Origin of the sequence: Chelativorans salis, from assembly GCF_025336525.1 — a bacterium.
GTDB lineage: Bacteria > Pseudomonadota > Alphaproteobacteria > Rhizobiales > Rhizobiaceae > Chelativorans > Chelativorans salis.
Genome location: NZ_JAOCZP010000004.1, coordinates 446466 through 551610 on the forward strand (window position 1 = coordinate 446466; position 105145 = coordinate 551610).

102 protein-coding genes, 1 tRNA gene, 1 pseudogene and 1 riboswitch (1 of these 105 running past the window's edge) are annotated in these 105145 nt (G+C 64.6%); of the genes and pseudogenes, 57 read left to right on the forward strand and 47 right to left on the reverse strand.

Annotated elements, in window-relative coordinates; genetic code table 11:
• Positions 1-1065, reverse strand: the 5' portion of a protein-coding gene (locus N5A92_RS15900) for a M3 family metallopeptidase (RefSeq protein WP_260904524.1). It extends 993 nt beyond the left edge of the window; the window shows 1065 of its 2058 coding nt (coding positions 1-1065); the start codon lies at positions 1063-1065; its stop codon lies off the left edge, out of view.
• A gap of 162 nt (positions 1066-1227) precedes the next feature.
• On the opposite strand from N5A92_RS15900, the gene N5A92_RS15905 reads away from it, so the two are divergent.
• Complete coding sequence (locus N5A92_RS15905; RefSeq protein WP_260904527.1) at positions 1228-1668, forward strand: MarR family winged helix-turn-helix transcriptional regulator; 441 nt, start codon at positions 1228-1230, stop codon at positions 1666-1668.
• A 39-nt stretch (positions 1669-1707) separates the two neighbouring features.
• On the forward strand, positions 1708-2955 hold the full coding sequence (locus N5A92_RS15910) for a multidrug effflux MFS transporter (protein WP_260904529.1): 1248 nt from the start codon (positions 1708-1710) through the stop codon (positions 2953-2955).
• 6 nt (positions 2956-2961) lie between these two features.
• On the opposite strand, the gene N5A92_RS15915 is transcribed toward N5A92_RS15910, so the two are convergent.
• The 3 genes from N5A92_RS15915 to N5A92_RS15925 are packed head-to-tail and all read right to left on the reverse strand — an operon-like array spanning position 2962 to position 4821.
• Entirely contained in the window at positions 2962-3606 is a 645-nt protein-coding gene (locus N5A92_RS15915) for a carbonic anhydrase (protein WP_260904535.1), read from the reverse strand.
• A 52-nt stretch (positions 3607-3658) separates the two neighbouring features.
• Entirely contained in the window at positions 3659-4537 is an 879-nt protein-coding gene (gene pdxY / locus N5A92_RS15920; RefSeq protein WP_260904536.1) for a pyridoxal kinase PdxY, read from the reverse strand.
• 8 nt (positions 4538-4545) lie between these two features.
• Positions 4546-4821, reverse strand: a complete 276-nt coding sequence (locus tag N5A92_RS15925) for a hypothetical protein (RefSeq protein ID WP_260904537.1) — start codon at positions 4819-4821, stop codon at positions 4546-4548.
• A gap of 62 nt (positions 4822-4883) precedes the next feature.
• Between N5A92_RS15925 and N5A92_RS15930 the strand changes: the two genes are divergently transcribed.
• The 5 genes from N5A92_RS15930 to ppa all read left to right on the forward strand — a co-directional run bounded on the left by N5A92_RS15930 (position 4884) and on the right by ppa (position 8192).
• Positions 4884-5507 carry a LemA family protein gene (locus N5A92_RS15930; RefSeq protein WP_260904538.1) on the forward strand — a complete coding sequence of 208 codons (624 nt, stop codon included), beginning with the start codon at positions 4884-4886 and terminating at the stop codon, positions 5505-5507.
• Positions 5497-6315, forward strand: coding sequence for a TPM domain-containing protein (locus N5A92_RS15935; RefSeq protein ID WP_260904539.1), 819 nt, complete (start codon positions 5497-5499; stop codon positions 6313-6315). Before N5A92_RS15930 ends, N5A92_RS15935 begins: the two co-directional genes overlap by 11 nt.
• A gap of 5 nt (positions 6316-6320) precedes the next feature.
• Positions 6321-6962, forward strand: a complete 642-nt coding sequence (locus tag N5A92_RS15940) for a TPM domain-containing protein (protein ID WP_260904541.1) — start codon at positions 6321-6323, stop codon at positions 6960-6962.
• Positions 6963-7056: 94 nt separating this feature from the next.
• On the forward strand, positions 7057-7563 hold the full coding sequence (locus N5A92_RS15945) for a GNAT family N-acetyltransferase (RefSeq protein ID WP_260904542.1): 507 nt from the start codon (positions 7057-7059) through the stop codon (positions 7561-7563).
• A gap of 92 nt (positions 7564-7655) precedes the next feature.
• Positions 7656-8192 carry an inorganic diphosphatase gene (gene ppa, locus N5A92_RS15950; protein WP_260904543.1) on the forward strand — a complete coding sequence of 179 codons (537 nt, stop codon included), beginning with the start codon at positions 7656-7658 and terminating at the stop codon, positions 8190-8192.
• Between the two features lie 62 nt (positions 8193-8254).
• Here the strand turns inward: ppa and N5A92_RS27275 are convergent, their stop codons facing one another.
• The 4 genes from N5A92_RS27275 to N5A92_RS15965 all read right to left on the reverse strand — a co-directional run bounded on the left by N5A92_RS27275 (position 8255) and on the right by N5A92_RS15965 (position 9562).
• A complete protein-coding gene (locus tag N5A92_RS27275; RefSeq protein WP_313958422.1) occupies positions 8255-8623 on the reverse strand; it encodes a hypothetical protein in 369 nt (122 codons plus the stop codon).
• Positions 8624-8631: 8 nt separating this feature from the next.
• Positions 8632-8868: a hypothetical protein gene (locus N5A92_RS27280; protein ID WP_313958423.1), complete on the reverse strand. Its 237-nt coding sequence runs from the start codon at positions 8866-8868 to the stop codon at positions 8632-8634.
• A 74-nt stretch (positions 8869-8942) separates the two neighbouring features.
• The gene (locus tag N5A92_RS15960) at positions 8943-9269 is read right to left on the reverse strand and encodes a DUF167 family protein (RefSeq protein ID WP_260904544.1); all 327 of its coding nucleotides are present in this window, start codon (positions 9267-9269) and stop codon (positions 8943-8945) included.
• 2 nt (positions 9270-9271) lie between these two features.
• Entirely contained in the window at positions 9272-9562 is a 291-nt protein-coding gene (locus N5A92_RS15965) for a YggT family protein (protein ID WP_260904545.1), read from the reverse strand.
• Between the two features lie 130 nt (positions 9563-9692).
• On the opposite strand from N5A92_RS15965, the gene N5A92_RS15970 reads away from it, so the two are divergent.
• Positions 9693-9768: transfer RNA gene (locus N5A92_RS15970), tRNA-Ala, on the forward strand.
• 115 nt (positions 9769-9883) lie between these two features.
• Here the strand turns inward: N5A92_RS15970 and N5A92_RS15975 are convergent.
• The 3 genes from N5A92_RS15975 to N5A92_RS15985 all read right to left on the reverse strand — a co-directional run bounded on the left by N5A92_RS15975 (position 9884) and on the right by N5A92_RS15985 (position 11403).
• Entirely contained in the window at positions 9884-10147 is a 264-nt protein-coding gene (locus tag N5A92_RS15975) for a DUF2312 domain-containing protein (protein WP_159589359.1), read from the reverse strand.
• A 134-nt stretch (positions 10148-10281) separates the two neighbouring features.
• Positions 10282-10590, reverse strand: coding sequence for a DUF1244 domain-containing protein (locus tag N5A92_RS15980; protein WP_260904551.1), 309 nt, complete (start codon positions 10588-10590; stop codon positions 10282-10284).
• Between the two features lie 15 nt (positions 10591-10605).
• Positions 10606-11403 carry an N-formylglutamate amidohydrolase gene (locus N5A92_RS15985; RefSeq protein WP_260904553.1) on the reverse strand — a complete coding sequence of 266 codons (798 nt, stop codon included), beginning with the start codon at positions 11401-11403 and terminating at the stop codon, positions 10606-10608.
• Positions 11404-11565: 162 nt separating this feature from the next.
• On the opposite strand from N5A92_RS15985, the gene N5A92_RS15990 reads away from it, so the two are divergent.
• Together N5A92_RS15990 and pyk are read left to right on the forward strand one after the other, a co-directional pair.
• The gene (locus N5A92_RS15990) at positions 11566-12045 is read left to right on the forward strand and encodes a DUF1036 domain-containing protein (RefSeq protein ID WP_425248597.1); all 480 of its coding nucleotides are present in this window, start codon (positions 11566-11568) and stop codon (positions 12043-12045) included.
• Positions 12042-13478 (forward strand): pyruvate kinase, encoded by a 1437-nt coding sequence (gene pyk, locus N5A92_RS15995; protein WP_260904556.1) that lies wholly within the window; start codon positions 12042-12044, stop codon positions 13476-13478. The genes N5A92_RS15990 and pyk overlap by 4 nt, the downstream gene beginning before the upstream one ends.
• A gap of 14 nt (positions 13479-13492) precedes the next feature.
• On the opposite strand, the gene N5A92_RS16000 is transcribed toward pyk, so the two are convergent.
• The 5 genes from N5A92_RS16000 to N5A92_RS16020 all read right to left on the reverse strand — a co-directional run bounded on the left by N5A92_RS16000 (position 13493) and on the right by N5A92_RS16020 (position 16340).
• Positions 13493-14074, reverse strand: coding sequence for a tetratricopeptide repeat protein (locus N5A92_RS16000; RefSeq protein ID WP_260904564.1), 582 nt, complete (start codon positions 14072-14074; stop codon positions 13493-13495).
• A 67-nt stretch (positions 14075-14141) separates the two neighbouring features.
• Positions 14142-14267 carry a type B 50S ribosomal protein L36 gene (gene ykgO, locus N5A92_RS16005; protein WP_260904565.1) on the reverse strand — a complete coding sequence of 42 codons (126 nt, stop codon included), beginning with the start codon at positions 14265-14267 and terminating at the stop codon, positions 14142-14144.
• Positions 14268-14391: 124 nt separating this feature from the next.
• Positions 14392-15510: a 5-(carboxyamino)imidazole ribonucleotide synthase gene (locus tag N5A92_RS16010; protein WP_260904567.1), complete on the reverse strand. Its 1119-nt coding sequence runs from the start codon at positions 15508-15510 to the stop codon at positions 14392-14394.
• Complete coding sequence (purE, locus tag N5A92_RS16015) at positions 15507-16004, reverse strand: 5-(carboxyamino)imidazole ribonucleotide mutase (RefSeq protein WP_260904568.1); 498 nt, start codon at positions 16002-16004, stop codon at positions 15507-15509. The genes N5A92_RS16010 and purE overlap by 4 nt, the downstream gene beginning before the upstream one ends.
• Before the next feature lie 132 nt (positions 16005-16136).
• A complete protein-coding gene (locus N5A92_RS16020; RefSeq protein WP_159589443.1) occupies positions 16137-16340 on the reverse strand; it encodes a YdcH family protein in 204 nt (67 codons plus the stop codon).
• Between the two features lie 248 nt (positions 16341-16588).
• Between N5A92_RS16020 and N5A92_RS16025 the strand changes: the two genes are divergently transcribed.
• Complete coding sequence (locus tag N5A92_RS16025; protein ID WP_163265329.1) at positions 16589-16768, forward strand: YdcH family protein; 180 nt, start codon at positions 16589-16591, stop codon at positions 16766-16768.
• Positions 16769-16910: 142 nt separating this feature from the next.
• Here N5A92_RS16025 and N5A92_RS16030 read toward each other — a convergent pair whose 3' ends face one another.
• Together N5A92_RS16030 and N5A92_RS16035 are read right to left on the reverse strand one after the other, a co-directional pair.
• Positions 16911-18173 (reverse strand): MFS transporter, encoded by a 1263-nt coding sequence (locus N5A92_RS16030; RefSeq protein WP_260904569.1) that lies wholly within the window; start codon positions 18171-18173, stop codon positions 16911-16913.
• A gap of 105 nt (positions 18174-18278) precedes the next feature.
• On the reverse strand, positions 18279-18467 hold the full coding sequence (locus N5A92_RS16035; RefSeq protein WP_260904571.1) for a DUF1192 domain-containing protein: 189 nt from the start codon (positions 18465-18467) through the stop codon (positions 18279-18281).
• Positions 18468-18623: 156 nt separating this feature from the next.
• Here N5A92_RS16035 and N5A92_RS16040 point away from each other — a divergent pair, with 156 nt between their 5' ends.
• Positions 18624-19604, forward strand: a complete 981-nt coding sequence (locus tag N5A92_RS16040; RefSeq protein WP_260904716.1) for an NAD(P)H-quinone oxidoreductase — start codon at positions 18624-18626, stop codon at positions 19602-19604.
• Positions 19605-19661: 57 nt separating this feature from the next.
• Here the strand turns inward: N5A92_RS16040 and N5A92_RS16045 are convergent, their stop codons facing one another.
• Complete coding sequence (locus N5A92_RS16045) at positions 19662-21863, reverse strand: esterase-like activity of phytase family protein (protein ID WP_260904573.1); 2202 nt, start codon at positions 21861-21863, stop codon at positions 19662-19664.
• A 221-nt stretch (positions 21864-22084) separates the two neighbouring features.
• Between N5A92_RS16045 and N5A92_RS16050 the strand changes: the two genes are divergently transcribed.
• A complete protein-coding gene (locus tag N5A92_RS16050; RefSeq protein WP_260904577.1) occupies positions 22085-22780 on the forward strand; it encodes a DUF1013 domain-containing protein in 696 nt (231 codons plus the stop codon).
• A gap of 7 nt (positions 22781-22787) precedes the next feature.
• Here the strand turns inward: N5A92_RS16050 and N5A92_RS16055 are convergent, their stop codons facing one another.
• Positions 22788-23234 (reverse strand): thermonuclease family protein, encoded by a 447-nt coding sequence (locus N5A92_RS16055; protein WP_260904578.1) that lies wholly within the window; start codon positions 23232-23234, stop codon positions 22788-22790.
• 126 nt (positions 23235-23360) lie between these two features.
• Between N5A92_RS16055 and N5A92_RS16060 the strand changes: the two genes are divergently transcribed.
• On the forward strand, positions 23361-24527 hold the full coding sequence (locus N5A92_RS16060) for a diphosphate--fructose-6-phosphate 1-phosphotransferase (protein ID WP_260904579.1): 1167 nt from the start codon (positions 23361-23363) through the stop codon (positions 24525-24527).
• Between the two features lie 17 nt (positions 24528-24544).
• Here N5A92_RS16060 and N5A92_RS16065 read toward each other — a convergent pair whose 3' ends face one another.
• The 3 genes from N5A92_RS16065 to N5A92_RS16075 all read right to left on the reverse strand — a co-directional run bounded on the left by N5A92_RS16065 (position 24545) and on the right by N5A92_RS16075 (position 26663).
• Positions 24545-24700 carry a hypothetical protein gene (locus N5A92_RS16065; RefSeq protein WP_260904580.1) on the reverse strand — a complete coding sequence of 52 codons (156 nt, stop codon included), beginning with the start codon at positions 24698-24700 and terminating at the stop codon, positions 24545-24547.
• 103 nt (positions 24701-24803) lie between these two features.
• Positions 24804-25703, reverse strand: coding sequence for a LysR substrate-binding domain-containing protein (locus N5A92_RS16070; RefSeq protein WP_260904581.1), 900 nt, complete (start codon positions 25701-25703; stop codon positions 24804-24806).
• A gap of 78 nt (positions 25704-25781) precedes the next feature.
• Entirely contained in the window at positions 25782-26663 is an 882-nt protein-coding gene (locus tag N5A92_RS16075) for a LysR family transcriptional regulator (protein WP_260904582.1), read from the reverse strand.
• A 143-nt stretch (positions 26664-26806) separates the two neighbouring features.
• Between N5A92_RS16075 and N5A92_RS16080 the strand changes: the two genes are divergently transcribed.
• Both N5A92_RS16080 and N5A92_RS16085 read left to right on the forward strand, forming a co-directional pair.
• Complete coding sequence (locus N5A92_RS16080) at positions 26807-28303, forward strand: CoA-acylating methylmalonate-semialdehyde dehydrogenase (RefSeq protein ID WP_260904583.1); 1497 nt, start codon at positions 26807-26809, stop codon at positions 28301-28303.
• 295 nt (positions 28304-28598) lie between these two features.
• Complete coding sequence (locus N5A92_RS16085; protein WP_260904585.1) at positions 28599-28904, forward strand: hypothetical protein; 306 nt, start codon at positions 28599-28601, stop codon at positions 28902-28904.
• Positions 28905-28923: 19 nt separating this feature from the next.
• Here N5A92_RS16085 and N5A92_RS16090 read toward each other — a convergent pair whose 3' ends face one another.
• Entirely contained in the window at positions 28924-29583 is a 660-nt protein-coding gene (locus tag N5A92_RS16090) for a GntR family transcriptional regulator (RefSeq protein WP_260904587.1), read from the reverse strand.
• Between the two features lie 96 nt (positions 29584-29679).
• Here N5A92_RS16090 and N5A92_RS16095 point away from each other — a divergent pair, with 96 nt between their 5' ends.
• The 12 genes from N5A92_RS16095 (at position 29680) to N5A92_RS16150 (ending at position 45030) form a co-directional block, all read left to right on the forward strand.
• A complete protein-coding gene (locus N5A92_RS16095) occupies positions 29680-30573 on the forward strand; it encodes a dihydrodipicolinate synthase family protein (protein WP_260904589.1) in 894 nt (297 codons plus the stop codon).
• A 14-nt stretch (positions 30574-30587) separates the two neighbouring features.
• Positions 30588-31859: an NAD(P)/FAD-dependent oxidoreductase gene (locus N5A92_RS16100; RefSeq protein ID WP_260904590.1), complete on the forward strand. Its 1272-nt coding sequence runs from the start codon at positions 30588-30590 to the stop codon at positions 31857-31859.
• Positions 31860-31862: 3 nt separating this feature from the next.
• Entirely contained in the window at positions 31863-32864 is a 1002-nt protein-coding gene (locus N5A92_RS16105) for a 4-hydroxyproline epimerase (RefSeq protein WP_260904592.1), read from the forward strand.
• A 288-nt stretch (positions 32865-33152) separates the two neighbouring features.
• Positions 33153-34082: an ABC transporter permease subunit gene (locus tag N5A92_RS16110; protein ID WP_260904593.1), complete on the forward strand. Its 930-nt coding sequence runs from the start codon at positions 33153-33155 to the stop codon at positions 34080-34082.
• Positions 34082-35536 (forward strand): high-affinity branched-chain amino acid ABC transporter permease LivM, encoded by a 1455-nt coding sequence (gene livM, locus N5A92_RS16115; RefSeq protein WP_260904594.1) that lies wholly within the window; start codon positions 34082-34084, stop codon positions 35534-35536. Before N5A92_RS16110 ends, livM begins: the two co-directional genes overlap by 1 nt.
• Entirely contained in the window at positions 35536-36657 is a 1122-nt protein-coding gene (locus N5A92_RS16120) for an ABC transporter ATP-binding protein (RefSeq protein WP_260904596.1), read from the forward strand. The genes livM and N5A92_RS16120 overlap by 1 nt, the downstream gene beginning before the upstream one ends.
• Positions 36654-37388: an ABC transporter ATP-binding protein gene (locus N5A92_RS16125; RefSeq protein WP_260904598.1), complete on the forward strand. Its 735-nt coding sequence runs from the start codon at positions 36654-36656 to the stop codon at positions 37386-37388. Before N5A92_RS16120 ends, N5A92_RS16125 begins: the two co-directional genes overlap by 4 nt.
• A complete protein-coding gene (locus tag N5A92_RS16130) occupies positions 37388-37741 on the forward strand; it encodes a DUF6867 family protein (RefSeq protein ID WP_260904599.1) in 354 nt (117 codons plus the stop codon). The genes N5A92_RS16125 and N5A92_RS16130 overlap by 1 nt, the downstream gene beginning before the upstream one ends.
• 155 nt (positions 37742-37896) lie before the next feature.
• A complete protein-coding gene (locus N5A92_RS16135; RefSeq protein ID WP_260904601.1) occupies positions 37897-38997 on the forward strand; it encodes a branched-chain amino acid ABC transporter substrate-binding protein in 1101 nt (366 codons plus the stop codon).
• A 204-nt stretch (positions 38998-39201) separates the two neighbouring features.
• Positions 39202-40077, forward strand: coding sequence for a hypothetical protein (locus N5A92_RS16140; protein WP_260904602.1), 876 nt, complete (start codon positions 39202-39204; stop codon positions 40075-40077).
• 187 nt (positions 40078-40264) lie between these two features.
• Positions 40265-43729: a pyruvate carboxylase gene (gene pyc, locus N5A92_RS16145; protein ID WP_260904604.1), complete on the forward strand. Its 3465-nt coding sequence runs from the start codon at positions 40265-40267 to the stop codon at positions 43727-43729.
• 113 nt (positions 43730-43842) lie between these two features.
• Complete coding sequence (locus tag N5A92_RS16150; protein WP_260904606.1) at positions 43843-45030, forward strand: MFS transporter; 1188 nt, start codon at positions 43843-43845, stop codon at positions 45028-45030.
• 88 nt (positions 45031-45118) lie between these two features.
• On the opposite strand, the gene N5A92_RS16155 is transcribed toward N5A92_RS16150, so the two are convergent.
• From N5A92_RS16155 to N5A92_RS16165, 3 genes are all read right to left on the reverse strand, one after another.
• Positions 45119-45277: a DUF3309 domain-containing protein gene (locus N5A92_RS16155; RefSeq protein WP_260904609.1), complete on the reverse strand. Its 159-nt coding sequence runs from the start codon at positions 45275-45277 to the stop codon at positions 45119-45121.
• An 83-nt stretch (positions 45278-45360) separates the two neighbouring features.
• The gene (locus N5A92_RS16160; RefSeq protein WP_260904611.1) at positions 45361-48525 is read right to left on the reverse strand and encodes an efflux RND transporter permease subunit; all 3165 of its coding nucleotides are present in this window, start codon (positions 48523-48525) and stop codon (positions 45361-45363) included.
• 24 nt (positions 48526-48549) lie between these two features.
• Complete coding sequence (locus N5A92_RS16165) at positions 48550-49698, reverse strand: efflux RND transporter periplasmic adaptor subunit (RefSeq protein ID WP_260904613.1); 1149 nt, start codon at positions 49696-49698, stop codon at positions 48550-48552.
• A 276-nt stretch (positions 49699-49974) separates the two neighbouring features.
• Here N5A92_RS16165 and N5A92_RS16170 point away from each other — a divergent pair, with 276 nt between their 5' ends.
• Positions 49975-50592 (forward strand): TetR/AcrR family transcriptional regulator, encoded by a 618-nt coding sequence (locus tag N5A92_RS16170; protein WP_260904615.1) that lies wholly within the window; start codon positions 49975-49977, stop codon positions 50590-50592.
• A 7-nt stretch (positions 50593-50599) separates the two neighbouring features.
• Here N5A92_RS16170 and N5A92_RS16175 read toward each other — a convergent pair whose 3' ends face one another.
• Entirely contained in the window at positions 50600-51382 is a 783-nt protein-coding gene (locus tag N5A92_RS16175; RefSeq protein WP_260904616.1) for a 3-hydroxybutyrate dehydrogenase, read from the reverse strand.
• Positions 51383-51617: 235 nt separating this feature from the next.
• Positions 51618-52868: a Zn-dependent hydrolase gene (locus N5A92_RS16180; RefSeq protein ID WP_260904617.1), complete on the reverse strand. Its 1251-nt coding sequence runs from the start codon at positions 52866-52868 to the stop codon at positions 51618-51620.
• A gap of 122 nt (positions 52869-52990) precedes the next feature.
• Between N5A92_RS16180 and N5A92_RS16185 the strand changes: the two genes are divergently transcribed.
• The 6 genes from N5A92_RS16185 (at position 52991) to ispG (ending at position 60842) form a co-directional block, all read left to right on the forward strand.
• On the forward strand, positions 52991-54571 hold the full coding sequence (locus tag N5A92_RS16185; protein WP_425248591.1) for an ABC transporter substrate-binding protein: 1581 nt from the start codon (positions 52991-52993) through the stop codon (positions 54569-54571).
• Between the two features lie 61 nt (positions 54572-54632).
• Positions 54633-55580, forward strand: a complete 948-nt coding sequence (locus N5A92_RS16190) for an ABC transporter permease (protein WP_260904618.1) — start codon at positions 54633-54635, stop codon at positions 55578-55580.
• Positions 55577-57526 (forward strand): dipeptide/oligopeptide/nickel ABC transporter permease/ATP-binding protein, encoded by a 1950-nt coding sequence (locus N5A92_RS16195; RefSeq protein WP_260904619.1) that lies wholly within the window; start codon positions 55577-55579, stop codon positions 57524-57526. The genes N5A92_RS16190 and N5A92_RS16195 overlap by 4 nt, the downstream gene beginning before the upstream one ends.
• On the forward strand, positions 57523-58515 hold the full coding sequence (locus N5A92_RS16200; protein ID WP_260904620.1) for an ABC transporter ATP-binding protein: 993 nt from the start codon (positions 57523-57525) through the stop codon (positions 58513-58515). The genes N5A92_RS16195 and N5A92_RS16200 overlap by 4 nt, the downstream gene beginning before the upstream one ends.
• Positions 58512-59288, forward strand: a complete 777-nt coding sequence (locus N5A92_RS16205) for a FadR/GntR family transcriptional regulator (RefSeq protein WP_260904621.1) — start codon at positions 58512-58514, stop codon at positions 59286-59288. Before N5A92_RS16200 ends, N5A92_RS16205 begins: the two co-directional genes overlap by 4 nt.
• A 276-nt stretch (positions 59289-59564) precedes the next feature.
• Entirely contained in the window at positions 59565-60842 is a 1278-nt protein-coding gene (gene ispG, locus N5A92_RS16210; RefSeq protein WP_260904622.1) for a flavodoxin-dependent (E)-4-hydroxy-3-methylbut-2-enyl-diphosphate synthase, read from the forward strand.
• 12 nt (positions 60843-60854) lie between these two features.
• On the opposite strand, the gene soxR is transcribed toward ispG, so the two are convergent.
• Positions 60855-61313 carry a redox-sensitive transcriptional activator SoxR gene (gene soxR, locus N5A92_RS16215; protein WP_260904623.1) on the reverse strand — a complete coding sequence of 153 codons (459 nt, stop codon included), beginning with the start codon at positions 61311-61313 and terminating at the stop codon, positions 60855-60857.
• A 182-nt stretch (positions 61314-61495) separates the two neighbouring features.
• Between soxR and N5A92_RS16220 the strand changes: the two genes are divergently transcribed.
• Entirely contained in the window at positions 61496-64021 is a 2526-nt protein-coding gene (locus N5A92_RS16220) for a hybrid sensor histidine kinase/response regulator (protein ID WP_260904625.1), read from the forward strand.
• Between the two features lie 63 nt (positions 64022-64084).
• The gene (locus N5A92_RS16225) at positions 64085-65056 is read left to right on the forward strand and encodes a glycerophosphodiester phosphodiesterase family protein (RefSeq protein ID WP_260904627.1); all 972 of its coding nucleotides are present in this window, start codon (positions 64085-64087) and stop codon (positions 65054-65056) included.
• 18 nt (positions 65057-65074) lie between these two features.
• On the opposite strand, the gene N5A92_RS16230 is transcribed toward N5A92_RS16225, so the two are convergent.
• Positions 65075-65410, reverse strand: coding sequence for a cupin domain-containing protein (locus N5A92_RS16230; protein ID WP_260904628.1), 336 nt, complete (start codon positions 65408-65410; stop codon positions 65075-65077).
• 87 nt (positions 65411-65497) lie between these two features.
• On the opposite strand from N5A92_RS16230, the gene N5A92_RS16235 reads away from it, so the two are divergent.
• Complete coding sequence (locus N5A92_RS16235) at positions 65498-66025, forward strand: MarR family winged helix-turn-helix transcriptional regulator (RefSeq protein ID WP_260904629.1); 528 nt, start codon at positions 65498-65500, stop codon at positions 66023-66025.
• A 74-nt stretch (positions 66026-66099) separates the two neighbouring features.
• Here the strand turns inward: N5A92_RS16235 and N5A92_RS16240 are convergent, their stop codons facing one another.
• A complete protein-coding gene (locus tag N5A92_RS16240) occupies positions 66100-67014 on the reverse strand; it encodes a polyprenyl synthetase family protein (RefSeq protein ID WP_260904720.1) in 915 nt (304 codons plus the stop codon).
• 126 nt (positions 67015-67140) lie between these two features.
• Between N5A92_RS16240 and mtgA the strand changes: the two genes are divergently transcribed.
• From mtgA to rpmF, 3 genes are all read left to right on the forward strand, one after another.
• Positions 67141-67878: a monofunctional biosynthetic peptidoglycan transglycosylase gene (gene mtgA / locus N5A92_RS16245; protein WP_260904721.1), complete on the forward strand. Its 738-nt coding sequence runs from the start codon at positions 67141-67143 to the stop codon at positions 67876-67878.
• A 20-nt stretch (positions 67879-67898) separates the two neighbouring features.
• On the forward strand, positions 67899-68306 hold the full coding sequence (locus N5A92_RS16250; RefSeq protein ID WP_260904631.1) for a hypothetical protein: 408 nt from the start codon (positions 67899-67901) through the stop codon (positions 68304-68306).
• 160 nt (positions 68307-68466) lie between these two features.
• Complete coding sequence (gene rpmF / locus N5A92_RS16255; protein ID WP_260904632.1) at positions 68467-68649, forward strand: 50S ribosomal protein L32; 183 nt, start codon at positions 68467-68469, stop codon at positions 68647-68649.
• Positions 68650-68933: 284 nt separating this feature from the next.
• Here the strand turns inward: rpmF and phaR are convergent, their stop codons facing one another.
• Complete coding sequence (phaR, locus tag N5A92_RS16260; RefSeq protein ID WP_260904633.1) at positions 68934-69533, reverse strand: polyhydroxyalkanoate synthesis repressor PhaR; 600 nt, start codon at positions 69531-69533, stop codon at positions 68934-68936.
• Between the two features lie 229 nt (positions 69534-69762).
• Here phaR and N5A92_RS16265 point away from each other — a divergent pair, with 229 nt between their 5' ends.
• From N5A92_RS16265 to N5A92_RS16295, 7 genes are all read left to right on the forward strand, one after another.
• Positions 69763-70944: an acetyl-CoA C-acetyltransferase gene (locus N5A92_RS16265; protein WP_260904635.1), complete on the forward strand. Its 1182-nt coding sequence runs from the start codon at positions 69763-69765 to the stop codon at positions 70942-70944.
• 73 nt (positions 70945-71017) lie between these two features.
• Positions 71018-71740: an acetoacetyl-CoA reductase gene (gene phbB, locus N5A92_RS16270; RefSeq protein WP_260904637.1), complete on the forward strand. Its 723-nt coding sequence runs from the start codon at positions 71018-71020 to the stop codon at positions 71738-71740.
• 563 nt (positions 71741-72303) lie between these two features.
• The gene (locus N5A92_RS16275; RefSeq protein ID WP_260904639.1) at positions 72304-75450 is read left to right on the forward strand and encodes a helicase-related protein; all 3147 of its coding nucleotides are present in this window, start codon (positions 72304-72306) and stop codon (positions 75448-75450) included.
• A gap of 14 nt (positions 75451-75464) precedes the next feature.
• Positions 75465-75842, forward strand: a complete 378-nt coding sequence (locus N5A92_RS16280) for an RNA-binding S4 domain-containing protein (protein WP_260904641.1) — start codon at positions 75465-75467, stop codon at positions 75840-75842.
• Positions 75843-75987: 145 nt separating this feature from the next.
• Positions 75988-76326, forward strand: a complete 339-nt coding sequence (gene fdxA, locus N5A92_RS16285) for a ferredoxin FdxA (RefSeq protein ID WP_260904643.1) — start codon at positions 75988-75990, stop codon at positions 76324-76326.
• Positions 76327-76687: 361 nt separating this feature from the next.
• Complete coding sequence (locus N5A92_RS16290; RefSeq protein ID WP_260904645.1) at positions 76688-77260, forward strand: CarD family transcriptional regulator; 573 nt, start codon at positions 76688-76690, stop codon at positions 77258-77260.
• 307 nt (positions 77261-77567) lie between these two features.
• Positions 77568-78431, forward strand: coding sequence for an RNA polymerase factor sigma-32 (locus N5A92_RS16295; RefSeq protein WP_260904723.1), 864 nt, complete (start codon positions 77568-77570; stop codon positions 78429-78431).
• A 13-nt stretch (positions 78432-78444) separates the two neighbouring features.
• Here the strand turns inward: N5A92_RS16295 and N5A92_RS16300 are convergent, their stop codons facing one another.
• The 4 genes from N5A92_RS16300 to thiB form a co-directional block, all read right to left on the reverse strand.
• Entirely contained in the window at positions 78445-79920 is a 1476-nt protein-coding gene (locus N5A92_RS16300; protein WP_425248592.1) for a M48 family metalloprotease, read from the reverse strand.
• A 181-nt stretch (positions 79921-80101) separates the two neighbouring features.
• Complete coding sequence (thiQ, locus tag N5A92_RS16305) at positions 80102-80848, reverse strand: thiamine ABC transporter ATP-binding protein (protein WP_260904647.1); 747 nt, start codon at positions 80846-80848, stop codon at positions 80102-80104.
• Positions 80845-82482: a thiamine/thiamine pyrophosphate ABC transporter permease gene (gene thiP / locus N5A92_RS16310; protein ID WP_260904650.1), complete on the reverse strand. Its 1638-nt coding sequence runs from the start codon at positions 82480-82482 to the stop codon at positions 80845-80847. Before thiP ends, thiQ begins: the two co-directional genes overlap by 4 nt.
• Positions 82458-83459, reverse strand: coding sequence for a thiamine ABC transporter substrate binding subunit (thiB, locus tag N5A92_RS16315; protein WP_260904652.1), 1002 nt, complete (start codon positions 83457-83459; stop codon positions 82458-82460). The genes thiP and thiB overlap by 25 nt, the downstream gene beginning before the upstream one ends.
• A gap of 43 nt (positions 83460-83502) precedes the next feature.
• Positions 83503-83606, reverse strand: a riboswitch (TPP riboswitch).
• Between the two features lie 240 nt (positions 83607-83846).
• On the opposite strand from thiB, the gene N5A92_RS16320 reads away from it, so the two are divergent.
• The 5 genes from N5A92_RS16320 to N5A92_RS16340 all read left to right on the forward strand — a co-directional run bounded on the left by N5A92_RS16320 (position 83847) and on the right by N5A92_RS16340 (position 89346).
• A complete protein-coding gene (locus tag N5A92_RS16320; protein WP_260904653.1) occupies positions 83847-84494 on the forward strand; it encodes a thiamine diphosphokinase in 648 nt (215 codons plus the stop codon).
• Position 84495: 1 nt separating this feature from the next.
• Positions 84496-86316: an ABC-F family ATP-binding cassette domain-containing protein gene (locus N5A92_RS16325; RefSeq protein ID WP_260904654.1), complete on the forward strand. Its 1821-nt coding sequence runs from the start codon at positions 84496-84498 to the stop codon at positions 86314-86316.
• 63 nt (positions 86317-86379) lie between these two features.
• Entirely contained in the window at positions 86380-87204 is an 825-nt protein-coding gene (locus N5A92_RS16330) for a DUF2066 domain-containing protein (protein WP_260904655.1), read from the forward strand.
• Between the two features lie 69 nt (positions 87205-87273).
• Positions 87274-88215: a tyrosine recombinase XerC gene (locus N5A92_RS16335; RefSeq protein WP_260904657.1), complete on the forward strand. Its 942-nt coding sequence runs from the start codon at positions 87274-87276 to the stop codon at positions 88213-88215.
• Positions 88216-88278: 63 nt separating this feature from the next.
• Positions 88279-89346, forward strand: coding sequence for a TraB/GumN family protein (locus N5A92_RS16340; protein WP_260904659.1), 1068 nt, complete (start codon positions 88279-88281; stop codon positions 89344-89346).
• 13 nt (positions 89347-89359) lie between these two features.
• Here N5A92_RS16340 and lpdA read toward each other — a convergent pair whose 3' ends face one another.
• The 10 genes from lpdA to N5A92_RS16390 all read right to left on the reverse strand — a co-directional run bounded on the left by lpdA (position 89360) and on the right by N5A92_RS16390 (position 101966).
• Positions 89360-90772: a dihydrolipoyl dehydrogenase gene (gene lpdA / locus N5A92_RS16345; RefSeq protein ID WP_260904661.1), complete on the reverse strand. Its 1413-nt coding sequence runs from the start codon at positions 90770-90772 to the stop codon at positions 89360-89362.
• A gap of 47 nt (positions 90773-90819) precedes the next feature.
• Complete coding sequence (locus N5A92_RS16350; protein ID WP_260904662.1) at positions 90820-91431, reverse strand: LysE family translocator; 612 nt, start codon at positions 91429-91431, stop codon at positions 90820-90822.
• Between the two features lie 258 nt (positions 91432-91689).
• A complete protein-coding gene (gene odhB, locus N5A92_RS16355) occupies positions 91690-93258 on the reverse strand; it encodes a 2-oxoglutarate dehydrogenase complex dihydrolipoyllysine-residue succinyltransferase (protein ID WP_260904663.1) in 1569 nt (522 codons plus the stop codon).
• Between the two features lie 134 nt (positions 93259-93392).
• Positions 93393-96377: a 2-oxoglutarate dehydrogenase E1 component gene (locus N5A92_RS16360; RefSeq protein ID WP_260904664.1), complete on the reverse strand. Its 2985-nt coding sequence runs from the start codon at positions 96375-96377 to the stop codon at positions 93393-93395.
• Positions 96378-96517: 140 nt separating this feature from the next.
• Positions 96518-97423 carry a succinate--CoA ligase subunit alpha gene (gene sucD / locus N5A92_RS16365; protein ID WP_260904665.1) on the reverse strand — a complete coding sequence of 302 codons (906 nt, stop codon included), beginning with the start codon at positions 97421-97423 and terminating at the stop codon, positions 96518-96520.
• Positions 97424-97431: 8 nt separating this feature from the next.
• Positions 97432-97803, reverse strand: coding sequence for a cupin domain-containing protein (locus N5A92_RS16370; RefSeq protein WP_260904666.1), 372 nt, complete (start codon positions 97801-97803; stop codon positions 97432-97434).
• A gap of 4 nt (positions 97804-97807) precedes the next feature.
• Positions 97808-99004, reverse strand: a complete 1197-nt coding sequence (sucC, locus tag N5A92_RS16375; RefSeq protein WP_260904667.1) for an ADP-forming succinate--CoA ligase subunit beta — start codon at positions 99002-99004, stop codon at positions 97808-97810.
• Positions 99005-99015: 11 nt separating this feature from the next.
• A complete protein-coding gene (gene mdh / locus N5A92_RS16380; protein ID WP_260904669.1) occupies positions 99016-99981 on the reverse strand; it encodes a malate dehydrogenase in 966 nt (321 codons plus the stop codon).
• A 205-nt stretch (positions 99982-100186) separates the two neighbouring features.
• Positions 100187-101356 carry a cell division protein ZapE gene (gene zapE, locus N5A92_RS16385; protein ID WP_260904670.1) on the reverse strand — a complete coding sequence of 390 codons (1170 nt, stop codon included), beginning with the start codon at positions 101354-101356 and terminating at the stop codon, positions 100187-100189.
• Positions 101357-101423: 67 nt separating this feature from the next.
• Positions 101424-101966 (reverse strand): protease inhibitor Inh/omp19 family protein, encoded by a 543-nt coding sequence (locus N5A92_RS16390; RefSeq protein WP_260904671.1) that lies wholly within the window; start codon positions 101964-101966, stop codon positions 101424-101426.
• A 235-nt stretch (positions 101967-102201) separates the two neighbouring features.
• On the opposite strand from N5A92_RS16390, the gene N5A92_RS16395 reads away from it, so the two are divergent.
• The 4 genes and pseudogenes from N5A92_RS16395 to N5A92_RS16410 form a co-directional block, all read left to right on the forward strand.
• Positions 102202-102363: a DUF1328 family protein gene (locus tag N5A92_RS16395; protein ID WP_260904672.1), complete on the forward strand. Its 162-nt coding sequence runs from the start codon at positions 102202-102204 to the stop codon at positions 102361-102363.
• Between the two features lie 71 nt (positions 102364-102434).
• Positions 102435-103316: a diaminopimelate epimerase gene (gene dapF / locus N5A92_RS16400; RefSeq protein WP_260904673.1), complete on the forward strand. Its 882-nt coding sequence runs from the start codon at positions 102435-102437 to the stop codon at positions 103314-103316.
• Positions 103316-104596, forward strand: a complete 1281-nt coding sequence (gene mtaB / locus N5A92_RS16405) for a tRNA (N(6)-L-threonylcarbamoyladenosine(37)-C(2))-methylthiotransferase MtaB (RefSeq protein WP_260904675.1) — start codon at positions 103316-103318, stop codon at positions 104594-104596. The genes dapF and mtaB overlap by 1 nt, the downstream gene beginning before the upstream one ends.
• Positions 104597-104611: 15 nt before the next feature.
• A pseudogene (locus tag N5A92_RS16410) lies at positions 104612-105145 on the forward strand (signal recognition particle-docking protein FtsY); the annotation flags it as partial.

A 105145-nucleotide genomic window follows, 5' to 3' on the forward strand; every position in this document is an offset into this window, starting at 1 on the left:
GAAACGCTCGCCGCGCAGCTTCTCGGCGTAGTAGCGCCAGTCCCAAGGGGCGATGGCGTGGTTGTGGCCTTCGCCGGCGGCAATGCGCTGCAGCTCCTTCTCGTCCTCGGCCGCCTTTTCGCGCGCCTTCTTCCAAACAGGCTCGAGGAGCTCCATCACGGCGTCCGGCGTCTTGGCCATCGTGTCGTCGAGCTTATAGACGGCGTAGTTCTCGTAGCCGAGTAGCCGCGCCTTCTCGGCGCGCAGGCGAAGCGTGTCGCGGACGATGTCTGCGTTGTTCGCATCGCCGTCATTCTCGCCGCGGCGGATAAAGGCCTCGAGCACCGTCTCGCGCAGGTCGCGGCGGGCGGAGGAGGCTAGGAATGGCTCGGCAATGGAGCGCGACAGGGTGACGGCGTAGCGTCCGGGCTTGCCACGGGATTCGGCAGCCTCCGCCATGGCGCTTCTTAGCGAGGCGGGCAGGCCGTCGAGGTCGCCCTCGTCAAGGAAGAGCGCCCATTTGCTCTCATCGGCGAGCACGTTCTGGCCGAAGCGGGCACCGAGGGCGGCGAGTTCCTCGTTGATCTCGGCAAGGCGCGCCTTGCCTTCCTTATCGAGCTTGGCGCCGCCGCGCACGAAGCGCTTCCACGTCTTTTCCAGAACGCGGTCCGTCTCCTTGTCGAGGCCGAGGGTTTCGCGCGCCGCGTAGAGCGTGTCGAGGCGGCGGAACAGCGCCTCGTTCATGTAGATGCGGGAATAGTGACGCGCCATGCGCGGTGAAATCTCGCGCTCCAGCTTCTGGATCGTCTCGTTCGTATGGGCGCCGGCGCGGCACCAGAAGACGGCCGAAACGCGCGACAGCGGCTCGCCGGAAAGCTCGAGCGCGGCCAGCGTGTTGGCGATGGTCGGCGCCTCGCCGTTGCCGGCGATGGAGGCGATCTCCGCTTCGTGGGCGGCAAGGGCGGCGTCGAAGGCCGGCGCGAGAGCGTCCTCGTCGATGCGGCCGAACTCCGGCAGGCCGAGCGGCCCGTTCCATGCGGTGAGAGGATGTGTCGCGAGATCGATGGCGGAGGGGGCAGGAGCCATGGGAACCCTTGAAACGAAGCAGGAAAGACAGGCGCCGGAACAGCAGAACCTCCACGATGTAAGGCCGGTCCGCCCGCAGCGCAACAACTGAACTTGACACCGCCGCATGCACACCTAGAGTCATATTAATAAGTTACACTTACTATCTCGTAGGGAGGCTTTTTGAGCCCTCGATTCGATCCCGACTCCTTCGGCTTTCTCGTTACCGATCTGGCACGCCTGATACGGGCGGAGATGGACCGGTGCATCGAGGCGGCGGGCATCGGCGTGACACCGGGCGAGGCGCGCACGCTCGTCTATGCCGCGCGCTTCGGCGAGGTGCGCCAGAACGTGCTGGCCGAGCGCATGGGGCTGGAGGCGATGACGCTCAGCGCCTATCTCGACCGGCTCGAGGAACGGGGGCTGGTGAAGCGCGTGCCGGACCCCTCCGACCGCCGCGCCAAGCTGGTGCGCCTTACGGATAAGGCCGATGGCGCTCTGGAAGCGATCCGGGGCGTAGGGCTTAAGGTGCGCGCCCGCGCGCGGGGGAACTTGAGCGAAGCGGAATGGTCCAACCTCCAGGAACTTTTGAAGGCGGTGCGGGGCAACTTCACCGGGGTGTGAAGAGGCGGTGCGGGCCGCGCCGGAGATAAGCGAAAGCGAATGAACATTCAAAACAATGCCATCCCCATGGCGGCGCCGATCATGAGCGAGCGCCGCGTCAGCCTGATCGGAGCAATGCTTGTTGCCGTGGGGCCGGTCTCCATGGCGCTCTATACGCCAGCAATGCCACAGATCGTCGAGGCCTTCGGCAGCACCGAGGCTGCCGTGAAGATGACGCTGTCGCTCTATTTCGCCGGCTTTGCCGTCTCGCAGCTCTTCTGCGGCCCGCTTTCGGACGGGTTCGGGCGCAAGCCCGTCACCTTTGCCTTCATGGGCATCTATGCGCTGGCAAGCCTGCTGGCGGTGCTGGCGCCGAGCGTGGAGGTGCTGATCGCTGCGCGGTTCCTGCAGGGGTTCGGCGCCGCCGTCGGTGTGGCCGTGGCCCGGGCGGTGGTGCGCGATCTCTTCACGCATGAGCAGTCCGCCCGCATCATGAACCTGATGGGTATTATCCTTGCGGTCGGCCCCGCCTTGTCGCCGACGATCGGCGGACTGACGATGGAGCTTGCCGGATGGCACGCCATCTTCCTGATCATGCTGGCCGCCGGCTTCATCATCGTGCTCGTCGTGCAGTTCTGGATGCGCGAGACGGTGAACCGGGATCTTTCGCGCATCAGCCCGCGGGGGCTCACGCGGGCCTATGGGACATTGCTCAAGAGCCCCTATTTCCTGACCTCCAGTGTGGTAATCGCGGGCAGCGTCGGCGCCTTGTACACCCAGGCGACGGTGTTGCCTTTCATCCTGATGGGCCGCGTCGGGCTCTCGCCGTCGGAATTCGGCGTCGGGATGCTGATGCAATCGGGCATGTTCTTCGTCGGCGCGTTGACAGTGCGCTTTCTCATGCGCCGCGTCAGCGCCTACCGTCTGGTGCCCGTCGGCCTCGGCTTCATCGCGCTCGGCAGCGTGCTCCTTGCCTATCTGCTCAACGCTGCGCCGCCCAGCTTTTTGAGCGTGATGGCCCCCGTCGGCTTCTATGCCTTCGGCATTTCCTTCGTCATACCGGCCATGATGACGGCATCGTTGGCCCCCTTCCCGCGTATCGCCGGCGCCGCGGCTGCGTTGGCTGGCTTCATGCAGATGGGCGGCGGGCTCGTCGGCGGGTCGATCGCCGCTCTTATCGGCGAGCCTGTCTTCGCCATGAGTGTGGTGGTGCCGTCGATGGGCGCCATGGCGGTCATGGCATGGCTCCTGTGGCGGCGCCTGCCGGAGCCGGCGCAGGCGTCGGTGGTTCCGGTCATGCCGAGTTAGGCAGGATCAGTCGAGATCGGGGCGGGTGAAGTCGCCGGTTTTGGGATCCATCACCCAGAGTTCGCCCGTCTGGATGTCGAACCAGGCCCCGTGCAGGGTGAGCCGACCCTTGTCTTCGAGGATCTTTACGCACGGAAAGGTGCGCAGGTTGGCCAGCTGATAGCGGATGGAGATGCGCTCCAGTGCGGTCTGGCGCTCCACTGCGGTCATCATGGCGTTGCCGGAGACGGCCTCCGCGGCGGGTGCGACCAGGCCCATCCACTTGCCGATGAAGTCGCCGGGCGACAGCGGTTCGGCCGACGGGTTGAGGGCGGCGCCGATGCCGCCGCAGCGGCCGTGCCCCATAACGACGATGTGCTTCACCTTGAGGCTCTGCACAGCGAATTCGAGCGCGGCGGAGGTGCCGTGGAAGCGATCGTCCGGGGCGTAGGGGGGCACGAGGTTGGCGACGTTGCGCACGACGAAGAGCTCACCCGGCCCGGCGTCGAAGACGGTCTCGGGCGCGGCGCGCGAATCGCAGCAGGCGATCACCATGGTCTCCGGCGACTGCCCATCGCGTGCAAGAGACTGATAGCGGGCGCTCTCGGATGGATAGCGCCGGGACATGAAATTGCGGTATCCGGCCAGAAGCCGCTCAGGCAGATGTGTCATGAAAACGCGAATAGCCGGGAAGAGCGCCGTTCGCAAGGCGGTAGGCGCTGTCTCAGGCGCGTCGACCCCGGTCAGGCAGCGGAACGGGGCACATCTTCACGGTCGCCGTGGGCTCGGAAAGGCTGTTGGCGTCGGTCTCCAGCATGAGTTCGTCGGCGCCGCGTTGGGCCGCACGCGCCAGCGTCTCGAATACCGCGGCCGTGGTGCGGCGGAGCGCTTCGGCCGGCGGGGTGCCACGCAACAGCCAGGCCAGAAGCAGCGCCGCCGTCAGGTCGCCCGGCCCCTTGGCCGGGTTCTCTATGGCCGGATGTTCAGCCAGATTGGCTTCCCCCGGCATGAGGAGCAGGTTTCCAATGCTGTTCCTTGCCGAACCGGGCGCCGAGGTCACCAGCATGGCAGGTGGGGCGGCGCAGAGGGCGGCGTCGGCCAGCGCCTCGAGCGTCTCCAGCTTTTCGCCCGCGAGCCAAGCGAGTTCGTAGCGGTTGGGCGTGGCGATGTCGGCGAGCGGCAGCAGGTGCTTCCGCATGGCCGCGGCGGTTTCCTCCGGCACATAGAGCCCGCCGATGTCACCGATGACTGGATCGCAGACATAGAGCGTCTCTGGGTTCTTCTCTTTTACGCGGCGCACCAGGGAGGCGACTGCCGGGGCCTGCCCGGCCTCGCCGAGGTAGCCTGAGAGCACGGCGGCGACCTCGCCCAGCCAGGGCGCTTCCTCCAGGTCGTGCATGAAGGCTGAGAATTCGGCCGCCGGCGGCACGATGCGTGTTGCCGGTCCGTGGCCCGGATGCCAGGGCAGCATGACCGTCGGCACCGCCCACACGGGATGCCCCAGCGTCTCCAGCGCGAAGACGGAGGCGCGGTTTCCCACCGAGCCGCGGGCAACGTGGCTCGAGATAACGATGATGGCGCGCCGGCCAGGGAGGTCGTCCATCGGCTCCGTCACGATAAGCCCGACAGGTATGACCATAGCCAGATGACGAGAGCGAGCGCAAAGAGCACGCCCAGAACACGGCCGATGCGCCGGCCCCACAGCTCCGTCCAGTCCTCGCTTTGTGCATCGCGTGCGGCGAAGTGGTCGCGCGCCCTGGAGGCCATGCGTAGGAAAAGGTCCGATTCCCGGTCGACGCGCTCCAGAATGCGGCGGGACTCCTCCTGTGCCTGCTCGTCGCGGCGCCTGCCATCCATCCGCCTGTCAGTCCGTCTCTTGTCGGTCATTCCCTTGCCTGGCGAATAGCACTATTCTCCGCCGCGGTCGATTTTCGATTCGAGGATTTTTCATGCCGAACTCATTGACCTTGGCGCCGAAGACCTTTCGCATTCTTCTTCTTCTCTTTCTTACACTGCCTTTCCTTTCCGCCTGCGGTTTCAACACCATCCCGACACGTGAGGAGCAGGCTAAGGCGGCGTGGAGCGAGGTTTTGAACCAGTATCAGCGCCGTGCCGACCTGATCCCCAACCTGGTGGAGACGGTGAAGGGGTATGCCAGCCACGAGCGCGAGGTGCTCGAAAGCGTGGTGGAGGCGCGCGCCAAGGCGACACAGGTGCAGGTGTCGCCGGAGATGCTGACGGACCCGGAGGCTTTTCGCGCCTTCCAGGAAAGCCAGGCGCAGCTGACAGGGGCGCTGTCGCGGCTGCTCGCGGTGGTGGAGAACTATCCTGACCTGAAGGCGAACCAGAACTTCCTGGCACTGCAGGCGCAGCTCGAAGGCACGGAAAACCGTATCGCGGTGGCGCGGCGCGGCTATATCGAGGCGGTGCGGCTCTACAATACGTCGCTGCGGACGCTGCCATCGCTCTTGTGGGCGAAGTTCTGGTTCACCGACGCCCAGCCGATGCAGAGCTTCACGATCTCCGAGGAGAACATGCAGCTACCCAAGGTCGATTTCGGCAATGGCGGCTAGCCTGAGGGGCTCCTTGCACCTAGCGGGGCGGGGTATTTTTGCTTGGGTTTGCGCAGGGCTGCTTCTGCTTGCCGTATCCGCGCTCGCGGCCGAGTTGCCCGCGCTCACGGGCCGTGTGGTGGACAATGCCGGCCTGCTAGACAGCCAGACCGAGGCGGCTCTCACGGAGAAGCTTGCGGGTTTCGAGACAAAGTCGTCGGACCAGATCGTGGTCGCCACCATCCAAAGCCTCGACGGCGAGGTGATCGAGCCCTACGCCAACCGCCTGTTCCGCGCCTGGGGCCTGGGCCATGCGGGTGAGGACAACGGCGTTCTGCTTCTGGTGGCACTCAACGACCGCAGGATGCGCATCGAGGTTGGCTACGGGCTGGAAGGGACGCTGACGGACCTGCACGCCAAGCTCATCATCGAAAACACCATGGTCCCGGCCTTCCGTGCCGGGGACTATGCCCGTGGCATCACCGGCGCCGTCGACGACATCGTCACCGTGCTCGAAGGCAATGCCGCCGAGTTGGAAGCCCGCGCCCGGCGCACCGCGGAGGAGAACGCGGAGCCCATCTGGCCGGTGGTCCTGTTCTTCATTGTGTGGAGCACCATCTTCTTCGGCGGCTTTGCCTTCGCGTTCCTGCCGCAGCTTCTCGGCCACAGGACCGGCCGCAACAAATACCGGTGGCTGGGCATGGACTTCGATTACACCTCCCGGGGCGGAAGCAGCGGCTCGTCAGGCTGGTCCTCGGGCAGCAGCAGCGGCGGGTTTTCCGGCGGCGGCGGGTCGTCTGGCGGCGGCGGCGCTTCAGGTAGCTGGTGAGACCGATGGCGAACGAACACATCTTCACGGACGAAGAGCGGAGCCGCGTCGTCGAGGCGATCGGGCGGGCGGAGAGCCGGACCTCGGGCGAGATCTATTGCGTGCTCGCGCGCACGAGCGACAGCTACTTCTATCCCGCGGCCTTTTTCGTTGCCCTGTCGATCCTGATTGTCAGCCTCCTGGCAGCTTTCGCATTGCATTATTGGTGGGTGAATATCGCACCCGCCACCCTGGTTGCCGCCGAGCTTGCGGCGCTGGCCGCGGCGCTTCTGGTGCTGAAGGCTTCTCCGGGCTGGCGCATATGTTTCGTTCCACGCGGGCTGCGCTTTCGGCGCGCCCATGCGGAGGCATTGCGCCAATTTTTCGCCCACAATATCCACATGACACGGGAGCGAACGGGTGTGCTGATCTTCGTTTCGCTGGCCGAGCATTATGCCGAGGTGGTGGCCGATGCGGGCATCAATGCGCGGGTGCCGCAGGAGCGCTGGAACGAGACCGTGGCGAAGCTAACGGAGGCGGCGGCGCGCGGCGCGCTCGCCGAAGGCTTTGTCGAAGCGGTGGAAATCGTCGGCACTGAGCTTGCCGCCCACTTTCCAGCAGGTGAGGAGAACTCCAACGAGATCGACAACCATCTGGTCGAAATCTAACCCACACCTAGTCGAAAATCTGACGGGCGAAACCCAATGGAGGACCTTCCTCCGTCTTGCCCGGGCGGATGACGGTGTCTATGGTTAACAAATCATGACGACGCTTTCGATCGACATCAGACGGGCGGATCCGCAGGATGCCGAGGCCATCGCCGCGGTGCATGATCGCGCCTGGCGCGGCGCTTACGCCGGCATCATCCCGCATCGCGCGCTCAACGCGATGATCGGGCGCCGCGGGCCACGCTGGTGGGCCAATGCCATCCGCCGCTCGGCCACCGTGCTGGTGATGGAGGTCGGCGGCGAGGTGGCCGGTTACGCCACGCTGGGGCGCAACCGGGCGCGTCAGCTCAAGCAGGGCGGGGAGATCTACGAGCTTTATCTCAGCCCCGAATATCAGGGTATCGGCATGGGCAGGCGCCTCTTCCAGGCGGCGCGCGACATGCTTTCCGCCCACGGCTTCGACGGCCTGGTCGTCTGGGCGCTGGAGGAGAATGTCGGCGCGCTGTCCTTCTACGAGGGCGCGGGCGGGCGCGACGCGGCGGAAGGCGTCGAGGTGTTCGGCAACAAGGCCCTGCGCAAGATCGCCTTCGTGTGGGATTAACCGGCGGAAACCATCCGTGTTGATTCGCCATCTTGCCTGACCGGGCAAGAGCCGTTAGGCACGCCGCAGCATCAACAACACCGGAAGACCCCATGCGTATCGAGGCCATCTCCATCGGCGACAATCCGCCCGAGGATGTCAATGTCATCGTCGAAGTGCCGGTCGGCGGGCAGCCGATCAAGTATGAGATGGACAAGAACGCCGGCACGCTGGTGGTCGACCGTTTCCTCTACACGCCGATGACCTATCCGGGGAATTACGGCTTCGTGCCGCACACCCTTTCCGACGACGGCGATCCGATTGACGTTCTGGTGTGCAATACGCGCGAGCTCATCCCCGGCTGCGTCATCAATGTGCGGCCGATCGGCGTCCTCATCATGGAGGACAATTCCGGGCAGGACGAGAAGGTCATTGCCGTGCCGTCGCCGCATCTCACCCGCCGCTACGAGAACGTGACGAATTTCACCGACCTGCCGGAGATCACGCTGCAGCAGATCCAGCATTTTTTTGAGCACTACAAGGATCTGGAGCCCGGCAAGTGGGTAAAGATCGGCGACTGGATGGACGCCACCGCCGCCCGCCGCCTTATCGTCGAGGCGATTGATCGGGCGAAGGGTACGGCCGCCTGACCGTTCGGGCTTGACCCGAGGACCCGTCCCGGAATGACTGATGCTTCACCGACGGTTGATCGTCAGGGCCGTTGGTATTGGTCGCCGCGCGTGACGTCCGGCAGGGGAACACTGCCAGCGTGGACCGCCGGCTGGTCCATGCCGCAGTCGAAGCCACGAGCCGCCTCGTCGGCGACGCGGCGAGCCTGCTCATTGGCGTCGGGATTGCCCGTCGCCACCACGTAGCCCACAGCGCAGCCGTCCCACGCGCTGATCTGGCCAACCTTCTCGACGACCAGCACCTCCACCTCGTCCCGAGGCGTATCGCCGGTCGAGACGGACCAGCGGTGAATGGTGGCGAAGGGAACCTCGCTCCCTCCTTCCCTGGTGACGCGCCACTCCACAGTTGGGCCGGTGCGGTTGAAGCCGGCAAATGATTCCCAGGTAGGCACTCGTTTCTCTATCGGGGAAAGCCGTAGAAGAGCGATTCGCGGGCATCGCTGAAATAGACGAAAATAGGGTAGCCCTTATAGCCGGAGCAGACGAGATCAGCCCAGTGGGCCTGGTCCTGGTTGCCGCCGGCAAAAACGGCGCAGTCCCGTCCTTCGTCCAATTGGGTGTAAGCGCTTTGGATGTCTTTGGCGCCGGCAGCTACTGGCAATGCAACGGCCAGAAAAGTTGAGAGCAAACGGTACATCACTTAATAGCTTTCGCCGAAAACTGCTACTTAAGATAGCAATAGAATATAGAAAATCGCGTTATGCGTCAAACTCAGGCGTCACTTACCTGTCTGCACCGGCTTGCGAGGGTCTCCGGGTTGCCCGCCGCCGCCACGGTCTTCAGCCGCGATGTTGCGCCTCCGACAACAGATACGTTGCCGACAGGGACGCCCAACCATCGCGCGACCAGCTTTTCCAGCGCCTTGTTGGCCTTGCCGTCCTCCGGCACGGCGCGCACGCGGGCCTTCAGGTGGCAACGCCCGTCGGCTGTCTCTCCGATCCCTTCGACCGCGTCCCTGGAGGATTTTGGCGTGAGCCGCACGAAAACCTCCACCCCTTCCGTCGTGGAGCGGAAGAAGGACGGCGGCTGGGGGCTCATGCTCAGATGATCGCCGGAGCCACGGTCGTTAGAATGAACTGGCGGAGGAAGAAGATGATGAGGAGAAGGATGATCGGCGAGATGTCGATGCCGCCCAAATCCGGCATGATGTTGCGGATGGGCCTTAGCGCCGGCTCCGTCACCCGGAACAGGAAATTGCTGAACATGCCCACGAACTGATTGCGCGGGTTGACCACGTTGAACGCGTAGAGCCAGGAAAACACCACCGCGGCGATGATGAACCACCAGTAGATGTCGAGCGCCATGACGATGGTTTGGATGAGCGCGAGCATGCCGATCTCCCAAAGGTTTTGCGACATGTAGCCACTGGCGCGCGGCGCGGCAAGTCCCGTGCCCTTGCCGCAATCCAATGCTTGACAGGTATAGGGGCCAGGACCTAAATGCGCCCCGTTCAGGTGGAACGGGGCTGTAGCTCAGATGGGAGAGCGCATCGTTCGCAATGATGAGGTCAGGGGTTCGATTCCCCTCAGCTCCACCACGATTTGCCCTTAGGGGCTAAGCGAAGATGGATTGTCGAAGCCGCTTCGCCCTATCACCCGCAGCTTCAACAAACATTTCCCTACTGTTTCCCCGAATAACGCACCACCGGCCGATCAGGTCATGCCGAGGGCGGCCTTGTAGAGGTCGATCATCGCCTCTTCTTCCTGGCGCTCGGACTGGTCCTTTTTGCGCAGGCGGACGATGGTGCGCACGGCCTTGGTGTCGAAGCCGGTTCCCTTCATCTCGGCGTAGACTTCCTTGATATCGTCGGCGATCGTCTTCTTCTCCTCCTCGAGCCGCTCGATGCGCTCGATGAAGGCACGCAACTGCCCGGCGGCAACGGTCTGCGCGGTTTCGGTGGTGATGTCGTCGGCCATAGTTCGCTCCGGCTGAAGGGGATGACGCCCACGACTCGGGGCGCGTACTGGAAAGAATGCCGGTTCGATGCCTTAGCCGGTGGCCGAGGTCAAGACGCTTGCGCTCCCTGCAGCCAATGGTGTGGATGAAGCGCTCAATGGTCGCCGGGGCGGCTCTTCTCGAAGGAGGCCTTCTGCGCCTCGCTTGCCTCCGTCTGATACTTTTCCCGCCACTCGGCATAGGGCATGCCGTAGACGATCTCGCGCGACTCGTCCTTGGACAGCGGAATACCGGCCTCTTCTGCCGCTTCGCGGTACCAGTTGGAGAGGCAGTTGCGGCAGAAGCCGGCGAAGTTCATCAGATCGATGTTCTGCACGTCCGTGCGCTCGCGCAGGTGCGCCACCAGCCGGCGAAAGGCGGCGGCCTCCAGGTCGCGTTTCTGTTCTTGCGAAAGATCGGTCATGGCGGCCTCCTGGGTTTACACGGGGCCGGTGCGCGAGCCGGCCATTCTCACTTCGTGGATATCGGGGCGGGCGTTGATGGCGTCAAGGATCGGCGCCAGACGCCCCGCCCATTCCGTCGCTCCCGCCTCGGCGACGACTAGGTCCTGACGCAGCTCGATGAGCGCGTGGGCGAAGCCGTTGGCCGTGCAATGGCGGAACATGGTGTCGCCGCGCAGCGCTCCGTCATAGGGCTCGTTGTCGCCGACGACGAGGCCCGGCTCGCCCTTCAGCGCCTCGAGAAGCGGATGCACTGCGCGCTCGTCGCTGTCCCACAGGATGCCGACGTGCCAAGGGCGCTCCCGACCCTGCATGAAGGGGGTGAAAGAGTGGATGGAGATGACCAGCGGAGGCATTTCGGAAGTCTTCGCCACGGAGGCGATGAGCGCGGCCACTGCGTCGTGATAAGGGGTGTAGAAGGCATCCAGCCGCTTCTGCCGCTCTTCCTCCGAGATCGGGTAATTTCCCGGCACCACAGTGCCGTCATAGAGCTGCCTTATCAACGTCGGATCGTCGGGCCCGCGGTTGGGATCGATGAGAAGCCGCGAGAAGCGCGCCATGATGGCGGGTGCGCCGGTCAGCGCGGCAAGCTTCCGCGTCACCATCTCGACGCCGATGTCGTAGGCGATGTGGCGCGCGAACTCGGCCGCCGGCAACCCGAGATCGCCGTATTCGTCGGGCAGGGCGTTGAAGGCATGGTCGGCCAGGAGCACGAGGCCTTTGCTGCGGTCGCCGTCAACGAGTTCGAACGGGGCAAAGAGGGAGCTGCGTGTCATGCGGGCCGGAGAAATGTGTCGGTGGGTGGCTCGTCTTCCCATGAAGTGCGCTGGCATGCAATGCCGCGGTCGCCGGAGATTGGGCCTTCCATGCGCGTTGACACGAGCACTGAGTTTGCGGAAAAGGGGAGCCATGTCGATTTCTCTTTGCCGAACCTGATCATGCCGTTCGCGGGGCTGCATATGCTGCGTCGGGCGGGTGCCGTGGTGCTGGCCGTGACGGCCGGCGTCCTGTTTGCGGGGGCGCCGCCGGCGAAGGCCGATCTGCGCATCTGCAATGCGACGCAGAACCTGGTGGGTGTGGCCATCGGATATCGCGCCCGCACGGGCTGGATAAGTGAAGGCTGGTGGCATATAGACGCGTCGAGCTGCAAGACCCTGATCGAGGGCCCCTTGGAGTCTCGCTACTACTATCTTTATGCCGAGGACGCCACGCGCGGCGGCCGCTGGGAAGGGCCGATCCAGATGTGCGTGGACGACAAGGAATTCAAGGTCACCGGTGTCAACGACTGCCTCACGCGCGGTTATCAGCGCGCCGGTTTCCAAGAATACGATACGGGCGAACAGGAGAACTGGATGGTGCAGCTTACCGACGGCCCCGCAACCGACGGCACGGCCGTGACGGGAGCCGGCAACCCATGAGGCGAAGCCGCAAGGTCAAGATTCTCGCCACGCTCGGCCCTGCTTCCTCCGACGAGGCGATGATCGCCAAGCTCTATGAGGCGGGGGCGGACGTCTTCCGCATCAATATGAGCCATACCGACCATGCGAGCATGCGTGCGCTGGTGACGCGCATACGGGAGGTGGAAAAAAGGATCGGCCGGCCGATCGGCATCCTCGCCGACCTTCAGGGGCCGAAGCTGCGCGTCGGCACGTTTACGGAGAAAAGCGTTACGCTCAAGGTCGGCCAGGAGTTCACCCTCGACGCCGATCCCGCATCGGGCGACGCAAGCCGCGTGCACCTGCCGCATCCGGAAATCCTGGAAGCGGTCGAGCCGGGCCACCGCCTGCTTATCGATGACGGGCGCCTGCAGCTCAAGGCGGAGAAGAGCGATGGGCGCTCGATCCTGTGCCGGGTCGTCGCAGGCACCACCATCTCCGACCGCAAGGGCGTCAGCCTGCCTGACACCGAGTTGCCGCTCGGAGCGCTGACGGACAAGGACCGCAAGGACCTCGATGCCATCCTGACGACGGGGGTGGACTGGATCGCGCTGTCCTTCATACAGCGGCCGGAGGACTTGGCCGAGGTGCGCAAGATCGTGCGCGGCCGTTCCGCGCTCATGGCCAAAATCGAGAAGCCGCAGGCGGTGAAGCGACTGCCGGAGATCATCGAGCTTTCCGACGCCCTGATGGTGGCGCGCGGCGACCTCGGCGTGGAGATGCCGCTGGAGAGAGTCCCCGGCATTCAGAAGCAGATCACCCGCGCCTGCCGCCGCGCCGGCAAACCGGTGGTCGTAGCCACGCAGATGCTGGAATCCATGATCACCACGCCGGTGCCCACGCGCGCCGAAGTTTCCGACGTGGCGACCGCCGTCTTCGAGGGGGCGGACGCTATCATGCTTTCGGCCGAATCGGCGGCAGGGAAATATCCGGTGGAAGCGGTGGCAACCATGAATTCCATCGCCCAGCAGGTCGAGCGCGACCCCACCTATGACAGCATCATAAACGCCCAGCGCGGCGAGCCGGAGGCGACGGGCGCCGACGCCATCTCGCTCGCCTCCAGGCAAATCGCCGAGACGTTGAAGCTGTCAGCCATCATCACCTACACGGCGTCCGGTACGACAGGCCTGCGTGCGGCGCGTGAGCGGCCATATGTGCCCATCATCGCGTTGTCGCCGGTGGTGGAGACGGCGCGGCGCCTGAGCCTCGTCTGGGGTACCCACTGCGTGGTCTCGGAGGATGCGACGGACCTCGACGATATGGTCGACCGCGCTTGCCGCATCGCCTATGAGGAGCAGTTCGCCAAGCCCGGCGACCGTGTCATCATCACTGCCGGCGTGCCTCTCAGGACGCCGGGTTCCACCAACATGCTGCGGATCGCCTATATCGGCTCGGACGGGCTTGGTGGGCTGTAGGGGAAGACGAGCGGTCAGAGCCGCTCGTCGGTCTGCTCCTCGACGATCCGTATGAGGGCACGCTGGGCGTTGCGTTTCATGGGATAGATGTCCAGCATGCGGCGGTAGACCTCAAGCGCCTGCTCCTCGCGGCCTGTTGCGCGCAATATCCCCGCAAGGCCGCTCAGCGCGCCGAAATGGCGCGGTTCGATCGTCAGCGTGCGCGACAGGTCGGACATGGCGCGGCTGAAGTCGTTCATCATCAGATAAACCAGCGCCCGGCTGCTCCAGCCTTCGACGTACTCGGGATAAAGGGTGGTCGCTTCGTCGAGCAGGTCGAGGGCGACGTGATATTTCTCATCCGCGGCGGCCTTGCGCGCCCATTCGATGAGAAGGTCCGCCGTCGCGCCGCCGGAACTCAGCCATTCCTCGCGGATGCGCTCGGCGATGCGGCGGGCGGCCGCCTCGTTGCGCTCCTGCTTCAGATCGGCGAATAGTTGGTCCAGCCGGCTCTGCTCGGTCTCGGAAGAGGCGGCTGCATTCCGTGTCTCGGCGGCTGCTGCCGGCAAGGCCAGCAGCGCGAAGGAAAGACAGCCGGACAGGACAAATTTGCGCATGGGGGCGAGTTTACCCGCCCCAGCGCCGGGAGAAAAGTGAAATCCGCGTGAGTGGCCGGTAAGCCGATTAGCCCTGGCGGGCTTTGAAGCGCGGATTGGACTTGTTGATAATGTAGATGCGGCCCTTGCGGCGAACCAAGCGGTTCTCGCGGTGGCGGCTCTTCAGCGCTTTCAGCGAATTCTTTATCTTCATGGTCTTGCCCGTCGCGGGACCCTGGGGCCCGAAAGAGTGATGGCCTTACGGCCCGAAACAAAAGACGCGCCTTCCCGGCGCGCCGCAATTCGAGTGGGGACATAGACGAGGAAACGCCATTATGTCAACCGTTCTGGAGGCTACCCTTCCCTCCCGCCGGGTTGCCATCGAGGGGAAGGAGGCGGGTGTAGTGACCCATCTTGCGGCCCGGGCGAGCCTCGGCCTTGCCGTAGAGATGCAACACGACGTCCGGCTCGGCCAGGAGTGCGGCCGCCCGCTCTTGCTCGGTGCCCAGGAGGTTGGTCATGACGCAGTTGGCGTGACGCGTGGTGCTGCCCAGTGGCAAGCCGGCAACGGCGCGAATGTGCTGCTCGAATTGGGAGACGAGGCAGGCCGCCTCGGTCCAGTGGCCGGAATTGTGTACCCGGGGCGCGATCTCGTTGGCAAGCAGTGTGCCGTCCTTCATCACGAAGAACTCCACGCCGATGACACCCACATAGCCGAGCGCGGACAAGATGGTGAAGGCCGTCTCGCGCGCCGTCTCCGCCGTGGCGGGCGAGATGGCCGCCGGCACGTTGGAGCGGAAGAGGATGCCATCACGGTGGATGTTCTCGGCCGGGTCGTAGGCCGCCATGGAGCCGTCCGTCCCGCGTGCGGCAATCACCGAAACTTCGCGCTCGAAAGCCACAAGGTCCTCCAGAACGAGGGGAACGCCGCCCATCTGCGCAAAGCAACCCTTCACGTCGCGCGTTGTGGAGCGAAATACGCGCTGGCCCTTGCCGTCGTAACCCATGCGCCGCGTCTTCAGGACTCCTCGGCCGCCGAAGGCGGAAAGTCCGCGCTCCAGATCCTCGTCATTGTCCACCGAGATGAAGGGCGCTGTGGATACTCCCGCGGAATTCAGGAATATCTTTTCCGCCAGGCGGTCCTGCGCGGCTTCCAGCGCTTCGGGGGGCGGGTAGACGGCCAGTTGCTCGTTCAGCGAACGGATGGCCGAAATCGGCACGTTCTCGAACTCGTAGGTTACCACGTCGCTAGCGTTGGCGAGCTTTTCCAGCGCTTTGCCGTCGTCATAAGGGGCGGCAATATGCAGGCCCGCCACCTGCGCAGCCGGGCAGTCCCGGTCCGGCTCGAGGATGGCCGTGCGATAGCCGAGTCCGGCCGCCGCCATGGCCAGCATGCGGCCAAGCTGGCCGCCGCCGACGATGCCGATAGTCGCGCCTGGCGCCAGCGCCTTCGTCATTGTTCCGCCGCTGGTCGTTCGGCCACCTTTTCCGACTGTGCGGCGCGCCAGGCATCGAGCCGCCCGGCCAGCGCCGCGTCGGAGAGGGCGAGGACGGCAGCCGCCAGAAGGGCCGCGTTCACCGCGCCGGCGCGGCCGATGGCCAGCGTGCCGACGGGAACGCCGGCCGGCATCTGCACGATGGAAAGAAGTGAATCCTGGCCTGAAAGAGCGCGCGACTGGACCGGCACGCCGAAGACCGGCAGCGGCGTCAGCGCCGCCGTCATGCCCGGCAGGTGGGCGGCCCCGCCGGCCCCGGCAATGATGACGCGGAAGCCTTCCGCCTTGGCGCCCCTGGCGAAGGCATAGAGCCTGTCGGGTGTGCGGTGGGCCGAGACGATACGCACGTCGTGGCCCACCCCCAGCGCCTCCAGCGTTTCGGCGGCGTGGCGCATGGTCTCCCAGTCGGACTGGCTTCCCATGATGATGGCGACGTCGGGCCGCTGGCTGCTCATGAGGATATTCCACTTTGCTTCACGAACCCGCTGTAGCCAATAGCGTTCGGTGTCGCAAGCGGCGCTTTATGGCATCGGCCCGAGAATCGGTATCGATCTTCGGAGATTACGGTACTCAGCGTGAGGGACGCTCTAAGCGATGATGTCGGGGATGATGCGGTCTTCCAGCTGCTGCAGACGATCTTTCAGCGCCAGCTTCTTTTTCTTCATGCGCTGGATTTGCAGGGGATCGCAGCCGGATGCGATCATCGCATTGATGGCGGCGTCGAAATCGGCATGGTCCTGCTTCAAACGGGCGAATTCGCGACGAATCTCGGCCTGTTCCTGTTCCGACATGATCACTATCTGCCTGGTCTCCGGCGCAGAATACCGGCCCGCACGCAAAACGCGCGCGGATACCCGCACTGAGGCCGTTCCCGGATCGAGAACAACGTTTTTTCATACCACATTTCGTGTTGGCGATAAATGCATACCGTTATGCATTCGACAATGACGCGCGACGATGGCACACTGTCATCATGCCGTCATGGAAGAGGGCGGGGTTACATTCTAGGCGGCTACGAGGAACCTAATGGAGACCCACCATGTCGCTTGAATCCCATCTTGCAGAGCTGCAGCGTAAGCACGGCGATCTTCAGCGCGAGATCGACGACGCATTGATGCATCCTTCCGTGGATGAACTGGAAATCGCGAAGCTCAAGAGACGCAAGCTGGCCATCAAGGACGAGATGCAGAAAATCAAGACGAAACAGACTCGGCACTGACCTGGAAAGACGGCGCTGCCATACGGGAGGACTTGCCGGCTGACGGGGACTAAGCGCCGCTTCCAGCGTATCCCCCGCGCCTGCGGGGGATACGCGCCGGGCTTTGCCGATAGCTGGCGGCGGGTGCTCCCACCGTTCGGAGCTATTGGGCGCTTTCGGTATCCGTCTCCTCGGTATCCGTGCGCGGATCGAGCATGACCGTCTGCGGCGTAACCGCCCGTTCCGCCGGCAGCGACTTGAACGCTTCCCTCTCCTCGAAAGGCACCGGTGCGCGGCGGGAGATGCGCAACGCTGCATAAAGGGCGATGGCGAGATGAGCGGCCGCTGTCACCAGGAACAGGCTTTCCGGGCGCAGCCACTGCATGATGACGCCGGCGATGACCGGGCCGCCCATGGTGCCGATACCGTAAAGCAGAAGCAGGCCACTCGATACTTTGGCAAAGCCTGCCGCCGGCGCGTGGTCGTTGGCGTGCGCCACGACGATTGAATAGAGCGTATAGGCCAGCAGGCCGTAGAACGCGGTCATGGCGATGACGACCCCGCCCGCCCGCGGCGCGGTGAGGAACAGGGTGAGACCGATGAGCGCGGAGCCGAAGGCGCCCCCTGCCAGCACGAAACGGCGATCCGTATGGTCGGAGAGCCGTCCCGCGGGCAATTGCGCTGCAGCACCCGCCAGGACGGCGATGCTCATCATCAGGGCGATCTCCAGAGTGGAGATACCGATTTCAGCGCCGTAAACGGCGCCCATCGTGCCCCAGGCGCCGTTCGCCGCGCCGATCAGCAAACAGCCGACGCAGGCGACGGGCGAGTTGGTGTAGAGGCCCTTGAGATCGATTGAAACATCGGCAAGCGGCGCCGGGGTAATGGCGGTCGAGACTGCTGTCGGCAGGAGTGCCAGGCAGAACAAGATACCAGTGGCCATGAACAGGATGCTGGTCGACACGTCGGCCAGCGTCACCACCATCTGTCCCGCCATGATGGAAGCGTGGGTGACCATCATGTAGAGCCCGAAGACAGTGCCGCGCGTCGCGTTGGTGGAGCGTTCGTTGAGCCAGCTTTCGATGACCATGAAGGCACCGGCCATGGTGAACCCGGTAAAGGCGCGCAGCACTAGCCAGGCGGGCACGTCAACCCACATGCCGGAAAGCAGCGCCACGATGGCTCCCGTGGCGGCGAAGGCGCTGAAAGCACGCACGTGTCCGACACGACGCACGAGGCGTGGAGCGATGAAGCAGCCGGCGATAAAGCCGCTGGCCCAGGCCGTGCCCAGAAGGCCGAGTGCGGTGGTGGAGAAGCCCTCCGCCTCGCCGCGGAGCGGGAGCAGGAGGCCATAGAGGCCGGAGGCAGCCAGAAGGAACGCCGTGCCGAAGAGCAGGGCGACGATGGATCCGAAGGATGAAAGCATGAATCGAGTCCGCCTTTGTGCCGGCCCTGGGTGGTGTGGATGGTTACGGTTGCGCCAATGACAGTCGGCGCCCGAATCCAATGGACTCGTTTACGGCGACGGGCATCACTTGCGCCGAAACAGGGCTTCCGCCGCCGCCTTGGTGGTATCCTTGGCCTGAAGCTCCTGCTCCAGCCGGGTGATTTCCTCGCCCAGCATGGCGATCGTCCGCCTCAGCTCTTCCACCGAAAACGTCGAGATATCCTGGCCGATGGTGTATGCCGGCCGCTTTGCCGGGATATTCTCCTCCACCATGCCTATTTCCCAATCCGTTGCCACAATGCATGGTCACAATACATAAACGACACCCCCGCCGGCAATTGTTGGCAGCGGCGGCAGTTTACGAATCAATAAAACCTGATTCCAGAAGAAGGCTCAAACATGGCGCGGCAAAACGATTTCCCCGACACGATGACAGCGGTTGCGATCACCGAGCACGGGGGACCGATGGTGCTGAAGCCGGAGGAATGGCCGGTGCCAGAACCGGCCGAGGGTGAGATCCTGATCAAGGTCAAGGCGGCGGGTGTGAACCGGCCGGACGTCGCCCAACGCAAGGGAGCCTATCCGCCGCCGCCGGGCGCCTCGGATCTGCCGGGGCTGGAGGTGGCGGGTGAGGTGGCGGCCATAGGCGAAGATGTGAAGCGCTGGCGCGTCGGCGACCAGGTCGCCGCGCTGACACCGGGCGGCGGCTATGCGCAGTACTGCACGGTGCACGAGACCAATGCGTTGCCCATCCCGCACGGATTCACCTTTACAGAGGCGGCGGCGCTGCCGGAGACCTTCTTCACGGTCTGGCACAACGTGTTCGAGCGCGGCGGGCTGAAGGCCGGCGAGACAGTGCTGGTGCATGGCGGCTCTTCCGGTATCGGCACGACGGCCATTCAGTTGGCGACGGCTTTCGGCGCCACAGTAGTCGCCACGGCAGGCTCGTCCGAGAAGTGCGCGGCCTGCGCGGAACTGGGGGCAGCGCGCGCCATCAACTACCGCGAAGAGGATTTTGTGCTCGCGGTCAAGGAAGCGACGGAAGGGCGTGGTGCCGATGTCATCCTCGACATGGTGGGTGGCGACTACATCGACCGCAACTACGATGCCGCGGCGATGGACGGCCGCATCGTGCAGATTTCTTTCTTGACCGGAGCGAAGACGAAGGCCGACTTCTCGAAGCTGATGGTCAAGCGGCTGACACATACCGGCTCGACCATGCGTCCGCGCTCGGCGGCCTTCAAGGGCCGCATCGCAACCGAGCTGGAAGCCCATGTCTGGCCGCTGCTCGCCGCCCGCAAGGTTGCGCCCGTGATGGACATGATCTTTCCGCTCAAGGAGGCCTGGCGCGCGCATGAGCGCATGGAGGAAGGCGCGCATATCGGTAAGATCGTGCTCGACGTGGCGTGATGAATAAAAGCCCCGGCGCTGGGCCGGGGCAGTTGCGCGTAAGGCGGTTCCTGAAGGTCAGTTCACCGCTTCGAGCCGGCCGAGCCGCACGAAGACAGTCTCGCCGGACGAATCGTCAACTCCGTCATTGTCGGTGACGAAATAGGCCTCGCCGGCGGCATCGATGGCGAAGCCCTCGATCTTGTCGACGACGTAGCCGTTCGTTGCCGTGCGCATGTCGTTGATGAGGTCGCGCACCAGGGTCTTTTCCACCACCGGCAACTCGCCGCCGAGAGGTGCCGGCTGGAAGGATCCGATGGCGACGCCATAGAGCCGCTTGATCCTGGCCGAAGTGCCGAGCTGGTTGTCGCGCTCGACGATGTAGAGGGTGCCGTCGTGGGCGGTGATTTCCGAAAGGCCGACCCAGCCCTTTTCACCGTCATCCAGCGGATAGCGCACCGCCGACCACTCTTCGGTGGAGGGCTTATAGGCGACAAGTTTCACCTGGCCCTTGGGATCGTTCTTCCACTCGCGCTGGATGGCCATGACGAGCATCTGCTCGTCACCTTCGCCGACCAGCGTGACGCCCTCCATGCCGAAGCGCGTTTCATGGGCCAGAAGCTTGGCGGGGAAGGCGATCTCTTCGGTGATTCCGCCGTCGGCGTCGACGTGGAACAGCGCATGCGGCGTCAGCCTGTCGGTGCGGCCTTCCGAGGCAAGCCAGAAGCCGCCTTCTCCATCGGCCACGATGCCCTCCAGGTCGAGCTTCTGAGCCGGCATGCCGCCACGGTTCACGACGATCTTGCGCGTGATCTCGGCCGGTGTGCTGGTCGCGTCGACGATGAAAATGGCGGGTTCGGCGCTGAAGAAGGAGTCGGACACTGCGTAGAGCATGCCGGCCTGCCCCGGATCGGCGGCGAGCCCGGAGAGGGCGCCCCAGCCTAGTGGTTGGCCATCCTGCATCACCGACCGGATCATCGGATAGGCGGGCGTCCCCTCGGCAAGCTCGTAGACCATCACATGCGAGCGGGCTCCGCCGTCTTCCACCAGGTCCGCTTCATTGGCCGTCACCAGAAGGTTGCGCTCGGGGATCGCCAGCACGCCTTCCGGACCGATGCCGGAGGGCAGCACCTGGACGAACTCCGGTGCTTCGCCGGTGTCGCGGTAGACGGCCACCAGCGAAGCGCGCTCCAGCGCCACGAAGAGATAGCGCTCGTCGCCATAGGTAGCCGCTTCCATGCCTTCCGGCTCCGCACCCTTGGAGTCGGAGCGCTTGTCGGGGTAGTGGCCGGCAAGCGCTGCCTGGTGCTCGAGATCAGCGCCGGAATCGTAGAGCACCTCGCCTGTCTTGGAAAAGATGGTGAAACTGCGCGCACCGCCCGTGTAATCGCCCTCGTTGGCGACCACCAGGCGCTCGTCGTCCAGCCATTTCACAGCGTCGGGCTCGCGCGGGAGGTTGCCTGCGGACTGGTCGAAGCGCAGCGCCTTGTCATCCAGCAGGTCAACGTTCTCGACGCTGCCGCTGCCGGCGGAGAAATGGCTTACCACCTTGCCGGTCTCGGCCGAGACAATGGCGATGTGGTTGTTCTCTTGCAGCGTGACGACGATCTCGCCGAGGCTGTTGAAGTCCACGAACTCCGGCTCCGGGTCCTCCGGTGCCACTTCCGCCAGGCCGGTCAGGGCGACGGTCTTGACGCTATCGCAGTCGGGCGTGCCTTCCTTCAGCGCGAAGATCTGCAGGGAGCCGGCAGGCATCTGCGGCAGTGCACCGTCGTTCAGGTCCTCGTCGCGCTCGTTCTCGATTGCCACGGCGAGGAAACGGCCGTCCTTGCTGACGGCCACGGAGTCCGGCTGTCCGGGGAGCGTGCAGGACGCCTCCGCCGTCTTCCCGGCGATGTCGATGACAAGCAGATTGCCCGAGGGATCGGTGTAGCTTTCGGACGTGTTGACGGCGGCGATGGCATTCGGCCCGGAGACCGCGACCGAGGTCGGCTCACCATCGACCTTGATGAGGCCACCGGGTTTGGGCGCCTTCGGATCTGTGATGTCGATGATGCCTACGGCGCCGAGCGGGCTGTCAGAAAAAATGAGCGTGCTGCCATCCTGGCTGGCAGTGATGATTTCCGAGGAGGTCTCACTTGCCGCGTCCATGTCAGCCGGCAGGTTGTCGGCCACGGGGAAGGTGGCGATGCGGTTGAAAGCCATGTCGGCGAAGGCGGGGATCGCCGTCGTCACGGAAAGCGCGGATGCGAGCGCGCAGAAAAGCGAGTGTCGTCCCATCTCCATCTCCTCATCGACTGGAAAGCCCGCTTATTGGAAGACGAGGATTGCAGGCGCGTGACGGAAGGATGACGGTACGGTGACGGGGGCTGTGTATTGCGCGCCGGGATGCGCCTTGCTTCACTTGGCGAATACAACTATATAGCCTCGTGAATTCCCAAATCGGTGGCAACGCCCACCGCCCGCGCCAGGGACGCGGGCGAGGATAGGATAATTTTGCAATGGCCAATACACTTCTCATGCCCAAGGCGACCGCAGTCTGGCTGGTGGATAACACGGCGCTGACGTTCGATCAGATCGCCGAGTTCTGCAAACTCCACCCGCTCGAAGTGAGCGCGATCGCCGACGGCGAGGCCGCGCAGGGCATCAAGGGCATGGACCCGGTGATGACGGGGCAGCTGACGCGCGATGAGATCGCCCGCGGCGAAGCCGATCCGAACTACCAGCTCAAGCTCTCCGAGCCGAAGGTGCGGGTGCCGGAGACCAAGCGCAAGGGGCCGCGTTACACGCCGCTTTCCAAGCGCCAGGACCGCCCGAATGCCATTCTGTGGCTAGTGCGCAACCACCCCGAACTCAAGGATGCGCAGATCTCGCGCCTCGTCGGCACCACCAAGTCGACCATCGAGCAGATCCGCAACCGCACTCATTGGAACTCGGCCAATCTGGTGCCGATGGACCCGGTGACGCTGGGCCTATGCTCGCAGATCGACCTCGACTTGGAAGTCCAGCGTGCGGAGCGCTACGCGCCGCCCGCCGCTCCCGCCGGCGACACGCTGCTGCCGGCATCGGAGACCGAGCGCCTGCCCGTCGAGGCAGAGAGGGGCGAGGCGCGGGAGGAGGAAAAGGAACTCGACGCCGACGCCGTGTTCGCCAAGCTTTCCTCGCTCAAGTCGAGCGACGAGGACAAGGAAGAGTAAGCTACGGTCAGCCGCAGGTGCTCGTCCGCTTGCCGCCCGCATAGGTGCGCACCAGCGCGCGCTGTAGCAGGTGGGCGGCTAAGCCTTCGCCCTCCTGCGTCGTCACATCAGCAAGGACGCGGCCGTAATATTTGTCGCCACCGATGTTGCGGATCTGCACCGTCGTGTTGCCGATCAGGCGTTCGAGGGCGTTGCGCGACGTCTTCCCCGCCATCTTCTCTTTTTCGCAGCGGCTTCTGATTTCCGGCGCGTCGACACCGCGCAGGCGCACGCTCACCGTGACCGTCTGCCCCGGCCAGACATGCGCCTCGGCAACGAAGGTATCGCCGTCGATGACACGCACCACGCGTGCCTCCACCGGGCCCGGAAAGAGGTCGCCGGCAATGGCGGGTGTGCCGCCGAGCACGGCGACGGCAATGGCCAGCAATCGGTAAAAAGGCGGCTGAGGTGACATGAACAGGAATATATTCCTGTTCTGATCCTAGAGCAAGCAGGAAGGTGCGCTTGTCCGGCCTTGTTTCGGCAGGCACGCTCGGCCTATCGTGCGGTGAGTTGAGACCCTTCACGAGGCGCAAGCGACATGGCCGAGACATTCGTCATCGCACAGGGCGGCGGACCGACCGCCGTCATCAACCAGACGGTCGTCGGGGCGACGCTCGAAGCGCGCAGGAAGTTTCCCGGCTGCACGGTACTAGGCGCCCTGCACGGGGTGCGGGGGGTGCGGGACGGGCGCTTCGTCACGCTGTCCGACCTCAAGGAGGATGAGCTGAGGGCGGTGGCGGCGACGCCGAGTGCGGCGCTCGGCAGCACGCGCGACAAGCCTGACGCCGCCTATTGCGAGGCCATCCTGAAGGGTCTGCAGCAGGCGGGCGCGGACGCCTTCATCTACATCGGTGGCAACGATACGGCCGGCACGCAGGGCATCCTCTCGGAAGCTGCAGGCGGACGTATCGCCTGTGTGCATGCGCCCAAGACCATCGACAACGATCTGGTGGAGAATGATCACACGCCGGGCTTCATCTCGGCGGCCGAGTTCGTGGCCGGCGCCTTCTTGAGTGTCGATCTCGATTTCCGAGCGCTGCCGGGCATCTATGTCGGCATCGTCATGGGCCGGCATGCTGGCTTCCTCACTGCATCCGCCGCCGCCTGGTCGCTGGACGAGGATAGCGGGCCGCATATCGTCTATGTGCCCGAGCGGGCTTTCGAGCGGGTGCGCTTCATTGAAGATGTGCGCGGCACCCTTGACCGCCATGGCCGTTGCATCGTGGCCATGTCGGAAGGCGTAGCTACCGCGGACGGGCGATCGCTGGTGGAGACGCTGGTGCCGCCGGAACTGCAGGAGCGTGATCCGCACGGCAATATCCGCCTTTCCGGCACCGCGCTTGGCCAGGCGATCGAGCGCATCCTGGCCGAGGATCTTGCCGGCACGCGCGCCCGCGTCGACACTTTCGGCTATCTGCCGCGCGGTAACGTCGCCACGATCAACGAAACGGATGCGCGCGAGGCCTATGAGGCAGGCACCTTCGCCGTGGAGGCGGCGGAAAAGGGTGGCGGCTCCGTGGCGCTGCAGTTCGACGGGAAAAAGACTGTCTGCGGGCTCGTGCCGCTGGAGGCCGTGGCCGGCAAGACACGGCATATGCCCGCGGATTTCCTGCACCCCGATGAGAACCGCGTTTCCGATACCTGCCTCGATTATCTTAGACGGCTCGTGCCGCGCAAATATGCGGTGGCAAAGCCGTTTGCCTGATATGGCGGCTGTTCTGGCTATCTGCGCCGGTTGTCCGTCCGGGACGGCGGCATACCGAGCAACGGTGCCAGGCCCAATGGCGCGAGTGTGGTGTAAACGCGTGGCTGGCGTCCGATCTGCTGGTAGCGGATATCCGTCAGCAGCGAGTCGAGGAAAGTGCGAACGATTTTCATGTCATCCTCCAATGGATCTGGGACCGGGTGGTCTTTTGTTGGGAGGATAGGGGAATCGCGCCTATGCGCCAGCGACATCGGCTCAATGCGACTTGAGCCAAATTCAAGTTGCAGCGGCAAGCTCGCGCAGCCAGCGCTCGGCCCGGCGGGTCGCGGCGGTGGGCGTTATGCCGCTGGGGCGGCACAGATAGTAGGCGGCACCACTGGGGTCGGCCGCGCCGAATGGCGCAACCAGAGTTCCATTCGACAGGCGATCCTCGATGAAGAGCCTGCGGCCGATGGCAAGCCCGAGGCCACGTTCGGCGACCCGCAGGGCCTCCTCCTGGCCTTCGATCTCGAAAGTGGCGGCGGGCGTGAGCGTGGGCAGACCGCGCGCCCGGCTCCACTCCTCCCACTCGTCGGGCGAGCGGGTGTTGACGATGAGGCGGGAACGGCTGACGGCGGCGTACGGGTCCTCGTCCTCGCGCACCGTGAGATAGCCGGGCGCGGCGACAGGAAAGGCGGTCTCGTGGAGCAGAAACTCGGCCGTGACGCCCGGCCACGTGCCCTTGCCGTGGCGTATGGCGAGGTCGATCTGGTTGCGCTGGAGGTCGAGAACACGGGTTGTGGTGACCAACTGTAGCTCGATGTCCGAGTACGCCCGCTCGAAAGCGCTGAGATGGGGGATGAGCCATGTCACGGCGAGGGAGGCGGGCAGGGTAAGCCGCACGACCCTGCGGCCGTCCCCGCCCAGCAGAGCCTCCGTCGCCGTCTGGATCTGACGGATTGCCGGATCGATTGCCTCGAGATAGCGCTGTCCCGCCGGCGTCAGCCGTGCGCCGCCGCTGGTGCGCTCGAACAGCGCCACGTGGAGATATTCCTCTAGGCGCCGCACCTGATGGCTGATGGCGGATTCGGTGATGCCGAGCGCCTCGGCGGCATCGCGGAAGCGGTCATAGCTGGCAGCGGCATGGAAGGCGCGCAGCGCGGCGAAAGGCGGCAGGCGGGGACGCTCGGAGGGCATGGAGCGAGGATGGCAGCGGGTTGAACGGATTTCAAGGCGGGGAGGGGAATGCGCGGGCGCCTTTGAAGGCACCGGATCCTAAACGAACAATGCCCTCTCTCGCTCCACGATCTCGCCGATGAATGCAGCTACCGCCTGGATGCGGCGGGTAGGGCGCATGGATTCGTGGTAGACGAGCCAGTAGCTGCGGCAGATTGGCTCTGCAAAGGGCAGTTGCACGAGGTCCTGATAGGCGCGGGCGATGAAGGTGTGGAGGATGCCGATGCCGGCGCCCGCCCGCACCGCCTCCACCTGGCCCATCGCCGAGGAGACGGCGAAGGCGGCGCTCCATTCTTCGGCAATTTCCGTCGCATAATCGAGCGTCGGACTGATGACGAGGTCTGGCACATAGCCGACGAGACGATGGGCCGAGAGGGCTTCGGCGCTCTCGGGGAGGCCGTGTTCGGCCGCGTAAGCCCTGGAGGCGTAGAGGCCGAGCGTATAGTCCACCAGCTTGCCGGCGACGAGGCGGCCTTCGGTGGGGCGATCAACGGTGATGGCGATGTCGGCTTCGCGCCGCGACAGTGAGAAGGAGCGCGGCACCGGCACGAGCTGGATGGCAAGGTCCGGATGGTTCGCCGTTAACCGACCGAGCCGCGGGGCCAGGAAGGCAACGCCGAAGCCGTCCGGTGCGCCGATGCGCACGGTGCCGGAGATCTCCTCGCCCTCGCCGGCGAGTTCGGCGCGGGCGGAGATCGTGTCTGCTTCCATGCGCTCGGCAACGGTAAGCAGGCGCTCGCCTGCCGGCGTCAGTTCGCTGCCGGTGGTGAGGCGGTGGAAGAGCTTGGCGCCGACGGCTTCCTCGAGCGCGGCGACGCGGCGCGAAACAGTGGCGTGGTTGAGGCCGAGCCGTCTGGCGGCGCCCAGAATCTGGCCGGCGCGCGCCACTGCCAGGAAAATGCGCATGTCGTCCCAGTTCACCAGCCGCCTCCAGTGCGATTTTTCGCACGGCAATTTGTAGCAGCGCTATAATTCATGCACAACGGATGCGATTTTCCTCGCGTTGCATTCGCCCTCCGGAAGCGGGACAATCGTATCCATCAGCAATGCAGGGAGAGACTCTCATGGAGGACATCGGTCATTTCATCGGCGGCAAGCGCGTGGCCGGTACGAGCGGCCGCTCGCAGGACGTCATGCAGCCCATGGACGGCACCGTACGTGGCAAGGTGGCGCTCGCCTCGGCCGCGGAAGTGCGCCAGGCGGTGGAGAATGCCAAGGCCGTGCAGCCGGAATGGGCGGCCACCAACCCGCAGCGCCGCGTGCGTGTGCTCATGAAGTTCCTGGAGCTGGTGCACAAGGAGTACGATTCGCTGGCCGAGCTTCTGGCGCGCGAGCATGGCAAGACAATCCCCGATGCCAAGGGCGATATCCAGCGCGGGCTCGAAGTCGTGGAGGTGTGCATCGGCGCGCCGCACATGATGAAGGGCGAATACACGGAAGGCGCGGGACGCGGCATCGACGTCTATTCGATGCGTCAGCCGCTTGGCGTGGTGGCGGGCATCACACCGTTCAACTTCCCGGCCATGATCCCGCTGTGGAAAATCGCTCCAGCGCTCGCCTGCGGCAACGCCTATGTGCTCAAGCCGTCGGAGCGCGATCCGAGCGTGCCCATGCGGATTGCCGAGCTCTTCCTCGATGCGGGGTTGCCGGCGGGCGTGCTCAACGTCGTCAACGGCGACAAAGTGGCGGTCGACGCCATCCTCGACGACCCGGACATCAAGGCTGTAGGCTTCGTCGGCTCGACGCCGATCGCCCAGTACATCTACGGCCGGGCGACGGCCAGCGGTAAGCGCGCGCAGTGCTTCGGCGGGGCGAAAAACCACCTTATCGTCATGCCCGACGCCGACATGGACCAGACGGTCGACGCGCTGATAGGCGCCGGCTACGGCTCGGCGGGCGAGCGCTGCATGGCGGTCTCGGTCGCCGTCCCCGTCGGCAAAGAGACGGCGGACCGGCTGGTTGAGAAGCTCATTCCGCGCGTGGAAAGCCTGAAGGTTGGCCCCTCCACGGACGCCTCCGCCGATTTCGGCCCGCTGGTGACGAAAGAAGCGCTGGAGCGTGTGAAGGGCTATGTCGATCTCGGCGTGAAGGAAGGTGCGAAGCTCCTGGTCGACGGGCGCGGCTTCACCATGCAGGGCTACGAGGATGGCTACTACATGGGCGGCTGCCTGTTCGACGAGGTGACGCCCGACATGCGCATCTACAAGGAGGAGATTTTCGGCCCTGTGCTGTCGGTGGTGCGTGCCAACACCTATGAGGAGGCGCTCAAGCTGCCGAACGACCACGAATACGGCAATGGCGTTGCCATCTTCACCCGCGACGGCGACGCCGCGCGCGACTTCGCGGCGCGCGTCGAGGTTGGCATGGTGGGCGTCAACGTGCCGATCCCGGTGCCGATCGCCTATTACACCTTCGGCGGCTGGAAAGCCTCCGGCTTCGGCGATTTGAACCAGCACGGTCCGGATGCCTTCCGCTTCTATACGAAAACCAAGACGGTCACCTCACGCTGGCCTTCGGGCGTGAAGGACGGCGCGGAGTTTGTCATTCCTACAATGCGCTGAGCGGATATCTCGCCCCGCCGGTACAACTGCCGCTTGCGCGGAGTCTACCGCCCGCCCCTTGTTGGGCGGGCGCAGACATTTCTTGCAACTGCAATACCAGTCATCACAGTTCCGTGTTTCACAGCGGAGACCTCGTCGAACCGCCGGCCACAGCATGATCGTCATGGAACGGCCGGGGCCTTTCTCAGTTAACAATCGAGAAAGACGCGCTGCGACGCGCAACACCAGAACGCCCCCGTGGTGGGCGGCATGTGGTGCCTGCGCGAAGGCATGAGGTAGAGACATGAGAAAGGTAATGAAAGGCGGCTTCGGTTTGACGGCAGTCGCCGCCGTCGCGCTTTTTACCGGCGCTCAGCAGGCGACCAGCGAAGGCAGTGTCTGTGCGCCGCGTGACGAGCTGGTCTCGCAGCTTGGGCATCAGTTTGATGAGAACCAGAAGGCGCTCGGTCTGGTCGGCGAGCAGGTGGTAATGGAGGTGTTCGCCTCCGAAAACGGCAGTTGGACGATTCTCACCACCGATATCAACGGCCAGAGCTGCATCGTTGCGGCCGGCGAGGGATGGGAAGATACCTTCGCCAGCAAGGTCGGCCAAGGCGTGTAAATTTATGTACAGGGCCCAACTATAGCCGCGCGGTCGCCTCGGCGTGCTTCCTGAGGAGGCGCATCAACGCGTCGGCTTCGCGGCCCGCCTCCCTCTCGTCGCCATCGAGGATGGCACGGATGATGCGGACATGCTGCTCGGCTGCATGGGCAAGTCCCGTGTCGGCCTGATAGCGGAACCAGAAGCGGCGGCTATGGGTCTGCAGGGGGGCGGCCACGCGGGCGGCGAAGGGGTTATCGGCGGCGGCCGCCATTGCCTCGTCCAATTCCTTATCCGCTTCGAGAAAGACCAGAATGCTGCCGGTGACGACGGCCTTTTGCATGCTGACCGCGGCCTCGCGGAAGCGAGCTGCCGTGTCCTCCGTTGCAAAGCGCGCGGCGGCACGCGCCAGAACCACTTCTACCCCACGCCGCGCCTCGATCACCTTCAGCCAGTCGCTGGCGTTCAGCGGCGTGATGGTCAGGCCGGCGCGCGGGCGCACCTCCACCAGTCCTTCCCAAGCCAGGCGTTGGATGGCCTCTCGCACGGGGGTGCGGCCCAACGCCAGGTGTTCGATCAGGGCGCCCTCCGTGGTGACCGAGCCGGGAGGCAGTTCCAGCGTGACCACCATGCGCTCCAGGGCGCGATAGGCTTTCCCAGCTGCGCGCTCGTTCGACTGATCCTTAAACCCGACCGCCATGGTTCTCCTATTGATATATCAGAGCAGCTGCTCCATTGACAAGAATGTTCTTCCGCGTAATATATCACTAATATATCAGATGGAGAACTGTTATCAATGTGGAGTGGTGTATTACCCGCGGTCACGACCAAATTCACGTCCGAGGATGCGCTCGATCACAAGGAAATGGAGCGTTGCTTCGGGCTTCTGATGGACGCTGGCTGCGACGGGCTCATCGTTGCCGGGTCCCTTGGCGAGGGGCCCATGCTCAGCCATGAAGAGAAGCTGCAGGTCCTGAAGACGGCCCAGGGTGTGGCGGGCGGAAAGCCGATGCTCATGACGGTCAACGAGGCGGCTACGCGCGACGGCGCCGAGCTTGCCCGGCGCGCCGCCGCTGCCGGCGCCGACGGGCTGATGATCGTGCCGAGCCCCATCTATCATACGGACGACCGCGAGACGGTGGCCACGCTCAAGGCAGTTGCCGCGGCGGGCGGCCTGCCGGTGATGATCTACTCCAACCGCATCGCATACAGGGTCGACGTCACGGTGCCCGTCATGGAGGCGCTGGCGGGCGACGAGCTGTTCGTCGCGGTGAAGGAATCCTGCGACGACATCCGCCGCACCACCGACATCATCAACGCTTTCGGCGACCGCTTTGCGGTGCTGACGGGCGTTGACAACCTCGCCTTTGAGGCGCTGGCGGCTGGCGCGGTTGGCTGGGTGGCGGGGCTCGTTACCGCCTTCCCGCGCGAGACGGTGGCCGTCTACAAGCTGATGAAGGCCGGGCGGATCGACGAGGCGCGGGCGATCTACCGCTGGTTCCGGCCGCTGCTCGACCTCGACGTTTCCACCTTTCTGGTGCAAAACATCAAACTGGCGGAGGCGATCGAGATCGGCTCCAACGAGCGGGTGCGCATGCCGCGCCAGCCGCTCGAGGGCGCGAGGCGGGCAGAGGTCGAAAAGACCGTCCGCACGGCGATCGCCAACAGACCCGAGTTGCCGGCGGTATAGCTGGAGAAGCGAGCGTGGCGGGGCGGAGCACGGTCAAGGACGCACAGGTCATCGTCATCGGCGGCGGCATCATCGGCATTGCCGTGGCCGCCTATCTTGCCGAGGCGGGACGCGACGTGCTGGTGCTCGACCGCTCCGGCGTCTGCGAGGAGACGAGTGCCGGCAATGCCGGTGCGCTGGCCTTCTCGGACGTGCTGCCCCTGGCACACAAGAACATGCTCGCCCAGGTGCCGCGGTGGCTGGTCGATCCGCTAGGCCCGCTCTCCATCCCGCCCACCTATCTGCCGAAGCTTTTTCCCTGGCTGTGGCGCTTCATGCGCGCCGGAAGGCCGTCGACGTTCGAGGCGGCTGTCTCGGCGCAGGTGGCGATGATGACGCTCGCCGAGCGCGAGTGGTCGGGGCTGATGACCCGCTCCGGCACCGGGCACATGTTGCGCGAGGATGGTTCGCTGGAGCTTTACGAGAGTGAAGCCGAGTTTCGCGCGGCGGAGGAAGGCTGGAAGCTGCGCCGGCGCTTCCATATTCCATTCCGGCACCTGGAACGGGATGAACTCGCCGAATGCCAGCCTGGCCTTTCTGACCGCTTCCTTCGCGCCACCTTCGCGCCCGGCTGGAAGACGGTGGCCGACCCGCAGCGGCTGGGCCAGGCGGTCTGGGCCCATGCCGAGCGTCACGGTGCCCGCTTCATGCCGGCCACGGTGGTTGCCGCCAGAACCGCGGGGGAGGGCGTTGCCGTCAATCTGGCCGGCGGTAAAAAGCTAAGCTGCGAAAACCTGGTGATCGCCGCCGGCGCCTGGTCGCGGCCCTTCGCCGCCGGATTTGGCGACCGCGTGCCGCTGGAGACGGAGCGCGGCTATAACACAACGCTGCCCGTCGGTGCCTTCGACGTGAAAAGGCAGCTCATCTTCTCCCGCCACGGCTTCGTCATCACGCCGCTCGACAGCGGCCTGCGCATCGGCGGGGCGGTGGAACTCGGCGGGCTGAAGCGGCCGCCCAACTTTTCGCGCTCACGCGCCATGTTGGAGAAAGCCGCCCGGTTCCTGCCGGGCCTGAAGACCGAGGGCGGCCGGCAGTGGATGGGCTATAGGCCGTCGATGCCGGATTCGCTGCCCGTCATCGACAGAGCGCGGAACGAGCCGCGTGTCCTCTATGCCTTCGGGCACGGCCATCTGGGGTTGACACAGGCGGCGGCAGCCGGTCGCTTGATCCGCGACCTCGTGCTAGAGCAATCTGCCTCGATCGACCTTAGCCCGTTCAGAGCGGGCCGTTTCAGAGGACATGGCTGAGCGGTGACACGGCATTCCTTCTTCTGCATAGACGGGCATACCTGCGGCAATCCGGTACGGCTGGTCGCCGGCGGCGGTCCGCAGCTTTCGGGCGACAGCATGATTGAGCGGCGCGGCCACTTTATGGCCGAATACGACTGGATCCGCACAGGGCTGATGTTCGAGCCGCGTGGCCACGACGTGATGTCCGGCGCAATCCTCTACCCGCCGACGCGCGCGGACTGCGACGTGGCGGTGCTCTATATCGAAACGTCGGGCTGCCTGCCGATGTGCGGCCACGGCACCATCGGCACCGTCACCTTCGCCATCGAGCACGGGCTGGTGAAGCCGAAGACGCCGGGTATCCTAAGGCTCGAGACACCGGCGGGGCTGGTGGTGGCGGAATACCGGCAGGAGGGCGCGCATGTGGCGGAAGTGCGCATCACCAATGTTCCCGCGTTCCTTCATGCCACGGACCTTGCGGTGGAATGCCCCGACCTCGGCACGCTGAAGATCGATGTCGCCTATGGCGGCAACTTCTACGCCATCGTCGATGCCCAGGAGAATTTCCGCGATATCGCCGATCACACGGCCTCCGACCTCGTGCGCTGGAGCCCTGTGCTGCGCGAGCGGCTCAACGAGGCGTACGATTTCGTGCATCCTGAAGAGCCGTCGATCCAGGGTCTCAGGCACATCCTGTGGACGGGTGCACCGACGCAAGAAGGGGCGCATGCCCGCAACGCCGTCTTCTACGGCGAGAAGGCGATCGACCGCTCGCCCTGCGGCACCGGCACCTCGGCGCGTATGGCGCAGCTCTACGCCAAGGGCCGGCTCAAGGTGGGAGAACCCTTCGTGCACGAATCCATCATCGGCTCACTATTCAACGGCCGTATCGAAAGACAAGTGGAGGTGGCAGGGCGAAAGGCGGTGGTGCCTTCCATCGGCGGTTGGGCGCGCATGACGGGCCTCAACACTATCTTCATCGACGACCGCGACCCCTTTGCGCATGGCTTCACAGTGCGCTAGAGGGAGAAAGTCCGTTGTCGGAAGGTCTATGTATGCGCAAGAATCTGGCGTCCATATCATTTTATCGGAGAATTCTTCGAAAGAATCTGAAAAATCTGGCACTCAAGGCAAGGACATTGCACAGTGCCGGTGCTAGCTTCCGCGCCGAACGCACCTCTGCGGGAAGCGCGGGATAACACAAGGTCGACGGGACAGGCTGGGCGCTCTAGGTTCGGCAGCCTGAACGGCTAGGGGAATAACAAGAAGGAATGCGTCCTGGCGGCGACATTCCAGGGAGTACCGCACGATATGGAATATTTCGTCCAGCAGCTTATCAACGGGCTGACACTGGGTTCCATCTATGGCCTGATCGCCATCGGCTATACGATGGTCTACGGCATCATCGGCATGATCAACTTCGCCCATGGCGACATCTTCATGATCGGCGCGTTCATCTCGCTGGCCGTGTTCCTGTTGCTGACATCGGTGCTGGGCTTCGCGTTCCTGCCGGTCGTTCTGTTGATCGTTCTCATCGTCGCCATGCTGTTCACCTCCGCCTGGGGTTGGACAGTGGAGCGCTTGGCCTACCGGCCCTTGCGCGGTTCCTTCCGCCTGGCGCCGCTGATCACCGCCATCGGCATGTCGATCGTGCTGCAGAATTTCGTGCAGATCACCCAGGGCGCGCGCGTCAAGCCCCTGCCGCCGCAGATCCGGGGCGGCGTAACGGTGATGCAGGGTTCCACGGAGGCCGGCACCATCGTCGTACAGCTCTCCTACATGCAGATGATCATCATCGTCACCACACTGGTGCTGATGGCGGCCTTCACGCTGTTGATCGCCCGCACGTCGCTTGGTCGTGCGCAGAGGGCATGCGAGCAGGACCGCAAGATGGCGGCGCTGCTCGGCGTCAATGTCGACCGCACCATCTCGCTCACCTTCGTCATGGGAGCTGCGCTTGCCGCGGTGGCGGGCCTGATGTTCCTGCTGCTCTACGGCGTGATCGATTTCTATATCGGCTTTCTTGCCGGCGTAAAGGCGTTTACGGCGGCCGTGCTCGGCGGCATCGGCTCGCTGCCCGGCGCCATGCTGGGCGGGCTCCTGATCGGTCTCATCGAGGTGTTCTGGTCGGGCTACTTTACGGTAGAGTACAAGGACGTGGCGGCGTTCTCCATCCTTGCCATCGTGCTGATCTTCCTGCCCTCTGGCCTGCTTGGCAAACCCGAAGTGGAGAAGGTTTGATGGCTAGCTCCACGACGAGAGTGAAGACGTCGGACGAAAAACCCGCAGGCGACCAGGCCGAGCAGGCGAGCCGGGGCCATGCACCGCGCCCAGCGGGGCCGGATGGCGGCAGCAGGTTCCAGAACTCACTTCGCGACGCGGCCATGGCGGCTTTCCTTGTCGCCGTGCTCGGCTTTTTCTTCATTGGCTTGCGGACGGACATCGCGCCGGGCGGGCTCGACATCAAGGCGCGCTGGACCGCCTGGATCGTGTCCATCCTCGTGGTATTCGGGGGCAGGCTGGCGCTCAACCTCTTCGTCTTCAAGGCTGAGCGCCCGGTCACAGTGGGGCTGGGGGCGCAGATTTCCGCCGTCGGCGACGCGTTGCCGGGGCTCGGCAAGTGGCTGGTGAGGGCGCTCCTGGCCTTCGCCCTGGTGCTGCCCTTCTTCTTCATGACGGCCTTTCCGGGCAAGGAGCGCCAGTATATCGACCTGGCCATCCTCATCATGACCTACATCATGCTCGGCTGGGGATTGAACATCGTGGTGGGGCTCGCCGGCCTACTCGACCTCGGCTATGTCGCGTTCTACGCGGTCGGCGCCTATTCCTTCGCCCTTCTCGCCCAGTATTTCGATTTCGGCTTCTGGATGGCGTTGCCGCTGGCGGGGTTGCTCGCAGCATTCTGGGGCATCATCCTCGGCTTTCCGGTGTTGCGCCTGCGCGGCGACTATCTGGCGATCGTCACGCTGGCCTTCGGTGAGATCATCCGCATCGTGCTCCTGAACTGGTACCAGTTCACCAACGGCCCCGATGGCATCTCCGGTATTCCGAAGCCCACCCTCTTCGGTCTGGAGTTCTCGCGCGGTGACGACGGCTTCGCGGCATTCTTCGGCCTCGACTATTCGCCGATCCACCGCTTCATTTACCTCTATTACATCATCTTGGTGCTGGCGCTGATCACCAACGTGGTGACCATCCGGCTCAGGAAGCTGCCCATCGGGCGCGCGTGGGAGGCGCTGCGCGAGGATGAGATCGCCTGTCGGTCGCTGGGCATCAACACCCGCAACACGAAGCTCACCGCATTCGCCATCGGCGCCATGTTCGGCGGCTTCGCGGGATCGTTCTTCGCCACGCGGCAGGGCTTTATCTCGCCGGAAAGCTTCACCTTTATCGAATCGGCGATGATCCTGGCCATCGTGGTGCTGGGCGGGCTGGGCTCGCAGATCGGTGTGGTCGTCGCTTCCGTCGCCATGATCGGCGGCATCGAGATGCTGCGCAACCTGGGCTTCTTGTCGCAGATCTTTGGGTCCGGATTCGATCCGGTCCAGTACCGCATGCTGATCTTCGGCCTGGCGATGGTGCTCATCATGGTGTGGAAGCCGCGCGGGCTGGTTTCTACGCGCGAACCCACCGCGGTGCTCAAGGAGAAGAAGCTCATCGACGCGGAAGCGGTTGCACAGGGTGAGGGTCACTAATGGTTCTGGCGGCTGAAAAGAACGCACCCGTGGGCACCGCGGCGCGGAACTGGGAGCACGACCCGGTCCTGTCGGTCGAGCATCTGACCATGCGCTTCGGCGGGCTGGTGGCTGTTGGCGATCTGTCCTTCGATGTTGGGCGTGGTGATATCACTGCCCTTATCGGGCCGAACGGCGCCGGCAAGACGACGGTGTTCAACTGCGTGACCGGCTTCTACAAGCCGACCGAGGGGCGCATCATCATGCGCCACGGCCCAGGCCGGCAGGAAAGAGCGGTGGACGCTGTGACGGCCAGCGGGCTCAGGTGGATGAAGGAGGCCGATTCCGGCGTCTTCCTGCTCGAGCGCATGCCCGATCATGAAATCTCACACAAGGCAAAGGTCGCCCGCACGTTTCAGAATATCCGGCTGTTCGGCGGCATGACGCTTTTGGAGAATCTCCTGGTGGCGCAGCACAACCCGCTAGTGGTCGCTTCCGGCTTTACCTTCGGCGGCATTTTCGGACTGCCCAGCTATCGCAGGGCCGAGCAGGCGGCCATCGACAAGGCTGTCTACTGGCTGGAGCGCACCCGCCTGATCGACCGCGCCGACGATCCCGCGTCCGACCTGCCCTACGGCGCGCAGCGGCGGCTGGAGATCGCCCGCGCCATGTGCACTGGACCGGAACTCTTGTGCCTGGACGAGCCGGCGGCGGGGCTCAACCCGCGCGAATCCGCCGAACTCAACGAGTTGCTCAAATACATCTGCGACGAGCACAAGACCTCGGTGCTTCTGATCGAGCATGACATGGGCGTGGTGATGGAGATCTCCGACCACATCGTCGTGCTCGACTACGGCGTGAAGATTTCCGACGGCGATGCGGAAACGGTGCGCACCGACCCCAACGTCATCGCCGCCTATCTCGGCGTGGAGGAAGAGGAGGAGATCGACGTTCCCGAGGTGCTGCAGGACGTGGCGGAAACGCTAGGCGAAGCGGAGAAGTCCGGCAGCAAGCCGAAGGCGAAGGCGGCGAGCCGCTCCAGTGCCGGAGCGGGCGGCAGGGCAAAAGCCTCCAAACCGGCCACCGGAACAAAGAAGACGAAGCGCACGACGCGCGGCACCGGCAAGGGAGACAAGGCATGAGGGCGGCGGCGGAAACCCTGCTTTCGGTGCGCGGCGTCGAGACCTATTACGGCAAGATCATCGCGCTGAGGGGCGTGGATCTGGAGGTGAGCCGCGGCGAGATCGTCACCATGATCGGCGCCAACGGCGCCGGCAAGTCGACGCTAATGATGACGATTTGCGGCGATCCAAAGCCCCGCAACGGCCAGATCCTCTATGACGGCGCGGACATCACCGCCATGCCTACGCATGAGATCATGCGCCTCGGCATCGCCCAGTCGCCCGAGGGTCGGCGCATCTTCCCGCGCATGACGGTGATGGAAAACCTGCAGATGGGGGCCTCGCTGGTCGACCCCAGCTACTTCGAGGACGACCTGAAGCGCGTCTCCGAGCTTTTCCCTCGCCTCAAGGAACGGTTGCATCAGCGTGGCGGCACGCTGTCGGGCGGCGAGCAGCAGATGCTGGCGATCGCGCGCGCCTTGATGGGACGGCCGAAACTCCTGCTTCTAGACGAGCCGTCGCTGGGGCTGGCGCCGCTGATCGTCAAGCAGATCTTCGAGACGATCCGCGAACTCAATGAAAACGAAGGGCTTACGGTGTTTCTGGTCGAGCAGAACGCCTTCCATGCACTCAAGCTCGCCCATCGCGGCTATGTGATGGTCAACGGGAACATCACCATGAGCGGCACGGGTGCAGAACTGCTCAAGCGCGAAGAAGTGCGCGCAGCCTATCTCGAAGGCGGGAGGCACTGATGGAAAACGATAATGCACTTCTGTGGGAAGTCACCTTCTGGGAGTTCCTGCTCGTCACGGTGATGCTGGCTGGCAGCGCAGCCTATCTGACCGGGCGTGCCATCGCCCAGGCTTGGGAGACCAACCTGCAGCTCGCCTTCTACATCGTCCTTCTGGCAGGAGCGACGCGCTTTATCCATTTCGCGCTCTTCAGCGGCTCGCTTCTGACGCTGCACTACTATCTCGTCGACCTCGCCGTGCTCCTGCTGATCGCTTTCGTCGGCAAGCGGATCACGCGTGCCTGGCAGATGTCCACGCAGTACAGCTTCTTTTTCGCGCGCAATGGCCTGCTTGGTTGGAAGGCCAGGGGTTAAGGAGATTCACGATTAACCGGCGGAAGGTCTTTATTTCAATCTGAAACTGGGATTTGATGCCGGTTAAGCGGGTAGACCCCGCATCGGCTGAACCGGAAAGTTGAACACCATTTCCGGAAAGCTGTGGGAACATTTGGTGTTTAAAGGGAGAAGTCATGAAGAAGGCTCTAATGGCTGGCGCTGCGCTCAGCCTTTTGATGACCGGATCTGCCTGGGCCGACATCACGATCGCCACCGTTGGTCCGATGACGGGACAGTACGCGACCTTTGGCGAGCAGATGAGAGCCGGCGCCGAGCAGGCCATCGCCGATATCAATGAGGCGGGCGGCGTCAACGGCGAGATGCTGAAGCTGGAAGTGGGCGACGATGCCTGCGATCCGAAGCAGGCCGTGGCGGTAGCCAATCAGCTTGCGGGCCAGGGCGTCACGTTCGTGGCCGGGCATTTCTGCTCCGGTTCGTCGATCCCAGCTTCGCAGGTCTATTCCGAGGAAGGCATTATCCAGATCTCGCCCGCCTCGACCAACCCGGCCTTCACGGACGAGCGTCCGGGCCCTGGCATCTACCGCGTGTGCGGCCGCGATGACCAGCAGGGCGACGTGGCAGGCAAGTTCCTGGCAGAGAACTTCGCCGACGAGAAGATCGCCTTCGTCCACGACAAAACGGCTTACGGCAAGGGCTTGGCCGACGCCACGAAGGCGGCATTCGAGGCTGCTGGCGGCACAGCCGCGCTCTACGAAGCCTACACGGCTGGTGAGAAGGACTACACGGCGCTCGTCTCCAAGCTGAAGCAGGAGGGCATCGACGTCCTCTATGTCGGCGGCTACCACACGGAAGCCGGCCTGATGGCGCGCCAGATGCGCGAGCAGGGCATGGATACGCTGCTGGTCTCCGGCGACGCACTGGTCACCGACGAGTACTGGGCGGTGACGGGTGAGGCCGGCGAAGGCACGCTGATGACTTTCTCGCCCGATCCGCGCAAGAACGAGATCGCCAAGCCTGTGGTTGACGCGCTTCTGGCCGCCGGCAAGACGGCCGAAGGCTACGCGCTCTACACCTATGCCGCGATCCAGGCCTGGGCGCAGGCAGTCGAGGCAGCCGGCTCGAATGAGTACGAGGCCGTCATCGAGGCGCTGGACGCCGGTGACTTCGAGACGGTGCTCGGTCCGCTCGAGTTCGACGAGAAGGGCGACGTGACCCTGCCGGGCTACGTCCTCTACGAGTGGAAAGACGGCGAGTACGACTACCTCGAACAATAAGCCGCAAGGCGGCAATGCTTCTGACGGCCCGGCACTTCGCCGGGCCTTTTTTTTGGCACTTTTGGCTGCGCCTGCCGTCAAGATATATAACTACATACTTATTCTTATGTAATACATTTATATAGTATATTTAAAATACAATTTGACGGATGAGAGAGCTATTTATATACATTGTTTATTTAATTAATTTGCTTTGGATAACTCATGAGATACTTATTTCAGGTTATTTGCGTACGATGGGGAAGCAAATACGAAGCGGGGTTTGTCAACCATCTCTTCCGGATGATCGCCTGCCAGACGAATGCACCATTTCGCTTTCTATGCATTGATGATGCAGGCTCGGCGGAATATGACGAGGGCATCGAAGTTCGTCCGTTTCCGGAATTTGCGCTGCCGTTCGACAAGATCACCAGTGGCTGCCGGGCAAAGCTGGCGATCTTTGCGCGCGGAATGCTGGAAGATGGCATTCCCGCCCTTTATTTCGATCTCGATGTGCTCGTGAAAGGTGACCCTACCAGATTGGTGCGGCAGCTCCGGCGGAAGCCAGGGCTCTACATGCTCAAAAACCATTACGTGCAGTTCTGGCGGTTCCAGCGCTATCTGGAGCCTTTGCTCGGTGATCGCTATTATTTCGGAGATTCGTCGGCCCTCGCCTTCTATCCAGAACGCTGTCATGGAATCTTCGATCGCTTCAACGCGCTTGCAGGGGATGTTGCTACACCACCGGCCTCCTTCCTGCGTACCGATGACCGCTTCGTAAGTTATAGCGCACGCAATCAGGTGCGCGTGTTTCCGCGGTCGCTGGTGGTGAAGTTCGCCGACGAGTACATGGCTCCTCTGCTCATCATCGCGGCGCTGCGCGGACGGCTGCCCTGGGTCAAGCGCCGACGCGCGGGCCTTGTGGCCGTGGCATTCGTTTCGGACGCTCAGAAGCCCAGGCAAGTGGCTTCATTCCGCTTGGGGCAGATCGTCCGCTACAAGCGGCGTAAGCTGCGCTGGCAGCAACCAGAGTACAGCGCCTATTGGCAAGACGCCTGCGCCCTGGCCGACAGAAAGGCGACGATTCCTTCGGCTGTCTGACGCGCCTCGGTCGGCTGAGTTGCATGCCGCCTCTCTGGCACGGGCGTCGAGGCGGCAGGTCTTCGTTACATCAGAATGTTTGCACTGCAGCATCGTCCACGCTAATCATGAAGCGTTGTTTTGGCGCGCGAGGCGCGCCCGTCCTCGCGGCACGCCGCAGCTTCCTTTTCTATCCTGGAGCATGCCAGTGCAGATCAAGAAACTCCTCGTCGCCAACCGTTCTGAAATCGCCATCCGCGTCTTCCGCGCCGCCAATGAACTGGGCATCCGAACGGTCGCCATATGGGCGGAGGAGGACAAGTATTCCCTGCACCGCTTCAAGGCCGACGAGTCCTACCAGGTGGGCCGCGGGCCGCATCTGGAGCGCGATATGGGGCCGATCGAGAGCTATCTGTCGATTGACGAGGTGATCCGCGTTGCGAAACTGTCCGGCGCTGACGCCATCCATCCCGGTTACGGCCTGCTTTCCGAGAGCCCGGAATTCGCCGAGGCCTGCGCGGCAAACGGCATCGTCTTCATCGGTCCCACGCCGGACACCATGCGCCGACTCGGAAACAAGGTGGCCGCGCGCAACCTTGCGGTGGAGGCGGGCGTGCCAGTGGTGCCGGCGACCGAGCCGCTGCCGGACGATATGGACGTGGTGGCGAAGATGGCGGGCGAGATCGGCTTTCCGGTCATGCTCAAGGCCTCCTGGGGCGGCGGTGGGCGCGGCATGCGTGTCATCCGATCGAAAGCCGACCTCAAGCGCGAGGTGACGGAGGCCAAGCGCGAAGCAAAGGCCGCCTTCGGCAAGGACGAAGTGTATCTGGAAAAGCTCATCGAGCGTGCGCGTCACGTCGAGGTACAGGTCCTGGGCGACACCCACGGTAATGCCGTGCACCTGTTCGAGCGCGACTGCTCCATCCAGCGGCGCAACCAGAAGGTCGTTGAGCGGGCGCCGGCACCCTATCTCGATGACAAGCGTCGGGCGGAACTGTGCGGTTATGCGCTGAAGATCGCCGAGGCGACCGACTATGTCGGCGCCGGCACCGTCGAGTTCCTGATGGATGCCGACACGGGTGCCTTCTACTTCATCGAGGTGAACCCGCGCATCCAGGTCGAGCACACGGTCACGGAGGAGGTGACCGGTATCGACATCGTCAAGGCGCAGATCCGCATCCTGGAAGGCGAGAAAATCGGCGATCCTCGCTCCGGCGTGCCGGAGCAGGCCGACATCAAGCTTAACGGCCATGCGCTCCAGTGCCGCATCACCACGGAAGATCCGGAGCAGAATTTCATTCCCGACTATGGTCGCATCACCGCCTATCGCGGGGCCACCGGATTCGGCATCCGGCTCGACGGCGGCACGGCCTATTCGGGCGCCGTCATCACCCGCTTCTATGACCCGCTGCTCGAGAAGGTGACCGCCTGGGCGCCAAGCCCGGACGAGGTGATCCAGCGCATGGACCGGGCGCTGCGCGAGTTTCGCATCCGCGGCGTTGCCACCAACCTCACCTTCCTCGAAGCCATCATCAGCCATAAGCAGTTCCGCGACGCCACCTACACAACGCGCTTCATCGACGAGACGCCGGAGCTTTTCACGCAGGTCAAGCGTCAGGACCGCGCTACGAAGCTCCTGAACTACCTGGCCGACGTATCGGTGAACGGGCACCCCGAAGCGCGCGACCGGCCGCGGCCGAATCCGGAAGCCGCCGCGCCGCGCGTGCCCTACGTCGATGCGGCAATACCCGACGGCACAAAACAGCGCCTCGACCAGCTGGGTCCGGAAGGTTTCGCCAGATGGATGCGCGAGGAGACGCGTGTGCTGGTGACCGATACGACGATGCGCGACGGGCACCAGTCGCTTTTGGCAACGCGGATGCGCACCTTCGACATAGCCGCTATCGCCGGAGTATATGCGCGCGCCCTGCCGCAGCTCCTGTCGCTGGAATGCTGGGGCGGGGCGACCTTCGATGTTGCCATGCGCTTCCTCACCGAAGACCCGTGGGAGCGGCTGCAGCGGGTACGGGAGGGCGCTCCCAACCTGCTTCTGCAGATGCTTTTGCGCGGGGCGAACGGTGTCGGCTACACCAATTATCCTGACAATGTGGTGCAGTATTTCGTGCGCCAGACGGCAAGGGGCGGCATCGACCTCTTCCGCGTCTTCGACTGCCTCAACTGGGTGGAGAACATGCGCGTCGCGATGGATGCCGTGCGCGAAGAAAACAAGCTGTGCGAGGCGGCCATCTGCTACACGGGCGACATCCTCGATCCCGACCGCGCCAAGTACGACCTAAAATACTACGTCAACCTGGCCAAGGAGCTGGAAGCGGCGGGCGCTCATATCATCGCCATCAAGGATATGGCCGGGCTCCTGAAGCCTGCGGCGGCGCGTGCGCTCTTCAAGGCACTCCGCGAGGAGACGGAGCTGCCGCTTCACTTCCACACGCACGACACCTCCGGCATTTCTGCCGCCACGGTGCTTGCGGCCGTGGAAAGCGGGGTGGATGCTGTGGACGCGGCGATCGACGCGCTGTCCGGCAACACTTCGCAGCCCTGCCTCGGCTCCATCGTCGAAGCGCTGAAGGAGGATGAGCGGGACACCGGACTCGACCGTGAATGGGTGCGCCGCATCTCGTTCTATTGGGAGGCCGTGCGCAACCAGTACGCCGCGTTTGAGAGCGACCTCAAAGGGCCGGCTTCGGAGGTCTACCTGCACGAGATGCCGGGCGGCCAGTTCACCAATCTTAAGGAGCAGGCGCGCTCGCTGGGGCTGGAAACGCGCTGGCACGAGGTGGCGCGCGCCTATCACGACGTGAACATGATGTTCGGCGACATCGTCAAGGTCACGCCGTCCTCCAAAGTTGTCGGCGACATGGCTCTGATGATGGTGAGCCAGGACCTCGCCATTGCCGACGTGGAAAGCCCGGACAAGGATATCGCCTTCCCGGATTCGGTCGTCTCCATGCTGCGCGGCGATCTTGGGCAGCCGCCCGGCGGTTGGCCGAAGGCGCTGCAGAAGAAGGCGCTGAAGAGCGAGAAGCCGATCACCGTCAGGCCCGGCTCGCTGCTTCAGCCTGCCGATCTCGAGGCTGACCGCAAGGAACTGGAGGAAAAGCTCGGCCGTGAGGCGAGCGATTTCGAGTTCGCCGCTTGGCTGATGTATCCGAAGGTTTTCCTCGACTTCGCGACGGCTGCGGAAAACTACGGCCCCGTCAGCGTGCTGCCGACGCCGATCTACTTCTACGGCATGGTGCAGGAAGACGAGATCTTCGTCGACATCGAGCGCGGCAAGACGCTGGTCATCCGCTGCCTCGCCGTTGGCGAGCCGGACGAAAAGGGCATGGTGACAGTCTTCTTCGAACTGAACGGCCAGCCGCGCCGCGTCAAGGTGCCGGACCGGCTGCACGGCGCTTCCGCGCTTGCCGTCCGGCGCAAGGCAGAGGCCGGCAACGAGGCCCATGTCGGCGCGCCGATGCCGGGCGTCGTGTCGTCCGTCGCCGTCAGCGCCGGCCAGGAGGTGAAGGCCGGCGACGTTCTTCTTTCCATCGAGGCAATGAAGATGGAGACGGCCATCCACGCCGAGCGCGACGGCACGATTTCCGAGGTACTGGTGAAGGCCGGCGACCAAATCGACGCCAAGGATCTGCTTGTGGTCCTGCAGAATGGCTGATCTGGTATTAGACTAGAGTATTAAATCGATTTAAACCCTGTGAGTTGGCCGCCGGTGGCCAACCAGTAGGCATTGGTACGACTCCTTTTCCGAGATCAGCTACGGATATCGACATGTCACAAGAAAACGCGCTGCATGGCCGTTGGGCCGTTGCCACCTTTTTCTTCGTCAACGGCTTCATGGTCGGCAGTTGGGCGCCGCAGATCCCGTTGCTTGTGGCGCGCTTCTCACTGACTGAGACGGTGCTTGGCCTGCTTATCCTCATCTTCGGCCTCGGGGCGGTCGTGGCGATGCCGATGTGCGGCTGGCTCATCAGCCGCCATGGCTCGCGCGCTGTGACGCGGGTGTCCGGGGTCTTGTGTGCCTGCTCGCTCCTCGCCGTCGCCTTGGCACCCGGCATGCCGACGCTGATTGCCGCGCTCGTGGCTTTCGGTGGTCTTCTGGGCGGCATGGATGTCTCCATGAATTCCAATGCGGTGGTCGTGGAGCGCCGGCTGCAGCGCGCCATCATGTCTTCCTCGCACGGCTTCTGGAGCCTTGGCGGCTTCGTCGGTGCGGGTGTGGGCGGCGTGCTGGCCGAGCAATGGGGCCATCTGGCGCATGCAGGCGCCGTCACCGTCGTTGCGTTGGTGCTGGTGTTCGTCGCCATGCCGAAGCTCATCGTTGAACGCAAGCCGGCGGCGACGGGCAGCGGCGGGTTAAGCGGCTTCCCTCGCAGCCCGCTGATCTATCTTACCGGTATCGTCGCCCTCTTCTCTATGGCGCCCGAGGGGGCCGTGCTCGATTGGGCCGCCCTTTATCTGCGTCAGGAGATGGGTGCCGGCCTGGCAACCGCAAGCCTCGCCTTCACCGCCTTTTCCGGGGCTATGGCGCTGATGCGCTTCCTCGGCGACGGCGTGCGCAACCGGCTGGGCGCGGTAACGACGATGCGGGTGTCGGGAATCATCGCCGCCGTCGGCATGCTTGGCGCGGGGCTTGCGCCCTCGCCGGCGGCCGCCATTCTGGCCTTCGCACTGGCCGGCCTTGGGATTGCCAATATGGTGCCCATCGCGTTCTCGGCGGCCGGCAACCAGCCCGGCATCTCCTCGGCTGCAGGCATGAGTGTGGCCACGACGATCGGCTATTCCGGCATGCTTGCCGCGCCATCCGTCGTGGGCTTTGTGGCCGAGCGGACGGGCTTCACGCCGATCTTCATCGGCTTCGCCGTGCTTCTGGGGGTGGTGCTTTTGATGTCGAACCTGGTGCGGCCGGCGGACGATATTGCGGAGCAGCCGGCGCCTTCGGCCAGCGCTTCGGGATGATCATGCCCCTCGAGTGAGCCTGGACCACCGTCGTCGCTCCAGGCTCACGGCTCAGGATGGAATTACAACCCCTCGCTCACGCGAGTGCTCATATCCTGCCCATCAGGGCCAGAATCAGAACCACGAGGAGGATAACGCCGATGATGCCGGAGGGGCCGTAGCCCCAACCGCTCGAATACGGCCACGCCGGTATCGCGCCGAGCAGGACAAGTATCAATATGATGATGAGAATTGTGCCGAGTGACATCGCATTGTTCCTGACTTTAGTGGCATAACGGCGGAACAACGCTTAGCCGGCACGGCAGGTTCCCCCGCCGTGCGGGGTCTGATTTATTCGGCGGCTTTGGGGAAGGCCGTAATAGGCGCATCCTCTTCTGACTTCCCGGCGTCCGCATCCTTATCGCGGCGACGGAAGAGGCGGGCAAGCAGGCTACGGCGCTTTTCGCCCGCCGGCCGCGCTTCGCGGGTGAACACCATCAGCGCCGCCGGCGTGACGATCAGCGTCAGCACCGTGGCAAAGCTCAGGCCGTAGACGATGGCCCCCGATAGCGAAATCCACCATTGCGTCGATGGAGCGCCGAAGGTGACCTCGCGGTCAGCCAGCTCCAGCCCGAGACCGAAGGCGATCGGCAGCACACCGAGTACGGCCGAGATCGCCGTCAGCAGCACCGGGCGCGCGCGCTCGCGGCAGGTCTGGATGATGGCATCATACCTCTTCATGCCCTCATCGCGCAGCCTGTCATAGGTGTCGATGAGGACGATGTTGTTGTTCACCACCACGCCGGCCAATGCGATCACGCCGATGCCGGACATGACGATGCCGAAAGGCTGGCCCGTGATCAGCAGGCCGAGGAAGACGCCGATCGTCGCCATCACCACGGTCATCAGTACCAGAAAGACGCTGGTGAACTTGTTGAACTGGGCAAGCAGCACCACGAAGATGAGGAAGATCGCCGCACCGAACGCCTTCGACAGAAAGGCTGCGGCCTCGTCGCTCTCTTCACTGGAGCCGGCGAGCTTCCAGCGGGTGGCGCCCAGATCCATATCGTCGAGCGCCGAGATCACCTGCTGCTGAACCGCCGCTTCCTGAAAGCCGCTGGCGATGTTGGCGGTCACAGTAATGGTGCGCTGGGCGTCGATGCGGTTCAGGATGCCGCTGCTCAGCTCCGGCTGGCGGGTAACGAAGTTGGAGATCGGCACCGGTCCCTGCGCGGTCTGGATCCGAAGCTGGTCCAATGTCGACAGCGTGCGCCGATCCTCCGGCAGACGCAGGCGGATATCCACCGCATCGTCGACGCCGGCGGGTCGATACTCCGACAGCTTCAGACCGTTGGTCACGAGCTGCACAACGTTGCCGACCGCGGAGGGGCTGACGCCGTACTGGGCGGCCTTGGCCCGGTCGACCTGAACGGCCCAATCGACGCCCGGCGGGGGAACACCGTTGGCGATGTCTATGACGCCGTCGATCCCCCTCAGCATTTCGGCGACGGCCGTTGCCTGATCGTTGAGACCCTCGGGATTCGCGGCGGAAAGCTGCACCTGGATGGGCTGGCCCGTGGGCGGGCCGGCATCGGGCACGCGCACCTCGATATCGACGCCGGGCATGCTGGCCATCTCGGCGCGCAGGTCGTTCAGGATCTCGCCTGCCGGCTTGCGCTCGCGCCAGTCGATGAACTCGTACTGCAGGACGCCGATCACATCCTCGTCGATGTCCTCGCCGCCGCCACGCGTCTGGCCAACGCGGGTGTAGACGGATTCGATGCCCGGCCAGCCGACCAGCTTCTCCTCCGCCGGCCGCACTAGCCGGTCCATCTCCTCGAGCGAGAGGTTGCCGCGCGCATGCACGTACATCAGGCCGTATTCGGGCTCGACATCGGGGAAGAACTCGACGCCGGCGCCGTAGTTCGAATAGGCGACCTGCACGCCGACCAAGAGGCCAACCGTCAGGAGGAGCACGGTCTTGGGAAAACGCAGGGCCTGCCTCACGAAGCGGATGTACCAGCCGTCCGGCGGCGGCTCTTCATGCACGTGCGCCTTGGCGACGAGCGCGCCCAATGTGGGCGTGAAGATGAGCGCGTAGATCATCGACGCGGCCAGCGTGACGATCAGCGTGATCGGCAGATACTTCATGAACTCGCCGACGATGCCCGGCCAGAAGAGCAGCGGCGAGAAGGCGGCGATGCGCGTCATGGTGGCGGCGATCACCGGGCCGGCCATACGCTTGGCGGCGAGCTCGAAGGCCTGCGCCTTCGGCATCCCCTCCGTCATGCGCCGCTCGGCGAATTCGGTGACGATGATGGCGTCGTCCACCAGCATGCCGACGGCCAGGATGAGGCTGAACAGCACCACCATGTTGACCGTGTAGCCGCCCATGGAGAGCGCAAAGATGCCCATTAGGAAGGACGCCGGCACGGCCAGGCCGATGAGCACCGAGGCGCGGCCCGACAGCGTGTAGAGGACGATGATGAAAACCAGGATGATAGCGATCAGCACATGGTTCTGCAGATCGTCCAGCATGTCGCGGATGAAGACCGACTTGTCCTGACTGTAGGTGACCGTCACGCCCTCGGGCATGGTCTGGACGAATTCCTCCGACACCTGCTTCACGGCATCGACGGTTTCGACCAGATTGGAGCCGACGCGCTTCTTCACCTCGATGGCGATGGCCTTCTGACCGTCGAGGCGTGTGATGGTCTCGGCGTCGGTGAAGGTGGAGCGGATGGTGGCGAGATCGCGGGCGCGCACCACCGCATCATTGGTCGCCACGATCGGCAGGTTGGCGATATCCTCGACATTCTCGATGAGCGAGGGCACCTTAACGGCGTAGCGGCCTTCCCCGCCTTCCAGTGCACCGGCGGCGACGAGGCTGTTCGAGGCGTTGACGGCGCTGATGAGCTGGTCGAGCTGCAGCCCATAGGAGGTTAGCTTGACGGGGTCGATAACGACTTCAGCCAGTTCGTCGCGTGCACCCTGCAGCGATCCTTCCAGAACCCCGGGAATCTCCTCGATGCGGTCGCGCAGGTTGCGCGCGGCGGTCGTCAGGGCACGTTCGGGGAGGTCGCCGGAAAGCGTGACGACGAGGACCGGGAACTCCGAGATATTGACTTCGTTGACGGACGGCTCGTCGGCCCCCGACGGCAGGTCGCGCTCGGCGTCCGACACCTTGGCGCGCACATCCTCGATCGCGTTGGAGAAGTCGTAGCCGGCCTGGAACTCGACCAGCACGAAGCCGCCGCCCTCATAGGCGGCCGAGCGCATCTCCTTGACGCCCTCCAGGCCCTTGAGCGCGGTCTCCACCGGCCGCAGAAGCAGCCGCTCCGAATCCTCGGGCGAGATACCCTGATAGCTCAGGCTGACATAGATGACCGGGATCGGAACATCCGGCTCGGCCTCTTTGGGAATTTCCACATAGGCTATCGCGCCGGCGACCACGAAGAACAGCAATATGGACAGCGTGAGCCGTGCATTGCTTATGGCAAGTCGAACAATATCCATTAATCGGTGTCCCCGTCGCGCGCGCTACTGCTGCATCGCCTTCTGCATGGCAGGGCTGCCGGCAAGGTTGCCAAGCGTGCTTCCATCGACCGTCTCAATGTTCACCGTCTCTCCGTCTGCCACCAGGTCCTGACCCGCGACGATGATACGGGCATCCGAAGGAATGCCGGCCAGGTAGAGGGCCTGCGGCGTGTCGTCGACGATGTCGATGGGATAGAAATCCACCTTTCCCGAAGGATCCACCGCGCGCACACCCAATTCGCCCTTCGCGTTCAGGGTTACGACCGAGCGCGGCAGGGCCACGGTCTCCACCTTTTGCGCCAGGACGTTGATCTCCGCCGTCATGCCGGCGGGAATGCGGCCGTCCGGATTGTTGATCGCCACTTCGATGCGATAGGTGCGAGTCTGAGGCGAGGCGGCACGGCGCATATGCCGTATCGTGCCGTGCAGCGTCTCGCCGTTGACAAGGCGAACCTCCGCTTCGTCGCCGCGCTGGATATTGCCGAGATCGTGCTCGCTGACCTCGCCGACGGCGAGTATGGGGTCGAGCTTCAGCAGCGTGACCACCTCGGCGCCCTGCATCAGAGAGCTACCCTCCTCCGTATGCACCTGGTCTATGATGCCCGAAAAGGGAGCGCGCACGGTCACGCGGTCGAGTTCGGCTTCGGCCGTTTCCAGCGCTGAACGGGCATTGGCAACGGCTGAGCTGGCTTCGTCGAGCTTCAAGGCGGCAATGTTGCCGCTTTGGGCCAGCCGTTCGGCGGCAGCGGCCTCGGCTTCGCGCTGGGCCAGCGTTTGACGCGCGGATTCCACGGCCGCTCTCTTACCCTCCGTTTCAAGCCGCAGCACAAGATCGCCTTCCTTGACGACGTCGCCCTCGGAGAAGGGAAGCTCTTCGACAATGCCGGCCGAGCGCGCGGCCAGGACGGTCTGCTTGTCCGCCTCTGTCTGCCCGGAGACACGGATGGTACGTGCATGCTCCACCCGCGACGGCACTACCACCTGGACTGTCCTGAGAACGGAGGGGCGTTCCTGCTCGGCTTCGGCGGTTCTGGTGGCCTCGGCTTCCTGGCTCGCACTGCCCACCGAGGAAAATTTTCCTGTTGCAATCCAGGCCGCGGTTGCGACGAGAACGATGATAGCCGCAACCTTATGGAACTTAATCTTAGGCATGACAATTTCCAGTCTGCTGGACCCCTGCCGAACGCAACAAATTTGTCCCCATATGGGGACTGCGGGCGGACGGTTCAATTTTGACCGCAGGGCCTGGGTTATTCCCTTACAGCGGTCTTGCACTGCAAAAAAGCCGCATGACCCACCACTCCTGACAACAGGTTGTCACCATGGTTGGGTCGTGCTTTCCCGAGAATGCCTCGCTAATACAAAGGTGGCATTTCGAGCAGCGACACATTGACAAATTGCGTAATTTTGTCAACAACCAATTGCACGATGGTAGTGAGCACGCCAAAAACAATAGAAAACAGCAAGGCGGACGATCCGAGACGGGCGCGGATTCTCGAAGCTGCAATGCAGGTTTTCCTCGCCTACGGTTTCTCGCGCACGACGATGGACGACATTGCGCGCGCCGTGGAGATTTCGCGGCCGGCGCTTTACCTGCTTTTCCGCAACAAGGCTGACATCTTCCGCGCCGTCGCCGAGGCGATGCTCGAGCGCTCGCGCGCGGGTGCCTGCGAGCTGCTGTTCGAGGAGGGGCCGCTCGAAGCGCGGCTGATGGCGGCGCTCGACCGGGCGCTTTTCCAGCTGTTCCGCATAATCGAGGATTCACCGCACGGCGACGAGCTCGTGGACGTGAACCACAACATCGCCTCGGACGTGGTCGCCAGCTGGCGGCAGGGCATGGTCGCCTGTTTCGCCAGGGCGATCGGCGAAGAGGCGCAGCGGCGCGGCGTGCGGCTGGAAGAGCGCGGGCTCTCCGCGGAATCGCTCGCGGAGATGCTTTTCGATGTTCTGGAGGGGCTGAAGGCCCGCGGCCTGTGCAGAACCCATGGCGAAGAGGCGGCGCGTCGGTTCGTCACGCTGATCGAGATGGCGCTAAAGGAAAAGTAGCCGCGCGTTAGCGCGCGGTCCAGCCGCCGTCGACCGAAAGCGTGGTGCCGGTGATCAGCGCGGCGTTGTCGGAGCACAGGAAAACGGTGGCGGCGCCGATCTGCTCTACCGTGGCGAATTCGCGGATCGGCTGCCGCGCCAGCATCACCTCGCGCACCACCGTCTCACGGTCCATATTATGCGCCGCCATCTGGTCGGGGATTTGCGCCTCCACCAGCGGGGTGAGCACGTAGCCTGGGCAGATGGCGTTGCAAGTCACGTGATCGTCCGCCAGTTCCAGCGCCACCGTCTTCGTCAGCCCGACCACGCCGTGCTTGGCGGCGATATAGGCCGATTTGAAGGGCGAGGCGCGCAGGCCGTGGGCGGATGAGATGTTGACGATGCGGCCCTTGCCCTGGCGCTTCATGTGCGGCACAGCGGCGGCGATGGTGTGGAAGGCGGAGGACAGGTTGATGGCGATGATGGCGTTCCATTTTTCCGTCGGGAACGTCTCCACCGCCTCCACATGCTGGATGCCGGCATTGTTGACCAAGATATCGACGGCACCGAAGCGCTCCGCCGTTTCCTCAACCAGACGGCGGCACTCTTCCCCCTTCGACATGTCAGCCTGGATATAGGCCGCCGTCACGTGGAACTCGCGGGCGATGCCGTCGGCAAGTGCATGGTCTTCCTTGCTGTCGGTGAAGGAATTGACGACCACGTTGCAGCCGTCGGCGGCCAGCGCGCGTGCTATGCCCAGCCCGATGCCCGAGGTCGAGCCGGTAACGATGGCGGTTCTTGCCTTGCTCACGTGAGATGCCTCCTTGCCTGACGGTGAGGACCATATTGCAATGCGTCATCGCTTGCCAAGCGGTCGGGGGCTTCCACCAGTGATCATGGATGGATGTGGTGAACTGAAGTGTTGGGCAAGGGTGCCGGAGGTGAATAGTGAACAGTGAATAGTGAAAGTTGTCGCTGCCTGTGGCCTTGCGTAGTCGGCAATGAGATTCTTGCCAGTCATTTTCCTGCTGGATACCGGCTACTCACTACTCACACAATTCCATCGCCGCATAGAGCAATAAACTTGCTCCAGCCTCGATATCGACCCACTCCGTCCTCTCCTCCGGTGCATGGCTGATGCCGCCGATGGACGGCACGAAGATGAGGCCTGCGCGCGTGATCGCCGCCATCGTCTGCGCGTCGTGGCCGGCGCCGCTCGGCAGCAAAGGCGTGTCGAGGCCGAGGCGTTCGGCGGCGCGCTGGAAGGCGGCGACGATCTCGGGGTGGCAGGGGGAGGGGGCGAGCCAGCTTGTCTCCTCGATCGAAAAGGAGAGGCCGCGCGTCTTCGCCGCGGCCTCGATACGCGCCTTCGCGCCTTGCGCCAGAGCCCGCATCACCGTCTCGTCCATGTCGCGCGCGACCAGGGAGAACTCTGCTTGGCCGGGGACGGTGTGGGGGAAGTTAGGCTCCACCGCCACCTTGCCGATGGTCACGCGGCTTGCCGCGCTTCCGTGCTCGGCGATCAGTTCGGGGATGCCGTGGGCGAAGTCCGCCAGCCCCATGAAGGCGTCGCGCCGCATCTCCATCGGCGTGGTGCCGGAGTGGTTCGCCTCGCCGGAAAGGCGGACTGTCCAGTTGAAAACACCGGAAATGCCGGTGACGATGCCGGCCGGCTTCCCCGCCGCTTCCAGCACGGGTCCTTGCTCCACATGCAGTTCCAGGAAGGCAGCGATGGAGCCTTCCGGCCGCTTCGCCTTCAGCGCTTCGTAAGGCTCCAGCCCCTGTGCGCGCATGGCGTCGAAGAGTCGTGTGCCGCCGTCGTCGCGCGCCGTCTCCAGCCAATCGCGCGTCACCTGCCCCGCAAGCGCCTGGGCGCCGAACATGCCGCCGAAGCGGCCCTCCTCCTCCGCCGTGGCCATCACTTCCAAGGGCCGCGCCGGCGTCAGTCCGGCCTCCTTCATGGCGCGCACGCATTCGAGAGCGGCGATGACGCCCAGCGCGCCGTCGAACATGCCGCCGTTGGGCACGCTGTCGAGATGCGAGCCGAGCATGACCACGGGCCCTTCGCCCACCTCCCAGCGGCCGGAAAGATTGCCCGCGCCGTCCATGGAAACGGTGAGTCCGGCCGCCTCCATCAGTTTTGCAACGAAACGCCGTCCTTCGATGTCGGCATCGGAAAAGCTGACCCGGTCGATGCCGCCCGTCTCCGCGTTGCGGCCGATTTTGCCAAGAGTTTCAAGGTCCTGGCGTAGGCGCTGGGGGTCGATGCGCGGTAGGCGTGCGGTCTCGCTGGTCATGATCGATGCTTGGCCATGGCTAAAATTCGGGCAAGGAAAGGGGAATTCAGGCTTGCGTATTTATCATGATAAATTACGATCTCAAATCGATAATAAGTTCCAGGAGAAATGTGGAGGTTGTCATGACAGGGTTTTCGCGCGTGCTCAAAGGCGCGCTCGCAGGGCTGGCCATGGCGGGCTTCGCCGGGGTCGGTCTCCAGCCGGCCGAGGCGCAGACGCCCCCCAACGTGCTGATCGTCGGCCAGATCGCCGAGCCGAAGTCGCTCGATCCGCATGCGGTGACCGCGGTCAACGACTTCCGCATCCTGATGAATGTCTATGACGGTCTCGTGCGCTACAGCGATGGCACACTGGAAGTGGAGCCGGCGCTTGCCGAAAGCTGGGAGATCTCCGACGACGGCAAGACCTACACGTTCCACCTGCGCGAGGGCGTGACCTTTCACGACGGCTCGCCCTTCAACGCGGAAGCGGTGAAGTTCAATTTCCAGCGTTTCCTGGATGAAGAGCATCCCTATCACGATACCGGGCCGTTCCCGCTCGCCTTCTTCTTCTCCGCGGTCGAGGAAGTGACGGCGGAAGACGAGCACACGGTCGTCTTTACGCTCAACGAGCCCTATGCGCCGTTCCTCTCCAACCTCGCTTATCCGATGGGGCTGATCGTCTCGCCAGCGGCAGTGGAGGAGCACGGCAAGGACTTTGGCCGCAACCCCTCCGGCACCGGTGCCTTCAAATTCGCCGAGTGGGAGAGCAATTCGCGCGTCGTGGTGGAGCGTAACGAGGACTTTTGGGACGGCGCGCCGCCGCTCGAAGCCGTCGTCTTCCGCCCCATCACCGATGCCAATACGCGCGTCGCCGAGATGCTCTCGGGCGGTTTGGATCTGATGGTCGAGACGCCACCGGACAATGTCGCCCAGTTCGCCGACGATCCGGCCTTTACAGTTTACGAGCAGGCGGGACCGCATGTCTGGTTCCTCATCCTCAACATGAAAGAGGAGCCGTTCGACGAAAAGGCCGCGCGCCAGGCGGTGAACTACGCCATCAACAAGCAGGCGCTGGTGGAGAACGTGCTGCAGGGTACGGCCGAGATCGCCGCCGGCCCGACGCCGCCGGCCTTCGCCTGGGCCCATAACGAGTCCCTCGAGCCCTATCCCTACGATCCGGAGAAGGCGAAGGAATTGCTCGAGGAAGCCGGCTATGACGGTGAGGAGGTGGTTTTCTACGTCACGGAAGGCGGTTCCGGCATGCTCGACCCCGTGGCTATGGGCACGGCTATCCAGGCCGACCTCGCCGCCGTCGGCATGAATGTGAAGATCGAGACCTACGAGTGGAACACCTTCCTGGGCGAGGTGAACCCGGGCCTCGAAGGCAAGGCGGACATGGCCGAGATGGCGTGGATGACCAATGACCCCGACACGCTGCCCTATCTGACGCTGCGCACGGATGCTTTCCCGGAAAATGGCGGCTTCAACTCCGGCTACTACTCCAACCCAGAGGTCGACACGATCCTCGAGCAGGCACGCCAGGCGACTGAGATGGAGGAGCGCGCGGCGCTCTACCAGCAGATGCAGGAGATCGTCCATGAGGACGCGCCCTGGGCCTTCATCGCCAATTGGAAGCAGAATGCGGTGGCCAAGGCCGAAGTGCAGAACTTTAAGCTGCAACCGTCCTTCTTCCTCACGCTGAGGAACGTTTCCAAGCCGTAGCCACGAAGGCGGCGGGCGGGATCTCACTCTTCGCCCGCCGTCAACGCAGCCGGGAGGCGTCATGCTCGCCTACTTCCTGAAACGCCTCGCGATGGCCGTGCCGGTGCTGTTCGGCCTGACGATCATCGTCTTCCTCATCATGGCGATGATCCCCGGCGACCCGGCGACCGCCATTCTGGGCGCCTATGCGACGCCGGAGAATGTCGAGCGGATCAACCGACAGCTCGGCCTCGATCGCAGCCTGCCGGAGCAATATTTCATCTGGCTCGGCAATCTCCTGCAGGGCGATTTCGGCCGCTCCTATTCGCTCAACCGGCCGGTCATTGACGAGGTGCTGGAGCGCTTCAACGCAACCCTCATCCTCGCCGGTGCTTCCCTCATCCTGTGCACCATCTTCGGCCTTGTCGCCGGCATCATCTCGGCAGTGCGCCAGTTCGGCTGGACGGACCGCATTGTCACCTTCTTCGTACTCATCGGCATCTCCATGCCTTCCTTCTGGCTGGGCCTGCTCTTGATCCTCGTCTTCGCCGTCAACCTGCGCTGGCTGCCGCCGTCCGGCATGTATGCGATCTATGGCGGTGGCGGGCCGCTCGACCTTCTCACACATCTGGCGCTTCCGTCGATCACGCTGGCCGTGGTGGCGACGGGGGTGATCGCCAGGCTCACGCGGGCGGCCATGCTGGAAGTCCTGCGGCAGGATTATATCCGCACCGCCCGCGCCAAGGGCCTGTCGGAGCGCCGGGTGATCTATCGCCATGCCTTCAAGGCGGCGCTCGTCAGCGTCATTCCGGTCATCGGCATCCAGGCCGGCTTCGTGCTCGGCGGGGCCGTCTATATCGAGACCGTGTTCCAGTGGCCGGGCATCGGCCGCATGCTGGTGCAGGCGATCTCCACGCGCGATCTGCTTCTGGTACAGGGCGGCGTATTGGTGGTGGCGGCCAGCTACGTGCTGTTCAACCTCCTCGCCGACATGGTTCAGCACATGCTCGACCCGAGGCTGAAGACATGAGTACGGCCACTGACACCGCAAAACCCGCCGAGCCGGCAAAGAAGAGCGGGCGGCCGAGCTTCTTCGCGCTCCTGGTGGCAAACCGCCTGGCCGCCTTCGGCCTTGGCCTCCTGGTGGCGATCGCGCTTGCCGCTCTCCTCACGCCGTGGCTACCCTTACAGCCGCCCGACATCACCAATCCGGCCAACCGCCTCCTCCGCCCCCTCACGGAAGGCCACCTCCTGGGGACGGATCAGCTTGGCCGCGATCTTCTGTCCCGCCTCATGTGGGGAACGCGCGTCTCCATCGCCGTCGGCCTGTCGGCCACGCTGGTGGCGGCGGTCGTCGGCTCGGCCATCGGTCTCGTCGCCGGCTATACGGGCGGGCGCACGGACAACCTCATGATGCGCGGCATCGATATGCTGATGGCCTTCCCCTACATCCTGCTTGCGCTTGCCATCGTCGCCGTGCTCGGCCCAGGCCTGATGAACGCACTCTATGCCATCGCCGTCGTCAACATCCCGTTCTTCGCCCGCAACATCCGCGGCGTCACGCTGTCGCTCGCCCATCGCGAATTCGTCGACGCGGCGCGGCTTTCGGGCAAGGGGCACCTGCGTATCCTGCTCACCGAGGTGCTGCCCAACGTGCTGCCCGTCATTGTCATCACCATGTCGACCACGGTCGGCTGGATGATCCTTGAGACGGCGGGGCTCTCGTTCCTCGGGCTCGGCGCGCAGCCGCCGCTCGCCGATCTCGGCTCCATGTTGGGCGAGGGGCGCAAGCTGCTCTTCAACGCGCCGCATGTCTCGATCATCCCCGGCCTGATGATCTTCGCGCTGGTCATGAGTATCAACCTCGTCGGCGACGGCATCCGTGACGTGCTCGATCCGAGATTGAAGTCCGGGGCGTTAAGCCGCCCCGCTGCGGCGACCGCCGTCAAGCGCGAGGACGTGCCGGCGATGCCCGAGACGTCCTCGAAAGCCGCGCTCGACGTGCGCGACCTCAAAACTGAGTTCCGCGTCGGCAGCGATGTCTACAAGGCCGTCGGCGGGGTGAGCTTCCAGCTCAGGGAACGCGAGTGTCTCGGCCTCGTCGGCGAATCCGGCTCCGGCAAATCCGTCACCGCCATGTCGCTGCTCGGCCTCGTGCCGACGCCGCCGGGGCGTATCTCGGGCGGGCGCGTGCTCTACCAGGGCCGCGACCTGCTGGAGGCCTCCGAGGCCGACTTGCGCAAGTTGCGCGGCGGCGCCTTCGCCTATGTCTTCCAGGACCCGCTGTCGACGCTGCATCCGCTCTTCACCGTGGGTGACCAGGTGACGGAAGCAATCCGCGCCCACCAGCCGCTTTCTTATCGCGAAGCATGGAAGCGGGCGGTGGCGCTTCTGGAGATGGTGCGCATCCCCAATGCCGCCGAGCGCGCGGGCTCCTATCCGCACGAGCTTTCCGGCGGCATGCGTCAGCGCGTGTCGATCGCCATGGCGCTCGCGAACGACGCGGAGATCCTGATCGCCGACGAGCCGACCACCGCGCTCGACGTCACCGTGCAGGCGCAGATCCTCAAGCTCATGGACGCACTGCAGGATGATAAGGGTGCGGCCCTCCTCTTCATCACCCACGATTTCGGCGTCGTCTCGGAAATCTGTGACCGCGTGGCGGTGATGTATGCAGGCCGCATCGTCGAGACCGGACCGACGGATGAGGTACTCAACGCACCCGCCCATCCTTATACGCGCAAGCTGATCGACTGCGTGCCGGTGCTTGGCGAGCCGGAGCGGCGGCTCGACGCGATCGCCGGCCTGCCGCCGGCGGTCAACCGCCTTCCGCAAGGCTGTGCCTTCGCCGAGCGCTGCCCCTATGCCGAGGCGGCGTGCCGGGAGGGCGAGATTACGCTCGACGATCTGGGACCGGGCCGCGCAGTACGCTGTATCAAGCCGCTTCATGCAGAAACGCCGGAGGCCGCGCAATGAGCGAAACGATTCTGGCGGTCGAAGGCCTGACACGTATCTTCGGCGGCGGGCGCACGCTCCTCGGCAAGAAGAAGCCGCAGGTGCATGCCGTGCAAGGCGTCGATCTTTCTCTGCGTGAGGGCGAGACGCTCGGCATCGTCGGCGAATCGGGCTGCGGCAAGTCCACGCTGGCGCGCATGCTGGTGGGCCTCGACGCGCCCAGCAACGGTACCATCCGTCTGAAAGGTGAGGACGTGACGGCGCTTGCCAAAAGCTCCGCGCGTTCGCTCGCTCGCAGCATCCAGTACGTCTTCCAGGACCCGGTCTCCTCGCTTAATCCGCGCAAGACCATCCGCCGCATCCTCGAGGCGCCGATGAAGCATCTGCTCGGCATGGCGCCGGAAAGGCGCCGTGAGCGCCTTGCTGAACTGATGGACGCGGTGAGCCTCAGGGCCGAGTTCCTCGACCGCTACCCGCATGAGTTCTCCGGCGGGCAGGCGCAGCGCATCGGCATCGCCCGCGCGCTTGCGGCGGAGCCGGAGATCCTGGTGCTCGACGAGCCGGTCTCGGCGCTGGATGTCTCGGTGCAGGCGCAGGTGTTGAACTTGCTCGATAATCTCAAGTCGCGCTTCGGCCTCACCTATGTTTTCATCAGCCATGACCTGTCGGTGGTCGAGAGCGTCTCCGACCGTGTGGCGGTGATGTATTTCGGGCGCATCGTGGAGGAGGCCGCGGCAAGGGAACTCTTCGCCCGGCCATGTCATCCCTATACGAAGCTCCTGTTCAACTCCGCGCCGGTGCCGGGCAAGAAGGGGCTGGCGGGCGAAGAGGGCCTTGCGGAGCTTCCTGATCCTTACAACCCGCCGCCCGGCTGCGCCTTCGCACCGCGCTGCCCACGTGCCAAGGACGACTGCCGCGAAACCCGTCCGCCGCTCGAAGCCGGGGAAGAAGGGCGCCGTGCAGCCTGCTTCCACCCGCTGCAGGATGCCGTTCTGGAGAGGAACGCATGACGGCGATCGTCGAAAAAGGCAGGGCGCGGCCGCCGCGCGGACCGAAACGGCCGACGGTCATCTGCGACGAGATCAAAGACTGGATCGTCACGCAGAACCTCAAGCCCGGCGACCGGTTGCCGCAGGAAAAGGCGCTGATCGAGCGTTTCCGCGCCTCTAAGGGCACAATGCGCGAGGCGCTGCGCTCGCTGGAGGCGCAGGGGCTGGTAACCACCCGCACGGGCCCCGGCGGCGGCATCTTCGTTGCAGCGCTCGAAGACACGCGGGCGATGGAACTTCTCGCCAACTACTTCTTCTTCCGCCAGCCCTCCATCGCCGACATCTACACGGTGCGCTGCCAGTTGGAGCCGGAGCTTGCGGCAAGCCTCGTCGGCCACCTGAGGGAGGAGGACTACCAGCGGCTGGAAGACACCATGCGCGTCTACGACCATCCGGCCGAGACGGTGGGGGAGGAATACCAGCAGCGCATGGCCGAGCTCGACTTCCACGCCGTCTTGGCCGAGATCTCTCCCAACCCGGTGCTGGGCTTCATGTGCGGCTTCCTGCAGAACCTTTTGCGCAACCTCACCGTCTGTCGCCGCATCTACGATCGCCCCAACCCGGCACTGCGTGAGGTCGGGCTTTCGTACCAGACACGGCTGATCGCCGCGCTCAAGGCCGAAGACGGCGAAAGCGTGCGCTCCATCATGTACAAGCACATGCTGAGCGCCTGGCGCTACATGGAAGCGTGCGAGGCGGAGATGAAGACGGATTTCCTGCGGTTGAGAAGGTAGCTTGGAAGGAGGAGGTGGCGCTGGCAGTGCGTGCCCTCACCCTCGTGGTTCAACAGGCTCACCATGAGGGTGAAGGCAGGGCAACGCCGGCACAAGCCGCAATGTTGGAGGAAGGATGCAAACATGAGCCCTCATGGTGAGCCTGTCGAACCACGAGGGCGGAATGCAGGCCAATCCCAACCTGTCACGCTTTAACCGGCGACCATCAGCGCCATTGACATTCGCGCGCGGTTTCGCCACCTCACGGGACAACAGGTTGAACACGGGGCAGGTCCGATGACCGCCGAAGCCATTTCCGGGTACTTCTCTTCCCCCTTCCCGCGCCGGGGTTCCGTCGGCGTCGATGTCGGCGGCGTGTCGGTCGGCGGCGATGCCCCCGTGGTCGTGCAATCTATGACCAACACAGACACGGCGGACGTGGATGCCACGGTGGCGCAGGTTGCAGCGCTACACCGCGCGGGCTCGGAGATCGTGCGCGTCACGGTGGACCGCGACGAGGCCGCCGCCGCCGTGCCGCGGATTCGCGAGCGGCTGGAGCGGCTCGGCCATGACGTGCCGCTGGTCGGCGATTTCCATTACATCGGCCACAAGCTTCTGGCCGATCATCCCGCCTGCGCCGAGGCGCTGGCGAAATACCGCATCAACCCCGGCAATGTCGGCTTCAAGGAGAAACGCGATCGCCAGTTCGCGGCAATCGTCGAGACGGCGATCCGTTACGACAAGCCGGTCAGGATCGGCGTCAACTGGGGCTCTCTCGACCAGGAGCTTCTGACGCGCCTCATGGACGAGAATCAGGCCAATGGCTCGCCGCTCACCGCCCAGGAGGTAACCCGCGAGGCCATCGTGCAGTCCGCGCTCCTTTCGGCGGAACTGGCGGAGGAGATCGGCCTGCCGAGAAGCCGCATCATTCTGTCGGCCAAGGTCAGCCAGGTGCAGGACCTGGTTGCCGTCTACACCGAATTGGCAAAGCGCTCCGACCATGCGCTGCATCTCGGCCTCACTGAGGCCGGCATGGGCACCAAGGGCATCGTCGCCTCCTCGGCGGCCATGGGCATCCTCCTGCAGCAGGGTATCGGCGACACGATCCGCATATCTCTCACGCCGGAGCCCGGCGGCGACCGCACGCGCGAGGTGCGGGTGGCGCAGGAGCTCCTGCAGACCATGGGCTTTCGTCAGTTCGTGCCTGTGGTGGCGGCATGCCCCGGCTGCGGGCGCACCACCTCCACCGTGTTTCAGGAGTTGGCACAGAAGATTGAAGCGGACATCCGCAGGAACATGCCGGTGTGGCGGGGAAAATATCCCGGCGTCGAGGCGCTACAGGTTGCTGTCATGGGCTGCATCGTCAACGGCCCCGGCGAATCCAAGCACGCCGACATCGGCATATCGCTGCCGGGAACCGGCGAGACGCCCGCCGCCCCCGTCTTCATTGACGGAAAGAAAGCCGCTACGCTGCGCGGGCCGACCATCGCTGCTGATTTCGAGAAGATGGTGGCCGACTACATCGAGCGCCGCTTCGGGCGGGGTAGCACGGTGGACAAGGAAGCGGCGGAATAGGCGCCGAACACCTCATCCTGGATCGAGCAGGTGCGGGCCAGGACCGGCTTCGCCGAGTTCGTCGTACGGATTGCGTAGCGGGCAGGTCTCGACGGAGAGGCAGCCGCAGCCGATGCACTCGTCGAGACTGTCGCGCAGTTGTGTGAGCTTCCGGATACGGGCGTCGAGATCGGCGCGCCAATGCTCCGAAAGTTTGCGCCAGTCGGCGGCGTTCGGCGTGCGCGCCTCCGGCAGCGTCTTCAGGGCGTCGCGAATGGTGGCGAGCGGCACGCCCAGCCGCTGCGCCACCTTTATCACCGCAACCCGCCGCAGGACATCTCGGCCGTAGCGGCGCTGGTTCCCGCCGGTGCGGTGGCTGGTAATCAGCCCCTTGGCTTCGTAGAAATGCAATGCCGAGACAGCGACGCCGCTGCGCCGCGCCACTTCCCCGACGCTGAGTTCGCGTCGCGGGCGTCGCGCATCATGCCCCATTCGGCAGCTCCCTTGAAATAAACCTCAAGTACACTTGAGAGCGAATCGCCAGCCGGTCAAGGTAGGCGGGCGAAAACACATGCTCCCGCACACCAAAGCCGCCATCTTCACCATCGTTAATCGCCGCTTAAGCGGTATGCTCGATCTTGAGGCAAACGGGGAAGCGGATTGGGGCACCGTCTATGTCAACTGTGGTAACGCGTCGTTATATGCGCGGGCGGATGGTCGCCGTGCTGGTCGGGTTCGTTGTGGCCGTCATCCTGGGCACCGGTGTGGTGCTGTGGCAGATGGAGCAGGCCAAGAATCAGGTTCGATTCGGCGCGCTGCTGGACTATATGGCCGACGCCACGGGGGACGTCCTCTACAACGCCCTGCGGCTGGAGCACGCAAGCCTGCATCTCGAACCCGGGCACAAAGCCCATGCCGGAAGCGACCACCAGCATGGCCCCCAGCTGCCGGCTGGAACGTCCCACGAAGTCCACGATCTGGAACTCGTGCAGATGGTGAAGGCGGATCTGGGCGCGGCGCTGGCACGGCTGGAAAGGGGCTATACCGCAATGGAGATGGCCGCCAGCGGCGATATCGCCATGCTGGAAAGCCGCCGCATTACTATTAATGACGGTACCGGCCTCGGCGGAGGAGAGCAGGTCGATCCCCTCATCGACGGAATTGCGGGGAGTGCCGTTCCCGGATCCGTTCGCAGGGTCTGGGATGGCGGACAAGACAATGCCTCGCTGAAGCGCGAGCTCGAAAGCGTGATGACGCTGGCAAACCGGCTGGATATCTTCCACGACTACTCCGTCCCCGCCGCGCGCCGAGTCTTCTCCGAGCTGCAGGTGCTGGCCAATCAGAAGGTAAGGCCGCACATCAACGCCGTCTCCAAGGCGCTGCACGAAGAAACGGTCTCGACATACAGTGCGCTCGAATTCACCCTCGTGATCGCTGCCTTCTCGATCGTCCTGGCGACGCTGCTGATCGGCGCGCGCGTCTTCCTTCCCATGATCCGGCGTATCCACGATGCGCATCAGGAACTGCACGATGCCAACGTATCGCTTGCGGCTGAAAAGATGCGCGCGCAATCGGCCGACAGGACGAAGTCCGAGTTCCTGGCCAATATGAGCCACGAGATCAGGACGCCGATGAACGGCGTCATGGGCATGGCGGAGCTGCTCGCGCGGACCGAGCTCGACCAGCGCCAGTCCATGTTCGTGGATGTCATCGTCAAGTCGGGTGCAGCGCTTCTGACCATCATCAACGACATCCTCGACTTCTCCAAGATCGATGCCGGGCAATTGACCCTGGAGCCGGCATCTTTCCGCCTTGGCGAGGCAATCGAGGACGTGGCGACACTGGTTTCGCCGCGCGTCGCCGAAAAGGATCTGGAGCTGATCGTGCGCATCGATCCCGCGCTTCCGCTCTCCTTCGTCGGCGACATGGGCCGCTTCCGCCAGATCGCCACGAATCTTGTCGGCAACGCGGTGAAGTTCACCGAGCGCGGCCACGTTCTGGTGGACGTCTCGGGCACCGTAAAGGGCGAGAAGGCCGAGATCACCGTGCGGGTGGAGGACACCGGCCCCGGCATTCCCGAGGACAAGCTCCAGACGGTGTTCGAGAAGTTCGCCCAGGTCGATTCCTCCTCCACCCGCCGGCATGAGGGCACCGGCCTCGGCCTGGCGATAGCCTCGCGCCTGGTCGACCTGATGGGCGGCACCATGGGCGTTGACAGCACACCGGCCAAAGGGTCCGTCTTCTGGTTCACCCTCACGCTCGACATCGACCACACCGACGCCAAGCTGCGCCCGATCCCCATCGATGTTTCCGGCGCTCGGGTGCTGGCCATCGACGACAATCCCATCAACCGCGACATCCTTATGGAGCAGATGAAAAGCTGGGGCTTTGACTGCGCGGCCGTCGAAAGCGGTGAGCTGGGTCTTGCCTTCCTGCGCCGCTCGACCGAGCTCGGCGCCGGCGTGGACTGCATCATCCTCGACTACCAGATGCCGGAGATGAACGGCGCCGACGTGGCCCACCGGCTCAAGGCGGATCCGGCGAGCGCGGCCATTCCGATCGTGCTTCTGACCTCCGTCGACCAGGCTGAAACCGGCCGGCTGGTGGCCGAAGGTCATATCGCCGCGCAATTGAACAAGCCAGCCCGCTCGTCAGCACTCCTGGAGACCATCGTCGCGGCAATGCAGGCCGCCCAGGCAGGCGAGCCGGGCATGGCGCCGCCGCGCCACGTCCCCCGGCCGCGCCTGGTCAGTACTGTTGAGCCGGCAGCACGACCGCAGCGGACGGAACGGCCTTCGTTGGCACCGCTCGACGTGCTGGTCGCCGAGGACAACGAGGTGAACCAGCTCGTCTTCAGCCAGGTGCTCGACCAGCTCGGCCTCACCTACCGCATCGCCAGCAACGGCAAGACGGCGGTGAAGATGCATCGCGCCCTGCAGCCGCGCATCGTACTGATGGACGTCTCCATGCCGGAGATGAACGGCCTGGAGGCGACGGCGGCGATCCGCGAGGCGGAGAGCGGGCTGGACCGCCGCACGCCGATTATCGGCATCACTGCGCACGCGCTGACTGGCGACCGCGAGAAGTGTCTCGAGGCGGGCATGGACGATTACCTGTCGAAGCCGATCTCGCCGCAGAAGCTTTCGGCCAAGATCGAGCAATGGCGGGACCAGGGGGAAGAGGTGGCGGCGTCGGCCTGAAGGCCGTAATTTGACCATAGACGGCAGCGAGGTCTCCCCTGCTTTCGAGGCAGGAGATTCGCAATGCGGAAGTTTCTGATCGGCCTCTTCGCCGTCGCGGCCGCCGTCTATCTCTGGAACGCGTCCTGGCTGGCGGCACGGCCGGCAGATCCTGCGGTGAAGCTGATCGCCCACCGTGGCGTGCATCAGACTTTCGACCGGGCGGGCGTCGAGAAGGACACCTGCACGGCGACGCGCATCTTTCCGCCGGAGCACGACTTTATCGAAAACACCGTGCCCTCCATGCGGGCGGCGTTCGAGGCTGGGGCGGATGTGGTGGAGATCGACGTGCACCCGACCACCGACGGCAAGTTCGCGGTAATCCACGACTGGACGCTCGATTGCCGGACCGATGGTGCCGGCGTGACGCGCGAGCACGACATGGCTTTCCTGAAGACGCTCGACATCGGCTACGGCTATACGGCCGACGGCGGCGCCACCCATCCCCTGCGCGGCAAGGGTATCGGCCTAATGCCGTCGCTCGACGAGGTCTTCGAGGCCTTCCCCGACGGGCGGTTCCTGATCAACTACAAGAGCCGCGAGGCGCGCGAGGGCGACATGCTGGCGGCGATGCTCGCCGACCGGCCCGACTGGCGCGGACGTGTGTGGGGCGTCTATGGTGGCGATGCGCCGACGGACCGTGCGGCGACGCTGGTCGACGGCCTCAAGGGGTTCGGTTCACGCGCCGTAAAGGACTGCCTTGTGCGCTATCTGGCGTTCGGCTGGACGGGCCACGTGCCGGAAGCCTGCCGCAACACCTATGTGATGGTGCCGATCAACTACGCCTGGTTGATGTGGGGCTGGCCCGACCGCTTCCATGCACGCATGGCGGCGAACGGCAGCGAGATCATTCTGCTCGGCCCCTATTCGGGCGGGGACACGGGGACGTCCGGTATCGACACGCCCGAGGATCTCGCGCGGGTGCCAGCGCATTTCGACGGCTATGTGTGGACCAACCGCATCGAGACGATCGGCCCCATGCTGAAGGCCGACTGAGGCCGCGCCGACGGCCGTCTACACCCATTCCTGGATTACATGATCACTGGCGTGGATGCACACCACGTCGAGCCTGCCGTCGCCGACATTCTTGAAGCCGTGCGGAACACCGGCTTCCACCACCAGGATATCGCCGGCCCCGGCCCTCGTCTTTTTGCCGTCGACGTTGAATTCCGCCTGGCCGGCGCGGATGATCCAGGTCTCCGGATAGGGGTGGACGTGCAGGTCCGGTCCTTGGCCGGGATCATTGTCGACGGCGAAGAAGGAGACGTCGGTGCCGTAGGAACGGCCTTCGAACTTGATCGTGCGGCTGGCGCTTTGCGGCCGGTCCGCGTGGCGGAGAACGTGGAACATCACTGGTCCTTTCTCACATATTTATCTTCTCGCAAAGATACTTTCGCTTATCTTCATGTCAAGATAAAAATATGCTAGACTTGGAACATGACTGCGAACCCCAAAGGCTCCCGCGATCATGTCGACCGTCTGCGTGACCAGTGGGCGCGTGAAGTGCCCGACCTCGATACCTTTCCGATGGCGGTGCTCGGCCGGATATACCGCATCTCCAATCTCGTCCGTCCCAGCATCGAGGGGACCTTCGCCGGTTTCGGGCTGGACCGCGGTGAGTTCGACGTTATCGCAACGCTGCGCCGCTCCGGGCCTCCCTACCGGCTGACGCCAACCGAGCTTTACACGTCGCTGATGATCTCCTCCGGAGGGCTCACCCACCGTCTCGTGCGGCTGGAGAAGGCCGGCCTCATCCACCGCGAGCCCTCGCCGGAGGATGGCCGCAGCACCATAGTCGAACTGACGGCGGAAGGCCGGGCGCGCACCGAGAAGGCCTTCCGCGCCGACATGGCGGACGAGGCGGATTTTCTGGCAGGGCTGATGCCCGCCGAGCGCCAGGCGCTGGAGGGGCTGTTACGCCGGCTGCATCTGGAGATCGAAAAGCGTCTCTCGCGTGACGATTGAAGCCCTTTTCCTCCTCCCTTTGCAGGCTGGGCTTCGCCGATACCCACACGCCATCGCCCTGAAGGAAGTGCGTCTCAGCGCTCCCGCTCGGCGACGAAGCGCGCTGTCTGACGCAGCACGGCGGCCTTTTCGCCGAAGGGCTCCAGCAGCTCCTCGGCTTGCGCGACGAGGCCGGAAAGCTGCCGGCGGGCCCAGTCCTCGCCGTGGAGGCCTGCCAGCGTCGCCTTGCCGGCCGCCGCATCCTTGCCCGTGGCTTTGCCCATGACCTCGATGCTCGCCGTCAGGTCCAGAAGGTCGTCGGCGAGCTGGAAGGCGAGGCCGACGGCGGCGCCGAAGGCGGAGAGCCGCTCGTGCTCTGACCCGTTCGCACCGCCGATCACCGCGCCCGCCTCACAGGCAAAGCGGATGAGGGCGCCGGTCTTCATCGCCTGGAGCTCGACGATGCCTTCCTCGCCAGGCGGCTCGCGCTCGGCGGCAAGGTCGAGTGCTTGGCCGCCGGCCATGCCGCCGGCACCGGCCGCCCGCGCTAGCCGCGCCACGAGGTCGAGCTTGGTCGTGGCGGGCAGCTCCGTCTCCTCGCTGGCGATGATGTCGAAGGCATAGGTCAACAGGCTGTCACCGGCAAGGACCGCCGTCGCCTCGTCAAAGGCGCGATGCACCGTCGGTTGCCCGCGGCGCAGGTCGTCGTTATCCATGGCCGGCAGGTCGTCGTGGACCAGCGAATAGCAGTGCACGCACTCAAGCGCGGCCGCCACCCGCAGCGCTGCCTCGCCCCCGGCGTCGAAGAGGTGGGCGCTCTCGACGAGCAGGAAGGGCCTCAGCCTTTTGCCGCCATTCAGCACGCCGTGCCGCATGGCCGCCATCAGGCGTGCCGGCCGCACGATCTCGCCCTCGCGCGGGCGCGTGTCGAGCAGGCGGCGCAGCATGGCCTCCACGGCTTCGGCGTTCAGCGCCAGCAGAGCTTCGAAGGGTGGTGTCGCGTCTTCCATGGCGCGAGCGATGGCCTTATTCGCCGCGACGGTCAAGGGTAGGGCGCCCATTCCCCGTTGCCAGCCACATTCATGGCCGGTATTCGGAGGCGGGAAGCCGATTGGGAGAAGAACTTGGCGGCGCCGATGGTGAAAGGGGAAAGACGGCCGGCTGGCGGGAGCCGGCGGAAGCGGTCGCGCGAGCGCCGGTGGGGCAGGGCATGGCTGCGCCGGCTCGTCGCCGTTCTCGTCATCCTCGCGCTGCTGCCGTTCGGCCTGACGCTCCTTTATCGCATTTCGTGGGTGCAGCCGGTGTCGACCCTCATGCTGGCCGACCTGGCGACACTGCAGGGCTATGACCGCCGCTGGGTGCCGCTCGAGGATATGGGGACCGCCGTCCCTTACGCCGTCATGATGTCGGAGGACGGGCAGTTCTGCGCCCATTCCGGTGTCGACTGGGGAGCGCTCAACACGGTCGTCAGCGATGCGTTTTCCGGCGAGCGCCCGCGCGGAGCCTCGACGATCCCCATGCAGACGGTGAAGAACCTTTTCCTCTGGCCCGGCCGCTCTTATGTGCGCAAGGTCATGGAGGCGCCGCTGGCGCTCTATTTCGACGCGGTGGTGCCGAAGCGGCGCATCATGGAGATCTATCTCAACATCGCCGAATGGGGGCCGAACGTCTACGGCGTGGAGGCAGCGGCCCAATACCATTTCGGCCGCCCGGCCACGGATCTGTCGGCGCGGCAGGCCGCACTCCTGGCGGTCACTCTGCCCAATCCGGTCGGGCGCAACCCGGCAAGCCCATCGGCGGGGCTGGGCCGGCTTGCCTCCATCATCGAAAGGCGCGCTTACAGGGCCGGCGCCTATGTCGGCTGCCTCGACTGAGCGCGGCGGAGAGGCATGGCATGGTGAAACGCGGCTCCTCCATCGGCTTCTTCGGCATTTTCGGGCGCTCGGAGGACATGCGCCGGCTGGACGAGGCGCTGCGGCGGGCGGGCCTCCACCCCGCCCAGGTGCCCGAGGGCGTGAAACTTGCGGCCGTCGGCCTCATGGCTGGCGAGGAGATGCAGGAGCCGCCGCCCACAGCCTACCCTTCCGTGGGTGAGCTGATGGCCTTCTGTGCGCTCGGTGCCGACCTTTTCGCCCACGAAAACGGCGAGGCGCGCCTCGCCGCCGCCACGCGGCGCGTGGAGGCAGCTCTGGAGGCGGGCGAGGGCCGGGATGCCGAGATCATCCTTCTCATGCTGCACGCGAAGCTCATCCATCCGGCGCTTGGCGACCACTACGACATACGCGCCGAGAGCGAGGATTGAGCCGCTTTGCGCGAAGCCGGCGCAAAAAATCGCGCGCCCCACTGGCCAAAGCGCCGATTGCCGTGTATAGGCGGCGCGAATTCCAAATTGCACGGCCGCATTGCAAGGCCCCTGGACGAGTGGGGCCACAAGGGCGGTTGGCCGAATAGCGGAGAGTACAATGGCTGTACCTAAAAGAAAGACGTCGCCGTCGAAGCGGGGCATGCGCCGCGCGGCCGATGCGCTCAAGAAGCCGGCCTATATCGAGGACAAGGATTCGGGCGAGCTGCGCCGCCCGCATCACATAGACCTGAAGACGGGCATGTATCGTGGCCGTCAGGTACTGGAACCGAAAGAAGCGTAAGCTTTTCGGATCTCAGGCAACATGCGGAAGGGCCGGCCTAGCGCCGGCCTTTCCCTTTTTTGGCCTTCCTCCCCCCTTGCGGGGGAGGTGCCGAGCGAAGCGAGGCGGAGGGGGCGACGCGCCGGGCGCCGCCGTCTCCAATTGAGTGCCGATACCTATGGTGCGATCTAAGCGGAGCTACGGCCGATACTTTGAAATGCCGGCACGCGGGCGCGGCCACCCCCACCCGATCCTGCTGGCAAGCCGGCAGGGCCACCCTCCCCGCAAGGGGGAGGGAAGGGCGCTTAATCCTTCGACATCGAGTCAATCTTGCGCTGCATGGCCGCCACCTGCTCGCGCAGATCCTTCAGGTCATTCGCTTCACCGGTTTCCTCGCGCAACCCGTTGTTGGAGCCGGCGGATGGCGCCGGCGAGAACATGCGCATGGCCTGCTGGAACATCTCCATATTGCGCCGTGTCTGCTCCTCGATCACCTTCATGGGCGCGTTCATCTGCATCATGTCGCCCATCGGCGTCTTGCCGAAGGCTTGCGTCATCTGCTCGCGCAGGCGCTCCTGCTCCTTGGCGAAGGCCAGCATGGACTGCTCCAGGAAGCTCGGCACCACCATCTGCATCTGATCGCCGTAAAACGAGATAAGCTGGCGCAGGAAGGAGATGGGCAGCATGTTCTGCCCGTTCTTGTCGTTCTCCAGCTCAAAGATGATCTGGGTCAGAACCGAATGGGTGATGTCATCGCCCGTCTTGGCATCCTGCACCACGAAATCCTCGTCGCGCTTGACCATCTCGGCCAGGTCCTCCAGCGTCACGTAAGTGCTGGTGCCGGTGTTGTAGAGGCGGCGGTTGGCATATTTCTTGATAACCACCGGATCGTCTTTTCCAGGCATTCGCAGACCTCCCCCTGCGTAATTTCACAGCGGGTCCTCACGGTCCCGCTTGCAAGCAGGATATGCGAAAGAGCGCGGCAATTGAAAGCGGTTTTCGCTGCAAGCGCGAACGCGGTTTCGCGCTTGCCGCATTTTCGCCGGCCCCAGAGCCAGCGTGCGCTTGACGCGCTGCGGAATGAACGCGACAAAAGCAGATATACCGTAGTCACCATCCAGTAGGGAGTGAGCCATGCCGTCTTCCAACGCCATCGTCGTCGCCAGCGCGGCGCGCACGCCCGTAGGTTCCTTCAGCGGGTCTTTCGCCCAGACGCCGGCGCACGAACTCGGCGCCGTGGTCATCCGCTCCCTTCTTGAGCGCGCGAAGGTGGAGGGAGGGGAAGTCGATGAGGTCATCCTCGGCCAGGTGCTGACGGCCGGCCAGGGCCAGAACCCGGCGCGCCAGGCCTCGGTCGCCGCCGGCCTGCCCAAGGAGACGACGGCCTGGGGCATCAACCAGGTGTGCGGCTCCGGCCTCAGGGCGGTTGCCATCGGCATGCAGCAGATCGCCTGCGGCGACGCGAGCGTCATCGTCGCCGGCGGTCAGGAGTCCATGTCGCTGTCGCCGCACTGCGCGCACCTGCGCGGCGGCGTGAAGATGGGCGACTACGCCATGATCGACACGATGATACGCGACGGCCTGTGGGACGCCTTCAACGGCTATCACATGGGGATCACCGCGGAGAACGTCGCCCGCGCTTTCCAGATCACTCGTGAAGAGCAGGATCAATTCGCGCTCGCCTCGCAGAACAAGGCCGAGGCCGCCCAGAAGGCGGGCCGGTTCAAGGATGAGATCGCGGCCGTCACCGTCAAGACTCGCAAGGGCGATATCATCGTCGAGGACGACGAGTATATCCGCCATGGCGCCACGCTCGAGAACATGCAGAAGCTGCGCCCCGCCTTCGACAAGGAAGGCACGGTGACCGCCGCCAACGCCTCCGGCATCAATGACGGCGCAGCCGGCGTCATCCTGATGAGCGAGGAGGAGGCCGCCCGCCGCGGCGTCGAGCCCCTGGCACGCATCGCCTCCTGGGCGACCGCTGGCGTCGACCCTGCCGTAATGGGCACCGGCCCCATCCCCGCTTCCCGTCGAGCGCTGGAGAAGGCCGGCTGGAAGCCCGAGGACCTCGACCTCGTGGAGGCCAACGAGGCCTTCGCCGCGCAGGCTTGCGCGGTCAACAAGGACATGGGCTGGAACCCGGAGATCGTCAACGTCAATGGCGGCGCCATCGCCATCGGCCACCCCATCGGCGCCTCCGGCGCCCGCGTACTCAACACGCTGCTCTACGAGATGCGCCGCCGCGGCGCGAAAAAGGGACTTGCCACGCTGTGCATCGGAGGAGGCATGGGTGTGGCGATGTGTGTGGAGCGGTAAAGGCAGGGGAGTAGGGGGTAAAGCGGCACTGCTCCCTGCTTACTATTTCACTGATGATTAAGGGAGGAGACACATGTCCAGAACGGCGATCGTGACCGGCGGCACGCGAGGCATCGGTGCGGCCATTTCGGTGGGACTGAAGGAAGCCGGCTATAACGTCGCAGCAAACTATGCCGGCAACGAGGCGGCGGCGCAGCGCTTTACCGAGGAGACGGGCATTCCCGCTTTTCGCTGGTCCGTGGCCGATTACGAAGCGTGCGCGGCCGGCATCGCCCAGGTGGAGGCGGAGCTGGGGCCTATCGACGTGCTGGTCAACAACGCCGGCATCACCCGGGACGCCATGTTCCACAAGATGACGCCCGAGCAATGGCGCGAGGTCATCGACACCAATCTTTCCGGCGCCTTCAATATGACGCACCCTCTTTGGTCCGGCATGCGCGAGCGTGGCTTCGGCCGCATCATCACCATCTCCTCCATCAACGGCCAGAAGGGCCAAATGGGACAGGCCAACTATTCGGCCGCCAAGGCCGGCGACCTCGGCTTCACCAAGGCTCTGGCCCAGGAGGGCGCGCGCGCCGGCATCACCGTCAACGCCGTCTGCCCCGGCTATATCGCCACCGATATGGTGATGGCCGTGCCGGAGGCGGTGCGCGAGAAGATCATCGCCCAGATTCCCGTTGGCCGGCTGGGCGAGGCGGCGGAGATCGCCCGCTGCGTCGTCTTCCTCGCCTCCGAAGAGGCCGGCTTCATCACCGGCTCGACGCTGACAGCCAACGGCGGGCAGTACATCGCGTGAAATTGCGCATGTGCCCCAGAGCGAGACAAAGTTATTAACAGCCCCACAGGCGCACCTGTGGGAATCCTGTGGAGCGTCGGTCGACAAGCTGTGGAAGACACAACATCTTGTGTGGAACAAAAAGGGAATATACTCCGAACACTGATTCGTCGCCGATTCGTTCCGGGTTTGGCCGGAACGTTAACGCCGAACCTCCCGGAAGGTGCGGAGCCTTTAACGAAAGCCTAGGAAACCTTAATGAAATCTGAAGCTTGGCCATGGCACCCCGGTGCCGTGTTCATGTTGGGGGACAAAAGTTAACGCGCGGCAGCGGAATCGGTAGTGAGCGTCGGAACACCGATTCATGATGTGGCTATAAGTGATACTGTGACCACCATATATTGTGGTGCACAAACAGGGAACACGGACAGGTCAGTGATTCGTCGCTGATTCGTTCCAGACTCGTTCCAAAGATTAACCCGGAAGCGTTTTTTGCCTTTTGTTCCTCCCGACACTTCCTATATGTCTGCGGCGGTAGTGGGGGTTTTGCGCTTCCGCACCACGCATGCGAGATCAGGCTGCGGATGAATATTCAGCCAAAGTACAGCGAACCTGCCGTCCTCGACGGACGCGGCGTGACGGCGGTTCTGGGACCCACCAACACCGGAAAGACGCATCTGGCCATCGAGCGGATGGTGGCGCACGAGTCCGGCCTCATCGGCCTGCCGCTGCGCCTCCTGGCGCGAGAGGTCTACGGCCGCGTGGCGAGCCGTGTCGGTGAGCAGAACGTGGCGCTGATCACCGGCGAGGAGAAGATCGTGCCGCCCGGCGCGCGCTATTCCGTGTGCACGGTGGAAGCGATGCCGCGCCAGACGGACGCCGCCTTCGTGGCCATCGACGAGGTGCAGCTTGCCGGCGACCTGGAGCGCGGTCACATCTTCACTGACCGCATCCTAAACCTGCGCGGCCGGCAGGAGACCCTGCTTTTGGGGGCGGCCACGATGCGCGGCATCCTGGAGAGGCTCTTGAGAGGCATCTCCGTCGTCACGCGCCCGCGCATGTCGTTGCTCAGCTATGCCGGCTCAAAGAAGATCACGCGCCTGCCGCGCCGCTCCGCCGTCGTCGCGTTCTCGGCCGACGAGGTCTATGCCATCGGCGAGCTCATCCGCCGCCAGCGCGGCGGTGCGGCCATCGTGCTCGGCGCGCTCAGCCCGCGCACGCGCAACGCCCAGGTCGCGCTCTACCAGTCGGGCGATGTCGATTATCTCGTCGCCACTGACGCCATCGGCATGGGGCTCAACCTCGATGTCGACCACGTGGCCTTCGCCCAGAACCGTAAGTTCGACGGTTTTCAGAACCGTGAACTGTCGGCAGCCGAGCTCGCGCAGATTGCCGGCCGCGCCGGGCGCCACGTGCGCGACGGCACCTTCGGCGTCACCGGCCGGGTCGATCCGTTCGCCGATGCCCTGGTCGAGCGCATCGAGACGCACCAGTTCGAGCCAGTGAAGATGCTGCAATGGCGCTCGGCCGACGTCGACCTTGCCAGCATCGATGCGCTGAAAGCTTCGCTCGAGGCCGCGCCGCCGGCCGAAGGCCTGACGCGAGCGCTGCCGGCGGCGGATTTGCGCGTGCTCGATCACCTGTCGAAGGACGACAATATCTGCGCGCTTGCCGCCGGGCGCAAAGAGGTGGCGCTTCTTTGGGATGCATGTGCCTTGCCCGATTACCGCAAGATCGCGCCTGCCCAGCATGCCGAGCTGGTCGGCGCCATCTTTGCCGACCTTTCCCGCACCGGACACGTGGACGAGGATTATCTGGCCGATCAGGTGCGCCGCGCCTCTTCCACCGAGGGCGAAATCGACGCGCTGTCGGCGCGAATCGCTCAGATTCGCACCTGGACCTTCGTTTCTCACCGTCCTGGCTGGTTGTCCGATCCGACACACTGGCAGGAAAAAACGCGCGAGATCGAGGACAGGCTGTCGGATGCCCTGCATGAACGATTGACGAAACGGTTCGTTGACCGCAGGACTTCCGTGCTCATGAAGCGCTTGAGAGAGAACGCAATGCCCGAAGCAGAAATCAGCCCCGCCGGCGACGTCCTGGTGGAAGGCCACCATGTGGGCGAGATGCAGGGATTCCGCTTCACTGCCGACAGAAGCGCGGAGGGCGAGGACGCCCGCGCCGTCAAGACGGCTGCGCAGAAGGCGCTGGCGGCGGAGTTCGAGACCCGTGCTGAGCGTTTTGCCACCGCGCCCAACGGCGACCTGGCGCTCGGCTCCGACGGTATCCTGCGCTGGCTCGGCGCGCCGGTGGCCACATTGGCGGTGGGCGACGACGCCTTGAGGCCGCGCGTGATCCTGCTCGCCGACGAGCAACTCACGGGGCCGGCGCGCGACAAGGTGGCGGCGCGCGCCGAGCGCTTCGTCAATTTCCAGATCGAAAGCCAGCTCAAGCCGCTCCTCGACCTGAAGAACGCCGAGACGCTGACCGGCATCGCCCGTGGGCTCGCCTTCCAGCTGGCAGAGAATTTTGGCCTTTTGAACCGCCGCGACGTGGCTGAGGAGGTGCGCTCGCTCGATCAGGAAGCGCGGGCGGCCTTGAGAAGGCTCGGCGTGCGCTTCGGCGCCTACCACATCTTCGTGCCCGCCCTCGTCAAGCCGGGGCCGGCCGGGCTCTCGACCCTTCTGTGGGCGCTCAAGAACGACGCCAGGGACAAGCCCGGCTACGGGGACGTCGTGGCAGCGCTTGCCGCCGGCCGCACCTCCATCGTCACCGAGCCCGGCTTCGAGCGCGCCTTCTACCGCCTCGCCGGCTTCCGCAATCTCGGCCGCCGGGCCGTGCGCATCGACATCCTGGAGCGGCTGGCCGACCTCATCCGCCCGGCGATCAGCTGGAGACCGGGTACGGGCAAGCGGCCCGAGGGCGCCTATGACAGCGGCGCCTTCGTCGTTACGCCCGCCATGATGTCGATCCTGGGTGCGACCGCCGAGGACATGGAGGCCATCCTCAAGGGGCTCGGCTATCGCGGCGATGCGAAGCCGGCTGAAGAGGTGACGGCAAGGCTCAAAACACTGGACCGCAGCGCCGAGGCCGAGGCGATGGCAAAGGAAGCGGCTGGGGCCCCTGCCGAGGAAAAGCCGGCAACGAGCGAGGAAGAGACTGCCACGGAAAAACCGACCGAGGGCGAGGGAGAGACCAGCTCGCCCAGTTCTGCCGCTGAATTGCAGCCGGCGGATAAGACGGCACCCGCCGAGTCGTCAGTGCCGGATCGCGCTGCCGTTGAGAGCGGGACGGCAGGCTCGCAGCCGGATCGGGCCTCCGAGACTGAAAGCCTTGCCAGTGGCAAGGGCCCTGCGCAGCCCGTGGAGATTGAGGCCGAGACAGGCGAAAAGGCCCATAATGCCAGCCTCGGCGAGGCGTCCGCCGACGCTGCCGGTGCGGAAGCAGAGGAAGCGCCCAAGCCCGTCATCATCTGGCGCCAGGCGCGTACCGAGCGGCGTCACCCGCCGCGTGGCCGCGACAGGCAGGACGGCGACCGTCAGGCGCACGGCAAGGGGGGCCGCCCGCGCTACGCCGACGAAGGCCAGCGCAAGGGGCCGCGGAAGGGTAAGGACAGCCAGCGGAAAGGCCCGCCGAACAGCCGGCCGCCGCGCAGCGACCGCCCGGCGAAGATCGATCCCGACTCGCCCTTCGCCAAACTCGCCGCCCTCAAGGATCAGCTCACCAAGTAGGGACAGCGCCACCCGTGACCGCCGAGGGACGCCAGCGTATCGACAAGTGGCTGTTCTTCGCGCGTGTGGTCAAGTCGCGCTCGCTCGCCGCCAGGCTCGCCCAGGCTGGCCGTGTGCGCGTCAACCGCAACAAGATCGATCAGGCTTCACATATGGTGCGGCCGGGCGACGTGCTGACCATCACGCTCGACCGCCGCATCCTGATCTACCGCATCCTCGACGCCGGTGAGCGGCGTGGTCCAGCGACGGAGGCACGCCTTCTCTTCGAAGACCTCACACCACCTGCGCCGCCGGCGGCAGACCCAGCGCTGCAGCCGCTGCGGGAACGCGGCGCCGGCCGGCCGACGAAGAAGGAAAGGCGAGCGCTCGACGATTGGAAGGGCGAGGAGTGAGCGGCCGGGCGGCCATGTGCGGCCCTCCGCCCGCCGGGAAAAGCTGTTCTCCTGCGACCTTCGGCAGGGGAATAGCGGCCCTTGCCACGGCCCCGTAAAGGGTCTACCTCACGCGCCGACACTATAGACGACCCGAGAGCCCGAAATGACCTACCTCGTGACCGACAACTGCATCAAGTGCAAGTACATGGATTGCATCGAGGTGTGCCCGGTCGATTGCTTCTACGAGGGCGAGAACATGCTCGTCATCCATCCGGATGAGTGCATCGATTGCGGTGTGTGCGAGCCCGAGTGCCCCGCCGAGGCGATCAAACCCGACACAGAGCCGGGGCTCGACAAGTGGCTGCAGGTCAATACCGAATATGCAGAGAAGTGGCCGAACATCACGGCCAAGAAGGAGCCGCCGGCAGACGCCGAGGAATTCGATGGCGTCGAAGACAAATTCGAGAAATACTTCTCGCCCGAGCCCGGTGAAGGTGATTAGAAACGGGCCGCGGCGGCCGCAATCAGCGCCGCGTCACCATGTCGCAAGTACCGCACCGGCCGGGGATTGCCCACCGGTGGCGACTGTGCACGTGCAGCAAATAGTTGATTCTTTCAGCTTTTTGTATTATCTTTCTTCGACATGCCGGTGACGATACGTCTTTTGATGGCGCAGAAGAAAAATCACTGAAAGGTGGGGCTACATATCCGGGCCGAGGCAACTTGGGCCATGGCAACGTGCGTGAGCAGCAGCCAGGTCACCCGGAGACCATCTTCTCCAGCGCCTTTCAATTGCAGACCGGCCATTTGCACGGGCGGGCGCGGGCGTACTCCGCCCCATTGAGAACAGGAGTGTTAAGCGTATGGCAAACCAGCAGAAGAAGTCGGCACAGCGTCAGGGGTTCAAGACGGGTGAATACATCGTCTACCCCGCGCACGGGGTCGGACAGATCGTAACGATCGAAGACCAGGAAGTGGCCGGGCACAAGCTGGAGCTGTTCGTGATCGATTTCCAGAAGGACAAGATGCGTCTTAAGGTGCCGGTGGCCAAGGCGACTACGATCGGTATGCGCAAGCTTTCGGAGACGGATTATGTCGACCGCGCGCTCAAGGTCGTGCAGGGCCGCGCCCGCGTCAAGCGCACCATGTGGTCGCGCCGGGCGCAGGAGTACGACGCCAAGATCAATTCCGGTGATCTGATCTCCATCTCCGAGGTGGTGCGTGACCTCTATCGCGCCGAGAACCAGCCGGAGCAGTCCTATTCCGAGCGTCAGCTCTACGAGGCCGCGCTCGACCGCATGGCGCGCGAGATCGCCGCGGTCAACCGCGTTTCGGAGACCGAGGCCGTACGGCTGATCGAAGTGAACCTCGCCAAGGGTCCGCGCCGTGGCGCCAAGGCCGACAACGAGGAGACGGAGAAGGAAGAAGCTGCGTAAGCCTCTTTCTTTCCAGGCTGAATTAGTTTTGGGTCCGGCCGCCTTGCGGTCGGACCTTTTTGTTTTCCGGCTACTTTTCTGGTAGGCGAAGCGCCGACCTCCGAAGCCGGGTTCTTTTCATAAAGCTTTGAAACTGCACACCCCGTCTCGGGAAAACGGCGGTTCACTCCGTAATCACTGTTTCGTGCCGGTGGAACTTTTGCCTTCCGCTCGGGTTATTCTACGCGAATTTAACCGGGTACGGGCCGGGTGTGGGAATGGGTTGTTGCAGCCGGCCATCATCGGCGACCGCAGGAGCGCTGAGGAGATGCAGCAGAGCGCCGGGCGAAGGCTAGTCAAGGCAGCCATGAAGGCGCCCTACTTGGCGCGCGAGGAAGAGCATGCGCTCGCCGTCCGATGGAAGGAGCGCCAGGACCAGCAGGCCCTTCACCGCATGACAATAGCGCATATGCGGCTCGTCATTGCCATGGCAAGCCGTTTCCGTAATTTCGGTCTGTCGATGAGCGACCTCATCCAGGAAGGGCATGTCGGCCTGCTCGAGGCGGCCGCGCGCTTCGACCCCTCGCGCCAGGTGCGCTTCTCGACCTATGCCACCTGGTGGATCCGCGCCTCCATGCAGGATTATATCCTGCGCAACTGGTCCATCGTGCGCGGTGGCACGAGTTCCGCCCAGAAGGCGCTGTTCTTCAATCTTAGGCGGTTGAGAGCCAAGCTGCAGAAAACCGGCGGCGCCGCGCCGTCCGAGGAGATCTACCGCGAGGTTGCGCAGGCGCTCCATGTTTCGAAGGACGACGTGGCGTTGATGGACGCGCGGCTGGCCGGCTCCGACACGTCGCTCAACGCACCGCTAAAAAGCGATAACGACCTTGCCTCCGAGCGGATCGAGTTCCTGATCTGCGACGACCCGCCGCCCGACGAACTGGCGCGCGAGTCAATCGACGGCGAGCGCCGCGCGCAATGGCTCAACCAGGCGCTGGAGACGCTCAACGGCCGCGAGCTGACGATCCTGCGCGAGAGGCGGCTCTCAGAGGAGGGCGCGACGCTGGAGTCGCTGGGAGCTACGCTCGGCATTTCCAAGGAGCGTGTGCGCCAGATCGAATCGCGCGCCTTGGAAAAGCTGCGCACCGCGCTGGTTAAGCGGCATCCGGAGATTACCGCACAAGCTGGCTGAAGCGCCGCACGCTCTACCGATCCGTGACGATCTTCACCTTGTCGCCAACCGACAGGGCCGAACCAGGCCCCAGCCCATTGAGCAGGCGGAACAGCTCCAGCTTCCGGTCGACACCCCTCATCCGATTGGCGAAGGTGGCCACGGTATCGCCGGCTCCAACCGTCATCACGCGCACCCTGAGCGGCTTGAGCGCGGCGGCCTCCTCGCTGTCAAGAACGCGGAAGCTGCCGGCGATGGTGCGTGCCACCGCGTCCAGGCGGTTGCTGTCCAGCGGCGCGACGGTCAACAGGCGATAGACCTGGTCGCCGACGCGGATCACCGTCACGTCGAACTGCCATTCATCCGTATAGGCGCGCGCAGTGGCTGCCTCCCGGCCATTGATGGTGGTCTCGCGGATGGAACTCGGGTCCAGCCCGCTCAGCCAGTCGCCCTGCAGGTAGTCCTTCAGTGCGGTGCCGCGAGAGACCGTGGTGCCGTCGAAGCGGAAAGCGAGGTCGTCCGGCCCTTTGGCAGTCACCTCACCGGTAGAATTGTCGATCACGAACCCTTCGGGCACCGAAAGGGCGATGCCGAGTGTGGGGTGCAGGAAGTCGCGCCCGCGCACAAAGCCCTCGTCCGGTTTGTCGCCGAACACCATGCCGTCGATGCCCTGGAGATAGGCCTCACGGTCGCGGACACCGGTGCCCGGCACACCGAACTGCCGTGCGTGCTCCTGCGCCAGCTCGATCCGCCGTGGCGTGTTGGGGTGGCTTGCCAGGAAATCGAGCGAGGATTCGCCGGTGCCGCTGACGTCGCGGAAGCTCTGATAGGCGTCCATCGAGCGCAGGAAGCGCGATGCTGCATAAGGATCGTAGCCAGCGCGGCCAATGGAGCGGATGCCGATCTTGTCTGCCTCCAATTCCTGGTTGCGCGAGAACTGGGCGAGCTGCAGCTTGCCGCGCAGGGCGGCCGCTCGGGCATTGACGTCGGTGCTCACCACTTCATCGACCACGCGATTTGTGAGGTTCGCCTCCGCTTCCCTCTTCTGGCGCTCCAGCCCGTGATTGGCCGTCACATGCGCCATCTCGTGCGCTAGCACGGCGGCCACCTCGGCCGAATCGTTGGCCAGCGCCAGGAGCCCGCGCGACACGTAAAGATAACCGCCGGGAAGCGCGAAGGCGTTGATGTTGGGCGAGTCCAGAATGGCGATGCGGTAGGTCTGGGACGGGTTGTCCGGGTCCAGCGTCAGCCTGCCCACCACCCGCGCCAGCATGCGCTCGAGTTTGGGGTCCGAATATTCGCCGCCATAGGTTTGCAGGATCTTCGGGTGCTGGCGGCGGGCGAGGTTGGCCAGCCGGTCGCCGCGCGTCACCGTGTCCACGGTCACCGGATTGGAGGAGGGAACGAAGCCCGCCTCGGTGAGCTCCATCGCCTGGCATCCTGCAAGCCCCGCAGTCAGGAGCCCGGCAAAAAGTGTCCGGCGCAGGGAAGTGCCCCGCGTGCGGCCCATTGCCGTTCTCATGGCCTTCCGGTGAAGCAGCGCGATATCCTTTCGACAGCTCGTTCGGCGGTGTGCCCGCCTCCTTGCGGACCTAGCCACAGTCTTCCGTCGAAGACAAGAATCAGCACGTAGGGGCTTCGCCTGTGACGGTAAATAATGGCAAAATCAGGCTGGACAATATAGCTTCCGCCTATTCCGGCGCCTTTCTTGCGCCTAGATAGCGATCGAAGGCCGCCGATCCCCCGCCCGAAAGGAATTCCGCCGTCGCCCCGGCGCCGGCGATGGCGCCATTCTCCAGGAAGACCAGCGTCTTCGACAGGCGCTCGGCGTCGCGCGGATCGTGGGTAGTCATGAGGATCGTCATCGCCTGATCGCGGTGGAGCCCGGCGATCAGGTCCAGCATCTCGTCGCGCAGCGCCGGACCCAACGAGGCGAAGGGCTCGTCGAGCAAAAGAACCGGGCGCTCGCGCACCAGCACGCGCGCCAGCGCCACGCGCTGCCGCTCGCCGCCGGAGAGTGCATGCGGCAGCCGCTCTTCCTTGCCGGCAAGCCCGGTGCGGGCGAGTGCGTCCATGACCGCTGCCTGATCGGCCTTGGAAAGGCGCAAGCCCGGCGAGCGGCCGAGCCCGACATTCTGCGCCACGGTCAGGTGGGCGAAGAGGTTGTTTTCCTGAAACACCATGGAGACCGGACGCCTGTGCGGCGGCAGCCCAGTCACATCCTCACTGCCAATCATCACCCGGCCGGCATTGGGCGCCTCGAACCCGGCAATCAGGTTCAGAAGTGTCGACTTGCCGGAACCGCTCGGCCCCATCAGTGCGACGATGTCGGAAGCTTCGATCCTGAGGTCGAAGCGCATCACCGCCCCGCCGGGATAGGCAAAGCGCAAAGCTTCCAGCCGGATGGCACCGCCGCCGGGATCGTCGTACCGCGTCATCCCCTTCCCTTACCCCAGCGTGTGGCGGCGAACATCAGCCCCAGACACAAAAGCCCCAGGAAAAGCGCGATGCCGGCGGCATCCGCCGTGCGGTAGCTGGCCATGCGCTGGAGAAGCAGATAAGGCAGCGTCTGCACCCTGTCGCTGCCGAACAGTGCGATTACGCCAAGATCGCCAAGCGACAGCGCCATGGCGAAGGCGAATGCCATCGCGGCCGGCTTCCGGAGCGCCGGCCAGTCGACGAGGCGAAGCCGGTTCCAGCCGGAAATGCCGAGCGCGGCGCAAAGCTTCTCATGCCGTGCGCTCGCCGCGTCATAGGCAGGCCGTACGGCGCGGATAGCAAAAGGCATGGCCATAACAGCGTTCACCGTCACTACCATCACCGGCGCGAAAGCGAAGACGTCGCCGAAATGCCGCAACAGGATAAACCAGCCGGCGCCGATGACGATGGGCGGCACGATCAGAACCATCGTCGCGCCGGTGTCGCTCATGCGTTCGAGAAGGCCCGGAATGGGCGCCGCGCGAGCAAGCTCCAGCGCGCGCCGCGCCATCACAAGCGATACCGACAGAAGCAGGCACAGAAGAGCGGCGAGGGCGGAAAGCACGAGGCTCGTCAGCGTCGCCGAAAGCACGGCGTTCTCGCCGGCAAGGCGGCCGAGGTCGGCCTGCAATCCAGCGGCCACCGTCGCCGCCATCGGCCCCGCCACGAAGACGAGCGCCAGGACGATGACAGCGGCATTAACTCCCCTTTCCCCGCGTCCGAGAAACAGCGTCCGGCGCGGCGCCACCGGCAGGCTTGCATCGCCCGTCATGACGGCGCCGAGGCGGCCGAGCGCCAGCACGATCAGCCCCGTCAGCGCCACCTGCACCAGCGTCAGCGAAATGGCCCGCGCGGGGTCGAAATCGAAGCGCAGCGCCTGATAGATCGCCACTTCAAGCGTCGTCGCCCGTGGCCCGCCGCCAAGCGTCAGGACGATGGTGAAGGAGGTGGCGCACAGCATGAAGACGAGTCCTGCCACGCCGGGAAGAGCGGCGCGCAGGACCGGCCACTCGATGAAGCGGAAGGAGGAAAAGACCCCCATGCCAAGCTGTGCGGAAAGCCGCCACTGGTCCGCCGGCACGTTCTCGAGCGCTGCCAGGAAGAGGCGCGCGGAAAGTGGCAGGTTGAAGAAGACATGGGCGACCAGAATGCCGGAAAGCCCGTAGATGCCCGGCCACCGCTCCTCCGATAGGGCGGAGAACAGCGGCGCGAAATAGCCCGCCCGCCCGTAGAGCGCCAGCACGCCGAGGGCGGCGACGATGGCCGGCAGCGCCAGCGGCACGGCGAAAAGCTGCAGGATGAGGCCGCGCCCGAAAAAGCGCGGGTGGCGGGCCAGCGCCCGCGCCACCAGGATCGCCGGGGCGACCGAAAGCAGCGTCGAGAGTGCCGCCTGCCACAGGGTGAAGCGGGCCACCCGCAGGAGATAGGGATCGAAGGCGGCAAGCGCGCTCCGCCACGCCGTCAGCGCCTCCTGCCCGAGCCCGAAGAACGCCCCGCCGATGAGAAGGCCGATCGCCGCCAGTGCCAGAGCGCCGGCAGCAACACGGCCCTGTCCTTGCCGCGGTGCCGTCACCGGCTCATCACGGACAGCCACTCGTCGACCCAGGCCTTACGGTTCTCCGCCACTTCCCGCGGGGAAAAGAGCAGCGTCTCGACCGGCTCCACCAGCTCATCGAAGACCGGGTTCAAGGGTTCGGCGGTCTCGCCTGCCGGAAACATCCAGTTGGTCTCGGGAATGGCGTCCTGAAAGCCGGGGCCGGTCATGAAGGCGAGGAACTCTTCGGCCAGCGGATTGTCCGCCCCCTTCACCGTTTTCGCCGCCACCTCCACCTGAAGATAGTGCCCTTCCTCGAACGAAGCGGCCGTGTAGCGGTCGGTATCCTCGGCGATCCGGTGATAGGCTGGCGAGGTGGTATAAGACAGCACCATCGGCACCTCGCCACTGGTGAACAGCCCGTAGGATTCGCTCCAGCCGGGCGTCACCGTCAGCACCTTGTCCTTCAGCATCGCCCATGCCTCGGCCGCCTCCTCGCCATAGACAGCCTTCATCCACAAGAGCAGGCCGAGCCCCGGCGTAGAGGTGCGCGGGTCCTGGATGGCAATCTTCAGGTCGCTCTCCGCTTCCACCAGCGCTTTCAGGCTCTGCGGTGGGCTGTCGAGCGCTTCCGTATCGTAGACAAAGGCGAAATAGCCGTAATCGTAGGGCACGAAGGCATCGTCCGAAAAGCCGCCCGGCACTTCGACCCGGGAAAGATCGACATCGTGCGGCGCGAACAGCCCCGTCTCTTTGGCCTCGTAGGTAAGGTTGGTGTCGAGCCCCAGCACGATGTCGGCTTGCGTGTCCTCGCCCTCGAGCCGCACGCGGTTGAGCAGCGCCACTCCGTCGGCCACCGACACGAACTCGAGGTCGCAGCCGCATTCCGCCTCGAATGCCTCCTCCACCACCGGGCCGGGTCCCCAGTCGGCGGTAAAGCTTTCATAGGTATAGACGGTGAGCTTCTCCTGGGCTTGCGCGGCGCCGGCGGCGACCAGGCCCAGTGTGCATATGGAGCTTGCAACAATCCAGCGCATCAGCGCCTCCTCTCTTTAGCTTTTCAGGGGAATGAGGCGCCTTGCAATCGAAGCGTCTAATCCCTCCGCCGGTGCAAACCGGATCAGGTTCGGCGGGTTGGCAGATGCCTCTCAGCCGGTCGATAGCCGGCACCCCGTTAGAGCGGGCTGGAAGATAGAGCGGGGCGGGGTGGAGCGCAAGTGGGCGCCATAACGACTCCCTGGTGAGCAGGGCCATCGTATGTGGCAGTCCTCGGCCGGACCTCCCTCCCCCTTGAGGGGAGGGATTGAGGGTGGGGGACAGGCGAAGCCGAACAAGGACTCCACATGCGATAGGCCTACCCCGTGAGGAGGGAAAGTTGGCAACGGCTTCCGCTTCCCCTACCCGCCGTGCTAATGGCCGCCTCCATGAGCCGATTTGTCATCCTGCTTGGCGGCGAGCTTCGCCGCACGCCTGAACTCGACGCCCAGATCGCCGGCGCTCGCGTCATCGCCGCCGATTCCGGCATGCGCCATGCAGAGACGCTCGGCATCACACCGGAGCTATGGACCGGAGACTTCGATTCGGTGTCCGACGGGCTGCGCGAGGCTTTCGCGCAGGTCCCGTGCGAAATCTATCCAACGGACAAGGACAAGACGGACGGCGACATCGCCATCGAGGCAGCCCTTGGCCTGGGCGCTACGTCGCTGGTGCTGGTCGGCGCCTTCGGGGGGGCGCGCCCCGACCACGGCTACCTGCATCTTACCCAGGCCGTGCGGCTTGCCGAGGCCGGCATGCCGATCCTGCTCACCAGCGGCGCGCAGGAGGGGCAGCCGCTCATCACCGGCCGCCGCCACAGCTTCGACTATGCCGATGGAACGCTGTTCAGCATTCTCGCGTTCACCGCGCTTTCGGGCCTCACCGTCGAGGGGGCGAAATGGCCGCTCGACGCGGTGAAGGTTCCCTTCGGCTCCTCGCTGACGCTCTCCAACGAGGTGCGCGGGCAGCTTTCCGTCACGTTGCGTCAGGGCCGGGCGCTGATCATCGTGCATCTTATCGGGCCGGAAAAGGGCTGACATGGCGCCCCCGCTTCTGAAGCTCGACGATATCCACCTCACCTTCGGCGGCACGCCGCTGCTTGCCGGCGCCTCGTTGATGGTGGGCCCCGGCGAGCGCATCGCTCTCGTCGGGCGCAACGGCTCGGGCAAATCCACCCTCTTGAAGATCGCCGCCGGCCTCGTGGAGGCTCAATCGGGCGAGGTCTTCCGCCAGCCGACGGCCACCATGCGCTACCTGCCGCAGGCGCCGGACTGGCAGGGGTTCTCCACCGTGCGCGCCTATGTCGAGGCGGGGCTGGGGCCGGCCGACGATGTCAACCGCGTGGCGCTGGTGCTCGACCGGCTGGGGCTGACGGGCGACGAGGACCCCGCTTCGCTCTCCGGCGGCGAGGCGCGGCGGGCGGCACTCGCCAAGGTTCTGGCACCGCAGCCGGACCTGCTGCTTCTCGATGAGCCGACGAACCACCTCGACCTCGCCACTATCGAATGGCTGGAGGATGAGCTTTCCCGCTCCTCCTCCGCACTGGTGATGATCTCCCACGACCGCCGCTTCCTAGAGCGCGCCAGCCGTGCGACGGTGTGGCTCGACCGCGGCACCACCCGACGGCTCGACAAAGGCTTCGCCCATTTCGAGGATTGGCGCGACAAGCTGCTCGAGGAGGAAGAGCGCGACCAGCAGAAGCTCGGCCGGCAGATCGCCCGCGAGGAGCACTGGCTGCGCTACGGGGTGACGGCCAGGCGCAAGCGCAACGTGCGCCGCCTCTCCGAGCTTCAGGACCTGCGCGCCCGCCACCGCACCCATCGCGGGCCGGAAGGCACGGCGATCATGACGGCAAGCGACGCCGCCGAATCGGGCAAGCTGGTCATCGAGGCCAAGGGGATCGAGAAGCGGTTCGGGGATCTCACCGTCGTCCGCGACTTCTCCACCCGCATCCTGCGCGGCGACCGGGTCGGCCTCGTCGGCCCCAATGGCGCGGGCAAGACCACCTTGCTCAAGATGCTGATCGGCGTCACCAAGCCCGACGCCGGCTCGCTGCGCCTCGGCGCCAATCTGGAGACCGCCACCCTCGACCAGAACCGCGCCGCCCTCGATCCGAATGAGACGCTGGCGCACTTCCTCACCGACGGTCGCGGCGACAGCGTGGTGGTCAACGGGCAGGAGCGGCACGTCGTCTCCTACATGCAGGATTTCCTCTTCAAGCCAGAGCAGATGCGCACGCCCGTGCGCGAGCTTTCCGGCGGAGAGAAGGCGCGGCTGGTGCTGGCGCGGCTCCTTTCCCGGCCAGCCAACCTCCTCGTCCTCGATGAGCCGACAAACGACCTCGACATGGAGACGCTCGATCTCCTGCAGGAGCTGGTGGAAGGGTTTCCCGGCACCGTCATCCTCGTCAGCCATGACCGCGACTTCCTCGACCGCACGGTGACGACCACCATCGCGCCAGAGGGCGACGGTCGATGGACGGAATATGCCGGCGGATATTCCGACATGATGGCGCAGCGCAAGGGTGTCGGGCTGGCAGGCCGCAAGGGGCGTGCGGCCGAGCAAGCGGGCAAACCGGCTGGGCCGCGCCGGGAGCCGAAGGAGCCGAGGCCGGGGACGAAAAAACTCTCCTACAAGCAGAAATTCGCCCTGGAGACCCTGCCTTCGCGGATCGAGGCACTCGGCGAGAAGATCTCTGGGCTGGAACAGAATCTCGCCGACCCCACGCTCTATGCCCGCGACGCCACTGCCTTTTCGCGGCTTTCTAAGGAGCTCGATGAAAAGCGGAGCGAGCGTGAGCGGCTGGAGGAGGAATGGCTGGAGCTCGAAATGCTGCGCGAGGAAGTGGAGGGCGGATAAAGACGGCGGCTGCCGGCAGAAGCCGCCTGTGCTATCCTGCGGTTCTCCAGCCGAGTGTGTCTCATGCCTGCCGCCATCGCCAGATCGATCGCCTCGCTGTGTATCGCGCTTCCGCTCTTCCTTACGGCAAGCGTCCATGCACAAGAGCCGAATCGGCTCTATAGTGCCGTGACCATCATCACGGGCACTCTGGAGGCGGAAAAGCAGCGCGGCTTCGCCGCCTGCCTGGAAGAGGTCCTGGTGAAAGTCTCCGGCGACACGAGCCTTGCCGGCTTACCCAAAGTGGACGAGCTGGGGAAGCGAGCGTCGGAGTTCGTCGAGACCTATTCGCTGCGCGACCGCATGGCGGGCATTCCGGTGCACGACGAGCAAGGGACGCGTGATCGGCCGCACTTCCTCAAGGTGGATTTTTCGCCGGCGAAGATCGATCAGGCGCTCGGTGAGCTGGGGCGTGCGCCATGGACGGAGCGGCCGGTCATCACGCTTCTCATCGGCATCGACAACGGAGCGCAGCGGTTCCTGCTGGCGCGCAACTCCGCCCTTGGTATCGGCCAGCGCAAGGCGCTTTCGGAGATCGCTGGGCGCCTCGGACTGAAGGCGAAGCTGCTGGGCGAGGCGGCGCTGGCGGCGGTGCCGGTCGACCACGCATCCTTGGGCGGGACGAGGATGGACGGATTGGAGACCATCCGCAATGCACTCGGCGGCGAGGTCGTGCTGAGCGGGATGCTGGTGTGGGACGAGAGCGCCTTCCGCTGGACGTCCAACTGGCAACTCGTTTCGGAGAATGGAGCGGAAGCCTGGGAGGCTGCCGGCGTTTCCTTTGACACCGCCTTCCGCGATGCGCTGGCCGAGGCGATGCAGATCCTGTCGAACGAGAGCCGGCGATAGGCCGACCTTCTTCACCCAATGCTAACCTCGAGGCGCGACAGTGCCCGCCCGACGGCAGGGCTGTTACCCATGAGCGAAGAATTCCTCGTTTCCGCAAAACCTGACCTGCAAAGGGCGCGCACCGAATGGCTGGCTTCGCTTCGCGATGAGCGGCGGCTGGCGCGGCTGACGGTGGAGGCTTACGAGCGGGATACCCGGCAGCTCCTGCAGTTCCTCACCGGCCATTGCGGTGGAGCGCCGGGCATCGCCGAGATCACCGACCTGCGGCCGGCGGACTTGCGCGCCTTCCTGGCCTCGCGGCGCAGCGGCGGCGCCGGCGCGCGCACGCTCGGCCGGGGGCTCGCCGGCATCCGCTCGCTGCTGCGCTATCTGGAGCGGCGCGGCCTTGTGAATGCGGCAGGCGCCGGGGCGCTGCGTGCGCCACGCGCGCCGAAGGGCCTGCCGAAACCGCTGACGGCGGCCGACGCACGTCGTGTCGCCTCGGGCGAGGGGCAGCTTGCGGAGGAGCCGTGGATTGCCGCACGCAACGCCGCCGTGCTTGCGTTGCTGTACGGCTCCGGCTTGCGCATCGGCGAAGCGCTTGCCCTGAAGGGCGGAGACATCGCGAACGCGGGCGACAACGCACTGCGCGTGACGGGCAAGGGTGGTAAGACCCGGGTGGTGCCGGTGCTGCCGGTGGTCTTCCAGGCCGTTGCCGAATACCGCCGGCTCTGCCCCTATCATCTGGGCGCTGAGGCGCCGCTTTTCCGCGGAGCGCGGGGCGGACCCCTGCAGCCGGCCATCGTCCAGCGCGAGATGAAGAAGATGCGCTCGGCACTCAACCTGCCGGAAACGGCAACACCGCATGCGCTCCGCCACTCCTTCGCCACTCACCTGCTCGGCCGCGGCGGCGATCTGCGTGCTATCCAGGAGCTTTTGGGCCACGCCAGCCTCTCAACGACGCAGGTTTACACCGCGGTCGATACGTCCCGTCTTCTGGAGATCTACGACAATGCACACCCGCGTGCATGAAGTTTGCAATTTGCATGGCCGGTTTAACGGTTTTTGCCGCTTTCACGCGGTAGCAATGAAGCCATGAAACGAACGCGCGCCCTCGCCGACCGTATTGCCGTCCTTTCCCTGAACCTCGTGGCGGCGATCAATCTCCTGTTCGTGCTGTTCTTCGTGGCGGTGCTGGTGCTCGTCAGCGGGCGTGCCCGCGCAGAGGAGACCGTCTGCGAAGGCACCGACCTCGTGGAGGCGCTTTCCGAGCGCGATCCCGCGCTCTTGCGGAAGATGCGGGAGGAGGCCGCGGCCACGCCCAATGGCGAGGGGCTGTTGTGGCGTGTCGAGGGAAAAGGCGGCGCGCCCTCCTTCTTGTTCGGCACCATGCACATGACGGACCCGCGTGTGGTTGCGATGCCGGAGGCGGCGCGGGCCGCGTTCGCCGCGGCGCATACCGTCGCCATCGAGACCACGGACGTGCTGGACCAGAAGGCAATGATGGCGGCCCTGGCGGAGACGCCGGAACTGATGATGTTCCCGCCCGGCGAGGCGCTGACCGACTATCTGACGGCCGAAGAGCAGGAAAGGCTTCGCGAGGCTCTCGATACCTACGGTGTGCCGTTGCAGAGCGTCGTCAAGCTGAAGCCGTGGATGCTTCTCTCGCTTATCGCGCAATCGGCCTGCGAGGTCGAGCGGCAGGAAGCCGGTGTACTGGTGCTCGATGGCAAGCTTGCGAAGGACGCAAAGGCGGCGGGCAAGCGGCTCGTCGGCCTCGAACGGGCCAGTGAGCAGTTCTCGGCCATAGCTTCGCTGCCCATGGAGATGCATATCGAGGGGCTTATCAGCACGATCGACCTGGGCGAGGGCGTGAACGACGTCACCGAGACCATGATCGGGCTCTATCTCAACGGTGAAATCGGCATGGTCCTGCCGGCGATCACGCGCCTGCTGCCGCAGGGCGCGCAGTTTGCGGCCGGCTCCGCGGCCTTCGAGGAGAAACTGATCACGGCCCGCAACAGGGTAATGGCCGAGCGGGCCCTTCCCCTTATCGAGGAGGGCAGAGCCTTCATCGCCGTCGGCGCATTGCACCTGCCGGGCGAGACGGGGCTTGTCGCGCTGCTGCGCGAGGAAGGCTACACGGTCAGCCGCGCCGACTGAGGCGAGTGCCCCGTCAGGAATGGATCGGCTTGGCGAAGGTGGCGAGCGCCGCCTCCTTGACCGCTTCCGAAAGGGTTGGATGCGCGTGGCAGGTGCGGGCGAGATCCTCCGACGAGCCGCCGAACTCCATCAACACCGCTGCCTCGTGGATCATCTCGCCGGCGCCGAAGCCGACGATATGCGCGCCCAGCACACGGTCGGTCTTTTTGTCGGCGAGGATTTTCACAAAGCCGTCCGTCTGCAGCATGGAGCGGGCGCGGCCGTTGGCGCTGAAGGGAAATTTGCCGGCATTGTATTCCACGCCGGCCTTCTTCAACTCCTCTTCCGTCTTGCCGACGGAGGCGATCTCGGGGGTGGTGTAGACGACGCCGGGAATGACGTAGTAGTTCACGTGGCCGGCCTGGCCGGCGATGATCTCGGCGACGGCGACACCCTCGTCCTCCGCCTTGTGGGCGAGCATCGGGCCGGCGATCACATCACCGATGGCGTAGATACCCTCGACATTGGTTCTGAGGTGCTCGTCGGTCTTCACGCGGCCGCGATCATCCATCTCCACGCCCGCCTCCTTCAGCCCCAGCCCATCGGTGAAGGGCCTGCGGCCGGTGGCGACCAGGACGACGTCGGCCTCGACGGTCTGGGAGGCGTCGCCGTTGGTGGGCTCGAAGGTGACCTTAGCGCCCTTCCTGGCCTTGGAGACGTCCGTCACCTTGGCGCCGAGATGGAAGGTGAAACCCTGCTTGGTCAGCATGCGCTGGAACTGCTTGGCCACTTCGCCGTCCATACCGGCGAGGATGGTGTCGAGATATTCGACAACCGTCACCTTGGCGCCCAGCCGCGCCCACACCGAGCCCAGCTCCAGCCCGATGATGCCGCCGCCGACCACCACCATGGTCTCCGGCACCTTGGCAAGCTCCAGCGCGCCGGTGGAGGAGACGATCACCTTCTCGTCGAACTTCACGTCGACACCGGGAATGCCGGCGACGTCCGAGCCGGTGGCAATGACGATATTCTTCGTCTCCACCATTTCTTCCTTGCCGTCCTCGCCAGAGACCACCACCTTGCCGGCGGTGGCGATCCTGCCGGTGCCGCGGAAGACATCGATCTTGTTCTTCTTCATCAGAAAGTCGAGGCCCTTGACGTTCTGCTCCACCGTCCGGTCCTTGTGGGCCAGCATCTTCTTGAGGTCGAATTTCGGCTTGCCGACATCGATGCCAAGGTCGGCAAAGGAATGCCCGGCCTCGGCGAACATCTCGGTTGCATGCAGCAGCGCCTTCGACGGGATGCAGCCGACATTGACGCAGGTGCCGCCGTGGTTCGGCCGCTTCTCCACCACTGCCGTCTTCAGGCCGAGCTGGGCTGCCTTGATGGCGCAGACATAGCCTCCGGGGCCGGTTCCGATCACGACGACGTCGTAGGTGGTGGGCATCGTTCTCTCCGTTTGGGATGGAAGGCGGCGTGTTGGTTCGGTGAGGATTATCGGTCAGCGAAGGCGAGGCGCAGGCCAAAGCCGGCAAAGGCAGCGGCCGTCGCGCGCCGCATCCACTTCATCACCGTCTCGCTTCTCAAGACTTTCTCGCCGACGAGGGCGGCGAAGCCGCCATAGACGAGGAAGACGGCAAAGGTCATGGCCATGAAGACGGCGCCGAGGATGAGCATCTGGCTGACCGAGCCGGCGGCGGGGACGATGAACTGCGGCAGGAAGGCGAGGAAGAAGAGGGACAGCTTCGGATTGAGGATGTTGATCAGGAAGCCGGTCCTGACGATTGCCATAGCGGCCAGCGGCCGGCGTTCGCCGGCATTGATTCTGAGCGGGCCCGCTTCCTTCAGGGTCTGCCAGGCGAGATAGAGAAGATAGGCGACGCCGGCGAGCTTGATTACCTGGAACAGCAGCGCACTCGTGTGGAGAAGGGCGGCGAGGCCGACAACGGAAGCGAAGAGGGCCGGCAGGATGCCGAGCGTGCAACCGAAGGCGGCGGCGAAACTCGCCCTGCGTCCGGCGGCAAGGCCGGTGGCGACGGTGTAGACGACGCCGGTGCCGGGGATGAGGATGACGATCAGGGAGGTGACGAGGAACTCGATGCTCATCGGCGGGACTCCGGTGTGTGGCGGAGCACCGTGGCTGTCGTCAGAGCAGGTATGGCCTTCCGTCCTCGTCCTTCGACAGGCTCAGGATGAGGGCTGTGTTTACGCCCAGCCGTCGACATCGAGGCTTGCGGAGAGGTTGCCTTGCCTTCACCCTCATCCTGAGCCTGTCGAAGGACGAGGGTGAAGGCACGCAAGGCGGTTTCCCCGTTGTCCATCTCAACCGAACACATGCCCGCCTCCACCTGAGAATGCCTTTTCCTAAAGATCGAGCACCAGCCGCTCCGGATCCTCCAGCACCTCCTTGACGCGCACGAGGAAGGTCACCGCTTCCTTGCCGTCGACAATGCGGTGGTCGTAGGAGAGCGCCAGGTACATCATCGGGCGGATCTTGATCTCGCCGCCGATGACCATCGGCCGCTCCTGTATCTTGTGCATGCCGAGGATGCCTGACTGCGGGGCGTTGAGGATCGGTGTTGACATGAGCGAGCCGTAGACGCCGCCGTTGGAGATGGTGAAGGTGCCCCCCTGCATCTCGGCCATCGACAATTTACCGTCGCGGGCGGCCGCACCCAGCCGGCCGATCTCCTTCTCGACCTCGGCGATCCCCATGCGGTCGGCGTCACGCACCACGGGAACGACCAGGCCGCGCTCGGTGCCGACGGCGACGCCGATGTGGCAGAAGTTCTTGTAGATGATGTCGGTGCCGTCGATCTCGGCGTTGACGGCCGGGATCTCGTGCAGCGCGTGGCAGACGGCCTTGGTGAAGAAGCCCATGAAGCCGAGCTTCACGCCGTGTTTCTTCTCGAACAGGTCCTTGTATTTCTTGCGCAGGTCCATCACCGCCGTCATGTCCACCTCGTTGAAGGTGGTGAGCATGGCGGCGTTCTGCTGCGCCTCCTTGAGCCTGCGGGCGATGGTCTGGCGCAGGCGCGTCATCTTCACGCGCTCTTCGCGCGTCTCGTCCTCGGCCGGCGAGGGCGCGCGGGCTACCTTTGGCGCCTCGGCAGGCTCGCTCGGTGCGGCGCGGCTGCGCTGCTCAAGAGCTTCCAGCACGTCACCCTTGAGCACCTGGCCGTCTTTGCCGGTGCCGGCGACCTCGGAGGCCTTCAGCCCCTGCTCCTTCATCAACTTCGCGGCGGAAGGTGCGGGCGGGCGGGCTGTCTCCTTGGCACCGGCTTCCTTTTCGGCGGGCGCAGCAGGCTCGGGCGCCGCCGCCTCGCCGCGGTCGCGCTTCACGGCGGAGGTGTCTGCCGCGCCTTCCTCGATGCGTGCGAGAAGGGCGCCGACCTGCACCTCATCGCCCGTCTTCACCAGGAGATCGCGCAGCACGCCGGTGACCGGCGACATAATCTCCTGGGCAGCCTTGTCGGTCTCCAGCTCCAGGATTGCCTCGTCGGCCTTCACCGCGTCGCCGACCTTCTTGTAGATTTCGCCGACCCCGGCCTCGGTGACGGACTCGCCGGCCGACGGCACGTGGACCTCGACAAGCTTGCCGCCCGCGCCGGCCGGTCCTTCGGCTTTCTCGGCCTTCATCTGTCCCTGTTCCTTCTTTGCCGGCTTTTCCGCCGGCTTCTCCACGCTGGCGGCCTTGCCGTCGGCGATGGCGCCCAGAAGAGCACCGACTTCCACCGTCTCGCCTTCCTTGACGGCGACCTCCTCAAGCGTGCCGGCGGCGGGGGCGGGGACTTCGACGGTCACCTTGTCGGTTTCCAGTTCGACAATCGGCTCATCGGCCTTGATGGCGTCGCCGACGTTCTTGAACCAGCGGCCGATGGTCGCCTCGGTGACGGATTCGCCCAGTGTGGGAACGCGGATTTCGGTGGCCATGGATTTGCTTCCGTTGGTTCTGTTCGATCGGTGGCTAGATCGTGATGCCTCTTCGCGGAATCGGCATCACGATCTATCTCGTTGTTTTAGCATGATCTTATCCGAAAACCGGTATCCACTTTTCGGGTCATGCTCTAGCTGCCTAACGCGTCTTCCAGGAAGGCCGCGAGCTGTTCCAGGTGTTTCGACATGAGCCCCGTTGCCGGCGAGGCGGCGGCGGGACGGCCAGTGTAGCGCACGCGCTGATGCTTGGCCTCGATATGCTGCAGCACCCACTCCAGATACGGATCGATGAAGGACCAGGCACCCATGTTCTTGGGCTCCTCCTGGCACCACACCATCTCCGCGTTACGGAAGCGCGACAACTCGGTGATCAGCGCCTTTGCGGGGAAGGGGTAGAGCTGCTCGACGCGCAGGAGATAGATGTCGTTGATACCCCGCTTCTCACGCTCCTCGTAGAGGTCGTAATAGACCTTGCCGGAACACATGACGACGCGGCGAATCTTGGAGTCCTTGACGAGCTTGATCTCCTTGTCGAGATATTGCGCATCGTCCCACAGGAGCCGGTGGAAGGAGCTCTCCCCGGACATTTCCGACAGGGTGGAGACCGCCCGCTTGTGCCGCAAGAGCGACTTCGGCGTCATCAGGATAAGCGGCTTGCGGAAGTCGCGCTTCAACTGGCGGCGCAGGATGTGGAAGTAGTTGGCGGGCGTCGTGCAGTTGGCGACCTGCATGTTGTCCTCGGCGCACATCTGCAGGAAGCGCTCCAGGCGCGCGGAGGAGTGCTCCGGCCCTTGGCCCTCGTAGCCATGCGGAAGGAGGCAGACCAGACCCGACATCCTGAGCCATTTGCGCTCGCCTGACGAGATGAACTGGTCGATAATGACCTGCGCGCCGTTGGCAAAGTCGCCGAACTGGGCTTCCCAGAGCGTCAGCGCGCGCGGCTCGGCTAGGCTGTAGCCGTATTCGAAGCCGAGCACGGCTTCCTCGGAGAGCATCGAGTTGATGACCTCGTAGTAGGATTGCTGAGGCCCCAGATTGTTCAGCGGGATGAACCGGTTCTCGTTGCGCTGGTCGTAGAGCACGGAGTGACGCTGGGAAAAGGTGCCGCGTTCGGAATCCTGACCGGACAGACGTACCGGATTGCCATCCAGAAGAATGGAGCCGAAGGCGAGCGCTTCGGCCGTCGCCCAGTCGATGCCTTCGCCCGATTCCATCATCTTCTTGCGGTTGTCGAGGAAGCGCCGGGCAGTGCGGTGGACCTCGAAACCCTCGGGCACCTCGGTCAGCTTCTTGCCGATCTCCTTCAGCGTCTTGACCGGAACGGCGGTCTTGCCGCGGCGCTGTTCGTCCTCGTTGTCGGCTTTTCTCAAGCCGGACCAGGCGCCATCCAGCCAGTCGGCCTTGTTGGGCTTGTAGGACTGGCCGGCCTCGAACTCGGCGTCCAACTGGGAGCGCCAATCGGCCTTCATCTGCTCGATCTCTTCCTCGGTGACGAGACCCTCGTCCAGCAGCTTCTTGGAATAGATCGCGCCGGTCGTCGGGTGGTTGCGGATCTCGCGGTACATGATCGGCTGGGTGAAAGCCGGCTCGTCGGCCTCGTTATGGCCGTAGCGGCGGTAGCAGAACATGTCGATGACGACAGGCTTGTGGAATTGCATGCGGAACTCGGTCGCAACCTTGGCCGCATAGACCACCGCTTCCGGATCGTCGCCGTTCACGTGGAAGATCGGCGCCTCGATCATCTTCGCCACGTCCGACGGATAGGGCGAGGAGCGCGAGAAGCGCGGGTTGGTGGTGAAGCCGATCTGGTTGTTGATGATGAAGTGCACAGTGCCCGCCACGCGATGGCCGCGGAGACCGGAAAGCCCGAAGCACTCGGCCACCACGCCCTGGCCGGCAAAGGCCGCATCACCGTGCAGCAGGAGCGGCATGACCTTGGCGCGCTCGGGCAGCGGCACGACTTCTTCGCGCGTGCGGCCGTAGACCTGATCCTGCTTTGCGCGCGCCTTGCCCATGACGACGGGATTGACAATCTCCAGATGCGAGGGGTTGGCCGTCAGCGACAGGTGCACCGTGTTGCCGTCGAACTCGCGGTCGGAAGAGGCGCCGAGGTGGTATTTCACGTCGCCGGAGCCTTCCACGTCATCGGGGGCGAAGGAGCCGCCCTTGAACTCGTGGAAGATGGCGCGGTGCGGCTTTGCCAGAACCTGCGAGAGCACGTTGAGGCGGCCGCGATGGGCCATGCCCAGCACTATCTCCTTCAGGCCCAGTTGGCCGCCGCGCTTGATGATCTGCTCGAGCGCCGGGATCAGCGCCTCGCCGCCGTCAAGGCCGAAACGCTTGGTGCCCTTGTACCTCACGTCGATGAACTGCTCGAAGCCTTCCGCCTCGATCAGCTTCTGCAGGATGGCCTTCTTGCCGTTCTTGGTGAAGTCCACCCCTTTGTCCGGTCCCTCGATGCGCTCCTGGATCCAGGCCTTCTCCTCGGGGTTGGAAATGTGCATGAACTCGACGCCTAGCGTCGAGCAATAGGTGCGCTTGAGGATCGCCAGCATATCGCGGATGGTGGCGGTCTCCAGCCCCAACACGTTGTCGATGAAGATGGGACGGTCGAAATCGGCCTCGGTGAAGCCGTAGGCCTCGGGCGAGAGCTCGTTGTAATCCTCCAACGGCTTGGCGATGCCCAGGGGGTCGAGATCGGCGTGGAGGTGCCCGCGCATGCGGTAGGCGCGGATCATCATGATGGCGCGTACGGAATCACGCGTGGCGCGATGCACCTCGGCTTCCGTCATCGCGGCGCCCATCTTGGCCGCTTTTTCCCTGATCTTGTTGTCGAAATGGCCTTCCAACGGCGCCCAGTCGCCGTCGAGGGCGGAGACTAGCTCGCCGTTGGCGGTGATCGGCCAGCCCTTCTTCTTCCAGGAAGCGCCGGCGGCGTTCTTCTTCACGTCCGCCGCACTGTCCTTGAATTGGCTGAAATAGGCCCGCCAGTCCTCGTTGACCGAAGCCGGGTCGGCCTCGTAGTCGGCGTAGAGTTCCTCGATATAGGCGGCGTTGCCGCCGTAGAGGAAGGATGTGAGGGAGAACTCGTCGTTGGCCTGATCTTGCCGTGCCATCGCCATTCCCGGAGCTTTTCGCTCCGTCTCCTTATGTTTCGGCCTTCAATCCCGGCCGTTGCGGACCCTTTGGTCCTTACTCGTTACACTCACTTCGCTGGACGCCAACCGGATTGTGCCGGCCGGCGTTCCAGAACTTTTCAGCCCTTGATTGCCTCGACAAGGGTTTTTCCAAGGCGCGCGGGCGAGGGCGAGACCTTGATGCCGGCGCGCTCCATGGCTTCGATCTTGTCTTCGGCGCCGCCCTTGCCGCCGGAGATCACCGCGCCGGCGTGGCCCATGGTGCGTCCGGGCGGTGCGGTACGTCCGGCGATAAAACCTGCCATCGGCTTCTTCCGGCCCTTTTTCGCCTCGTCCAGGATGAACTGCGCGGCGTCCTCTTCCGCCGAGCCGCCGATCTCGCCGATCATGACGATGGATTCGGTCGCCTCGTCGGCCAGGAACATCTCCAGGATGTCGATAAACTCTGTCCCCTTCACGGGGTCGCCGCCGATGCCGACGGCCGTCGTCTGGCCAAGCCCTTCGTTAGTGGTCTGGAACACGGCCTCATAGGTAAGCGTGCCGGAGCGCGATACAACGCCCACCGAGCCCTTCTTGAAGATGTTGCCCGGCATGATGCCGATCTTGCATTCCTCGGGGGTGAGCACGCCCGGACAGTTCGGGCCGAGCAGGCGGGAGTTCGACTTTTCGAGCCGCGACTTGACCTTGACCATGTCCATCACTGGAATGCCTTCGGTGATGCAGACGATGAGCGGAATTTCCGCCTCGATGGCCTCGATAATGGCCGCGCCGGCCCCTGCCGGCGGCACGTAGACCACGGAGGCGTTGGCGCCCGTCCTCTCCTTGCCCTCGGCAACGGAAGCGAAAATCGGCAGCTGCGCCCCGCTCTCGACCGAGCCCCAGGTCTCGCCGCCCTTCTTCGGGTGAACGCCGCCGACCATCTTGGTCCCGTAATAGGCAAGCGCCTGCTCGGTGTGGAAGGTGCCGGTCTTGCCGGTGAGGCCCTGGACGAGAACCTTGGTGTCTTTGTTGACGAGAATGGACATTCTTTCTCCTAAAGCCGCTTCAACTCGGTGACGGTCAAATCACTCTCGGCATTGCCCGTATTCAGGGTCGTGGCGGGCTCGAACATGAGGACGACGGGCTCGGGCGTGAGCGAGCGGGGGCGGTGCTCGACAGTTTTCGGCACGACAATGAACTCGCCCTCGCCAAGCTCCACCGCGCCGTCTCGGAAGTCGATGGCGATCTTGCCGCGCAGGACGAGGAAGGCCTCGTCCTCATTGTCATGGGCGTGCCAGTCGAACATCTCGCCGAATTTGGCCACCTTAACCTGCGAATCGTTCACGTCGCCTGCGATGTGGGGATCGAAGACCTTATGAATCTGCCGGTCGGCCGATTCGAGCAGGTTGATCTTCCGCGGTGGCATGGGACTAGCCCTCTTTCACTGCCGCCACGATCTTCTTCGCCGCATCGTCCAGATCGTCGGCGGGGATGACATTCAGCCCGCTCTCTGAAATGATCTTCTTGCCGAGCGCGACATTCGTGCCTTCGAGACGCACGACCAGCGGCACCTTCAGGCCTACCTCTTTCACCGCGGCGATCACGCCTTCCGCGATCACGTCGCAGCGCATGATGCCGCCGAAGATGTTGACGAGGATGCCCTTCACGTTCGGATCGGCGGTGATGATCTTGAAGGCCGCCGTCACCTTCTCCTTCGACGCGCCGCCGCCCACATCGAGGAAGTTGGCGGGCTCCGCACCATAAAGCTTGATGATGTCCATCGTGGCCATGGCGAGACCGGCGCCGTTCACCATGCAGCCGATGTTGCCGTCGAGGGCGATGTAGGCGAGGTCGTGCTTGGAGGCCTCGATCTCCTTCTCGTCCTCCTCCGTCTCATCACGCAGCGCCACCACGTCCTCGTGGCGGAACAGCGCGTTGTTGTCGAAGGACACCTTGGCATCGAGCACGCGCAGGCGGCCGTTCTTCATGACGATAAGGGGATTCACCTCAAGAAGGCTCATGTCCTTTTCGGCGAAGGCCTTGTAGAGCGTGGGAAACAGCGTCTCGCCGTCCTTCGCCGCATCGCCTTCGAGCTTGAGCGCCGCGTTGAGCTTGGCGACGTCGTCGGCGGTCACGCCCTTGTCCGGGTCGATGGCGAGCGTCAGGATTTTCTCCGGCGTCTCTTCCGCCACCGCCTCGATGTCCATGCCGCCCTCGGTGGAGACGACGAAGGCCGGGCGGCCGACCGTGCGGTCGATGAGGATGGAGAGGTAGAGCTCGCGGTCGATGTCGGCACCGTCCTCGATATACAGGCGGTTCACCTGCTTGCCCTCGGCGCCGGTCTGCTTGGTGACCAGCGTGTTGCCGAGCATCTCGTTGGCGTGGGCGACGACTTCCTCGACGCTTCTAGCAAGCCGCACCCCGCCCTTGGCGTCGGCGCCGAGCTCCTTGAACTTGCCCTTGCCGCGCCCGCCCGCGTGGATCTGGCTCTTCACGACGTAGAGTGGTCCGGGCAGTTTTGCGGCTGCCGCCTCCGCCTCTTCCTGCTTGAAGACCGGAAGGCCCTCGGCGACAGGGGCGCCGTAGCCCTTGAGCAGTTGCTTGGCCTGGTATTCGTGGATGTTCATGGGGCCGGGTCCTACTTCTTCAGGTTGGGCGCGATCTCGGCGCAGGCCTCGCATAGGCCGACGACGGCTCCGACCGAGCTTTCGAACATCTTCTGCTCGGCCTTGTTGAGGTCGATCTCGATGACGCGCTCGACGCCGTCGGCGCCGATCACCACCGGCACGCCGACATAAAAGTCCTTGACGCCGTACTGGCCGGAAAGGTGGGCCGCGCAGGGCAGAACGCGTTTCTTGTCCTTCAGGTAGCTCTCGGCCATCGATATGGCCGCCGACGCGGGAGCGTAATAGGCCGAGCCCGACTTCAAGAGGCCGACGATCTCCGCACCGCCATCGCGCGTTCGCTGGACGATCTGGTCGACCTTCTCCTTTGATGTCCAGCCCATCTTGACGAGGTCGGGGATGGGGATGCCGGCGACGGTGGAGTAGCGGGTAAGCGGCACCATCGAGTCGCCGTGGCCGCCCAGCACGAAGGCCGTTACGTCCTCGACGGAGACCTTGAACTCCTCCGCCAGGAAGTAGCGGAAGCGGGCGGAGTCAAGCACACCGGCCATGCCGACGACATGGCTCTTCGGCAGGCCGGAGAACTTTTGCAGCGCCCAAACCATGGCATCGAGCGGATTGGTGATGCAGATGACGAAGGCCTTGGGCGCGTATTTCTTGATGCCGGCGCCCACCTGCTCCATCACTTTGAGGTTGATGCCGAGAAGATCGTCGCGGCTCATGCCCGGCTTGCGCGGCACACCGGCGGTGACGATGCACACATCGGCACCCTCGATCGCCGCATAGTCGTTGGCGCCAAGGAACTTGGCGTCGAAGCGTTCGACCGGGGAGGACTCGGCGATATCGAGCGCCTTGCCCTGCGGGATGCCTTCGGCGATATCGAAAAGAACGACATCCCCCAGTTCCTTCAGGCCCGCCAGATGGGCGAGCGTACCGCCGATCATGCCGGAGCCGATGAGAGCGATCTTATCGCGAGCCATGTGGTGAAAATCCCCTATTCCATTTGGACGCGCCGGCAGTGCGAAAGTCCGGCAATTACAGGGTTTCGGGCAGGACGAGGATAAGCCCGAGGATCCCGATTGGCATAGTTGGTCACGAAAGGAAATTCAACCGATTATTTTCGCCTCTATGTTTTCAATCGGTTAGATGCATTTTGGCTTACGTAAACGTCAATGATTCTCCCGCTCAAGCGACAGATGTCGCTGCCCGAGCATCTTTCTCCACCCACTTGCGGCTCTGCATCTCCGTGAGGCGCGAGGCGGTGCGCGAGAACTCGAAGACTTCCGTGCCGGAGGGCGCGTTGTAAAGCTGGTCGGGGGCCGCTTCCGCCGAAAGGAAGAGGCGGACACGGCTGTCGTAAAGCGTGTCGACAAGCAGGATGAAACGCTTTGCCTCGTTGCGCTGTGTTGGCGCCATCACCGGCACGCGGTCGATGAAGAGCGTATCGAAGCGCTTGGCGATGGCGAGGAAGTCGCGGGCCCCCAGCGGCTTCTGGCAAAGGTCGGCGAAGGTGAAGCGGGCGGCGCGCCCGGCGGCGCGCGGGACCGTCACCTTGCGGCCTTTGACCGTCAGTTCCTCTTCGCGCACTTCGCGGCCGTCGGTCGCGGTCTCCCACGCCTCGTCCATCAAGCGCTCCGTCTCGGCGTTCAGCGGTGTCATGTAGACCGGCAGGCGGTTGAGCTTCTCCAGCCGGTAGTCCGTTGCCGCTTTGAGGTGCAGGATTGAGGTACGGTGCTTCAGGATGTTGATGAAGGGCTCGAACAGGCCGCGGTTCAGGCCGTCGCGGTAGAGCTCTTCCGGTGCCACGTTGGAGGTGGCGACCAGCACCACGCCCTTGGCGAAAAGGGCGGAGAAGAGGCGCGACAGGATCATGGCGTCGGCGATGTCCGTCACCGAGAATTCGTCGAAGCACAACACCCAGGCTTGCTTTGCCAGGTCGGCCGCCACCGGGGGAATAGGGTCCGTCTCGCGCGCTTCGCCGTTCTTCAGGGCCTCGCGGTGGCGCGCGATGCGGTCATGCACATCTGCCATGAAGTCGTTGAAATGGGCGCGCCGCTTGCCGCGCACGGGGAGGAGCTCAAAGAACATGTCCATGAGCATGGTCTTGCCGCGTCCCACGCCGCCGTGGATGTAAAGCCCGGTGACGGGACCGTCTTTGCGGCGCTTTGCGAAGAGCCAGCCGAGCGCGCTCGACTTGCGGGCCAGCCGCCGCTCCTCGATACGGTCCATCAGCCGGTCGAGTTCGGCCGCCACCTTCTCCTGTGCCGGGTCGCGGGTGACGGCGCCGGTTTCCACCATATGGGCGTAGCGCTGCGCGACGGTGGGATGCGTCACAAGGCCGTCGCGCAGGGACATAGGCGTTACCGGAAGAGGCTGGCAGGTTCAGGGGAATGGCGAGGCGCCGTGGCGCCGCGCCTGCGATTTAGCGGGAGAGCGAGACGGGCATGCCGGTCGTGGTCTGGCCGTCGAGGCGTTCATTGCCGCTTGAATAAAGGCGCGCGATGGTGTCACCGGCGTCATTGTATATCTCGAGCTGTTTTCCTGCGAGGTCCCAGCCACGCATGTCGGCGAGCACTCCCGAACAGCCGCGCGTGCCGCCGCGGGAAGCGTTGCCGTATTTGGTGAGTGTCAGGAACATCTGGCAGCTGGAGCCGCTCGAGTTGACCGCCCACGAGCCGAGCAGGCTGTTCTTGTCGATCTCGGGTGCCGCCGCCGCCGCCGCTGCTTGCGCTCCGGGATCGAGCGCTGCGACATCCGTCCCCGGCTGGTTGGGCGCGGCGGGAAACGCGCCGGCATCGGCCGGTGCGGTGGGCGGGGGAAGCTGGCTCCCGCTCACCGTGCCCGAGGGCGCAGGCCTCAACGGCGCGGGCGACGTCTGCGCCGGGCCGAAGCGGCTGGACTGGCAGCCGGCCAGGCCAAGCGCCAACAGCGAGATGGCGAGAATTCCGGTTTTCGTGTGTGGCATCCCTCTCTCCGTTTTGGGCCGAAGGTCCGCGCCCCAATTGCGCGCAATCGTGGCGAAGATTGGAAATTATCACACACCTTCATGGTTAAGAACCGGTTTCCGTAGAGAAATTACCGCCTGCTGCACGCGGTGCGTGTGTCGAAAGGCAGGGAACCGGCTATGGGAGATCGCGTTATCGCGGAGCGTTCGCCGTTTTTTCGAGGAGCGTTCGCCGTTTTTGCGAAAGGACATTCCCATGCTCGAATGGATTCTCATCCTTCTTATTGTCGCTGCCGTGGCGGCCCTGCTCGGCCTCCACGGTCTTGCCGGCGTGGCCATGACCGGGGCGAAGATCCTCATCGGTATCGTCCTTATCCTGTTTCTGCTCGCCGTCCTTGGAATCTTCACCCTCGCCTGAGACCTCGCGCGTCTGGTAATTTGCGGCGTCATCCGCCATATAGGCGCCAAACCCCGACGGGATCGGAGCCTATGGCGGAACTGGCGCAGTTCGCGAAGATGAACGGGCTCGGCAACGAGATCATCGTTGCCGACATGCGCGGGCGTGCGGATCGGGTTCTGCCCGGCGCGGCCGTTGCGCTCGCCGCCGACCCGGCGACCCGTTTCGACCAGATCATGGCCGTCCACGATCCAAGAGCGCTGGGCACCGACTATTATGTCGAGATCATCAATTCCGACGGCAGCATGGCGCAGGCCTGCGGCAACGGCATGCGTTGCGTCGTGCAGGCGCTTTCCGCCGAGACGGAGAGGAGCCGCTTCATCTTCGAAACCGTTGCCGGCGTGCTGGACGCGGAGGAGCACACGGACGGGCTGATCTCCGTCGATATGGGCCGGCCGCGCTTCGGCTGGCAGGAGATACCGCTGGCCGAAGAGTTTCGCGACACGCGCATGATCGAACTGCAGGTGGGGCCGATTGACGCGCCGGTGCTGCATTCGCCTTCCGTTGTGTCGATGGGAAATCCGCACGCGGTCTTCTGGGTGGACGGCAATGTGAACACCTATGACTTGGAACGCTTCGGGCCGCTCCTTGAGCACCACCCGATCTTTCCCGAGCGCGCCAACATCACCATCGCCCATGTGACGGCGCGGGACGCCATGACCATCCGCACATGGGAGCGCGGAGCCGGGCTAACGCGGGCTTGCGGCTCGGCGGCCTGCGCGGCCGCAGTCTCGGCTGCGCGCACGGGGCGTACGGGACGGCAGGTCACGGTCACGGTTCCGGGCGGGCCGCTTGATATCCTCTGGCGCGAGGACGATCACGTCGTCATGACCGGACCCGCGGAATGGGAGTTTTCCGGCCGCTTCGACCCGGCAACGGGCGAATGGGAACGTGAGAAGGAAGGGGTGGCCTGATGGCGGTGGACGTCGTCACCTTCGGCTGCCGGCTCAATGCTTACGAGTCCGAAGTCATCAAGCGCGAGGCGGGTGCCGCGGGGCTCGGAGGCCTCGACGGCGGAGCCGTCGTCATCAACACCTGCGCTGTGACGGCAGAGGCCGTGCGCCAGGCGCGACAGGCAATCCGCAAGGCCAGGCGCGAGAATCCGGAAGCCCGCATCATTGTCACCGGATGCGCGGCGCAGACCGAGCCCGCCACCTTCGGCGAAATGGAAGAGGTGGACCTCGTTCTCGGCAATGAGGAGAAGCTTCAACGCCATAGCTATCGCGCACTACCTGATTTCGGCGTGAATCGGTTCGAAAAGGTTCGCGTCAACGACATCATGGAGGTGCGCGAGACCGCCTCGCACATGGTGGACGCCATCGAGGGCAGGGCGCGCGCCTTCGTGCAGGTGCAGAACGGCTGCGACCACCGCTGCACCTTCTGCATCATTCCATATGGTCGCGGCAATTCCCGCTCGGTGCCTATGGGCGCGGTGGTGGACCAGGTGAAGCGCCTGGTCGGCAACGGCTATGCGGAGGTGGTTCTGACGGGGGTGGATCTCACCAGCTTCGGCGCCGACCTGCCGGGGAGCCCGCGGCTCGGGCGGCTGGTGCGGACGATCCTGCGACAGGTGCCGGAGTTGCGGCGGCTCAGGCTCTCCTCCATCGATTCCATCGAGGCCGATGAGGACCTTATGACTGCGCTCGCTGAGGAGGAGCGGCTGATGCCGCATTTGCATCTGTCGTTGCAGGCGGGCGACGATATGATCCTGAAGCGTATGAAGCGACGGCATCTCAGGGCCGATTCCATCGCCTTTTGCGCTGAGGTGCGGCGGCTCAGGCCGGACGCCATATTCGGCGCCGACATTATCGCCGGCTTCCCGACCGAGACCGAGACGATGTTCCGGAATTCGCTCGCAATCGTCGAGGAATGCGGGCTCACGCATCTGCACGTCTTCCCCTTCAGCCCACGCGAGGGCACGCCAGCGGCGCGCATGCCGCAACTGCCGCGCACGGTGGTGAAGGAGCGCGCGGCGCGGCTGCGGGTGGCGGGCGAGAAGGCATACCGGGCACACCTGGCGGCACTTCACGGCACCCGGCAGCGCGTTCTCGTCGAGCGGGAGGGCCTCGGCCGCACGGAAGGCTTCACGCTTGCCGCCGTCGAGGGCAAGCCCGGCGACGTCGTCGACGCCTTCGTGACGGGACACGACGGCGAACGGCTGACGACGGTTTCCGCGGAACGCGAAGCGGCTTGAGAGCGTAAGGAATTCATGGCGTTCGGTTTCATCAAAAAGGTCTTCTCCTTCGGCAAGAAGACGGTCGAGGAAAGGTCGGCGGAAGGGGAGACCCTGGCAACCGAGCCGAGGCCGGAATCCCTTCCGGAGCCGGAGCCCAGGCCCGAAAAGCCCGCCGACGTGCCCCCGGCGCCGGAGCCGCCGGAAACACCGGGCGAGCCGGAGCCCACACCCGTTCCGGTACCCGACGAACCGGTCGAGCCGCAGCCCGAAGTTCCGCCGGAGCCCGCGCCGGAGGTTCCGCAGGAGGTGCCCGAGCCGCCACGGGAAGTTCCCGAACCCGCCCCGGAGCAGCCGCCCACGCGGGCGCCCGAGGTCCCCGCTACACCCGAACCGACCCCGCCTTCCCCGCCCCCGGAGGCAACGCCTCCCTTGACCGGGGAAAAGGAGCCGGCTGAGGCTCTTCCAGAGCCAGAGCCAGAGCCAGAGCCAGAGCCAGAGCCAGAGCCAGAGCCAGAGCCAGAGCCAGAGCCAGAGCCAGAGCCAGAGCCAGAGCCAGAGCCAGAGCCA

What these genes read in the sequence shown, in the direction of transcription:
- N5A92_RS15910 (WP_260904529.1), top strand. Translation starts at nt 1,708, where the DNA reads ATGAACATTCAAAACAATGCCATCCCCATGGCGGCGCCGATCATGAGC.
- N5A92_RS15915 (WP_260904535.1), bottom strand. Translation starts at nt 3,606, where the DNA reads ATGACACATCTGCCTGAGCGGCTTCTGGCCGGATACCGCAATTTCATG.
- pdxY (WP_260904536.1), bottom strand. Translation starts at nt 4,537, where the DNA reads ATGGACGACCTCCCTGGCCGGCGCGCCATCATCGTTATCTCGAGCCAC.
- N5A92_RS15925 (WP_260904537.1), bottom strand. Translation starts at nt 4,821, where the DNA reads ATGACCGACAAGAGACGGACTGACAGGCGGATGGATGGCAGGCGCCGC.
- N5A92_RS15930 (WP_260904538.1), top strand. Translation starts at nt 4,884, where the DNA reads ATGCCGAACTCATTGACCTTGGCGCCGAAGACCTTTCGCATTCTTCTT.
- N5A92_RS15935 (WP_260904539.1), top strand. Translation starts at nt 5,497, where the DNA reads ATGGCGGCTAGCCTGAGGGGCTCCTTGCACCTAGCGGGGCGGGGTATT.
- N5A92_RS15940 (WP_260904541.1), top strand. Translation starts at nt 6,321, where the DNA reads ATGGCGAACGAACACATCTTCACGGACGAAGAGCGGAGCCGCGTCGTC.
- N5A92_RS15945 (WP_260904542.1), top strand. Translation starts at nt 7,057, where the DNA reads ATGACGACGCTTTCGATCGACATCAGACGGGCGGATCCGCAGGATGCC.
- ppa (WP_260904543.1), top strand. Translation starts at nt 7,656, where the DNA reads ATGCGTATCGAGGCCATCTCCATCGGCGACAATCCGCCCGAGGATGTC.
- N5A92_RS27280 (WP_313958423.1), bottom strand. Translation starts at nt 8,868, where the DNA reads ATGTACCGTTTGCTCTCAACTTTTCTGGCCGTTGCATTGCCAGTAGCT.
- N5A92_RS15960 (WP_260904544.1), bottom strand. Translation starts at nt 9,269, where the DNA reads ATGAGCCCCCAGCCGCCGTCCTTCTTCCGCTCCACGACGGAAGGGGTG.
- N5A92_RS15965 (WP_260904545.1), bottom strand. Translation starts at nt 9,562, where the DNA reads ATGCTCGCGCTCATCCAAACCATCGTCATGGCGCTCGACATCTACTGG.
- N5A92_RS15975 (WP_159589359.1), bottom strand. Translation starts at nt 10,147, where the DNA reads ATGGCCGACGACATCACCACCGAAACCGCGCAGACCGTTGCCGCCGGG.
- N5A92_RS15980 (WP_260904551.1), bottom strand. Translation starts at nt 10,590, where the DNA reads ATGACCGATCTTTCGCAAGAACAGAAACGCGACCTGGAGGCCGCCGCC.
- N5A92_RS15985 (WP_260904553.1), bottom strand. Translation starts at nt 11,403, where the DNA reads ATGACACGCAGCTCCCTCTTTGCCCCGTTCGAACTCGTTGACGGCGAC.
- N5A92_RS15990 (WP_425248597.1), top strand. Translation starts at nt 11,566, where the DNA reads ATGCCGTTCGCGGGGCTGCATATGCTGCGTCGGGCGGGTGCCGTGGTG.
- pyk (WP_260904556.1), top strand. Translation starts at nt 12,042, where the DNA reads ATGAGGCGAAGCCGCAAGGTCAAGATTCTCGCCACGCTCGGCCCTGCT.
- N5A92_RS16000 (WP_260904564.1), bottom strand. Translation starts at nt 14,074, where the DNA reads ATGCGCAAATTTGTCCTGTCCGGCTGTCTTTCCTTCGCGCTGCTGGCC.
- ykgO (WP_260904565.1), bottom strand. Translation starts at nt 14,267, where the DNA reads ATGAAGATAAAGAATTCGCTGAAAGCGCTGAAGAGCCGCCACCGCGAG.
- N5A92_RS16010 (WP_260904567.1), bottom strand. Translation starts at nt 15,510, where the DNA reads ATGACGAAGGCGCTGGCGCCAGGCGCGACTATCGGCATCGTCGGCGGC.
- purE (WP_260904568.1), bottom strand. Translation starts at nt 16,004, where the DNA reads ATGAGCAGCCAGCGGCCCGACGTCGCCATCATCATGGGAAGCCAGTCC.
- N5A92_RS16020 (WP_159589443.1), bottom strand. Translation starts at nt 16,340, where the DNA reads ATGTCGGAACAGGAACAGGCCGAGATTCGTCGCGAATTCGCCCGTTTG.
- N5A92_RS16025 (WP_163265329.1), top strand. Translation starts at nt 16,589, where the DNA reads ATGTCGCTTGAATCCCATCTTGCAGAGCTGCAGCGTAAGCACGGCGAT.
- N5A92_RS16030 (WP_260904569.1), bottom strand. Translation starts at nt 18,173, where the DNA reads ATGCTTTCATCCTTCGGATCCATCGTCGCCCTGCTCTTCGGCACGGCG.
- N5A92_RS16035 (WP_260904571.1), bottom strand. Translation starts at nt 18,467, where the DNA reads ATGGTGGAGGAGAATATCCCGGCAAAGCGGCCGGCATACACCATCGGC.
- N5A92_RS16040 (WP_260904716.1), top strand. Translation starts at nt 18,624, where the DNA reads ATGACAGCGGTTGCGATCACCGAGCACGGGGGACCGATGGTGCTGAAG.
- N5A92_RS16045 (WP_260904573.1), bottom strand. Translation starts at nt 21,863, where the DNA reads ATGGGACGACACTCGCTTTTCTGCGCGCTCGCATCCGCGCTTTCCGTG.
- N5A92_RS16050 (WP_260904577.1), top strand. Translation starts at nt 22,085, where the DNA reads ATGGCCAATACACTTCTCATGCCCAAGGCGACCGCAGTCTGGCTGGTG.
- N5A92_RS16055 (WP_260904578.1), bottom strand. Translation starts at nt 23,234, where the DNA reads ATGTCACCTCAGCCGCCTTTTTACCGATTGCTGGCCATTGCCGTCGCC.
- N5A92_RS16060 (WP_260904579.1), top strand. Translation starts at nt 23,361, where the DNA reads ATGGCCGAGACATTCGTCATCGCACAGGGCGGCGGACCGACCGCCGTC.
- N5A92_RS16065 (WP_260904580.1), bottom strand. Translation starts at nt 24,700, where the DNA reads ATGAAAATCGTTCGCACTTTCCTCGACTCGCTGCTGACGGATATCCGC.
- N5A92_RS16070 (WP_260904581.1), bottom strand. Translation starts at nt 25,703, where the DNA reads ATGCCCTCCGAGCGTCCCCGCCTGCCGCCTTTCGCCGCGCTGCGCGCC.
- N5A92_RS16080 (WP_260904583.1), top strand. Translation starts at nt 26,807, where the DNA reads ATGGAGGACATCGGTCATTTCATCGGCGGCAAGCGCGTGGCCGGTACG.
- N5A92_RS16085 (WP_260904585.1), top strand. Translation starts at nt 28,599, where the DNA reads ATGAAAGGCGGCTTCGGTTTGACGGCAGTCGCCGCCGTCGCGCTTTTT.
- N5A92_RS16090 (WP_260904587.1), bottom strand. Translation starts at nt 29,583, where the DNA reads ATGGCGGTCGGGTTTAAGGATCAGTCGAACGAGCGCGCAGCTGGGAAA.
- N5A92_RS16095 (WP_260904589.1), top strand. Translation starts at nt 29,680, where the DNA reads ATGTGGAGTGGTGTATTACCCGCGGTCACGACCAAATTCACGTCCGAG.
- N5A92_RS16110 (WP_260904593.1), top strand. Translation starts at nt 33,153, where the DNA reads ATGGAATATTTCGTCCAGCAGCTTATCAACGGGCTGACACTGGGTTCC.
- livM (WP_260904594.1), top strand. Translation starts at nt 34,082, where the DNA reads ATGGCTAGCTCCACGACGAGAGTGAAGACGTCGGACGAAAAACCCGCA.
- N5A92_RS16120 (WP_260904596.1), top strand. Translation starts at nt 35,536, where the DNA reads ATGGTTCTGGCGGCTGAAAAGAACGCACCCGTGGGCACCGCGGCGCGG.
- N5A92_RS16125 (WP_260904598.1), top strand. Translation starts at nt 36,654, where the DNA reads ATGAGGGCGGCGGCGGAAACCCTGCTTTCGGTGCGCGGCGTCGAGACC.
- N5A92_RS16130 (WP_260904599.1), top strand. Translation starts at nt 37,388, where the DNA reads ATGGAAAACGATAATGCACTTCTGTGGGAAGTCACCTTCTGGGAGTTC.
- N5A92_RS16135 (WP_260904601.1), top strand. Translation starts at nt 37,897, where the DNA reads ATGAAGAAGGCTCTAATGGCTGGCGCTGCGCTCAGCCTTTTGATGACC.
- N5A92_RS16140 (WP_260904602.1), top strand. Translation starts at nt 39,202, where the DNA reads ATGAGATACTTATTTCAGGTTATTTGCGTACGATGGGGAAGCAAATAC.
- N5A92_RS16150 (WP_260904606.1), top strand. Translation starts at nt 43,843, where the DNA reads ATGTCACAAGAAAACGCGCTGCATGGCCGTTGGGCCGTTGCCACCTTT.
- N5A92_RS16155 (WP_260904609.1), bottom strand. Translation starts at nt 45,277, where the DNA reads ATGTCACTCGGCACAATTCTCATCATCATATTGATACTTGTCCTGCTC.
- N5A92_RS16160 (WP_260904611.1), bottom strand. Translation starts at nt 48,525, where the DNA reads ATGGATATTGTTCGACTTGCCATAAGCAATGCACGGCTCACGCTGTCC.
- N5A92_RS16165 (WP_260904613.1), bottom strand. Translation starts at nt 49,698, where the DNA reads ATGCCTAAGATTAAGTTCCATAAGGTTGCGGCTATCATCGTTCTCGTC.
- N5A92_RS16170 (WP_260904615.1), top strand. Translation starts at nt 49,975, where the DNA reads ATGGTAGTGAGCACGCCAAAAACAATAGAAAACAGCAAGGCGGACGAT.
- N5A92_RS16180 (WP_260904617.1), bottom strand. Translation starts at nt 52,868, where the DNA reads ATGACCAGCGAGACCGCACGCCTACCGCGCATCGACCCCCAGCGCCTA.
- N5A92_RS16185 (WP_425248591.1), top strand. Translation starts at nt 52,991, where the DNA reads ATGACAGGGTTTTCGCGCGTGCTCAAAGGCGCGCTCGCAGGGCTGGCC.
- N5A92_RS16190 (WP_260904618.1), top strand. Translation starts at nt 54,633, where the DNA reads ATGCTCGCCTACTTCCTGAAACGCCTCGCGATGGCCGTGCCGGTGCTG.
- N5A92_RS16195 (WP_260904619.1), top strand. Translation starts at nt 55,577, where the DNA reads ATGAGTACGGCCACTGACACCGCAAAACCCGCCGAGCCGGCAAAGAAG.
- N5A92_RS16200 (WP_260904620.1), top strand. Translation starts at nt 57,523, where the DNA reads ATGAGCGAAACGATTCTGGCGGTCGAAGGCCTGACACGTATCTTCGGC.
- N5A92_RS16205 (WP_260904621.1), top strand. Translation starts at nt 58,512, where the DNA reads ATGACGGCGATCGTCGAAAAAGGCAGGGCGCGGCCGCCGCGCGGACCG.
- ispG (WP_260904622.1), top strand. Translation starts at nt 59,565, where the DNA reads ATGACCGCCGAAGCCATTTCCGGGTACTTCTCTTCCCCCTTCCCGCGC.
- soxR (WP_260904623.1), bottom strand. Translation starts at nt 61,313, where the DNA reads ATGGGGCATGATGCGCGACGCCCGCGACGCGAACTCAGCGTCGGGGAA.
- N5A92_RS16220 (WP_260904625.1), top strand. Translation starts at nt 61,496, where the DNA reads ATGTCAACTGTGGTAACGCGTCGTTATATGCGCGGGCGGATGGTCGCC.
- N5A92_RS16225 (WP_260904627.1), top strand. Translation starts at nt 64,085, where the DNA reads ATGCGGAAGTTTCTGATCGGCCTCTTCGCCGTCGCGGCCGCCGTCTAT.
- N5A92_RS16230 (WP_260904628.1), bottom strand. Translation starts at nt 65,410, where the DNA reads ATGTTCCACGTTCTCCGCCACGCGGACCGGCCGCAAAGCGCCAGCCGC.
- N5A92_RS16235 (WP_260904629.1), top strand. Translation starts at nt 65,498, where the DNA reads ATGACTGCGAACCCCAAAGGCTCCCGCGATCATGTCGACCGTCTGCGT.
- N5A92_RS16240 (WP_260904720.1), bottom strand. Translation starts at nt 67,014, where the DNA reads ATGGAAGACGCGACACCACCCTTCGAAGCTCTGCTGGCGCTGAACGCC.
- mtgA (WP_260904721.1), top strand. Translation starts at nt 67,141, where the DNA reads ATGGTGAAAGGGGAAAGACGGCCGGCTGGCGGGAGCCGGCGGAAGCGG.
- N5A92_RS16250 (WP_260904631.1), top strand. Translation starts at nt 67,899, where the DNA reads ATGGTGAAACGCGGCTCCTCCATCGGCTTCTTCGGCATTTTCGGGCGC.
- rpmF (WP_260904632.1), top strand. Translation starts at nt 68,467, where the DNA reads ATGGCTGTACCTAAAAGAAAGACGTCGCCGTCGAAGCGGGGCATGCGC.
- phaR (WP_260904633.1), bottom strand. Translation starts at nt 69,533, where the DNA reads ATGCCTGGAAAAGACGATCCGGTGGTTATCAAGAAATATGCCAACCGC.
- N5A92_RS16265 (WP_260904635.1), top strand. Translation starts at nt 69,763, where the DNA reads ATGCCGTCTTCCAACGCCATCGTCGTCGCCAGCGCGGCGCGCACGCCC.
- phbB (WP_260904637.1), top strand. Translation starts at nt 71,018, where the DNA reads ATGTCCAGAACGGCGATCGTGACCGGCGGCACGCGAGGCATCGGTGCG.
- N5A92_RS16275 (WP_260904639.1), top strand. Translation starts at nt 72,304, where the DNA reads ATGAATATTCAGCCAAAGTACAGCGAACCTGCCGTCCTCGACGGACGC.
- fdxA (WP_260904643.1), top strand. Translation starts at nt 75,988, where the DNA reads ATGACCTACCTCGTGACCGACAACTGCATCAAGTGCAAGTACATGGAT.
- N5A92_RS16290 (WP_260904645.1), top strand. Translation starts at nt 76,688, where the DNA reads ATGGCAAACCAGCAGAAGAAGTCGGCACAGCGTCAGGGGTTCAAGACG.
- N5A92_RS16295 (WP_260904723.1), top strand. Translation starts at nt 77,568, where the DNA reads ATGCAGCAGAGCGCCGGGCGAAGGCTAGTCAAGGCAGCCATGAAGGCG.
- N5A92_RS16300 (WP_425248592.1), bottom strand. Translation starts at nt 79,920, where the DNA reads ATGGGCCGCACGCGGGGCACTTCCCTGCGCCGGACACTTTTTGCCGGG.
- thiQ (WP_260904647.1), bottom strand. Translation starts at nt 80,848, where the DNA reads ATGACGCGGTACGACGATCCCGGCGGCGGTGCCATCCGGCTGGAAGCT.
- thiB (WP_260904652.1), bottom strand. Translation starts at nt 83,459, where the DNA reads ATGCGCTGGATTGTTGCAAGCTCCATATGCACACTGGGCCTGGTCGCC.
- N5A92_RS16320 (WP_260904653.1), top strand. Translation starts at nt 83,847, where the DNA reads ATGAGCCGATTTGTCATCCTGCTTGGCGGCGAGCTTCGCCGCACGCCT.
- N5A92_RS16325 (WP_260904654.1), top strand. Translation starts at nt 84,496, where the DNA reads ATGGCGCCCCCGCTTCTGAAGCTCGACGATATCCACCTCACCTTCGGC.
- N5A92_RS16330 (WP_260904655.1), top strand. Translation starts at nt 86,380, where the DNA reads ATGCCTGCCGCCATCGCCAGATCGATCGCCTCGCTGTGTATCGCGCTT.
- N5A92_RS16335 (WP_260904657.1), top strand. Translation starts at nt 87,274, where the DNA reads ATGAGCGAAGAATTCCTCGTTTCCGCAAAACCTGACCTGCAAAGGGCG.
- N5A92_RS16340 (WP_260904659.1), top strand. Translation starts at nt 88,279, where the DNA reads ATGAAACGAACGCGCGCCCTCGCCGACCGTATTGCCGTCCTTTCCCTG.
- lpdA (WP_260904661.1), bottom strand. Translation starts at nt 90,772, where the DNA reads ATGCCCACCACCTACGACGTCGTCGTGATCGGAACCGGCCCCGGAGGC.
- N5A92_RS16350 (WP_260904662.1), bottom strand. Translation starts at nt 91,431, where the DNA reads ATGAGCATCGAGTTCCTCGTCACCTCCCTGATCGTCATCCTCATCCCC.
- odhB (WP_260904663.1), bottom strand. Translation starts at nt 93,258, where the DNA reads ATGGCCACCGAAATCCGCGTTCCCACACTGGGCGAATCCGTCACCGAG.
- N5A92_RS16360 (WP_260904664.1), bottom strand. Translation starts at nt 96,377, where the DNA reads ATGGCACGGCAAGATCAGGCCAACGACGAGTTCTCCCTCACATCCTTC.
- sucD (WP_260904665.1), bottom strand. Translation starts at nt 97,423, where the DNA reads ATGTCCATTCTCGTCAACAAAGACACCAAGGTTCTCGTCCAGGGCCTC.
- N5A92_RS16370 (WP_260904666.1), bottom strand. Translation starts at nt 97,803, where the DNA reads ATGCCACCGCGGAAGATCAACCTGCTCGAATCGGCCGACCGGCAGATT.
- sucC (WP_260904667.1), bottom strand. Translation starts at nt 99,004, where the DNA reads ATGAACATCCACGAATACCAGGCCAAGCAACTGCTCAAGGGCTACGGC.
- mdh (WP_260904669.1), bottom strand. Translation starts at nt 99,981, where the DNA reads ATGGCTCGCGATAAGATCGCTCTCATCGGCTCCGGCATGATCGGCGGT.
- zapE (WP_260904670.1), bottom strand. Translation starts at nt 101,356, where the DNA reads ATGTCCCTGCGCGACGGCCTTGTGACGCATCCCACCGTCGCGCAGCGC.
- N5A92_RS16390 (WP_260904671.1), bottom strand. Translation starts at nt 101,966, where the DNA reads ATGCCACACACGAAAACCGGAATTCTCGCCATCTCGCTGTTGGCGCTT.
- N5A92_RS16395 (WP_260904672.1), top strand. Translation starts at nt 102,202, where the DNA reads ATGCTCGAATGGATTCTCATCCTTCTTATTGTCGCTGCCGTGGCGGCC.
- dapF (WP_260904673.1), top strand. Translation starts at nt 102,435, where the DNA reads ATGGCGGAACTGGCGCAGTTCGCGAAGATGAACGGGCTCGGCAACGAG.
- mtaB (WP_260904675.1), top strand. Translation starts at nt 103,316, where the DNA reads ATGGCGGTGGACGTCGTCACCTTCGGCTGCCGGCTCAATGCTTACGAG.